The following is a 102,112-nucleotide window of genomic DNA, read 5'->3' on the forward strand; positions in this document are numbered from 1 at the left end:
TCTCACGCCGCGGCGATCCGATTGCCGGCCAGGTCTGGATTGAGGTCGATCATCTCGACGGCACCGTAACGCTGTTCACGCCCGCGCCGATGGCAAGCCGCGGTGACGACACCGCCGGCCTGGTGTTCCAGCGCCGCTTTGCCCGTGTCGAACCCGGAAAAGTCCGCGAGCGCATCGCCCAGGAAGCCAAGTTCGACCCTGACTTCTGGGTGCTGAGCATCGATCTGCGCAGTGACGATGTCGGGATCGATGTGATCGCCTAGAAACCGTTCTACTTGTTGGTCATCTGCCGAAGCTCTCTGCGCTTCCGGTGCTCACGTACAAAACGTACGCTGCGCTCCGGTTCTCGAAAACTTCGGCATCTAACTCGTCAGGATGAATTTCAAAACGGTCTCTTAGCTTGCGCGCTTGACGCCGATGCGGGCCAGGGCCTCGATGGTCTGATTGATTACCGGGTTTTGCGATGCCGACAATGGCGTACGGCGGCTGCTTTCGGTGAACGGCTTGTATTCGGGCTTGGCCAGCTCGAGCAGGTTCACTTCTCCGCGCCACGCGCTCATCAGATAGGCCATGGCGTCAGGTTCGACGCTGCCGAACATGGTGGCGAAATCCGCAAGGGCGCGAGAACGCTCACTGTCATGCGCGGTGGCGTGGATCAGCACCTTGAGCCCATCATAGGCGCTGCACCCGAAGGCGCGCAGGATGACGAACAGCGAAGCGCCGGTGACGTCGTGGGCAATCTGGCCGCACCGAACTTCGTCGAGGCCGGTGATCTGGCTCAACAGCTTGGTGACTTCCGGGCGACGATTTTCGGAGAACAGCTTCATCAGCGCCTTGGTCAGGCCCTGGGTCGCCACGGTAATCTGCTCGATGGTCTTCTTGATCGGCGCGACGGGGGTCTGGCGATTGGCAAAGGCCTTGATGACCTTGATGCGATGATCGTCGGACAGGTCGAAGAAGGCGGGTGCAAGGAGCGCAGCGTCGAAATCGTCGCGGCCAGCCAGTGATTCGGCGACCATGTAGTCCATCTGGGCCGAGCGCGCCAGGGCGCTGAGATAGGCGCCCCGCGGCACGATGGCGGTGTTGGCGGCCAGGGCGCGGTATACCTTGCGCGAATTCATCTGGAACAGCTTGGCCAGCACCACATTGGTGAGGTCGGCGCGACGGGCCATGGTGGCCGCCGCTGCGATATCGTGGCGCGCGATGACGTCCAGCATGGTCGCTTCAGACAGAGCGGGAGCGGCATCCAGAAATCCGTTGAGATCTTCGCCGATGTGCTCGACCACCAGTGCTTCGAGCACGGGGGAGAGGGCTTCGGCACGGCCCAGGATGGCTGCGCCCTTGGCGCGGGCCTGCGGGCCGGCAATGGGAAACAGACGGGTGGCGAGGGCTTCGAACTGCTCAGCCTCGGGTGCCGTGGGCCGGCCGCGGCGCGCATAAGCGTCGCAAGCTGCGATCAGCAAAGTGTTGGTGCGGTCCACACCGCCGGTTTCGATCAGGAGTTGGAAGGTTTCGTAAGGTTGAAAACCAAGCATGTTTTGGGACCGTCGACTCAGAGAGCACCTCTATTAGGCGCATTTATACTCTTGCCGGCAATTCGTTAGCAGACTGTTAACCTTGACGATCTCTTAATGCACACAGCGCGTGGGGCGTCGCGCGTGGTCATTTTGATACATGTTGCTTCCGGTAGGGACGGAAGAACTGCATTTTTTGGAGGCAAGCTTGGGAAAGCTCGTCAAATTCGATAGTCGCCGCCGGCCCGCCAGCGGAGCTTTGCAGCCAGCAGGGAACGCCCAGATTCTTATTTTTACCGGAGTACGGTATGAGCGCGGTACGCCTGTGGCGCCGAACAATCGCATCGATCCGCCAAGACCAAAGCGCAAGCGTGTCTGAACGTCTCCGCCAGTTTTTCGGCGCCGCGGTCATCATTGGTGTCGCGGCGTTGGCTGCGGGCTGCGTTTCGCGCCCGGTGGGAGATTTCGGCCGGGCCGATCCCAGCTTCTCCCACGACGTGATGATGCCCACCATAGGCAACTCGCTGGCCAAGGGGCATCATGAGCCGGTTTCCAATTTCAATCAGACCGATCAGGAAAAGGAGATGCACAACCGCGTCTGGCGTTTCCTGGTCGCGCCGCATGCCAAGGACTGGTTCTACGATGTAGCCGTGGAGCTGCAGCGCACCAGAATCACCGGCGAGACCGACCTACGGTTTGCAATCGACCGTTATTACACCTGGCTGAAGCGAGCGGACTACGGATCGTCACGAACGCGCTATTCGACCGTTGGTCGCCATATCCAGGCCGATATCGATACGATACCGACGACCTTCATCTCGATCTGTCAGGTGCAGGAGGTCGATCGCCAACGCGGCGTTGCTGAGGACGGATTGAGCGGCCTGGAACCCGATGTCCGGCGCGACGTCGCTGCGCGGCGTGCCGAGAACGACATGCACATCAACTGGTTCGTGCGGGCCCTGGATTATCGCTATCAATCCTACGACTATGCACTGAACCATCTGCTGGTTGAAACGCCCCATGAGCAGTCTTTGGCGGTGGACGATGCGCTCGGGCAAATGAAGGTCTATCTCGATCGCGCCACTCGCGGCGATTTCTGCAGCGGGCAGGGGCTTATCATCGGTAGTCAGCAGGCGGAGATTCCGTCGCGCTACGGTTCGCGCAACTATGGCGTCGAGCACGTGGACCTGAAATAGGCGTCAGGCTGGATTGGCTCGGATGATGCCGATCCAGCGCTCGAACGCGGTCATGAACTTGGCCAGGAACGCCTCGGTGTCCTTGTTGTTAAGCGCGCCGGTCTCATCGAACAATTCGCCAGCCCCGCCGATATAGGCTTCTGGCTGTTGCATCGGCAGCAGGTTGAGGAAGACGAACGTCTGGCGCAGGTGGTGATTGGCGCCGAAGGCGCCCAGCTTGTAGGGCGTGATGCTGACGACGCCAGCAGGCAAGCCATCGAAAACGCTCTTGCCGGCTGGGCGCGAGCCGACGTCGAGCGCGTTCTTGAGGCCGCCGGGGATCGAGCGGTTATATTCCGGAGTGACGAACAGGATCGCGTCGGAACTGGCAATGTCGGCGCGAAAGCGCGTCCAGGTGGCTGGCGTGTGAGCCTCGAGATCCTCGTTATAGAGCGGCAGGTCACCAATTTCGACGATGCGGCAGTGCAGGCCGGTGGGCGCCTGCGCCATCAGCGCCTTAGCGGTCATGCGGCTCAACGAGGCAGCCCGCAGGCTGCCGACAATGATGGCGACGGAATAGGGCTCGCTCATGATGCTCTCCGATGCTGGGGCAGGAAGAATGTGTGGCGAACGGCATTCGTTCCGGTTCTGGCTCGTTCACCATGACGCCGCCAAGGCGGCCGTGTTAGGATGGCGTCCCCACAGTGGCGCAGCCGTTTGAGCGCCTTGGAACGGAACTGACATCATGACTCCGCTGGTCGGGCTGCTCATTATCATCGGCCTGATCGGCGTCAGCGTCGTCATTTCGCTGTCGGAAATTGCCTTCGCGGCGGCGCGCGAAGTGCGCATTCGCGCGCTGGCTGAGGCGGGGAACAAACAGGCCCAGCGCTTCGTGGCGTTGCGGGCTGATGCAGGGCGGGTAATCACCGCGCTGCAAATCTGCACCAACGCGATTTCTATCCTGGCCGGCGTCGTGGGCGACGGTTTCCTTGGGCCAATTTTCTCAGAAATCTTTGTTCGGCTGGGCGCTGGCGACATGGCCTCCAATGCCGGGGGCATCGTCGCGTTCTGCGTGGTCACGGCCCTCTTCGTATTGTTCGCCGACCTAGTCCCCAAGCGCATCGCCATGCTGATCCCCGAGGAAGTGGCGCTGTCGGTCGGCTGGTTTCCGCAATATGCGGTCATCGTGCTGCGCCCGCTGGTCTGGGTGTTCAGTGGCCTTTCCGACTGGATTATCGCCCGGCTCGACCTGCATCCGGCAGTGCCGCATGACCAAGTGACGACTGAGGATTTCCGCATGATCCTGGCGGGCGGCGAAGCCTCAGGCGCGCTGATGAAGAACGAGCATCGGCTAATCGAGAACGTGCTGGCGCTGGAACTGCGCAGCGTCACCTCGGTGATGACCATTCGCGACGATATCGTTTATCTCGACATGCGCGATCCGCCGGAAGTACAGCGCGAAAAAGTGCAGCGGCGGCCGTTTTCCTATTATCCGATCTGCGATGGCGGCATTGATGCGGTTATCGGCTGCGTACGGGCCGAGGACGTGCTGGCGACCTCGATCGAGCAGCCGGGACCGATCGATTTCGGCAAGGCGCGGCGCGATGTGCTCAGCGTGCCCGACAGCCTCAATATCTGGGAAGTGCTGGCCGAGTTTCAGGCGCAAAGCACCGGCTTTGCGCTGGTGGTCAGCGAATACGCGCTGGTCGTGGGGGCGGTGACGTTCAAGGACCTGATGGGCGCGCTGATGCAGGGGCTAGCCAATCCATTCGAGGAGGAGGCGATCCTCCGCCGCGACGATCTGAGCTGGCTGGTCGATGGCGTGGCGCCGCTGGTGGATGTTACCCGCGCGTTGGGCCTCAAGACGCTGCTTGAAGGACCCTATGAAACCATCGGCGGTTTCATCGTGCACCGGCTGCGCCGGGCGGCGCGTAAGGGCGATAAGGTCGAAGAGTCGGGTTTTGTGTTCGAGGTGGTCGATGCCGACCGCACCAGGCTCAACCAGTTGCTGGTGACCAAGGTCGCGGCCAAAGTGGCACCCAAGGTGACGGCCAAGTAATTTCCAGCGGCGGCGCGTTGCCAGAGGCAGGATTTGCTGGCAAGTTCGGCTTGCGAGTGTGGATTGGGCTGTAACATCGAAGTGGGCGTAATAGCCCGCTGAAGGAATGCTATGCGCGCTTTTCTCGTCCTGATTTTTCTCGCTCTTTTCCCCACCATGGCCTTTGCTCATCCCGATCCGCTACACGCGGTAGGCTTCGTGCATGGTTTCGAGCATCCCATGGGCGGCCTGGATCATATTCTGGCCATGGTCGCGGTCGGCGTCTTTGCCTTCGTGCTGGGCGGGCGCGCGCTGTGGCTGGTGCCGCTCAGCTTTATTGCCATGATGGTGGTTGGCTTCGCGCTGGGGATTAATGGCGTTAATCTTCCCTTCGTTGAGCTGGGGATCGCGCTCTCCAGCGTGGTTATCGGCGGGGCGGCCGCATTGAAGGCGCCGATCCCCGTTGCCGGAGCGATGGCGCTGGTCGGGACGTTCGCGGTGTTCCATGGCCACGCCCATGGGGCGGAAATGCCGGAAAGCGCGGGCGGGCTGCTCTATGCCTCGGGTTTCGTGGCGGCGACGGCGGCACTGCACGGTGCAGGCATTGGTGCGGCGCTGGGCATGAGCAAGCTCGTGGGTAGGCACGGGCAAATCATCGCCCGGATTGCTGGCGGCGCTTTTGCACTCGGCGGCGTCGGCGTATTGTTCGGCTGGCTTTAAGCCACTGCCGCGTCGATAAAATCCTGCTTCGCGTCCGTATAGGCGGCGCGGTTGTCGGCAAACTCCACCGCTAGACGGTCCTTGAGAGCCTCGTATTCCCGCGCCAGCGCGGGATCGGCCAGCAGCCGGTCCCGGAAGCGGATATTGCGGTGCCATTTGGCACCGTCATGGGCGACGACATGCAGCAAATGGGTGCGGGGCTGGCCCTTGCCGAACACATGGTTCGGCACTCCGGCATTGGCGACGTATTCGTAGCCGATATCAGCAAGGGCTGGGGCCAGCTGTGGGCCTTGATCAAAGTCCTCGATGCCGAGCATGACATCGAGGATGGGCTTAGCACGGATGGCGGGAATGGCCGTGCTGCCGAAATGCTGCACGTCCATGACTAGGGAACCGAGAGCGGCGCGGATGCGTGTGTCTTCTTCGGCGAAAGCCTGCTGCCAGTCGGGGTTGTGATCAACCAGGAGCACGATGCCCTTGCTCAGACCAAGGCCCCATTGGTTCTTCTCGTTCATGGCCAATCTCCTTAGGAGGAGTTTGCCCTCGGAGCGCGGTCGAAGGCAACAGGCTCAAGCCGGCGCTGGCGCCGGGGTCTTGATGCCGCATTTGACCTTGGCCAGATCGTCCTCAAACCGCTGGCGCATCGCCTGGTGGGGAGGGGCGAGGCGGACCAGCACGAAAATATCGTCGTCTACCGACTCAACCACCAGCAGGCCCTCGGCAATATCGAGCTGTTGCTGGGCCAGCAGCCGCGTCTGGTCGGCGTTGAAAATGCCCATTTCGAGTGTCTGCCCGATGCCGTCGCGATTGGTGGTCGAATAGGTGATGATGCCCTGCTTGTTGAACAGCGCCACCGACCAGAACGCATCGGGCATAAGGCCCGAAAGATAGGCCGGGCCGGCGTTGAGGTCGATCTGGCAGACGCCGTAGGCAACATCGGGGTCTAGTCCAAGCGGATTGGGTTCGCCGGGCACGACCTGGGGCAGGATCACCATCTTGTTTTGCGCATTGAGCCCGGCGATGCGCGTCCAGATGGTGTCTTCTGCCAACGCCGGCAGGGTCAGGATCACCACGAGGTGGATGATGCCGCCCAGCATGGCGCCGCCAAGCAGCCAGAGCAGGGTGCGAATCATGCGCAACCCTCGCGCTGGATCGACGGCATGGTCTCGCCGCCGGTGCCGAAGCCGGAAAAGACTGCGGTGTCGTAGAGTGTGAGCACCAGGCGGAAATTGCCGGTGCCGGTGAGTTCGAGCCAGTTCTGCGGCGCCAATTGCTTGCCGACATAAATCAGGATGGCGCCGTCATCGGTACGCGCGATGGCGTTCGAGCGCATTGCCGCATCCTCGCCGGGACGGGCGAGATTGACGCCGGCGGCATCGAGGGCCACCAAGGTCCAGAACGTCGCCAAGGGGGTCTTGCCTGCGATGCGATAGGTGCAGGCGAGCGATAAGGTGTCCCCCGCGCTATCTGTGGTGGCGGTGAATTGCAAGCCCTCGCTCAAGCCGAGTTGCAGGCCGGCGGTGCGGGTCAGGTGACCGCGCGTATAGGGATTGGGCGCCGCCGTGCCGACATCGGGCCATGCGATCCAGGGGCCGACCACGGCGGCGCCGAACAGGCGGCCATCGGTCAGTGCGTAATAGCTCAGCCCAAAGCCGACGCCGAGCGCTACCGTAACCAGCAACAGGAGGTGGATGACGAAACGCAAGGATCAGGCGTCGGAAGCGGGAGAAAGGGACATGGATGGCCTGGTCGCTGCAACTTTAGGTATTGGCTATAGCAATGGGCGGTCGTGGGCGGAAGCGGGATTTGAATTGCGTCAGGGTTGGGGCTGGTTTGGCCCCGACCCAACACTTAAAGCCCGTTCGTCTCCACCGGGATGGGCGTGCTGGCCTGGTCGGTGACCGGCTGGGTGGCGCGGAGCGTGCTGCGCAACATGTCGGCGACATCGACCAGCTTGCGGGCGGCGGCGGGTTTCAGGGTCGGCGGCCGTTCGGCGGGCGCGTCCTCGACCTGGCTGGGATCGGTTGCGGCGATGATCACCTTTTCCGGCACGAAATCGACGCCGAACACCGGCTTGATCTCGATATTGGTGTGGGCATAGGCCATGAACTTCTGCCAGGCGACGGCCGGCAGGTTGCCGCCGGTCAGGGTGCGGGTCGGATGGTAGTCGTCATTACCGAACCAGACCGCGGCGACATAATTGCCGGTGAAACCGCAGAACCAGGCATCGCGATAGGACGAGGTGGTGCCTGACTTTCCGACCGCTGGCACGCCCTCGATCCGGGCCTTGGTGCCGGTACCGCCGGTAACCACGCCACGCAGCATCTGGTTCATGCCCTTGACGGTGGTTTCGCTCAGGATGCGCTCGCGCGGCTCGTCCGGATGCGCCTCAAAGATCACGTCGCCGGTGAGGGAGGCGATGCGGTTGATGCCATAGGCTGGCGTCTTGTAGCCTTCGTCGGCGAGCACGGCATAGGACGATGCCATGTCGAGGACCGAAACGGAGGCCACGCCCAGCGCCAGCGAGCGGGTTATGGGATAGTCGGCGCGCAGGCCCATGCGGTGGCTCAGGGCGGCAATCGAGTCGCGGCCGGTCTTGATCGACAAGGTGACGGCGACTGTATTGAGCGATTGGGCCAGCGCGCTGGCCAGTGTTATCGAGCCCTTGTAGTTTCGGCCGTAATTCTGCGGGCACCAGTCGCCGATGCACACTGGGCGATCGGTGATCAGGTCCTGGGGTGTCAGCCCCAATTGTTCTAGTGCCTCGGCATAAACGAAAATCTTGTACGACGAGCCGGGCTGGCGATTGGAGACGATGGCGCGATTGAACTGGGATTTGCCGTAGTCCACCCCGCCCACCATGGCGCGCACCGCGCCCTTGGTGTCGGTGACGACCATGGCGGCCTGTTCGACATCATACTGCGCACCGCTGTCGCGGACGGTGGAGGTGACGGCGTCCTCGGCGTACTTCTGAAGGGTCGTGTCGATGGTGGTGCGGACCACGAAATTGTTGGAGGTGTGGTGCGACGCCTCAATAATGGTCTTGGCCTCTTCAAAGGCCCAATCGAGGAAATAATTCGGCGAATTGACATCGGCGGTACGGTCGACCGGTGACGCTGGGTGGCGGCGAGCGGCGGTGACCTGGCCCTCGGTGAGGAAGCCGGCGGCCACCATATTGGTCAGCACCAGATTGGCGCGGGCGCGGGCAGCGGCTAGGTCGACATGGGGTGCATATTTGGTGGGGGCCTTGAACAGGCCAGACAGCATGGCGGCTTCGGCGAGGCTGATGTCCTGCACCTTCTTGCCGAAATAAAAATCCGAGGCAGCGACGACGCCGAAATTGCCGCCGCCCATATAGGCGTGATCGAAATAGAGCTTGAGAATCTGGTCCTTGGAATAGTGCCATTCGAGCCAGACGGCGAGGAAGGCCTCGATCACCTTGCGCTCGATGGTCCGCTCGGAGGACAGGAACAGGTTCTTGGCCAATTGCTGGGTGATCGAGGAGCCGCCCTGCGTGCCGCTATCGCCCGAGGCATTGCTGGCGATGGCGCGCAGCGTGCCGACGACGTCGATGCCGAAATGCTCGTAAAAGCGCCGGTCTTCGGTCGCGAGAGTGGCCTTGATCAGGTAGTCGGGCATGTCGGCCAGCGCCACGCTATCGTCCGAGCGGATGCCGCGGCGGCCGATTTCGTTGCCGTAGCGATCTTGGAAGACGACGGAATAGTCTTCGGCCTTGTTGAATTCGCCGGTGGCGGTGGCGTCAAAGGCCGGCAATGCCAGGGCGGTCATCAGCACCGCGCCGATGGCGCCGAAGGTGAACGCGTCCGACAGCAGTTCGACGAATAGCCGCGTGATGCCGCGAACGCGGAAGACGGACATGATGTCCTGGAACTTGGTCCAGCCGCGACCGGCCGACTGGCCCATGTCGTAGAGCGACGAATCCAGCCACGCGTCTGCAGCCAGCATGCTGGATTTCTTGACGCGCTTTTCTTTGGTATAGAAGGGATCCTGCACGTCGATCCTCGGCTGGAAGGGTCACGGACCTTTGTCCGCTTTGTCCCCATAGGCAACACAATCGCTGGAATATGATTGCCCTTGGCGACGCACAAGAGCAAACCGGCAACAACATAAACTGGCTCAGGTTAAAATGGCCTTCTGGGAAGAAAAATCGCTATCCGAGATGACCCCGACCGAATGGGAGTCGCTCTGCGACGGCTGCGGTCGCTGCTGCCTGATCAAACTGGAGGATGAGGACAGCGGGCTGCTGATCACCTCCGACGTGCGCTGCCAGTTGCTGGACGGCGATACCTGCGCCTGCACCGACTATCCGGGCCGCCAGAAGAAGGTGCCCGACTGCATCAAGCTTGATCCCGAGAACGTCGTCTCGATCAAGTGGATCCCCACCACCTGCGCCTATCGCCGCATTGCCGAAGGCAAGGGGCTGGCGTGGTGGCATCCGCTGGTCTCGGGCGATCCGCAGACGGTGATCGATGTCGGCGTCTCGGTGAAGGGGCGCACGTTCCTCGAAACCGATGTCGATCCCGACACCTGGGAAGAGCACGCGGTCGACTGGCCGGAATGGGAACCGCCCGAGAGCCTCTAGGTTGTGTGGCCAGTTGGTGAGGCCGGGCTGCAAATGGCAGTTTTCTGCGCTTCCGGTGCTCACGTACCCGAACGTACGCTGCGCTCCGGTTCTCGAAAACCACCATTTCGCTCCGGCCTGACTAACTGTCCACGCAACCTCGGGGCAGTGCTTACCGGTGCGATAACCGGCGGTTAACCCCCGTTGTAAACTGACTGTTAACCATGATGTGGCCAGATCATGGCACGCGCAGCGTATGGCGAGCCCAGAACAGGCATCAACATGACCGATACCGTGACGATGAAGGTAACTGCCGATCCGTTCTGGACCCGGGTCCGCATGGCATTGGGCGCCACGCGCCCGTCACCACAGGAGCGGTTGCCCGCTTACGGCAAGGCCGCGATGGCGCGTTCGATCGGCATGAAGCCGCGACTCGGCGCCCGGCTCGAGGAAGAGCTGGTGATGGCCTGGATGCGCTCGGCCGAACGCAAGGTGTCGTTGAGCCTGCTGGTCATCGAACTGGACCGCTTCAAGGAATATTGCACCGCCTATGGCAAACTCGAAACCGAGGATTGCCTGATGTCGGTGCGCGACGCGATCCGAGCGGTGCTGCCGCGCGAGGGCGATAGCGTGCTGCGGTTGGGGCAGGCCTCGTTCGTCGTGGTGCTGCCCGATTTTCCGGTGCTGATGGCGCGGGCCACGGCGCAGAAGATTGCCAGCGCAGTGCGTGATCTGGGCCTGGCGCACAAGGAAAGCCATGCCGGCATCGTGACGACCGGCATTGGCCTGGCCGTCGGCAATCCGCGCGGCAATTATGATCGCAAATTCTTCGAGACGGCAGCCGAGGCGCTGATCAAGGCGCAGAAGCGTGGGCTCAACAGGATTGAAGCTGTCGATCTTAGGCCCGCACAAGAGCGTAAGCGCAAAGCAGTATCCTAAGCGGAGGGGTTCCCTCCGCGCGCGTCTGCCTCTAAGAAGCCCGTTTTTCTGCCGCCCGGCGCGCGGCGCAATCGACGGAAATCCTCATCATGGCCACCGCTTGCGGGCTCGACTTCGGCACGTCCAATTCGACCATGGGCATTGCGACCCGCAATGGCGGACCGCGCCTGCTGGCGCTTGAGGACGGCAAGCCGACCATTCCGAGCGTGCTGTTTTTCGGTTTCGAGGATGACACCATCCATTTCGGCCGCGCCGGCGTCGCCGAATATGTGACCGGTGCCGAGGGACGGCTGATGCGCTCGCTCAAGAGCGTGCTGGGCACGTCGCTGATCGGCGACAGCACGCGGGTAAAGGCGCGCAGTTACGGCTTCGTCGAAATTCTGGGGATTTTCATCGCCGAGCTGAAGCAGCGCGCCGAAGCTGAACTGGGCGGGCCGGTGGACAGCGTGGTGCTAGGGCGGCCGGTGCATTTCGTGGATGACGATGCCGTGGCCGATGCCGAAGCGCAGAAGCAGCTGGAAGGCGCAGTGCGGGCGCAGGGTTTCAAGCATATCGAATTTCAGTTCGAGCCGATTGCGGCGGCGCTCGACTATGAGCGGCAGGTGAGCGACGAGCAATTGGCGCTGATCGTCGATCTGGGCGGCGGTACCTCGGATTTTACGGTGATCCGCGTTTCGCCGGAGCGCTCCAAAAAGCCGCAGCGCGCCGACGATATCCTGGCGACGGCCGGCGTGCATGTCGGCGGCACCGATTTCGACCGGTTGCTGTCGGTGGCCAAGGTGATGCCCGAACTGGGTCTGGGCAGCGAGACACGGGACGGCAAGCGCTATCTGCCGGTGGCGCCGTATCATGAATTTGCCACCTGGCATCGGATCAACCGGCTCTATCACGCCAAGCCCCTGCGCGACCTGATCGGGACACGGAACGAGGCGCGGCGGCCGGACCTGGTGAGCCAGTTCATCGCGCTGGTCGAGGATCGGCAGGGGCATCGGCTGGCGGGGGCGGTGGAAGAGGCCAAGATCGCGCTGTCGGATGCGACGGAACATCGGTTTCACTTCGAGAGCCGTGGGGCCAAGATCGATACGGTGATGGGCAATGCCGACCTGGCGCGGGCGCTGGACAATTCGGTGGAGCGGATCGCCGCGACGATCGACGAGACACTGGCGCGGGCAGGGGTCGGCGCTAAGGCGATCGATAGCCTGATCCTGACGGGGGGATCGACGCTGGTGCCGGTGATCGTGGCACGGCTGCGGGCCATGTTTCCGGATGCGGCGCTGGTGCGCACGGATGTGTTGGGGAGCGTGGGCTTAGGGCTGGCGATGGAAGCCTCAAGAAGATTTGGCTAGATCGATATCCGGGGGGCCGTCATTGCCCGGGTGTCCGGGCGATCCAGCTTTCTGCGGGTGTGGGACAATGGATCACCGGGACAAGCCCGGTGATGACGGTGGGAAGGGACGGGGCTTCAACTGACAGCCGGTGCTCCGTGCAGACGTATTTCGCCTGCTGCCAGCACGGCAAGTTTCGGCGCGGCGCCCGGGGCCATGGTTAGCACCTCGTTCACCAAAACGATCGTATTTGCCGGACCCAATCACACATCAGCCTGAATTCGGCGTCACCGAGCGCGGCAACGCGATCTGGCGGGCATGGCCCCGAGCCTCAAGGAAGACACATGACATTTTTGAAGGCCGCCGCCGCGCTGCTGCTCGCCCTCGGCCTGGTTGCGCCCGTCGCGGCGCAGGTTTTGAGCCCGGTTGGGACCTGGCAGACCACGACCGGGGAGTCGCGCTATAAGGTGAGCCTTTGCGGCGACGGAACCCAACTCTGCGCCAAGCTGACCTGGCTGCGCGCCGATGCGCGGACGCCGGAAAACCTGGCGCTGCTGAACAAGCCGGTGGTGCAGAACGCCAAATCGATCGACGAGAACAAGTGGCGCGGCATGGTGAAGTATGACGGCCATGAGGTTTTGGGCTCGGTGACGCTGGTCAATGCCAACGAGATGAAGCTGTCTGGGTGTCAATTGGTGGCGTGCAAGCAGGTGGACTTCGTACGGTTGTAGGCTTGGGTTTTTGCCGAGGGTTGGGCCCCGTTCTGCGTATGCAGGGCGGGGCTTTTTGTTGGCCTGGAGCCATGCCCTGGTGGTTCGAGGCTCGTGAAGAACTCGCACCTCACCATGAGGACTACTGGGGAAACGTGCGCTGCGATCGCACACAAACTTATGCAACAAATCCCCGCGTGACGGTGGCGTGTTAGCTTTTGGGCATGATCGAGAAATTGGGTCAGGCGGCGATGATGCAGGACGGCGACGAGAACATCGGCCCGCGCAGCTGGCCGCATGTCCGCGAAGCTTATGAAAGCGGCGAGGGCACTATCGAAGACGTCTGCGAGCGTTTCGGAGTGACCAAGGGGGCGTTGGAATATCGCCGCCGGCGCGACGACTGGCTGATGCGATCGGAACGCGATCCGAGCGCCCGCTCGCTGCTGCTGGGGCGCATGTTCAAGGTGTTGGATCAACACATAACCAGACTGGAGAATTTGTCGATGGACGAACAAGACGGCAAGGAGGTCGGCCTGCTGAGCGTGGCTGTTCGTACCTTCGAGAAGCTGGACGAGCTCAATCGCGGTGAGCCGGGCAATGTGCCCAAGCAGAAGAAGGACATGCGCGATCTGCGCGACAAGCTGGCCCGGCGCCTTGACCAGCTCAAGCAGCGCTGAGTCAGTCGCCGAAGTCGCAGCGCTGACCGACGAACAGGCCGAGGCGAAGTATTACGGCTGGGCTGAAGTCTGGGCGCGGGCCGATCAACTTGCGCCGGACGGCGACTGGACGACCTGGCTCATGCTGGGCGGGCGCGGATCGGGCAAGACCAGGGCCGGTGCTGAATGGGTGCGCTCCCTGGCGGCGGCGAAAGTGACGCCGATCGCGCTGGTGGGAGAAACCATGACCGAAGCCATCGCCGTGATGATCCGGGGTGAGAGCGGGCTGCTGAATGTTCACCCTGACGAGGAGCGGCCGGTGCTGAAGGGCACCAGCCTGATCTGGCCCAACGGGGTGGAGGCCGTGGTGATGTCGGCGTCCGATCCGGACCGGTTCCGAGGGCCGCAATTCGCGGCTGCCTGGTGCGATGAGGTGGCGAAATGGCCTGATGCGGAAGCGGCGTGGGACATGTTGCAGTTCGGATTGCGGCTGGGCGACAAGCCGAGGCAACTGGCGACGACGACACCAAAGCCGACGCGATTGTTGAAGCGGCTATTGGCCGATCCTTTGACCACGGTGACGCGGGCGAAGACTTCGGATAACCGAGCGCATCTGGCGCCGAGTTTCCTCGACACGGTAGTGGGCCGTTATCGCGGCTCGGTGCTGGGGCGGCAGGAACTTGATGGCGAAATGATCGAGGACATGCCCGATGCCCTGTGGCAGCGAGGGATGTTCGTGCCGGTGGGGCCGGTCGTGCCCGAGCGGATTGTGGTGGCGGTCGATCCGCCGGTGACGGGCAATGAGCGCTCCGACGCCTGCGGGATCATCGTGGCTGGCCGGGTGGGCGAGGGCGCCGTGGTGCTGGAGGATCGCACGCTGAAGCCGGCGGCGCCGCTGGCCTGGGCCAGGCGGGCGGTGGCGGCGTTTCATGCCCATGGTGCCGACGCCATTGTGGTCGAGGTCAACCAGGGCGGAGATCTGGTCAAGTCGGTGATCTCGCAGGTCGATCCAAACGTGCCGGTGCGCGCCGTGCGGGCGACGCGGGGCAAGTGGCTGCGGGCGGAGCCGGTGGCGGCGCTGTATGGGCGGGGCCTGGTGCGGCACGTGGCGGGGCTGAGCGAGCTTGAGGACGAAATGTGCGCGTTCGGCAATGACGGGCGCAGCGATGGGCATTCGCCGGACCGGGTGGATGCGCTGGTGTGGGCGATCACCGAATTGCTGCTGGATGATGTGAGCCCGCGCATGCGCCGGGTTTAGCAAAACAAGGAATTTGACATGCCGAACTGGTTCAACCGCCTGACGGGCGGGCGCGACAACACGCCTGTCGAACGCAAGGATTTTGCTGGGCATTCGGTGCTCAGCCTTAGTCAATTGGGCGCGGCGAGCTGGAGCAATCGCGGGTTTGCGAGCCTCGTGAACCAGGGATTTGCGAAAAATCCGGTGGTGTATCGCTGTGTTCGGCTGATCGCCGAGGCGGCTAATCGGGTGCCGCTGGTGATCGAGGAGAATGGGCGGCGGGTGGATGAGCATCCGCTGGCGAGCCTGCTCGGGCGGCCCAATGGGCGGCAGTCTGGCGGGGAAATGCTGGAGGCGGTGTTTGCCTATCTGCAGACGGCGGGCAACGCCTATCTGCAGGCCGGCGTGGTCGACGGCGAGGTCAAGGCGCTGTTCTGCCTGCGGCCAGACCGGATGCGGGTGGTGGCGGGCGGCGACGGCTGGCCGATGGCTTATGACTATACCGCCGGCGGCAAGACCACGCGGCTGCGGCAGGACAGTTTGCCGGTGCCTGATGTGCTGCATATGGCGCTGTTTCATCCGCTCGACGATCACTACGGCATGGGGCCGCTGGAGGCGGCGCAGACCAGCCTCGATATCCACAATGCCGCCGGGCAGTGGAACAAGGCGTTGCTGGACAACGCGGCGCGGCCAAGCGGGGCGCTGGTCTATTCGGTGTCGGGCGGGAATTTGACTACCGAGCAGTTCGAGCGGCTCAAGACCGAGTTGGAGCAGGGGTTTTCGGGGGCGTCGAACGCTGGGCGGCCGATGGTGCTGGAGGGTGGGCTCGATTGGAAGACGATCGCACTGTCGCCCAGGGATATGGATTTCATTGAGGCCAAGAATGCGGCAGCGCGGGACATCGCGCTAGCTTTCGGCGTGCCGCCGATGCTGCTCGGGATACCGGGCGATAACACCTACGCCAATTTGGCCGAGGCCAATCGCGCGCTGTGGCGGCAGACGCTGATCCCTCTGGTGCTGCGGGTGGCCGAGGATTTGAACAACTGGCTGTCGCCGGCCTTTGGTGGGGCGGTGATCAAGGCGGATTTTGACGGGGTCGAGGCTTTGGCCGAGGACCGCGCGGCGCTGTGGAGCCGGGTGGGATCAGCGGAGTTTCTGAGCGACGCGGAGAAAAGGGCGATGCTGGGCGTAGGCGCGTAGCGATAGCGCGGTCCGTTTCGACCAGCCTCCGCGCCCTGATCGCTGACGTCCAGTTCGCCACGCTCGAACTGAAGTTCGATCTCTTCGTAAGGGCATTCGAGCGGCGTTATCGCGAGAGCCAACCGCGAGCACCGGCAGGTACGTCGGACGGCGGGCAGTGGATTGCCGACCTGTTGAATCCAGCGGGCGGACAACAGGTCACGGACCGGGTGCATGTAGCGGGCCCGCGCTGTGATGGGTTCTCCGGTGGCTGCCAATTTGGTGGTACTTTTGGTACAACGGGAATGTTCAATATCTTTGGCAAAAACCTTTGCCGGGACTGCGCCGTGAAATTTCTGGGAATTCAAGGTCTGCCCTATGAGGAGCAGCGACTAACGCTGCAGGGATACGACAAGACGCAAAAGTGAGGCGTTAATGCCGGCCATACTCGAAGTTCTTGATGCAGTCCGCGTGGGTGACGTCATTTTTGGACTAGGCGCGAGTGGGCAAGAGAAACTCCTGCTTGTCTACAAAACGGACCTGGGCGGCTTCTCCGCGCGGCACGTGACCACCCAAGTCAAGCTCAGGTTCAACCCTGATGGCAAGACCCGTGTCTATGCTGATGGCGGATACGTCACAATCGTCTCTATCGCTCCGCTCCCCGCGGAAATGTATGACGTCGCACTTGGACTCGATCTCAAGTCTGCAGCACGGCCGGAATACCCAGATAGCATCTTGAGTAATGCAGAGATTGAGCTGTTGCTTACATATCCGAAGTTCTTCAAAGCACGGCTCCTGCCGGGCAGGGAGTCCATTGTCAAAGCTGCAGATAGACTTAACGGTGTCAGGGCCATCCTGCAGCTGGAATGGGACCCTATCAACGCGCGGAATGACCCTCCGATGTGGGACGAGTACCTAGGTGACCTGCCGGCCTTGGTTGACCTGCTGGATGGGCCGGCTTCGGTTGATGAGGTGGCGGTTTTCCTTGCCGACCTAGCGTCGCGGCGGATGAGGACGTTGGCGGTGGCCGACCGTGGCAAAGCCGCGGCCGTCAGCCTGGTGCGATGGCGACAGAGTTGGACCTGACGGCGGAATAGCGCTGTCCACGCACGCGAGCTTTTGAACCAACACACACGGCCCCTTCGGGGGCCGTTTCTGTTTGCGGAGACACCATCATGGACGACCTGACCAAAACCGTCATCGAGCGCGGCGACCTCGCACATCTGGCGCTGTTTTTGTGGGCGTCGGGGGCGAGTGCGCTGCTGGTGTGGACGCTCAAGGAGCTGGCGGCGGCGAACAAGCGGTTCAACGATTTCGTGCACGAAATTGCCAGCCTCAACCGGCTGTTCAAAAAGGGAGATTGACCTGTGGCGGACAAGCAGAACCGGGACAATGCGCAGCAGACGTTCCGGCAATTTGCCTGGAATTTGGCGGGCACGCTGGCCAGCGTCAAGGCCGGGGTGAAGCCATCGGCCACCAAGCCGGGCAAACGCTGATGGCGGCGGCAGGCAGGATACCCATCGACGCGGATGGGCGGTTTTCGGGCTATGCCAGCCTGTTCAATACGCTCGATGCAGGCGGCGATATGGTGATGCCGGGCGCGTTCTCGGCGAGCTTGGCAAAGCGGCGCGGGCGTATTCGGCTGCTGTTCCAGCACGACCCCAAGGAGCCCGTCGGCATCTGGGAGAGCCTGGGCGAGGATGCCCACGGGCTATTCGTCAGCGGGCGGCTGGTGCCCGGCGTGCCGAGGGCGGATGCGATCCGGCTGCTGATCGAGAGCCGTGCGATCGATGGGCTGTCGATCGGCTTCCGCACCGTCAAGGCGACCAGGCAAGGCGGGCATCGCAAGCTCTGGACGATCGACCTGTTCGAAATCTCGATCGTGACTTTTCCCATGCTGGAGGACGCGCGCATCGCGGCCTCCGCTGACCATTCGACCGGCGCCGCAATCGCGGCGGCGATTTCCGTTCTCCGCAACCCTTAAAGGATTTTCCATGGACCGGACCGACGACAGTTTTGAAATCAAGGCAGGCACCGGCGGCGATGTCGCCGGCATGTTCGCCGAATTCTCCACCGCTTTCGAGGAGTTCAAGCGCACCAATAACCAGCGCCTGGGCGAAATCGAAAAGCGCGGCAGCGCCGATGGCCTGCTGGAAGGCAAGCTCGACCGGCTCAATGCCGTGCTCGACGGGCAGAAATCGGCGATGGATCGCGCGCTGGCCGACAAGTCGCGGCCGCTGCTCGATGGCAAATCGGGCGGACATGGCGGCGAATACAAGGACGCCTTCTCGGCTTATGTGAAGCGCGGCGAAGAGAAGGCGCTGTCGGTGGGCGTCAATGCCGATGGCGGCTTTGTGGTGCCGGCCGAAACCGAGACTGAAATCACCCGCATGCTGACCTCGGTGTCGCCCATCCGCGCTATTGCGGGTGTGCGGCAGGTGTCCGGTTCGGTCTACAAGCGGGCCATTTCGCTGACCGGGCCGGCAACGGGCTGGGTGGGTGAGACAGCGGCGCGCCCGACCACCAATTCGCAGACGCTGGGCGAGCTGAACTATCCGACCATGGAACTCTACGCCATGCCGGCGGCGACCTCGGCCTTCCTCGACGATGCGGCAGTGGATGTCGGGCAGTGGATCGCCGACGAGGTCAATGCGGCCTTCGCTGCGCAGGAAACTACGGCATTTGTGTCCGGTGACGGCGTCAATAAGCCCAAGGGCTTTCTGGCTTCGACCACGGTGGCCGAGGCGAGCTGGAGCTGGGGTAATCTGGGCTATGTCGCCACCGGAGCAGCCGGCGCTCTGCCGACCACGAGCGCCAGCGACGTGCTGATCGACCTGGTCTATGCGCTCAAGGCCGGCTATCGCCAGAACGCCAACTGGGTGATGAACCGCAAGACGCAGGGCTCGCTGCGCAAGCTCAAGGACGCCGACGGCAACTATCTGTGGCAGCCGGCGGCGAGTGCGGATGGCAAGGCCCGGTTCATGGGCTTTGAGCTGGTGGAGGCGGAGGACATGCCGAATATTGGGGCAAGTTCGCTGTCGGTGGCGTTCGGTGATTTCAAGCGTGGGTATCTGATCGTGGATCGCCAGGGCGTGAGCGTGCTGCGCGATCCGTTCTCGAGCAAGCCATATGTGCTGTTTTATACGACCAAGCGGGTCGGTGGCGGGGTGGCGGATTTTGACGCGATCAAGCTGCTGAAGTTCGCGGCGAGCTAAAAGCAAGCACTGAGCTAAGCCCCTCCCCTTGAGGGGGGGGTGGGGGGAGTATGCAACGGGAGTGGCGGGCCTGGGGCTCCACGCCTGCGGATAGTTCCCCCCACCCTGGCCCTCCCCTCAAGGGGGAGGGGACGCTGGAGCGGACAGCTCGGCGCAAATCCAACGATCAGGAAAATCATCATGACGTCATACCTTCTCGCGGGGCCCGCGGAGGAGCCGGTTTCGCTTGTCGAGGCGAAAGGCTTTCTCAAGGTCGAGGACGACGCCGAGGATGGGTTGATCAGCACGCTGATCAGCGCGGCGCGATTGCATATCGAGGGTGTCACCGGGCGAGCGCTGCTGGCGCAGAACTGGCGGGTGGTGCTGGATCGGTGGCCGGCCAATCGCATGGTCAAGCTGCCGGTGGGGCCGTTTATCAGCCTGACCGAGATCAATGCCTATGACGATGGCGGCGGCGCGCATGCGATCGGGATGGCGCAGTTTTTCGCCGAACCGGATCGGTTGCTGCTGCCGCTCAATGTGGCGGGGATGCCTAGCCTGCGCGAGCGGCAGGGGCTGGAGATCGACTATGTGGCCGGTTTCGGAACGGAGCCCGGGGAGGTGCCGGTCGATATCCGCCAGGCGCTGCTGGTGCTGGTGGCATACTGGTTCGAGCATCGCGATGCGGTGATTGTGGCCGGGTCCGGATCGGTGGTGCCCACAGGGTTTGACCTTCTCGTGTCCAGGCATCGGCAGGCGCGGCTATGAGCGAGCGCATTCCGCCGATCGGCACGATGACGGACCGGGTGCAAATCCGGCGCAAGGAAATGACCGGCGAGGACGAGGGTGGGCACACCACGCTTTATGTGCCGATGGCCACGGTGTGGGCGCGCGTGCGCAGCTTGACGGGGCGGAGAATGGAGCAGGCGGACGGGCGTGCGGTTGGCATTTCGCACAGCGTGGTGATGCGGTTTCGGCCCGATCTGGGACCGGGAGATCGCATCGTCTATCGCGGACGCAATCTCGATGTGGTGACGGCGGCGGACCTCAATGGGCGACGGGCGTATTTGAGCTGCGCCTGCAATGAAACCAGTTTTGCGGGGTAGACCATGCACGCCATTGTTGAGCTGCAGGGCGCGCTGGTGGGCGCGCTGAATGCGGACGCCGACCTGGTAGCGCTGATCGGCTCCGGCGCGGTGTTCGATGCGCCGCCGAAGGGGCGGAGTGGGGCCTATATTGTGGTGGCGCGGCATGATGCGCTGGCCCGGGATGGCGACGGCGCGCCGGGGTACGACCATCGGGTTTTGCTGCATGTGTGGCATGGCGAGGCCAGCCGCAAGGCGGTGCTGGCGGTGGCCGAGCGGGTGGTGGCTGTGGCGCTGGGTGAGCTCGGCGCGACGGGGCTGGTGGTGACGCATCGCCAGCATGTGCGCACCGATACGGTAATCCAGAACGGGCAGGCGCGGGCGGCGGTGACGCTGCGGTTTTTGAGTGAGGCGGGGTAGGGGCGGTGGTCATTCGCCGAATGGGGTTCGTCGAGAACACCCCCACCTACCTCCCCCATCAAAGGGGGAGGTTTCTCTCCACTCGTTTGACTCGATCCAGTTCAACCCACCGGCAGACACCTCCCCCTTGATGGGGGAGGCTGGGAGGGGGTGATGGGAGCCACAATGCCGGATTGGGGCCAAACATCCCCCCACCCTTGATCCCTCCCCGCAAGGGGGAGGGTGTCGACTGATACCTTCAACACAGGACACATCTCATGGCAGCCCAGAGCGGCAAGGACATGCTTTTGAAGCTCGACCAGACCGGGTCGGGCAGTTTTCTGACGGTGGCGGGACTGCGGACGCGGGCGTTGGCGTTCAATGCCTCGACGGTCGATACGACCGACCAGGAAAGCGCCGGGCGCTGGCGCGAGTTGCTGGCCGGCGGCGGGGTGAAGAAAGCCTCGGTGAGCGGCTCGGGGATTTTCAAGGATGGCGCGTCGGATGCGCAAATTCGCACGCTGTTCTTTGGCGGTACCATTCGGAACTGGCAGTTGATCATCCCGGATTTTGGGGTTGTCCAGGGGCCGTTTCAGATCACGGCGCTGGAATTTTCGGCGGATCATGCGGGGGAAGTAACGTTCGACCTGGCGCTGGAAAGCGCGGGGGAAGTGACGTTTACGGTGATTTAGGCGGGGCCTTGAGGAGGCAAACACCCTCACCCGTCTCGCTTCGCGAGCCACCCTCTCCCCGACGGGGAGAAGGTGGCCCGGGGGCCGGATGAGGGTGTCTGCCTCTCCAGAACAATCAAAGGAAACACCATGGCGAATACGCAACGTGGCGAAGTCGATGCGGTTATCGGCGGCGAGCGCAAGACACTGTGCCTGACCCTCGGCGCGCTCGCCGAACTGGAGGCCCGATTGCAGGCGGGGGATCTCGTGGGGCTCGCCGAGCGCTTCTCCGACGGGCGGGTTTCGGCGCGGGATTTGACCGCCATCCTGGGAGCGGGACTGCGGGGTGGTGGCAATGCCATCACGGATGACGACCTCGCGCGGCTGAGCATCGAGGGCGGGCTCAAGGGCGCGGCGGAGATCGCCGCAAGGCTGCTCAAGGCAACGTTTGGAGAGGCGGCGTGACGCCGTTTCCCTGGGAGGCGGCGATGCGGTTCGGGTTTGGGGTGCTGCGGCTGTCGTCCGAGGCGTTCTGGCGGCTGACGCCGCGCGAACTGGCTGCGGCCTGGACCGCAATTGCCGGCGAACAGGTGCAGGCGCCGGCGCGCGCCGCGCTGGATGACTTGATGGAGAGATTTCCCGATGGCCGATGAGACGCTTCTCGATAGTTTCCGTGCGGAAATGAGTGACAGCGAGCGTGAACTGGACCGCCTTCGCGACCTCGGGACCGGCGTGGCGCGCACGCTCAGTTCGGCGCTTCAGGGCGCGATGGGCGACGGTAAGTCGCTCAAGAACCTGCTGGGCGATATCGCTAAATCTTTCACCGATATCGCGCTCAAGGCGGCACTCAAGCCGGTTGGGACCCTCGTGGGTGGGCTCGTTGAGAACCTGTTCACGGCGACCAATCCATCGGTGAAGCCGTTTGCCAAGGGAGGGGTGATTGCTTCGCCGGGATACTTCCCGATGGGCGGCGGGCTGGGGCTGGCGGGCGAGGCTGGGCCGGAAGCGATCATGCCGTTGCAGCGCGGGAGCGATGGGCGGTTGGGCGTCAGCGGGGGCGGCGGCGGGGTCAATGTGACATTCAATGTGACGGCCAGCGATGCGCGTAGCTTCATGACCAGTGAGGCTGACGTGAGCGCGATGCTGCTCAGGGCCGTGAAGCGAGGGACGCGCGCGAGTTAGCGTTTCGGGCGAACCCGTCCAAAACGAGGCGTCATTCCCGCGCAAGCGGGAGCCTATTCTTCTCTTATTTGCCACCTCCCCAAGAGTGGGTTCCCGCTTGCGCGGGAATGACGCCGTGGTTGGGAGGCGGCTGGAACAGGATTTTTCTCATGGCTTTTCACGCTGTGCGCTTTCCGCTGGACGTTGCGCTGGGCGCGCGGGGTGGGCCGGAGCGCAGGACGGATGTGGTGACGCTGGCGAGCGGGGCTGAGGAGCGCAATGGGCGCTGGCGGCATTCGCGGCGGCGCTACAATGCGGGCTATGGCGTCAAATCGCGGGCAGATATGCAGGCGGTGCTGGCGTTTTTCGAGGAACGGCGCGGGCGCCTGCATGGGTTTTTGTGGCGCGACGGGCTGGATTATTCGTCCGGCGGTGCCGTGCCGGGGCCGAGCAATCAGCGGATTGGGACCGGGGACGGTAGCCAGACCAGTTTTCAGTTGAGCAAGACGTATGGGGCGAGTTTCGATCCGTATTTGCGGCCGATCACGCGGCCGGTGGCGGGCTCGGTGCGGATGGCGGTGGCGGGCAGCGAACTGCTGAGCGGCTGGACGGTGGATGTGGCGACCGGGGTCGTCGGGTTTTCGGTGGCGCCGGCCAATGGGGCGGCGGTGACGGCGGGGTTTTTGTTCGATGTGCCGGTGCGGTTCGATACGGATCGGCTGGATATTGAGCTGACCAGTTTTGACGCGGCGGAGGCGCCCAGCATTCCGCTGGTGGAGATTTTACCATGAGGACGCTGGATGTTGGCTTCGCGGCGCATATCGTCGGCGGGGAGACGACGCTGGCCAATTGCTGGCGGATTACGCGGAGCGATGGCGTGGTGCTGGGATTTACCGACCATGACGGGACGCTGACCTTTGACGGCACCGATTTCGGGCCGGCGCACGGCTTGGACGGGGCCGAGGCGCCGGCCAAGCTGGGCGGGCAGGTGGATACCAGCCAGGTGCTGGGCGTGCTGCATACCGACGCCATCAGCGAGGACGATATTTTGCTCGGGCGCTATGACGGGGCGGAGGTCGAAAGCTGGCGGGTGAATTGGGCCGATGTGAGCCAGCGCCTGCTGCTGCGGCGCGATAGCATCGGCGAGATCGTGCGCGAGGATGGCGTGTTTCGCGCGGAACTGCGTTCGAGCCAGCAGGGGCTCAATGCCCGGCATGGCCGGATTTATCAGGGGCTGTGCGACGCCGAGCTTGGGGATGCGCGCTGTGGCGTCAATGCTGCGAGTGCTGCGTTTCGCGGGGCGGCGACGGTGGAGGCGGTCGAGGACGCGTACCGGTTGCGGGTGAGCGGGTTGGCAGGGTTTGAGGCGGGGTGGTTCGCGTTCGGGTCGGCGCTGTGGGGCGCGGGCCGGCGCGAGGGGTTGCGCGACGGGGTCATCGGGCATGCCCGCAATGGCGCGGCCGATGTGCTGGCGTTTGGCGTCGCGGGTGAGTGGGTCGAGGTGGGCGATACGCTTGCGGTGACGGCAGGGTGCGATCGCCGGTTTAGCACCTGCAAGACCAGGTTCGGCAATGCGGTCAATTTTCGCGGCTTTCCGCATATTCCGGGTAGCGATTTCGTGTTGCGCCATCCGCGAGCCGGCGATGCGCTCGATGGGCGGGCGGTGGTGAAATGAACGCCGATCTGGTGGTCGCGGCGGCGCGGCTGTGGTTGGGCACGCCTTATCGGCATCAGGCGGCGACGCTGGGTGCCGGGTGCGATTGCCTCGGGCTGCTGCGCGGGGTGTGGCGCACGCTTTATGGCGATGAGCCGATGGTGGTGCCGCCCTATCGGGCCGATATCCGCGATCCGGCGCATGCGGGCGCGCTGAGGGCGGAGGCGGAGCGGTTTCTGGTGCCGGTGAGCGGTGAGCTGGCGGTGGGGCAGGTGCTGCTGTTCCGGCTCAATGGCATGGCTGAGGCCAAGCATTGCGGGATTTTGGTCGGGTCGGACCGGTTCATTCATGCGCAAGAGCGGCTCGGCGTGGTCGAGGCGAGTTTGACCGAGGCCTGGGCGCGGCGGGTGAGCGGGCGGTTTGGGTTTCCCGCCGCCAGATAGCGCCCTTTCTTTTCAGAACAAGGACAATCCATGGCAACGCTTGCGCTTTCGCTGGCTGGCAATTTCGTTGGTGGGCTGGTGGGCGGGCCGATTGGCGCGACCATTGGGCGGGCGCTGGGGGCGCTGGCGGGGAGTGCCATCGATGGCATGCTGTTTGGCGAGGACAAGCCGGCGACGACGGGCAGCGATGTGCGGCTGCAGGGCTCGTCGGAGGGCGGGGCGGTGCCGCGGCTTTATGGCTGGAGCCGGCTGAGCGGCAATATCATCTGGGCCCGCGAGCTGGAAATGCTGAGTGTCGAGAATGCCGGCGCCAAGGGCATGGGCCAGGAGGAGAGCGAGGACGAAGTCGGCGCCAGTTTCGCCGTGGCCTTTTGCGAGGGCGAGGTGCATCGGCTGGGGCGGATCTGGGCCGATGGTCAATTGCTGGAGACCAACGGGCTGACGCTGCGGTTTTATCGCGGCACCGAAGACCAATTGCCCGATGGGCTGATCGAAGCGACGCAGGGCGTGGCGCCGGCTTATCGGGGGCTGTGTTACCTCGTGGTCGAGCAATTGCCGCTGAGCAAGTTCGGCAACCGCATTCCGCAACTGAGTGTGGAATTGTGCCGGGTGGTGGGGGACTTGGAGCCGGCTATTCGCGCGGTGACGGTGATCCCGGGTGCGACCGAGTTCGGCTACGACCCAAAGCCGCGCGTGCGGCTGATGGGGCGGGGCGAGACAGCCGGCGAGAATACACATGTGGCCAAGGGCGTCAGCGACTGGAGCTGGTCGATCGACGAGCTGGTGGCGCTGTGCCCGAACCTGGAGCGCGTGGCGCTGGTGGTGGCGTGGTTCGGCAATGATTTGCGGTGTGAACATTGCACGATCGGGCCAAGGGTGGAGAGCGCCAGCCGGACAATCGAGGGCGTGAGCTGGAGCGTCGCCGGGGTGGGGCGTGGCGCGGTGCCGGTGGTCAGCGTCCATGGCGGTGGGCCGGCTTATGGTGGCACGCCGTCAGATGCGGCGGTGAAGGCAGCGATTGTGGATTTGCGCGCGCGCGGCATCGCGGTGACGCTCTATCCGATGGTGCTGATGGATGTGCCCACCGGCAATAGCTTGCCGAACCCCTATTCGGGTACCAGCGGGCAAGCCGCCTATCCGTGGCGCGGGCGGATTACTTGTGATCCGGCGCCGGGGCGGGCGGGGTCCCCGGACAAAAGCGGCGCTGCAACGGTGCAGGTGGCAAGCTTCGTGGCGGCCGGCTATCGCACGATGATGCTGCATTATGCGCAATTGGCGCAGAGCACTGGCGGGGTCGACGCGATCCTGATCGGCTCGGAAATGGTCGGGCTGAGTACAGTGCGCGGCGCAGCGAACAGCTTTCCGTTCGTCGATGCGCTGGTGACGCTGGCAGCGGATGTGCGGGCCGTTGTGGGTGGCGGCACCAAGATCAGCTATGCGGCCGACTGGAGCGAATATTCGGGTTATCAGCCCAGCGGGGAGAAGTTTTTTCATCTCGATCCGCTGTGGGCGTCGGCCAATATCGATGCGGTGGGCATCGACAATTACATGCCGCTGGCGGATTGGCGGGACGGGTCCGGCCATGCCGATGCAGCGCTGGCAGCGACGGGCTATGAGCTGGATTACCTGGCGGGAAATATCGCCGGGGGCGAGGGGTTCGACTGGTATTATGCCAGCGATGCCGACCGGCAGGCAGGGACGCGCAGCACCATCAGCGATGGGGCTTATGGCGAGCCGTTTGTCTATCGCGTGAAGGATATTCGGGGCTGGTGGAGCCACTATCATTATAACCGGCCGGCAGGAGTGCGCGCAGCCGTGCCGACCGCCTGGGTGCCGGGTGGGAAGCCGATCTGGCTAACCGAGTTGGGCTGTGGCGCGGTCGACAAGGGGGCCAACCAACCCAATATTTTTGGCGACAACAAGAGCGCCGAAAGCGGGCGGCCGTATTTCTCCAGCGGCATGAGCGATCCGCTGATCCAGCGGCAGTTTTTGCGGGCGCATCAGCAGCATTGGCGCAATCCGGCGAACAATCCGGCGGGCATGATCGATGTCAGCCGGATCTATCACTGGACCTGGGACGCGCGGCCATTTCCGGCGTTTCCGGCACAGACCGATGTGTGGGCGGACGGCCCCAACCATCGTACCGGCCACTGGCTGACTGGGCGACTTGGCGCGATGAGCAGCGGCGAAATGGCGGCGGCCGTGGCGGCCGACCATGGCGTTTCGCTAGTGGGTGAGCCGGCACTGCCGCTGGTGCATGGCTTTGTGCTGGATCAGACCACGACCGGGCGCGATGCGCTGGAACCGTTGATCGCGGCGAGCGCGTTGAGCCTGCGGGCGTCCGCTGGCGGGTTGACGTTGGGACAGCCGTGGCGGGCGGCGGCGGGCGTGGTGGATGCTGACAATCTGGTGCGTGAGGATGGCGCGGTGCTGTCGCGACGGCGGGCGGACCCGGCGGAGGCGGTGGGACGGCTGGCGCTGACCTTTGTCGATCGCGAACGCGATTATCAGGTTGGCACGGTGACGGCGCTGCGCGGTGCGGGGCCGGTGGCGAGCAAGGCGCTGCCGCTGGTGCTCGATCTGGGCGGGGCTCGGATCGCCGCGGAGCAGGGACTGTTAGCGGAAAGCGGGCAGCGCGAGAGCGTGGAATTCAGCTTGCCGCCGAGCGCTTTGGCGGCGGAGCCGGGTGATGTCATCGACCTGGGGATTGCCGAAGGGCCGTTCGAGGTGACGGAAATTCGCGACGGAGCAGTGCGGCGGGTGACGGCGCGAACGCTGGTTGCGCCGGTGCCGATCGCGGTGGCAATCGATGGGGCGCGGACGGGTGGGGCGAGTAGCTTCACACCGTCGCGTCCGGTCGTGGTGGCGGCACATCTGCCGCCGGTGCCGGAAGATGCGGGGCGGACGCGGCTGGCACTGGCGGCGCATGGGCAACCCTGGCCGGGTGTGGTCTCGGTTGCCGACGGCAATGGGGCGACCCTGGCGCGACTGGGTCGACGCGCGGTCATGGGTGAAACCGTGGGTGGAATGGTGGCCGGGCCGGCGGGCGTTTGGGACCGGGCCGGCACCCTGACAGTCAAACTCTATGCGGGGCATCTGGCAGCGCTGGATGAGTTGGCGGTACTTGCAGGCGGCAACCGGATTGCGGTGCAAACCACTGGCGGCGATTGGGAAATGATCGGCTTTGCACTAGCCGAGCTAATCGCGCCGGCGACCTATCGATTGAGCCAGCTTTTGCGCGGACAGGCCGGGACGGTGCCAATTATTGGCACAGTGGCGAACGGCGCTGCCGTGTTCATGCTGGACTCGCGGGTTGGCGTGTTGCCGGTCACTGCGCAATGGCTGGGCACGGAAGCGAGCCTCGTGGCCTACGGGGGGAGCGATGACCTGGTGGGGACGGGGTTCGCTGCGGACTTCGGGCTGGCGCCGGTTTTGCCACTGGCACCGGTGCATCTGCGGGCCATGCGGGCCGGCAGCGATATTACGCTGAGCTGGACCCGTTGCAGCCGGGCCGATGGCGATGGTTGGGGGGCGGGCGACGCGCCACTCGAGCATATGCCGGAGCGCTATGCGGTCAGCATTTTCAATGGGGCGACGCTGTTGCGCAGCTTTGAACGCACGGACCCGGCAGGCACCTATGCGGCTGCCGATCAGGTCAGCGATTTCGGCGGGCCGGTCTCGGCTTTTCAATTCACGGTTCAGCAGATCAGCCCAGTCTTTGGGGCCGGTCACAGCGGCAGGGGACACTATAATGGCTAGGACGCGGTTCGATATCTGCCTTGATGAGGTGCTGCGGCATGAGGGCGGCTATGCCGACAATCCCTCGGACCCTGGCGGCGCCACCAATATGGGGATCACCCGCAAGACGCTGGCGCGTTGGCGGGCGGTCACGCCGTGGTGGGGCTTGGCCAAGAGCGAGGTGCAGAGCCTGGGCCGAGCTGAAGCGGCCAAGATTTACAAGGGCAGCTACTGGGATCGCATCAATGCGGGCAAGCTGCCGCCTGGGCTCGACCTGGCGCTGTTCGACTTCGCGGTCAATTCGGGGCCGGACCGGGCCATCAAGACATTGCAGGGGCAGCTCAAGGTGGTGGCCGACGGGCAGATCGGGCCGCTGACGCTGGGGGCGATCAAGACCAAAATCGCCTTGCGCGGGGCGGCAGGCCCGATCGACGCGCTGTGCAACAAACGCCTCGATTTCCTCACGCGGCTGGCCACCTTCGCCGTCTTCGGCAAGGGCTGGACGGCGCGGGTTGTCGCCATTCGCAAGGCTGCGCTCACCGCCGCGGGTACCCAGTCTTCGACCACTGTTCAATCACCAACCTGGAGTGACACCATGGCTATTTTGTCCGGCTACAAGACCTATATCGTCGCCGCATTCATGCTGATCGCCGGCCTCGCCCAAATGCTGGGCATCGACCTGCCAACACTTGATGGCGCCTCGGCGGGGCACATGATCATGGAGGCGCTGGCGGTGATCTTTTTGCGCAAGGGGCTCAAGGGCGATATCGGCAACGCTTGACCGCTGCCGCGAGCGGCGTAGATGTGGGTGACCCGATTGCTTATGATGGCAACGGGTCGCCCACAGCGGCGTCGGGAACCGGCGTGGCCGTTTTCCGAAAGAGGCGAAATTTTGAAGCTCATGAAGATTTTGTCGTATTCATGTCCCATTCAGCAACTTCATCCTAAGTTGCGAGCATGAAAACCCTGACCCAGAAAATTCTTGCGTCGCTGGTGCTGTCTCTCGTCCTGGCAACGACGACGATCGGCACCGTGCAGGCTGCGTGCCTGTCTCCGCTCGAGGCCCAGAAGGCTGCCGAGTCGGGCGAAATCAAGTCGTTCGACCAAGTATTGGCACAGGCGGGTATTGACGGCAGCGTCGAAATCCTCAGTCGTCAAGTCTGTGACGAAGGCGGTCGCCTCGTCTATATTGTGGGCATCTTCAAGGACGGGCAAGCACAGAACCTGGTTCTGGACGCTCAATAAAGCTGGAATGGGTTACGGGGGCTAACGATGCGCATTCTGGTAGTTGAAGACGACGCTAATCTGAACCGACAGCTCAAGGAAGCGCTGACCGAGGCCGGTTATGCGGTCGATGTTGCCTTCGATGGCGAGGAAGGCCATTTCCTGGGCGATACCGAACCCTATGATGCGATCGTGCTCGATATCGGGCTACCGCAGATGGACGGGCTTTCGGTGCTCGAGGAATGGCGCAGGGCGGGCAAGACCACGCCGGTGCTGCTGCTGACGGCACGCGACCGCTGGAGCGACAAGGTGCAGGGCATCGACGCCGGCGCCGACGATTATGTGGCAAAGCCATTCCACATGGAAGAAATCCTGGCGCGTATTCGCGCTCTGGTGCGGCGTGCCGCCGGGCTTGCCTCCAACGAGATCGTAGCGGGCGCGGTGCGGCTTGATGCCCGCTCGGGCAAAGTTACGGTGGATGGCCAATCGGTGAAGCTGACCAGCCATGAATTGCGGCTGCTCAGCTATCTGATGCACCACAAGGGCAAGGTCATCTCGCGCACCGAACTGACCGAGCATCTCTACGATCAGGATTTCGACCGCGACAGCAACACGATCGAAGTGTTCGTCGGGCGTCTCCGCAAGAAGCTGCCGGAGGATTGCATCCAGACGGTGCGCGGGCTCGGATATCAGATCGCCGAGGATTAATCGTGAGGCCGGGCGGGCTGACTGATGCGTAAGGGTTCGATCGCGGCGTCGCTGTTCTGGCTCTCGGCGGGCTGGCTGATCGTGGCGCTGGTGGCGACGGGCTTTCTGCTCACCGATCTCTATTCCCGTGCGCTCGATACCAGCCTGTCCGAGACGCTGGAATTTCACGTCGAGAGCCTGGCTGGCGACCTGCTGGAAAGCGGCGATCCGCTGAGCCAGGCGATTGCGCTGACCGATCCGCGCTTCGACCGGCCGCGGTCGGGCTGGTACTGGACCATTCGCGATGCGGATGGACAGCTCTACAATCTGTCCACCTCCGTGGTCGGTATTGTGCTGCCGGCAATCGAGGGGCTTGCTGATGCCTCCGGCATGCGCACCGGCGTGGTGGATGATGCCTTTGGCACCCGCATCCGCGTGGTCGAGCGGGCGGTGACGATCGGCGCCAAAACCTACGAAATCGTGGTGACGGGCAGCCTGAGCGAAGTGCTCAAGCTGGTCGACGATTTCCGCGGGCAGACCTTTATCGTGCTGGGCGCCGTGGGGGCGATGCTGGCGATCATGAGCGTGATCGTAGCGCGCATCGCCATGCGGCCGATTTCGCGGCTGAGCAAGGCCATCGAGCGGGTGCGCGAGGGCGACGCGGTGGCGGTGGACGGCAACTATCCCAACGAAATTGCCCCGCTGGCCGAAGAGGTCAACGAATTGCTGCGGTCCAACGCGCAGATCATCGAGCGGGCCAAAAGCCAGGTCGGAAATCTGGCGCATGGGCTCAAAACGCCGATCGCGGTGCTGCGCAACGAAGCTGCCGCCAAAAAGGGTGCGCTGGCAGACGTGGTTTCCGCCGAAACCGAGAAGATGAGCACCATGGTCTCGACCTATCTGGAGCGGGCCCGGCTGGCGGCGCGCACCTCGGTGGTCGGCAAGAAGGCCGACAGCACTATGATCATGTTGCGGCTGACGCGGGTGATGCGCAAGATTCATCCCGATGTGACGGTGGCATTCCAACGCCCCGACGCGTCGCTGCCCTGGTTCCGGGGGGACGAGGCCGATCTGGAGGAAATGGCAGGCAATCTGCTCGACAATGCCTGCAAATGGTCCAAGGGGCAGGTGGGGGTGCGCCTGTCGGCTGAACGCGGCGATACCGGGGTGATGTTGCTGATCCGAATCGATGACAACGGGCCGGGGCTTTCCGAGGAAGACGCGCAGAAAGTGTTGCGCCGCGGTGTCAGGCTGGACGAGAAAACGCCGGGGAGCGGACTGGGGCTCGATATCGTCAAGGAACTGGTAGATGTGTATGGCGGCAGCCTGCAACTCACGCGCTCGGCGCTTGGTGGCCTGCTGGTGGAACTGCGTCTGCCCACTTCCAGGCTCACCGGGATGACCAAGAGCTGATACACTGGAACCAACGACGCACTTTCGCCTTATTGCGAAAACATCAAGCCTAGACGCTTCAGAGACCCAGATATGACCCTTGCCCTCCGCTTCGCTACCCCATTGCTCGCCTTGACCCTGGCTGCTTGTGCCAGCACCGGTCCGACCCAGGTAGCGCAGGCGCCGGTGGCGGTTGCTGCGCCGACATTCATTGCCCCCGTGGGCCCAAGCCCGGCGCAGACCACCCAGGTGGCGCTGGCGGCGACCAGCATCGCCAATGGCTTCGTCGATCCCGCGGCGCTGGCGCTGATGACGGCCAAGGATTCGGCGGAAGCCAATAGCGCGCAGTTCTATGCGCTGCAGTTCGGCCGCCCCGGCGCGCCGCGTCAGTGGTCGGGCGACAAGGGTTCGACCGGCACTGTGGGCGTTGGTCCCTATGTGCGCGTCAACAATCTCGACTGCCGCGACTTCACCCACACGGTCAAGATCGGCGGCACGGACTATATCAAAAAGGGCACCGCCTGCCGCGAGAACGGCAACAACTGGACGGTGGTGCAGAGCGCTGCCTGATCGGTAACAATCGAGGGCCCAAAGCTCAAACATTGTTTACTTCGGCGGGGTAGGGTCAGAGACCTCTAGTTCCTAACCCCGTCTATTTCCATGTCCTCACTTGCCGACCGTGACCTCGCCAGCGCCCCTCTGGAACAACGCCAGCCAACCGCGGCGCCCCGCCCCTTTCTGGGGCTGATCGAGGCCGTCACGGTCGAGGACCCGGTCCTGTTTCCGTTCGATGGCTCGATTTTGCGCAAGCATGCGCAGAACGCCTGGGTTTGGGCGGCGCGCGACCTGTGCCCCGACTTGCTCGGCGACGTCGAGACCCTGTCCAAAGCCGATCTCGAAACGCTGATGCCGCAGGTGGTGAGCCGCATGCGCGATGGCCTGAAACAGGCTGAAGATTACGAAACCGGACGCCGGTTGCGGGCCCAGTTGGGTGGTCCCGAGGCGCTGGAGCGTCTGCCGTTCGTGATCAACGCGCTACATAGCCGCGCCTTGCTGGTCAAAGCCGAAGCGTTCGGCAAGGCCGTTAATGGCATCGACAACGATCATACACTGGGCGCTGCGCTGCAGGCCATGCCGCTGCAGGATGTGTCGGCGACGGCGCTGCTTATGCATGTGGCCATCGGCCAGATCAGTAACCCCACAAGACTGGTGACGACAGCGCTGCGCCTGTCGGGTGGCGGCAGCGAAGCGGCCATCCAGCGCGGTGGTTTTGGCCCGCTGGTAGATGCCATCCTGGCCCATGCGCAGAACCAGCTTCATGCCTTGCAGCAGACCGGCCCCTTCGCCGACGTCGATATGACGTGTCGGGCGCTTGACCGCTTCCACAGGCTGGTCCGTTCGCTGACGGGCTATGTCGAATTCGCTCGCAATAGCCGCTGGACCATGGTGCTGGCGGCGCTGACCAAGCATACGTCGGACCGCATCGAGCAACGCCTTAAGGACGTGGTGCCCGATCTGAACCAGGCACTGCGCAAGATGCCGGGCACTGACCGGCTGGATCATGACCGGCTGCTGTCGGCGCTAAACGGCATGTACCTGCTGGCGGCGGTGCGCGACAGCCGCGACTCGTTGGCCGTCAACGCGCTGTTCGACCTGGCCTGGAGCCAGTCGGGCGAGGCGTTGGAACTGCACCTCGCGCGCAATCTGGAGCTGTTCAAGCTCAATCCGGATGACGTGCTCATCGGCACGCGGCTCGACGCTGCGATCAAGATGGCGGAAATCCGCTTCAACCCCGATTATGCCGAGACGCTACGCCGGGCTCGGCACACTGCTGAGCGCCGGGCCTGATAGTGGTGCGGCGACCGGTTCTATCAGCCTGATCGCTACGGAACGGCCTTGGTCACGCAGGGTCAGGCCTTCGCCGGGTTGCGGCGAAGCCTTGCCGATCAACGCGATGGTGCCGTCGCCCTCGTGACCGACCACGGCGCCGATCGCGTGGCGGGAATCGGTCTGGTCAGAATTGACGAAAATCAGCGCACCGACGGGCAGGATGCGCGGCTCGGCCGGCGCCACCAGCCACACCCGCGGGTCGGAACCGAAGCGGCCAACCAGGTAGGCCGGAACGCGCTGAGCCGGCGGCGCGGGACGCAGATCGGGCAAAAGAGCCAGGCGCGCGGCATCGATGAGGTCTCCACTGGCCACGGTGCGCTCCTGCGCCACGATGCCAGCGCTCTCGACCGGGATGCCGCCCAGTTGCACGCCAGCGGCGACGTCCACAATCCCGAGCGATCGCGGCTGATCGGCGAGCGACCACGTCGGCTCAAGCCGGCGGAACGGCCACCAGGAACGCTTGGTTGACGGGCGCGGATCGGGCGGCTGGATCAGGTTCAGGCCGGCATCGAGATAGCTTGTTTGCTCGGTGGTTTCGGAGCGTGGCACTTTGGGTGTTGGCGCGTCTAGGGTCTCGTAAGCCGGGTCGATGGTGAGTTCGACCACCGGGGTGCGCGGCGCGCCGAACAACCTATCCACCGCATCCTGGCCGCTCAACAGGCAGGCGTGCTTGCTGAAATGGCCGGCGCCGCTTCCGGCGAGGGCGATCTGGGGCAGGACGCCGATGGGCTCGATGCGGTGGCGTTCGGCATTCCAGCGGCTGCGGCCGCCCGCCATGTGCCACAGCGTCAAGTCCGGTTGCCAGCCGCCACAAACCAGCAGCAGATCGGTGGGAACCGGCGCCTCGGCATGGGCCGCGTAACCGTCGAAGGATAGCTGCAGTGTGACCGCGAGACCAAAGCCCTTGGCGGCAGGCCCGGCCAATGCAGGAATGGTGCCGCCGGCCTGCATGATGCCATAGGCGCGGGAAAATTCGATGAACCGCGATTGCGGATCGGTGCGAGCGTCGGCAATCTTCTGGGTCGCGACGCCAGCATCTGTCAACAGCATCGGCAACCGATAAGCCGCACTGTGGACTGTGGCGAGGTTGCCGATCGACCCAGCCATACGCCATAGCGCTCGGCCAGCAGATAGGCCTCCAACGTCGTCATCACGCGGGGCATGCGATTGCCTGGGAACACCGGCAGTCGCTCGATGGCGCCGGTAGCGAGGACGATGCGCGGCGCGGCAAGGTCCACGACTTCGCCGGTGACTGTAGCGCCGTCCACGAGCACCTGGTGCGCCCGGACACGGCCGGAATGTACTGCGAGGACCTGGCTGCGCAACATGACGGTGATCGCCTCGGTTGCGACGATCGCAGCGCTGAGCTGGCTGATCGTCTGATCGGGCGTCTCGTCACCCTCCTGCGCGCCAAAATAGCGGGCGCTGCCGCCCAGCAGCGGCGAAGCTTCGAGCAGTGTCACGCTGGCGCCGGCGCGCGCAGCCGCCAGGGCTGCGGTCATGCCGGCCACGCCGCCGCCGACCACGATCACATCCGTGGTGATCAGCGCGTGCGGCGGCTGGTCGTGCCATGGGGAAGCGATCGCGGCGTGGTCGAGATTCTGCTGCAGCGAGCGGCGGCCATTTCCGAAAGCCGGCAGGCGCAAGCGCCGGAGGCCGCCGCCGAAGGTGTGGAATTCAGCGCCGTGGAGGGCAGGGGTGCGCTCCATCGGCAAGGTCTGGGCGGCCTTCCCTTGCCCCAGCGTGATAGCCGGGGAGAACCGCCCGCTGAGCGCAATCGGCTGGCCACCAAACTCTCCAACCATATCGACGCCTGATGCCAAGATGGCACTGAGCACCGTGTCGCCGGCAAAACCAGTAATGGTGCGGCCATCGAGCCGGAATTTCAGTGGCTTGCTGCGATCGATTTCAGTGCCGTGGAAGGCGTGCTGCTTGTCGATGTCGAGGCGATTGGGCTGGCCTTTCATGCGGCGGCCAAGGCTGCATGAGGCGCATAGTCCGCGACGGTGGAGGGCGCCATCGGCCGACCCGGTATCCTGGCGGCGAAATAGGCCAGCTCGTCCGGCGTCGCGGCGCCGATGAACCAGCGGGCCAGCGCCGGCGCGAGGAATGCCCCTGTGGCGCCAAGCCCCGCCAACAGTTCGGGGCCGGTTCCGTCGATGCTGCCGACAACCGGCGCGCCATCGTGGCTACGTAGGCTGTCATGGCTGTTGCCACCAGCCTGGCGCAATTGGCGGTTGGCGCCGAGCAGCACGCCGATATGGGAGACACAGGCATCGTGGCCCCCCGCGCCGATGGCAACGACGCCGCCATGACTGCCCTGCATGAAGCTCAAATCCGCATCGATCTGCAGCATGACCCGTGCCGATAGCTGGAAGGTCGGCTCGGTCAGGATCGTGGTCATGGGCTGGCGGACAAACAGGCGCCCTATCGCCTCCGCTGACAGATGGGCGAGGATGGCCTCGTCATCGGCCAAAATGGCGCGGGTGGCCTCGGTGACCGTGCCATCCAACTCCATGCCGACGCTGCCATTGGGGGCGATGGTGAGATGAACCTGTGCCAGCGGCACGCGGGTCACGCCAAGGCCCTCCAGCCAGCGATCCAGCACTGGCTCCAGCCGGTCGCGCTGCAGATAAAGCGCGTCGCGCAGCACAATGCCCTTGCGGCCTTTGCCGAGATGCCCGCTGGGCAGGGGCTCGATGGCCGCACTGAACCCGGCCGCGCTGCTGCACACAAAAGCCATCGCCTGCTGGCCGATTGGCGTATCGGCGAAAAAGATCGGATCGAGCCGCATCATGCTCGCCTTGCCACCCGCCTTGGCCAGCAGCTTGAGAGTCTCCGGCACGGCCTGGCTCAGCAGCGCCCACGACTCGGGCCGCGTCATCGGACCGACCGACAGATCGATCCCGCGCGGCAGGCGAAATGCGGCGTGGCTGTCGCCGATCCAGATGACCCGTTTGCCATGCGCGCTTGCCAAAAGGCCTGCAACCAGCCGCGCCAAAGGGGTTGAGCCCACCACGGCAAAGTCGGCTGGAGCCTCGCTCATGGCGTCGGCCGGGCCTGTGGCAATGCGTCCGCCTCACCCTTGCGTGTTTTGGTGGTTTTTCGCCGCATTTGGCTTATAGCTCGCTTCTCTTGCCGCATGACGGCGTCAAGCATCTCAGGGCCCATGCTTTTCTGGTTTATTGCCATCGCCGTAACCGCCATTGCTTGCGCTGCACTCTATTATGCGGCGGCTGGTCGCATGGTCAACGCGACTGGACCCGATTCACAGCCCGCCAACAACCATTTTCGCCTTGTGCTGGCAGGGATTGACGCCGATTTGGCCAATGGCAAGCTCGGCGAACCTGAGGCTGTCGCCGCCAAGGGCGAACTGGCGCGCGAAATGCTGCGCCAACAGGCCGAGGTGGACGCCAAAGCCAAGCCCAAAGCCGAGATTGGACGCGGCACGATTGCCGCGTTTCTCGGCGCTGTCGCGGTGTTGAGTCTGGTGACCTATTGGATGCTGGGTAGCCCTGAACTGCCAAGCCAGCCACTGGCCGGACGCACGCAGGCCTCGGCCCAAGACATCGACCTCCCCGCCGCCATCGCGCGCATCGAGAAGCAACTCACGGTCACGCCGGACGACCTGCGCGGCTGGTCGGTGATTGCCCCGGTCTATCTGCAAACCGGGAAGTATCCCGAGGCCGAGCATGCCTATCGGCGCATCATCGAACTGGGTGGCGGCAATGCCGATATCCAGACGGCTTTGGCTGAAACCCTGATGCTGCAGTCCAATGGCAGCGCCGCCGGCGAGGCACTGACCCTGCTGCAAAGCGCGGCCGCGAGCGATCCAACTCACGTGCTGTCGCGGCTCTATATTGCCGCCGAATTGACTCGCAGCGCCCAATATGACGACGCGGTGAAAGCCTGGGACGCGGCCTTGGCGCTGTCCAAAGGCGACGAGCCCTGGGTTACGGCGGCCAATGAGGGCCGCGCCGTGGCGCTCAACAATGGTGTCGTGCCCGCCGGAACGCCTACCCCTACCTCCGATGCTATCGCCAGCATGGTCGCCGGCCTCGCGGCGAGGCTCGATACCCAAGGCGGTTCTATCGAGGAATGGACGCAACTGGTGCGCGCCTATGTGGTACTGAAAGACTTGACCAAAGCGCAGGCGGCTTATGACGATGCGCTCAAGGCCTATCCGAAGACCTTCGATCGCGGCGATCTCGATGCCGTGGCGCTGGAAGCCGGGCTCAAGGGAGCGACACCATGACCATGCCATCGGCAGTCCGCCGCAAGGGCTGGACCCGCAAGCAGAAGCGCCTGGGGCTGATCGCGGGCCTCGCGATCGTCGTGGCGCTCGCGACCACGCTGGTGCTGGTGGCGTTGCGTGACCAGATCGTGTTCTTCTATTCGCCCTCCGACGTGGCCACGCGTGAGGTTGTTCCCGGCCAGGCGATCCGGCTCGGCGGACTGGTCAAGGACGGCTCCTGGGTTCGCAATGGCGACAATAACGTGTTCGTCGTCACCGATGGCAAGTCGGACCTCACCGCCTCCTATACTGGCATTCTCCCCGATCTGTTCCGCGAGGGCCAGGGCGTGGTGGCCGAGGGCAGCATGACGCCGGACGGTAAGTTTGCCGCCACCAACGTTCTGGCCAAGCACGACGAAAACTACATCCCCAAGGAAGTGGTCGAGGCGCTGAAGGCCAGCGGCGAATGGCATCCCGAAACAGCGGAGGCGGCTAAATAATGTCGATCGAACTCGGACATTTCGCGCTGATTCTGGCCTTTGCCATCGCCACCGTCTCCACCGTTGGCGGCTATATGTTCTGGCGCAGTGGCGAGCGTATTTCGCTGTTCCTCAGCCAAGGCGCAGTGCTGCAATTCGTGCTGGTCGCGGCTTCTTTCGCGGCGCTGATCCAAGCCTTTGTTACCTCCGATTTTTCGCTGAAACTCGCGGCGGACAACTCCCATTCGCTCAAGCCGTTGATCTTCAAGATTTCCGGCGTCTGGGGCAATCACGAGGGCTCGATGGTCCTTTGGGTGATGATCCTGGTCGCCTTTGGCGCCATGGTGGCGGCCTTCGGGCGCCGATTGCCGTCGGACCTGCTGTCACTGGTGCTGGCGACGCAGAGCATGTTGGTTGCGGCCTTCGCCGGATTCACCCTGTTCACCTCCAACCCTTTCGCGCGCATGATCCCGCCGCCGCTGGAGGGCGCCGATCTCAATCCGGTGCTGCAGGATATCGGCCTCGCCATTCACCCGCCGCTGCTTTACGCCGGCTATGTGGGCTTCTCGATCTGCTTCTCCTTCGCCATCGGCGCGCTGATTTCCGGCCGCATCGACCAGGCCTGGGCGCGCTGGGTACGGCCTTGGGCCGTGCTGAGCTGGATGTTCCTCACCCTGGGCATCTCCATGGGCTCCTACTGGGCCTCTTACGAACTTGGCTGGGGCGGCTGGTGGTTCTGGGACCCGGTAGAAAACGCTAGTTTCATGCCCTGGTTGGCCGGCACGGCGCTGCTGCATTCGGCGCTGGTGATGGAAAAGCGCAACGCGCTGAAAATCTGGACGGTGTTCCTTTCTATCATCACCTTTTCGCTGTCGCTGCTGGGCACCTTCCTCGTGCGCTCGGGCATCCTGACGTCGATCCATACCTTCGCCAGCGATCCGACCCGTGGGCTGGTCATTCTGGCTTTGCTGGCGTTGATCATCGGCGGCGCCTTCGTGCTGTTCGCCATGCGCGCTTCGGCGCTGCGCACCGGCGGCCTGTTCGCGCCGGTCAGCCGTGAAGGCGCTTTGATCCTCAACAACCTGTTCCTCGCCACCGCGATGGGCGCGGTGTTGGTCGGCACGCTCTACCCGCTCCTGCTCGACGCTATCGCGGGCACCACCATTTCGGTGGGCGCGCCGTTCTTCAACCTGACCTTTGCCGCCCTGATGGTGCCGCTGCTGATCGTGCTCCCCTTCGGGCCGATGCTGGCCTGGAAACGCGCTGATGTACTTGGCGCAGCACAACGCCTGATCGGGGCGGCCGCGCTGGCAATTTTCCTCACCATCCTGATTTCGGCTCTGGGCGGCATTTCGATTTCGCTCGCACCGCTCGGCCTGCTGCTGGGCTTCTGGGTCGCGTTCGGCGCCGTTGCCGAACTGATCGATCGTAGCAAGCTGGGCCGCATTCCCCCGGCTGAAAGCTGGCGTCGGCTGGTCGGCCTGCCGCGCTCGGCTTACTCGACGGCTATCGCCCATTTCGGCATCGGCATTGCGGTGCTGGGCATCGTCGCGACGACGGCCTGGGAAACCGAACTGGTGACCACGCTCAATCCCGGCGAAACCGCGCAATTGTCCGGCTATACCATCGCCTTCGACAAATCCTCGCAGGTGCAGGGCCCCAACTACATCGCCGACCAGGGTGATTTCACCATCACCGCGCCGGGCGGCGGCACGCGGACCATGGTGGCGCAACGCCGCACCTATGTCGCCAGCGGCATCCCCACCACCGAAGCGGCCATCGGCACCTACGGTTTCTCCCAGCTCTACCTGCAACTGGGCGAGCCGCTGAAGGACACCCATGTCGTCCGCATCTGGCACAAGCCCTATATCACGCTGATCTGGCTCGGTGCCTTGCTGATGGCCGGGGCAGGGGCGCTGTCGCTCACCGATCGCCGCCAGCGTATCGGCGCACCCCGTCGCGCCATCAAGGCCATGCCGGAGCCCGCCGAATGAGCTGGCTTCGCCCGCTCCTGCTCTGCCTGTTGCTGGCCGTCGTGCCGGCGGCCTGGGCCGTCAATCCAGACGAAATGCTGGCCGATCCAGCGCTGGAACAACGCGCCCGCGATATCTCCACCGAACTTCGATGCCTCGTCTGCCAGAACGAATCGATCGACGATAGCGACGCCGACCTCGCCAAGGACATCCGCGTCCTCGTGCGGGAGCGCCTGACCGCCGGCGATAGCGACGACCAAGTGCGCCAATTTCTCGTGGACCGTTACGGCGAATTCGTGCTGCTGCGTCCCCGCGTCGAAGGCCACACGCTGCTGCTGTGGTTCGCCGCCCCGGGCCTGCTGGTCATCGGCCTGATCGTTCTCGTCATCATGGCCCGCCGCCGCCGCAAGCCTGTCGCCGTGGATGAGTTGAGCGCCGAAGAACAGCGGGCATTGGACTCCCTGGACGGTCCGCAGGCTTAATCCCCACCTTCTTTCCGACTTACTAAACTTTAATGTCGGCGCAACCTCGCAGCAAGGCGAGGGCTTTCATAACTACAGCCACAAGCTGTTGAGAGCTTATCCAAGGAGACCGATTCTCATGCGCCCGACTCTTCTTTCACGTACCCGCCGCTGGCTCGGAGCGTCCACTCTGGCGCTGATCGTGGGCATTGGTGGGGTGTCCACCGCCTACGTGCTGACGGGCCTGCCCGCAACTGCCCAAGTGCAGAAGGCCGCCCAGATCGTCGTACCGGAGGCTGTTCAACCGCAGTCCGGATTTGCTGACCTGGTCGAGGCCGTCAAGCCGGCCGTGGTGTCGATCCTGGTCGAGGCCACCGAGGGCCCCCAGGACGTGCAGCGCGGCGGCGGCAATTTCAACATGCCCGACTTGCCGAAGGATCATCCGTTCCACGATTTCTTCCAGCAGTTTGGTGACCAGTTCGGTGGCCAGGGCGGCGATCAGCAGGAACAGCAGGCTCCCCGCAAGTTCATGGCGGCCGGCTCCGGCTTCGTGATTTCGAGCGACGGCTATATCGTCACCAATAATCACGTCGTCGAAAACGCGACCAAGGTCACCGTCGTGTTCGACAATGGCGACGAAGAGACCGCCAAGATCATCGGCACCGATCCGCGCACCGACCTTGCCGTCGTCAAGATCGAGGGCAAGGACCTGCCCTTCGTCAGCTTCGAAACCACGCCAAGCCGCGTTGGCGATTGGGTGGTTGCCGTCGGCAATCCGTTCGGCCTCGGCGGCACGGTGACGGCCGGCGTGATTTCGGCCAAGGGCCGCAATATCGGCGGCTCCAACTATGGCGATTTCCTGCAGATCGACGCTGCGGTGAACACCGGCAATTCGGGTGGCCCGACCTTCAACACCAAGGGTGAAGTCGTTGGCGTCAATACCGCCATCTATTCGCCAAACGGCGGCAATGTCGGTATCGCTTTCGCCATCCCGGCCTCGACCGTCAAGACCATTGTCGACCAGCTCAAGACCGGCAACGGCATTACCCGTGGCTATCTCGGCGTGTCGATCCAGGACGTGACCAAGGACATCGCCGATGGCGTTGGTCTGCAGCACGCCAAGGGCGCCATCGTGCGTGAACCCACCGCCGACTCGCCGGCCGGCAAGGCTGGCGTCAAGTCAGGTGATATCGTCACTGCCGTTGACGGCACGCCCATCGACGATGCGCTCGGCCTCAGCCGTACCATCGCCGGCAAGGCCCCCGACTCCACTGTCGAGCTGACAATCTGGCGCGACGGAGCCGAAACCAAGATCTCGGTCAAGCTGGGCACTCTGACGGAAGACGCCGCCCAGAGCGAGCCGTCCAAGCCGACGCCTCCCGCCGAAGTCAAGCCAGCGCCGTCCAGCGTCGGCCTGACCCTGGTGCCGAACTCCGATGGTTCGGGGGGGCTGTTGATCCAGGACATCGACGAGAACAGCCCGGCCGCTGAAAAGGGCTTTGCTGTCGGCGACGCGATCCTGGAAGTCGACAACAAGCCGGTGGCAACTGTCGATGAGTTCGAAACCGCTCTTGCGGCCGTCAAGGCCAAGGGTCTCAATACAGCCCTGATCAAGGCCAGCCGCGGTGGCGAAGCCCGCTTCATCGGCCTGCCGCTCAGCGACGGCAAATAACGACGATGGCTCCGGTGCGAACACCGGAGCCAACCTTACAAGCTCGGCAGGCTCCGGTGTTCGCACCGGAGCCGATCTTTCACACTCAGGAGCCCGCGGTGAAAATATTACTGATCGAAGATGATCGGGAGGCCGCGAGCTACCTTATCCAGGCGCTCGACGAGGCCGGCCACGTCACCCACCACGCCGCCGACGGCGAAACCGGGTATGCCATGGCCTCCGGCATGGATTATGACGTCTTGATCGTCGACCGCATGCTGCCCCGCCGCGACGGCCTCTCCATCGTCGAAAGCCTTCGCGCCGAGGGCGACAAGACGCCCGTCCTGATCCTCTCCGCACTCGGCGAAGTCGACGATCGTGTCACGGGCCTGCGTGCCGGCGGCGACGACTATCTCACCAAGCCCTATGCCTTCACCGAACTGCTGGCGCGCGTAGAAGTTCTCGCCCGCCGCTCTAGCCCATCGGAGGCCGCGACCAGCTACGACGTGGGCGACCTGTCGCTCGACCGGCTCAGCCGCAAGGTCGAGCGCTCTGGCGAAGCCGTGTTGCTGCAACCGCGCGAATTCCGCCTGCTCGAATATCTGATGAAGAATGCCGGTAAGGTGGTGACCCGCACCATGCTGCTGGAAAATGTCTGGGATTATCATTTCGATCCGCAGACTAATGTCATCGACGTGCACATGTCGCGCCTGCGCTCCAAGATCGACAAGGGCTATGCCACCCCGTTGCTGCACACCGTGCGCGGCGCCGGCTATATGATCCGCGAGTAGGCCTTGTATCGCCTTTCCCAAATCTGGCGCACCTCGACGGTCCGGCTGACGGCGACGTTCATCCTGATTTTCGTGCTGTTCGCAATTCTGCTGCTGGCCTTCATCACCTGGCAATCCAGCGTGCAGATCCAGCGCCAGCAGACCGACGACATCGACCGCGAAATTCGCCAGCTGCAGCGCATCGAGAGCAATCAGGGCATTCGCGCACTCGCCTTCGCCGTCGACCGGTTTTCCAGCCGCCCGGGGCCGGGGGTCTACTATTTGGGCGATGCCGCCGGCCAATATCTACTTGGCAATGTCACCCAAATCCCCGTCGAGGCCCTGCGCGACCCGGGCGTCTACAGCTTCGATTACCAGCCGGCCAATCCCGTCCAAGACGACGGCGGGGATGACGAGCGCCCGCCGCGCCCAGGTTTCGCTGTCGTCCGCTCGGTGCAACTCGATAACGGCATGGTCCTGGTCGTCGGCCGCGACGTGGTCGAGCGCCGCGGTTATTCGGCGATCATCGTGCAGAGCTTCCTCGTCGGCGTCATAGGCATCATCCTGTTCTCCGTCGTCGCCGGTGGTATCACCGCGCGCCGCGTATTGCGCCGCATCGACACCATCCGCGATACCTCCACCAAGATCATGTCGGGCAATCTCTCCGAACGCGTGCCGATTACCCGCCGCAACGACGAATTCGATGGCCTCGCCACCAATCTCAACGCCATGCTCGACCGCATCGAGCAACTGTTGCAGGGCCTCAAGGAGGTCACCGACAACGTCGCTCACGATCTCAAGACGCCGCTGACCCGCTTGCGCAACCAGGCCGAGGCCGCTTTGCGCGATGGGGCCAGCGACCAGTCGCGGCAAAAGGCGCTCGAAACCACCATCGCCGAGAGCGACCGCCTGATCCAGACTTTCAACGCGCTGCTAATGATCGCGCGTGCCGAAGCCGGCGCCCCCTCTGGCGCACTGGCCGATGTCGATGTCAGCGCCGTCGTCGCCGATGTTGCCGAACTCTACGGCCCGGTAGCGGAGGACGAAGGGATCACCATCGAAACCGCGATCACCCCTGACGTGCACCTGCACGGCAATCGCGAGCTGATCGGCCAGGCCATGGTCAACCTGCTGGAAAACGCCGTCAAATACGCCAAGCCCCTTGCCGGCCCCGCCGGCCGCATTGCCGTCGGCCTGCGTCAGGCCGACGGCCGCGTCATCATCGAAGTCGCCGACAATGGCCCGGGCATTCCGCTCGAGGACCGCAAGCGCGTCATCGAACGCTTCGTACGCCTTGACGCCAGCCGCACAGAGACTGGCTCCGGCCTTGGCCTGTCTTTGGTCGATGCGGTGACGCGCCTCCACGGCGGCACCTTCAGCATCGAGGATAATGCCCCTGGCGTGCGCGCAGTGATGGATTTGCCGGGAGCTGCTTAAGGTCCGATTGCCTCCACAACACTCGATGTCACCCCGGCGCAGGCCGGGGTGACATCGTGAGTGTGAGGCGTTTAGTGCTCTGACCAACCCACCTTGCCCACCCGTCCACTCCAAGCTATCCCTCCCTCATGGCCATCACCCTATCCCCGCTGCCCACCACCCCCCATCCCCGCGTAGACGCCTGGCTCACCGGCCTTCCCGCCGAAGACCGCGACACCATCGCGCCGGCCACCGCCACGCTCGGCCCCCTCCTCGAATCCGCGCCCTATCTGTTCGACCTCGCCGAGGCCAATACCCCCTGGCTCGCCGCGACCCTGTCGATCAATCCCGACGCCGCCTTCGCCATCATCATCGACACCGTCACCACCGCCGGCCAAACCGCCCCCGACGACGCCACACTCTCGCCCATCCTTCGCACCGCCAAAAGCCGCACCGCGCTGCTCGCCGCCATCGCCGAAACCGGCGGCGCCTGGACCACCGCGCAATCCACCGCCGCCCTGTCCGATCTCGGCGACGCAGCGCTCGATGCGGCCCTCAATTTCCTAATGCGCCAAGCCCACGCCAAGGGCTTGCTCGCCATCCCTCTCGAACAAGCCACCGCCGCCAATTCCGGTCTCGCCCTCTTCGCCCTCGGCAAGCATGGCGGCCGCGAGCTCAACTACTCCTCCGATATCGACATCGTCGCTTTCTACGATCCCGAAAAGCCCGTACTAGCGGACCCGTCCGAGGCCGGCAAAACCTATTCCCGCATGGTGCAAAAGCTCGTCGGTCTGATGGAGGAACGCCGCGCCGGTGGCTACGTCTTCCGCACCGATCTGCGCCTCCGCCCCGATCCCGGCTCGACCCCGCTAGCGCTCTCCTTCGACGCCGCGCTCGCCTATTACGAAAGCCGGGGCCAGAACTGGGAGCGAGCCGCCTGGATCAAGGCCCGCGCCTGCGCCGGCGACAAATCCGTGGGCGAGGCCTTCCTCAAGGAGCTCACCCCCTATGTGTGGCGCAAGCATCTCGACTACGCCATGATCGCCGATATCCAGGCCATGAAGCGCCAGATCAACATCGCCAAGAAAGTCGGCGATATCCGGGTCGAGGGCCACAACGTCAAGCTCGGTCGCGGCGGCATCCGCGAGATCGAGTTTTTCACCCAGACCCAGCAATTGATCGCTGGCGGCCGCGATCCCGACCTGCGCGTCAAGCCCACCGCGGTCGCGCTGGCGGCGCTGGCGAAGGCCAACTGGATCACCGCCAAGGCCGCCACCGAACTCACCCAAACCTATTGGTATCTCCGCGCCGTCGAAAACCGGCTGCAGATGCTGCGCGACGAGCAAACCCACATCATGCCCTCGACGCCCGACGAGGTCGCGGTCATCGCCCGCCTCATGGGCGAACCCGATCTGCAAAAATTCGAAACCGCCTACCGCGCCGCCCTCGAATTGGTGGCGAGCTACTACGCCGAACTCTTCACCGAAGGCGAATCCCTGGGCAGCGGCGAGGGCAACCTCGTCTTCACCGGCAGCGACGACGACCCGGAAACGCTGGAAACCCTAGCCCGCATGGGTTTTGCCAACGGCCATCTCGCCAGCGAAACCGTGCGCAAATGGCACTATGGCGGTTACCCCGCCACCCGCGCCGCCGCCGCCCGCGCACAACTCACCGAACTGCTGCCCGCCCTGCTGGCCACGCTCGGAACCGCGGGCAATGCCGACGAGGCACTGGCGCGCTTCGATAACTTCCTCTCGCGCCTTCCGTCCGGCGTGCAGCTCTTCGCCCTGCTGCGCACCCACCCGCAATTGCGCACGCTATTGGTGCAATTGCTCGCCTCCGCCCCCCGCATGGCCGAGTCGGTCATTCACCGCGCCCATGTCATGGATGGCCTGATCGATCCCGCCTTCGCCGACGACATCACCCGCCGCGAAGTCCTCGTCGGCAAGGTCGACAGCTTCCTCGCCGAAGCTCGCTCCTATGAGGAAATCATCGACCGCGCCCGCATCATCGGCCAGGAGCAGAAATTCCTCATCGCCGCCGGCCTGCTCTCGGGCACCGTGACCGCCACTATGGCAGGCGAACAGTTCACCGCCCTCGCCGAAACGCTGCTGCAGCGCCTGTTCGGCAATGTGCGCGCCGAGTTCGAGCGCCGCCATGGCACCATTCCCGGGGGCAGGGTGGCCCTGCTGGCTTTCGGTAAGATGGCGAGCCGTGAAATGACGGTCACTTCCGACCTCGATTTCATCATGCTCTACGATGCCCCCGATACTGAATCCGACGGCGCCAAGCCCCTCAGCACCAATCACTATTTCACCCGCCTGACCCAGCGCCTCGTCGCCGCCATCACCGCGCCGACCGCCGAAGGCGTGCTCTACGAGGCCGATATGCGCCTGCGGCCCTCCGGCAATGCCGGCCCGCTGGCCACCGGCCTGCCGGGCTTCCGCAATTACCACCGCGACAATGCTTGGACCTGGGAACATCTGGCGCTCAGCCGGGCCCGCGTCGTCATGGCCGATGGCGAGCTTGGTTATGAGGTCGATGCCGCTATCGCCGAGGTCATGCAACGCCACCGCGATGTCGAAAAAACCATCACCGAAGTGGTCTCGATGCGCGCCCTGATGGCTCGCGAACGCCCGGCCCGCCATCCCTTCGATCTTAAACTGGCCGAAGGCGGCCTGGTCGACCTCGAATTCATCGCCCAATCGGCGCAGCTCGTGGCCGGCGACAGCATCGGCCTGCCGCAAGCCCTGACCGCGCGCGTGCTGACGCGGCTCGGCGAAACCGGCCTCGTCCCCGAAGGCGCCCGCCTGGCCGAAATCCACGACGTCTATTCCACCGTGCTGCAAGTCATGAGCAGCGCTTTGGTGCATCCGTTCAAGGACGAAGCCTGGACCGACGCCTTCAAGGAATTACTCGCCGGCCTGACCCACTACCCCGATTTCGGCCGGCTGGAACTCGACCTCAAGTCGATGCAAGCCGAAGTCCGCGCCGCGGCCGACGCCTGGTACGCCAAGGCCCGAACGCTGGCCTGACTACTCCGCCGCCACCATGGCCTGCATACTCTGCAGCGGCAGGGAAATCGCTACCGTCGTCCCCAGCGACAAGCTGGAATCGATGGCGATGCGGCCACCGCTGAGTTCGGCTATGGCGCGGGCGATGGAAATGCCCAGTCCCGGGCCCATGCCCTCACGGGTAAAGGTTGCGTCGCCCAAGGCGAACGGGTGGGACAGCGTCGCCAGCCGTTCTTCGCTCATGCCCAGACCAGTATCGGAAATCTCGATCACGAGGCCATCCCGCGCCGCATAGGCCGCCATGGTCACGCTGCCGCCGCTGGGGGTAAACCGGATCGCGTTGTCCACGATGTTGCCCAGCATGCGTTGCAGGCCCATTCCATCGCCATGGAGTACCGCGCCAGTCGCTGCGCCCATGATGACATTCACGCCGGCCCGCACTGCCTGGCCACGGAAGCGTTGGGCCACGCTCTCGATCAGCCCATCCACCGCGATCGGATCGACCCGCAATTCCTTCTGGCCGCTTTCGAGTTCGGTGAAGTCAAGAATGGTCGCGAACGAGGCCAGCAGGCGCTCGCCGCTTGTCTTGATCGACTGCACGTAATCGGCATAGCGCGCGTCGCCCAGCGGCCCATAGGTCTGGTGCCGCATCAGCTCGGCAAAGCCGATGATATGGTTGAGCGGGGTGCGGATATCGTGGCTGAGATGGGCCAGGAAGTTGGTCTTGGCGACGCTCGCAGCTTCGGCCTTAAGCTTTTCCTCGTGATAGCGCCGGGCCAGTAGGCGCTGTTCCTCGCGAATGGACCGCAGCATGCTGTCGGTCCGTTTGCGTTCCGTAACGTCGCTGACCAGCGTCATGAAGCTGCCGTCGCCGATCGGGCGCTCGTCGATCAACAGGCACGTGCCGTCTTCGCGATGCAGTTCCAGCAGGCGGTTATTGTCCTCGCCGTTGACCAGCTTCATATGGCCCCCCGCGATCAATTGCTTGACCACCTCGGCATAGGCCAAATCCTTGCCGCCGAGCATGAGCCCATCGCGGTATTGCTCATTGCAGACGATCAGCCGTCCAGCCGCCGTCCAGCACGCGACGCCCATCGGTATTACCGATGCCATGGTCTGGTAGTTCTGCCTCTGCATGGCGTTGGGCATGGTAGCCGTCTTGGCGCGGAAATAGGCCAGCCCGATAATCAGGAAAGCGACGAGATAAGCGCCCAGCCCGCGTTGCCAGACGCCAGCCAGCGCCTCGGTCTGCTCGCGCGCCAGCGACAGCACGCCTAGATCGCCCGCCGGGATATCCTGGCTGACGAGACCCGCATCGGCCGGGGCATCCGCAGCCCGAAAGCTGGCGCGCATGGCGGGCGAATAGCGGCTGACGGCGCCCGATAGTCCAGCTTTGGCCGTATCGGGTGAGACGTCGGCAATATCCCTGAGGATCGAGCGCCCAATACTGGATAATTCCCCACGCGCCTCGTGCAGGGTGCGAACGCCGTCGTAGATCACGAACAGGGTAGCGGCCAGGATTGCCGTGAGGGCGACCGCGGACGTCACGGGCGAAAGGCCTTGCCGGATTGCTCGCTTGGATTTCGGGGCAATATTGCCCCGCTTTCCGCGCATGTTTGCCGCTCCTTCATCAACGCTGAATCGTTCAGCGCCGACGCCGGACAAGTCCGCCGACCGCATGCAAAACTCCATGAGTGTCAGGGAAATCAGCCCACCCGATTTGCCCTTAACAAACAATGAATCAAGCCACCCCGCCCTGTCCAGAGTCGCTTTCTGTACAGTTCAGGCGACCCGAGAAATTCGCGAGTCGCCTGAATCACTTAGCCCAAAAGAAAAATTTTGCTACCGCAGGAGAACTTAACCCGCCAGCGTCCGGGTCAGGATGTCTGCCGTGTTGCGGCTCAAATCACCCTTGGATTGCAGTGCCGTGAGTGCCGCTTTTGCCGCTGCGCGACGCACCGGTTCGAGCATCGGCCAGATGCGGAAGCCGGTCAGCACCCGTGCGGCGACCTGCGGATTGCGCGTGTCCACATCGGCCACGAAATCCGCCACGAACCGGAAGCCGGCGCCGTCCGGACGCGCGAACTGCTTTGGGTTGTTCATCGCAAACGCCCCCACCAGCGCCCGTAGCCGGTTTGGATTGTTCTTGGGGAAGTTCGGATCGGCCAGGATCGCCCTGACCCGCTCCAGCACGCCATCGTCCTGCGCGCTGGCCGATATGCTCAGCCACTTGTCCAGCACCAGCGGATCGCCGCCAAACTTGGTGCGGAAATCGGCCAGCAACACCGGTGCTTCCGCCGTCCACGCAGCGCCGGACACGGCCAAAGCCGCGAACCGATCCGTCATGTTGGATGCGTCCGCATATTGCTGCGCCGCCAGTTTCGGCCCCTCGGACGCGCCACTGGCAACCAGCAGCCCAAGCAGCCTGTTGCGCAGCGCCCGACGGCCCGAACTTGCCGCGTCGGGCACGTAGGGCAGGTCGCTCGTCAGCTTGATATAGGCCGCCGTCAATTGGCTGGTCAGCGGTCCGAATACAGCGCGGTTGAGCTGGTCGCGCACATCATGGACCTTTGCCGGATCGATATCCTTGCCGATTGTCCGCGCGATCAGCGCTTCCCCAGGCAGCACCAGCGCCAGCGCCTTGAACGCATCATCCAGATTGTCGTTGGCCAGCGTATCTGCCATCGCCTGACGCAAGGCAGTGACCGCGTCCTCCGCCCATGGCGTGCCATTCACGGCGCCAACTGCCAGCGCCATGCTGACATCCTGCAGCGCCTGCCAGCGTCCAAACGGGTCGCTGTCATGACGCGCCAGGAACAGGCGGTCCTCCTGCGTCAGCGTCGTGGTCATGGTGACCGGCGCCGAAAAACCCCGCAGCAGCGACGGCACCGGCCTGTTGGCCACTCCGGTAAAGACGATTTCGGCGCTGTCGTTGCTAAGCACGATCATGTCGTCGCGCACGTCGCCGCCGCTCACGCCGCTCCAGCCCATCGCGCTGCCATTCGGCCCGATCAGCCCGAACTTGATCGGCATCACCAGCGCCTGCTTGGTCGGCTGGCCCGGCGTCGGCTCGGTCTTCTGCTCCAGCTTCAGCCGATAGGTCTGCGCCGCCGCGTCATAGCTGTCGCTGACCGTCAGCTTGGGCGTACCCGCCTGCAGATACCAGGTCTGGAACTGGCTGAGGTCAATCTGGTTGGCCTCGGCGAACACCGCGAGGAACGCTTCGATCGTCGTCGCCCGCCCGTCATGGCGCTCGAAATAAAGGTCCATCCCCTTGCGGAAGCCAGCCTCGCCCAGCAGCGTCGCCAGCATGCGCACGATTTCGGCGCCCTTTTCGTAGACTGTCGCCGTGTAGAAATTGTTGATCTCGCGATACTGGTCCGGCCGGGCAGGGTGGGCCAGCGGCCCGCCATCCTCGGGGAACTGGGCCGAGCGCAACGTCTGCACGTCCGAGATGCGCTTGACCGCCCGCGAGCGCTCGTCGCTGGTGAATTCCTGGTCGCGATAGACCGTCAGCCCTTCCTTGAGGCAGAGCTGAAACCAGTCGCGGCAGGTGATGCGATTACCCGTCCAGTTGTGGAAATATTCATGCGCGATGACGCGCTCGATATTCTCATAGTCCCCGTCGGTCGCCGTATCCGGCTTGGCGAACACCAGCTTGTCGTTGAAGATATTGAGGCCCTTGTTCTCCATCGCGCCGAAGTTGAAATCGGACACGGCGACGATGTTGAAGATATCCAGGTCATACTCACGCCCGAACCGCCGTTCGTCCCAGCTCATCGACCGCTTGAGGCTGTCCATCGCCCAATGGCACTGATCTTCCTTGCCGTGCTCGCAATAGATCGCCAGGTCCACTTTGCGGCGCGACGCGGTGGTGAAGTTGTCGGTGATCGAACCCAGATCCCCCGCCACCAGCGCAAACAGATAGGCCGGCTTCGGATGCGGGTCTTCCCACACGGCGTAATGCATCCCGTCGCCCGCGTCGCCGGCACCGATCTTGTTGCCATTGGCCAGCAGCACCGGAGCGATATCGCGCGGCGCCGTCATCGTCACTTTGAACACCGCCAGATTGTCCGGCCGGTCGAGATAATAGGTGATCCGCCGGAACCCCTCCGGCTCGCACTGCGTGCACCACGTGCCGCTCGAACGATACAACCCCATCAGCCGCGTATTGGTCTCGGGCTTCAGGCTAACCTCGGTCTCCAGCACAAACCGGCGCAGCGGCGGCTCCACGATGGTCAGGCTATCCGCGTCTGCCGCATAGGATGACACCATCAGCGGCGCCCCGTCGATCGCCACCGAGGTCAGCGTCAATTCATTCCCGTCCAGCACCAGTGGCGTGCCCGGTTCGGTGCCCTCACGCGGCTCCACCGTCAACAGCGCCCGCACCCGCGTGCTTTCCGCGGTGATGCGGAAATCGAGATCGACTGCGACGATCGCATAGGGGCTTGGCGTGTAGTCCTTGAGGTAGATCGTATGTTCGCTGTCGGTGCGCATGAGCGGGTCCGTTAAAATCGATACTCTTGAAATCGATTGTGGCCAGCCCGCAACAGCAGACTCGCCGCAATCGTGTACTCTGGGCGGCTAGCGACCGCGTGAGCATTCTTCTACGCCAATTAGGACGGCATTGGGGAGGGGGTATCGCGGGTGGCGCTACACCGCTCCTCTGCGCAATTGTGCGTATCGAACGGTACCCAAATTTTTCCCGTCGGCGTCGATTTGCCATCGGCCCATTCGTCCTTGACCTCAGCCACGCTTGAGGTTGTACGAGCTGTGGCCATGTCAAATGATGATCCTGCGGGACCAGAACTATGGTGATCTCGATGCTGCGTTGGTTTGAACGACGACTCGATCCGTATCCGGCCAACGAGCCCAGCGAGCCCCCCAAGGGTCTGCTGGCCTTTTGCCTCTATTACAGCCACGGCGCCAAGAAATGGCTCGCCCTGATGGCCGTCACCGCCGGCCTGATCGCGGCTGGCGAAATCACGCTGTTCGGTTTCATCGGCGACGTGGTCAACTGGCTCGCCGCCGCCGACAAGACGACCTTCCTCGCCACCGATGGCTGGAAGCTCGCTCTGATGGGCGCCTTCATCGCCATCGTGCTGCCCGGCCTCGCGCTGATCAGCACCATGACCATGAACCAGACTCTGCTGGGCAATTTCCCCCAGCGCATCCGCTGGATGAGCCATCGCTACCTCATTCGCCAGTCGATGAGCTATTTCCAGGACGAATTCGCTGGCCGCATCGGCGCCAAGCTGATGCAGACCTCGCTCGCCGTGCGCGAGGTGGTCATGAAGATGCTCGACATGCTGGTCTATGTCGTCGTCTATTTCACCGGCGCGGTGGTGCTGGCCGCCGCGACCGACTGGCGCCTGGCCGTGCCGTTCCTCGTCTGGCTCGTGGCCTATGTGTCGATGATGCGCTACTTCATTCCGCGCATGGGCAAGATTTCCCAGGCCCAGGCCGATGCGCGGTCCTCGATGACCGGCCGCATTGTCGACAGCTACACCAATATTGCCACGGTCAAGCTGTTCTCCCATTCCAATCGGGAGGAGAGCTACGCCCGCGAGGCGATGGACGAGTTCCTGCAGACCGTCTACCGGCAGATGCGCATGTTCACCGTGCTCAACATGCTGGTGATCTGGTCCAATGCCTTGCTGCTGGCCTCGGTCGGCGGCGTTGGCATCTGGCTGTGGCTCAACAATGCTATGTCGCCCGGCGCGCTCGCCGTGTCGCTGGGCCTCGTCATGCGCTTCCAGGGCATGAGCCAGTGGGTGATGTGGGAAATGTCGGCGCTGTTCGAGAATATCGGCACGGTCAAGGACGGCATCTCTTCCTTCTCGCTGCCGCGCGTCGTCTCCGACCAAAAGGGCGCGCAACCCATCGGGGCGGTCAAAGGCGATATCACCTTCCAGGACGTCGCCTTCCATTACGGCAAGGCCAGCGGCGTCATCGAGGGCCTGAACCTGCACATTAAGCCGGGCGAAAAGATCGGTCTCGTCGGCCGTTCCGGCGCCGGCAAGTCCACCATCGTCAACCTGCTGCTGCGCTTCTACGACCGCGAGTCAGGCCGCATCCTGATCGATGGCAAGGACATCGCCACGGTCACGCAGGACTCGTTGCGCGCCAACATCGGCGTGGTGACGCAGGATACTTCCCTTCTGCATCGTTCGGTCCGCGACAACATCGCCTATGGCCGCCCCGACGCGACCGAAGCCGATATCCGCCATGCCGCCGAGCAGGCCGAAGCCTCGCTCTTCATCGAAACCCTCAGCGACTTCAAGGGTCGCATGGGTCTGGATGCCCATGTCGGCGAGCGCGGCGTCAAGCTCTCTGGCGGCCAGCGCCAGCGCATCGCCATCGCCCGCGTTCTCCTCAAGAACGCGCCAATTCTGGTGCTGGACGAAGCGACCTCCGCGCTCGATAGTGAGGTGGAAGCCGCGATCCAGAGCCAGCTGCAACTGCTGATGGCCAACAAGACCGTCATCGCCATCGCTCACCGCCTGTCCACCATCGCCATGATGGACCGTCTGGTGGTGATCGACGGCGGCACCATCATCGAGCAGGGCACCCACGCCCAACTGCTCGATCTCGGTGGCGTCTATGCCAGCCTGTGGAACCGCCAATCCGGCGGCTTCATCGACGCCGACCAAGTCGAGGACGCCGCGCAATGAACCGAGGTTTCCGCAAACGCGGTCTATTCCCTCCCCCTTGAGGGGAGGGCTAGGGTGGGGGGAAGCCTCAACCGGAGTGGAGCCAGTCAAGACGAAGCTCCACTCTGTCCCAGGAACCCCCACCCCGGACCCCTCCCCTCAAGGGGGAGGGTGACGACTGAACCACCAACGTCTTCAACCCAACCAAGGAGAACCCAGATGGGTGACAATATCGAAACGGCCATTCTCGCGAGCTCAGGTCCCGCAATCAAGGCAGCGACCCGAAGCACCAAGCGCAAACCCATGGACCGATACCGACCCTGATCTGAGCCCAGAAACCTCAGACAGGCGCGGCTCACAATAACGAGCTAAAAATGTTCAACCGCGTCATCACGTTCTTCGACAATCTCTATTCGCCCGTCGCGCTTGCCAAAAACCGGCAGCCGCCAATGGGCCTCACGCCCTTCGTCAAATACTTCATCGGCCAGTTCCGGACAGTCTTCCTGATCCGCATGGGCCTGGTTGCCATCGGCTCCATCGCCGATGCCCTGATGCCGGTCTTTGTCGGCCTCGTGGTCGGCATGCTGGCCACCACCGCACCAGGCGAAATCTTCAACGTCCATGGCCAGACCCTGCTCTGGATGATCGTCGTCGTGGTGCTGGTTCGCCCGTCGACATTCATGCTGGATACGCTGGTTCGCAACCACGCCATCGTGCCGAACCTGGTCAATCTGGTGCGCTGGCAGAGCCACTATCACGTCATCCGCCAGAGCTGGACCTTCTTCCAGAACGACTTTGCCGGACGCATCGCCAACAAGATCATGCAGGCCGGCGACGCCATCGAAACCGGGGTGAACCTGGCCATCGATGCGGCCTGGTACGCGCTGATCTTCGTGGTCGTCGCGGTCGTCGTGCTGGCCCAGCTCGATCTGGTGCTGCTGGTGCCGATCGCGGTGTGGCTGCTGTTCTATGCAATCCTGTTTTCCATCACCATGCCGCTGATTGCCCGCTATTCCGAGGAAATGTCGGAGAGCAAATCGGTGATGACCGGCCGGATCGTGGACAGCTACACCAATATCCAGACGCTCAAGACCTTCTCCACCGGCGAGCACGAAGACGTCTATGTCTCGGACTCGATCACCGATCACACCGTGTCGTTCCGCAAGCTGATGCGGGTCTTCACCTACATGTGGTCGATCCTGTTCATGCTGAACGCCGGCCTAGTGGTCTCGATCACCTGGCTTGCCTTGAGCGGCTGGAACAATGGCGTCCTGACCGCCGCGGCTGTTGCCACCGCAATCCCGTTCGCGCTGCAGATCATGAACATGAGCGGCTGGATTCTGGAAATCGGCTCCAACATCTTCCGCCAGATCGGCACCATCCGCGACTCGATGGATACCATCGCTCAGCCGCTGACCATGCTCGATATCCCCGATGCCAAGCCCATGGTCGTGACCAAGGGCGAGCTGGTCTATGACAATGTCAGCTTCAACTACTGGCGGGGCAAACAGGGCAGCGTCATCGACAACTTCGATCTGACGGTGGCGGCGGGCGAAAAGATCGGCCTCGTCGGCCGTTCCGGCTCCGGCAAGTCGACGCTTGTGAACCTGGCCCTGCGCATGTTCGACGTGCAGGACGGCGGCATCCGCATCGACGGGCAGGACGTGCGCAACGTCACTCAGGAAAGCGTCCGCGCGGCCATTGGCCTCGTCAGCCAGGACACCTCCCTGCTGCATCGCTCGATCCGCGAAAATCTCAAATACGGTCGCCAATCGGCGACCGACGAGGAGATGATCCGGGCCGCCGAGCAAGCCAAGGTGCATGACGTCATCCTGGCCCTGACCGATCCGAAAGGCTTCACCGGCTACGACGCCCATGTGGGCGAGCGTGGCGTGAAACTCTCGGGCGGCCAGCGCCAGCGCGTCGCCATCGCCCGTGTGCTGCTCAAGAACGCCCCGATCCTAGTGCTCGACGAAGCCACCTCCGCCCTCGACAGCGAAGTGGAAGCGGCGATCCAGGAGCAACTGACAACCCTGATGCAAGGCAAGACGGTGATCGCCATCGCCCACCGCCTGTCCACCATCGCCGCCATGGATCGCCTGGTGGTGCTGGAACAGGGCCGCATCGTGGAGGAGGGCACCCACGCCCAGCTCCTCGCCTCAGGCGGGCACTACGCCCACCTGTGGGAACGCCAGTCCGGCGGCTTCCTCGATCTGGATACCGTAGCGGCGCAATAATTGCCCAGCGCGGGGGCGGCCCACATCAGCCGCCCCCGCACCGACCTTTCTGCGAATTAACCTGGGCCGCCCAAAACCAACTGGACCCGCACCTGTGTCGGAACCACAATCGCTCCCGCACAGTTCCGGATGTCCAATGAGTCTGTTCGATCCCCTCCATCGCATCTTCGAGTCCTGGCTGGACCCCTTCAAGACACCGGCCAATCTGGAACCGCCGCTCGCGACACCGCGCTTCTTCTGGCACTTCATTAGCCAGGCCAAGCTGCCGTTTCTTGCCCTGCTCATCCTCGGCGGTGCCGTCGCGCTGGTCGAAGCCGCGCTGTTCTACTACGTCGGCCGCCTGGTCGATATTCTCGACGCCGCCAACCAGGCCGATGGCTGGGCCGGCCTCATCGCCGGCTACGGCCCCGAACTGGTGATGATGCTCGTGGTGACGCTTGGCATCCGCTTCATCGTCACCTGGCTGTCGGCGACGGTCGAAGAGCAGACCGTCAACCTGGGCTTCTACAATCTCGTGCGCTGGCAGGCCTATGCCCACGTCATCCGCCAAAGCCTGTCCTTCTTCCAGAACGATTTTTCTGGCTCCATCGCCTCAAAGGTCTGGCAAAGCGGCGGCGCCGTCGGCGATTTCATGGTCGCCCTGCTGCAGGTGGTGTGGTTCATCGCCATCTATGCACTGACCACCGTCGTGCTGGTCGGTCAACTCGATTGGCGCCTCGCCGCAGCCGTCATCCTGTGGATCATCGCGTTCTCCATCCTCGCCCGCTACTACGTGCCACGCATGCGCAAGCGCTCGGCCGCCGCTGCCGAAGCCGCCTCCGCGCTCACCGGCCGCATCGTCGATAGCTACAGCAATATCCAGACCCTCAAACTGTTCGGTTCCGCCGATGAAGACGACCGCTTCGTCAAGCGCGGCTTCGTCAGCTTCATCGCCGCCATGACCACTCTGGCCCGCACCCTGGTCGGTGTCCGTACCGCCATGGGCATGCTGTCCGGCATTGCCATTGCCGGCATCGCCGCGCTCTCCGTGCAACTCTGGACGCAGGGCCTCATCACCGTCGGCGGCGTCGCCTTCACCCTCGGCCTCGTGCTCCGCCTCTACAACCTGCTCGGCCGCATGATGAACCAGCTCAATGGCCTGATGCGCAATTACGGCACCGCCCAGAACTCCGCGGAGCTCATCGGTCGTCCGCTGGGCCTGATCGATATCCCAAACGCCAAGCCGCTCGCCGTCACCGCCGGCAATATCCACTTCGAAAACATTTCCTTCCACTATGGCAAAGACACCGGCGTCATCGACAACCTCGAACTCGATATCCGCGCTGGCGAACGCGTCGGCCTGATCGGCCGCTCCGGCGCGGGCAAGTCCACCCTGGTCAGCCTGCTGCTGCGCTTTTACGACCTGCAGGGTGGCCGCATCACCATCGACGGGCAGGATATCTCGCAGGTCACCCAAGCCTCGCTGCGCGCCAATATCGGCGTCGTTACCCAGGATACCTCGCTGCTGCACCGTTCCGTCCGGGCTAACATCGTCTTCGGTCGCCCCACAGCCAGCGAAGAGGAAATGGTCAGCGCCGCCGAAATGGCCGAGGCCGACGAATTCATCGCCAACCTATCCGACCTGCGCGGCCGCACCGGCTACGACGCCCAGGTCGGCGAGCGCGGCGTCAAGCTGTCCGGCGGCCAACGCCAGCGCGTCGCCATCGCCCGCGTCCTCCTCAAGAACGCGCCCATCCTCGTGCTCGACGAAGCCACCTCCGCGCTCGATAGCGAGGTCGAAGCCGCCATTCAGGGCCAGCTCGAAAACCTGATGACCGGCAAAACCGTGATCGCCATCGCCCATCGCCTCTCCACCATCGCCTCGATGGACCGGCTGGTGGTGCTGGATCAGGGCCGCATCGTTGAGATGGGCACCCACGCCCAACTTCTGAAACAGGGCGGCCATTACGCCAGCCTCTGGCTACGCCAGTCCGGTGGTTTTCTCGATCTCACCGCCGCGCAGTAGGCGACAGCCTATTCCCACGCCATAAGCGGGAACTGCCACAGGCGGAGCAACGAGTACTATTCAAGCGCCCAACACACTCGATCTTCCCGCGGGCTCGACCCGCGGGCCGCTCTCAGCAAGCGCGGTGGTGTGGTTAGAGGCCCGCGGGTCAAGCCCGCAGGAAGGGCGGTGGGTGGGGAAACAGAGGTGCCTCTAACTCGCCACATCCAGCAAAGTCGGCACATAAATCCCATCCCCGCGCAATTCCCGCGCATGATGCTGCAACACCATGTCCTCGCTCATCGGCCGGCCGAACAGATACCCCTGCATAACCTTGCCGCCGAGCCCCACAAGCACATCCAGCTGTTCTTCGGTCTCGATGCCCTCGAACACGCAGGAAATCCCAAGGTTGCGGCACAAATCGACAGTGGTCTTGATGATCGCCCGACTGGTCGGATCGCTGGTGACTTCGGCCACGAAACTGCGGTCCACCTTGATACGGTCCAGCGGCAGTTTTTGCACATAGGTCAAGCTGGAATGACCGGTGCCGAAATCGTCCAGTGCGATGCGCGAACCCAGCGACAGCAGCGACACCAACGCCGCATTGGCCTGGGCCATGTCATGCATCACCGAGGTCTCGGTGATTTCGAAATCGATGCGGCATGGCGTGCCGAAACTCTCCACCTGCGCCACGATCGCCTCGATTGCGGTGTGCGAGACTAGGTCATGCGCGGACAGATTGACCGACAACCGCAGCGGCCGCGGCAATTGCGCCACCATGGCCAGCGCCTTGCGCAGCACCGTCTGGGTGATCTTGGAAATCACGCCGATCCGCTCTGCCATCGGGATGAAGTCGACCGGCGAAATCTCGCCCAGCACCGGATGGCGCCAGCGAGCCAGCACTTCGTAGCCCGTGGTCCGGTTCTGCGACATGTCGAATTGCGGCTGGAACAGGATGTAGATTTCAGCATCCAGGTCCGCCGTATGCAGCGCGTGCTCCAGCGCCCGAACCCGGCTGATGTCGCTGGCATGCCGATCGGAAAACACCACGGCATTGCCGCGGGCTTCCTGCTTGGCCACGAAGATCGCGTAATCCGCCCGGTCGCATAGCGCCTCGGCGGTGTCGTTCGGGCGGGATGCGGCGAAACCGGCGGACGCCGAAACATGCGGATTGGCGCCCGGCAGCACAAAGGGCTCCCGCACGGTGGAACACAGCAGCTCACCACAATCGGTCAGCCGCTTTTCGCTGACCGGCCCCTGCAGGATCAGCCCGAATACATCCGCCTCGAGCCGCGCCACGAAGGTGCTTGGGCTGCGTAGCCCCATCACCCGCCGCGCCATCTCGATCAACACGCGATCACCGGTGGCATGCCCGAAAATATTGTTCACCGCCTTGAAGCCATCGATATCCAGCCGCGCCACCGCGATATCGGTGCCGTCGGCCTTGGCCTGTTCCAGCATTAATCCCAGGGCATGATCAAACTGTCGGCGGTTGGGCAGCCCGGTCAGCGCATCGATATTGGCCAACCGCTTGTTCTCATCGCTCAGGTGCTGCGTTTCATCTTGCCGGCGCACCATCTCGCCGCGTGACGCCACCAGCTCGGCAAAGGTCCTGAAGTTCAGAAATGTCACGAACAGCAGCGCACACACCACGATGATGAGGTTGCAGGCCATCGCTACCAAAACCGGATTGCCCTGCATGAAGAAGAACAGCGCGAACGGAACCAGCGAACAGACAGCGGCAGACAGCGCCGCAGCGCGCAGATGCATCAGGCAATAGACGCAGCCCAGAGAGGTGATGCCGATATAAAAGGCCACATGGGCCTGCTGGAACGCATTCCCATAGGGGTAGAGGCTCAAGGCCCACGCGGAAAAGCCGAGGCCAAGGACGGCGGATACCGGCACCGCGCGGTTCAACAGTCGACGCGCCTGCCAATCGCTGATTTCCGCGTCGCGTACAAACCAGAGCCGGGCGACACGCCACAGGCTGATCGCTCCCAGAATTGCCGGCACGACAATTGTCAGGATCGGCGGCGCGCTCAAATGGGTGAGGGACAGGATAATCGCGTTGGCAAGTAACACCGCGTACATCAGCGGCACCTGCCGCGTAAAGCCATGTGCCTGCGACTGGATCAGTTCTGGATTATCCGGCGGCACGAAAAAGAACCTCTCAAGGTTCTTTAATAGCGTCATGGCTGTCCCCTCATGCGCCTAGCCTACTCGTAGAAATCCTAACACAAACGTAAATGCGGGCCCTGCAATTGCCTGTCACTGCTGGAAATGCCGCATTAGATGAAAAATTCTCGAAAACAGCCAGTTTTGCCGCGTGTAAACGGTTTCATTGATGAATTTCGTGTCGTTGGCCGTAGCAAAGCACCGCTGAGCCACGCCAAAAATACGCCAAGGTCCCCATTGGCACTCGCGCCGAGTCCGACTAGAAGCGATGGGATATGCAAACGATTGCACTTGCCACATTCGTGTCGGAATATCGTTAATATAAGACGCTGCCGGTCATTCGGCGCAGGGGAGAACAGAAGTGTCGGAACTCATGTCACGCAGTGCGGCCACATCGCTCGATCTGGCCGGCGCTTTTGTGTTGACCTCGCCAGCCAATGACACGCGCGTCCCCATCGCCTTGCCGGGCGATGTGCATGGCGCCCTGCTGGCCGCCAACAAGATTCCAGACCCTTATTTTGGCGAAAACGAGAAGGTCGTCGATTGGGTCAACCGCACCCAGTGGCATGTCGAGCGAGGCTTCACCGCCACCCAGGCTGATGTCGACGGCTACCTGACGCTGACCCTGGCCGAGGTGGATTGCATCGCCACCATCCTGCTCAACGGCGAAGTCATCGCCAAGACCCAGAACTCCTTCATTCGTTACGACCTCGACGTCACCGGCAAGGTCCATGCCGGCGACAACACGCTCCGCCTCGAATTCGAGGTGACCCGCGACGTCGCCAAGGCCCGCTCCGACGCTCACCCGTTCCCCATTCCCTTCACCTACAATTACCTGACCAATGGCCTTGAAGGCGTGCACATGAATTTCGTGCGCAAGGCCGCCTGCCATGCCGGCTGGGATTGGGGCGTATGCCTGATGCCCATCGGCGTCTACGGCACCATGAGCCTGCGCAAGACCCGTCTTGCCCGCCAGGACAGCGTGCAGGTCGACCAGGCCCACGGCAAGACTTCGGTCGAACTATCGATCAAGACTCACATTTTTGCCTTCGCTCACGGTGAAGTGGAACTTGAACATTCCATCGATGGGCAGACCATCACCGACAAGGTCGCCGTGCGGCAGGGCGACAACGTCGTCACCCACAACATCACCATCCACAATCCCAAGCTTTGGTGGCCAGCCGGGCAGGGGGAGCAGCCCCTCTACGAGCTGACCACCAATCTCGAGGGCGAAAAGACCAGTCGCAAGATCGGCCTGCGCAAGCTCGAATGGATCATCGAAAAAGACGAGATCGACCACTCGTTCAAGTGCCGCGTCAACGGCCGCGACATCACCATGATGGGCGCCAACTGGATCCCCGCCGACGCCATCCCCTCGCGCATCACCCCGGCCGTTATCCGCGACCTGCTCGAAAGCGCCAAGGCCGGCAACATGAACATGCTGCGCATCTGGGGCGGCGGCCAGTACGAGCCCGATTACTTCTATGACCTCTGCGACGAACTCGGCCTGCTGATCTGGCACGATTTCATGTTCGCCTGCATGAGCTACCCATCCGATCGCGACTTCCTCGCCGACGTCCGCACCGAAATCACCCAGCAGGTGCGCCGCCTCAGCCACCACGCCTGCATCGCCCTGTGGTGCGGCGACAACGAAGTCATCGGCTCGTTGCACTGGTACCCCGAAACCAAGGCCGCGCCCGAGCGCTACGTCGCCAACTACGACCGCCTGAACAATATGCTCGGCAACATCGTGGAGGACGAAGACCCGATCCGCCGCTTCTGGCCGTCCTCGCCCTCGCAGGGCTACATGGACTTCTCCGACGGCTGGCAGTCGGATACCCGCGGCGACACCCATTATTGGGACGTCTGGCACTCCGCCAAATCCTTCGAGGCCTATCGCACCGTCAATCCGCGCTTCGCGTCCGAATTCGGCTTCCAGTCCTTCACCTCGATGAACGTCATCGAGACCTTCTCCGAGCCCAAGGATCGCAACCCGTCCTCGCCGGTCATGGAAATGCACCAGCGCAACAATGGCGGTAATGCGCGCATTCTCGAAACCATGACGCGTTACTTCCGCTTCCCGCGCGATTTCGACCAGATGGTGTTCCTCAGCCAAGTCCAGCAGGGTCTCGCCATCAAGACCGCCATCGAATACTGGCGCTCCACCAAGCCGCGCTGCATGGGCACGCTCTATTGGCAGATCAACGACATCTGGCCGGTCGCCTCGTGGTCGAGCCTGGATTACGGCGGGCAGTGGAAGCTGCTGCACTACATGGCCAAGCGCTTCTACCTGCCTATCAACGTCGTCGCCGTGCCCAATATGGAAAACACCCAGATCACCCTCAAGGGCATCAACGACATCGGCCGGCCGGCTTCGATCCGCCTGCAGGTCTTGGCTGTGCGTGTTGGCGGCGGTGATCGCGTGCTCTACGAGAGCAACGCTGCCATTGGTGCTGACGCGGCAATAGCGTTGACCACGATCGACGCCAAAGCGCTGGAGAGCGACGAATTCCTGCTGTTCTACTGGCGCGATGCGCACGGCAATCTGCTGGGCGAAAACGACTTCTTTCCCAAGCCCTACAAGGCCTATGAAATCGTCGTTCCCGCCATCACCACCGAGTGGTCGACCATCGACGGCAAGCCCGTGCTGACCCTGACCGCCGACAAGCCGGCCCTGTTCACCACCGCCACCGTCGACGCTCCCGGCTATTTCTCCGACAACGCCGTCACCTTGCTGCCGGGGCGCCCGACCGTGCTGACGTTCAACGCCCGCCACGGCGCCACGCCCTCGGTCGATAGCCTCGCCGCCAGCCTCAAGGTCCGCGACCTGTCCCAGACCTTTTAGGGCCTCGGCACCAAAACCCTCTCTTCCCGCGGGCTTGACCCGCGGGCCTCCATCCACACAGCACAAGCGACCGCCTTCCCACGGATCAAGTCTGCGGGAAGGCCGGCAGGTGGCATGACAAGTGCCCCTTTGAGGCGCTTGTTTCAGCGAAGCAAATCGCCTCTTTCCCCGCTCATTCCGCAGAAGGAGGCTCTACCATACAAGAATTATCCCCCTCCCATTGACAACCCTAACCCGATCTCGCAACGGTGAGCCGGGCGCATCCTCCTGCCGCCCGTCGGAATCGTCATGTCGAGCAATATTGCGCCCCTCGAGGAGCGCCGCCTGTTGGGCATCGGCCTCGTGCTGGGCGCCTTTTTCTTTTTCACCTGCATCGACAGTTCCGCCAAATGGCTGGGCCTTGCCGGCCTGCCGGTGATGCAGATCGTGTTTATGCGCTATGCTGGCAGCCTGGTCATCGTTTCCGCAACCTCGCTGTCGCATCAGGGCACCGGCTTCCTCCGCTCCGCCAATGTCGGTATCGAGATCCTGCGCGCACTGGCTCTGCTCGGCTCATCGCTGTGCAATCTCACCGCCGTGCAATATCTGCCGCTGACCGTCACCGGCTCCATCGCCTTCACCATGCCGCTGATCCTGTGCGCCCTCTCGGTGCCGCTCCTTGGCGAGCATGTCGGCTGGCGCCGCTGGACCGCCATTGCAATCGGCTTCGTCGGCATCCTCATCATCGTCCAGCCCGGCACCAGCGCCTTTCACCCGGCGGCGCTGCTCTGCATCGGCGGAGCCTTCTTTTCGGCGCTCTATTTCCTGCTCACCCGCCGCCTTGCCGGCGTCGACTCCACCGCCACCCAGCAGTTCTACGGCAATGTCATCGCCGCTGTGGTGCTGGCCCCCTTCGCCATCGTCCACTGGGTCTGGCCGACCCGTCCCGTCGATTGGGCCGTATTCGCCTTCATCGGCGTCGTGGGCTATGTCGGCCATCAGTTCTCCACCATCGCGCATCGTTTCGCGCCCGCCTCGACACTGGCCCCGTTTGCCTACCTGCAGATCATTTTCATGGCCCTGTCGGGCTGGCTGATTTTCGGACAGGCGCCCGAATTCTCGCTCTATCTCGGCGCGCCCATCGTCATTGCCAGCGGCCTCTATATCTGGCTGCGCGAACGGGCTCTGTCCCGCCCCGTGACCCCGATCGCGGAGGAACGCTAGACCATGGCCATCGCCCCCGTCGAAGAACGCCACAATACCGGCATCGGCATCCTGCTGGCATCCCAACTGATCCTGATCTTCCTCGACACCTCGGCCAAATGGATGTCCACTCAGGGCATTCCGACCGGCGAGATCGTCTTCATCCGCTACGCCGTCCATGTGGCGCTCATCCTGGTGTTCGTCTGGCCGTTGCGCAGAACCGCGCTCTTCCACACCGCTAATTGGAAGCTCGAAGTCCTGCGCGGCGTCTGCCTCCTCGGCACCACCGCCGGCAATTTCCTCGCCATGCGCTTTCTTCCACTCACCGTCACCGGCGCGCTGATCTTCACCAGCCCGCTGATGGTCTGCGCCATGTCCGGTCCACTGCTTGGCGAAACCATCGGCTGGCGCCGCTGGCTCGCCATTGGCGTCGGCTTCATCGGCATCCTGATCATCGTGCGCCCCGGCACCGAGGCGTTCCAACCCGCTTCGCTCCTCGGCCTCGGCGCAGCCTTCTTCGTCGCCCTGTTCTCCATCGTCACCCGCAAGCTCGCCGGCGTCGATACCGCCATGACCCAACAGTTCTACGCGGGAGCGGTGGCGCTCGTACTCGTCACCCCATTCGCCTTCACCGGCTGGACCTGGCCCAGCAACACCATCACCTGGCTGGCCTTTTTCGGCGCCGGCACTGTCGGCATGGTCGGCCACATCTTGATTTCGGTCGCTCACCGCTTCGCGCCGCCCTCGACGCTGGCCCCGTTCAACTACCTGACGCTGCTCTATCTCGCCTTCGTCAGTTGGATCGTCTTCAGTCAGCCCCCCGACGCCTGGTTCTTCCTCGGCGCCGGCATCATCATCGCCAGCGGCCTCTACATCTGGCTCCGCGAACGCTCCCTCAACAAACGCACCACATCGGTGGACGAGGCGATCGTCGATTAGGGCTTGTCATCCCCCTGCGTGATCAATCGCGCGCTCCTTTGCCCGCTCAAATAAATCCACAGCCAGCTCAGCGCCACCGCGATGCGGTTCTTGGTGTCGATCAGGAAGTAGATATGAGCCAACCCCCAGGCCCACCACGCGATCCAGCCCTTGAGCTTGATCCAGCCAAAATCGATCACCGCCGCGCGCTTGCCGATGGTCGCCAGGTCCCCCGCATGCTTGTAGCGGAACGGCTTGACCCCATTGTCGCCCGCCAGTCGCGCCTTGATGATCGCCGCCGCATGCTTGCCGCCCTGCTTGGCCGCATCGCCGACGCCGGGCACCGGCTTGCCATTCGGCATCACGATGCTTGCCGTGTCCCCAACCACGAAAATCTCGCCATGCCCCGGCACCGTCAAATCCGGCTCGACCTTCACCCGCCCGGCACGATCCGGCTCCAGCCCCAGCCATTTCGCCGCCGGAGACGCCTGCACGCCCGCCGCCCACAGCACCGTCTTCGCGGCAATCCGCTTGCCGCCATATTCGACGCCCTCGGCATCGATCACCGTCGCCGGATTGCCCAGATCGACCTCAACGCCAATATCGGTTAGCGCCTTGTGCGCGTACTCCGATAGCGCGGGTGCGAAATTTGCCAACACAGCCTTGCCGCCTTCGATCAGCACAACGCGCGCTTCGTCCGATGCGATGCTGCGAAATTCCCCGCGCAAGCTGGTATGCGCCAGTTCAATAATCGCCCCGGCCAGTTCCACCCCAGTCGGCCCACCGCCGATGATCACGAACGTCAGCAGCGCCTTGCGCAATGCCGGATCACTCGTGCGCTCCGCCTGCTCGAATGCCAGCAGCAGCTTGCGCCGGATCGTCGTCGCGTCCTCCAGCGTCTTGAGGCCGGGCGCAAACTGCTCCCACTCGTCATGCCCGAAATAGGCATGCCGCGCTCCGGTCGCGAGGATCAGGCTGTCATAGGGCACACTGCTGCCGTCATCGAGCTGAACCGTTCTGGCCGTTTTATCCACGCCAACCACACCCGCCAGCAGCGTGCGCACATCAGTGCGGTGCTTCAAGATATGCCGGATCGGCCAGGCGATTTCCGACGTGCTGAGTGAGGCCGTCGCCACCTGATAGAGCAGGGGTTGGAACAGATGATGATTGCGCCGGTCGATCAGGGTGATGTCCACGTCGGCCCCGCGCAAAGCCTGCGCCGCTGCGAGCCCGCCAAAACCTCCGCCGACGATCACCACACGATGCCCGCTGACGCCCATCACAGCCTCCTATGTTCCCACCATAGATCGTGGTTGGGATCCGCGCCCACAACGACTGCGGAGACATTGTAGACCTGCGTTTTAGACCCGCTCGCGCCAGCGCACGCAATAGGCGTCGAAGCGCGCGGCCTCTAGCGGCCGACGCTCAAGCCCAGGCGCCGCCGCAGCGTGCGTCCCGCCAAACAGCATGCTCGCGCCCAGGCTCGTCCCGGTCGCGTCTCCCGACGCGTTCACCGGTACACCCGTCAGTCGCGCCAGTGCCTCCCCGAACAAAGCATTGCGCGCCAACGGTCCCTCGATGACAATCTGCCTGCCGACCCCAGCCAGTCCCAGGCATGCCTGCGTCACCAGCGCCAGATACAGCGACACTGCCGCCGTCCGCTCGCCCGCGCTGAGTTGATCGGGGCCATTCGTCCATCGGCCGACCGAGCCGGGGAAGGGGCCCACACCCGCCATGAAGCTTGGCAATGCCTGCACGTCCTCCGCAATCACCTTAGCGATATCGGCGTCCGTTGGCTCAACCGCCCCCGGCGCCAGCATGTCAAATTCCCGCCCGCCCATGAACCGCGCCGTCGGCACCGCCCGCCCGAACGCATCGACATTGGCGAGGCTATCCCGGCCCGCATCCAGATGCGTCGTGTCGCCGCCCACTGTCATGGCGATTACCCACGTTCCCGTCGACAGGATCGTGAACGGCGCCTCATGCGCCCCCAGATGCGGGATCAGCGACGCGTTGGAATCGTGGATACCGCAGGTCACCGGCGTGTCACCCGGCAAGCCCGTCGCCGCCGCGATCTCAGGCAAAATTGTCCCCAACACCGAATTGGCCGGCCTCGCCGCCGGAAACAATCCCGTCCACCCCCGCTCCGCCACCATGCTGGAAAACGCGCCTGTCTGCGGCGCCCACAGATCCGTATGGCACCCCAGCGACGTGACCTCGCTCGCCATCACCCCGGTCAGCCGCCACGCCCAATATTGCGGATAGGCCAGAATGGCCGTGACTTCGGCAAACCGCTCGCCATGCACTTGCGATTGCCAGAAAATCTGCGCCCCCAGATTGAGCCCGTTGGGCAGGCGCGGTGACAGGCTCTCGCTGAAATCCGGCCGCACTTTCCCGTAAGCGTCGCTGGTCTCCTCCGGTCCGGCATGCTCGTAATCCAGCACCGGCATCGCCAGCCGTTCGCCCGCCATCAGCGCTCCGGTCGCCCCATGCGTGGTGATCGAAATCCCCTCGATTCCGCGTTCGGCGTGAATGTCCCGCAGGCTCGTGGTAATGAACGCCGCCAGCCGCTCCACATCGGCATGCGGATAAAGCCCATCGCGCCGCACCGTGTTCGGCGTGCTCCGCGCCGCCAGTTGCGCGCCGCTCTCCGCGTCGATCAACACCACCTTGGCATTGGTCTTGCCGATATCGATCACGGCGATCAAACGGGGTGCGGTCATGGTCATACTCGACGCTGGATTCGGAACAGCGCGCCAATACCGCACTTTCGCCCGCCGCGCGATAGCTGACATGTTAGTACCTGCAACCCAGCCTTGCCGCTGTGGTCTAGCCTCCGCCGGCCAAATCCTGTATTTCGGCGCCATGAACGACGCTTTGACCCTCGGCCGCCGCTTTTCCGTTGCCCCCATGATGGACTGGAGTGACCGCTACTGCCGGTTCCTCCACCGCCAATTGTCGCGCCACGCCCTGCTGTTCACCGAAATGGTCACCAGCGCCGCCATCATGCATGGCGATACCGAGCGCCTCCTGGGTTTCGATCCCGTCGAGCAGCCCGTCGCCGTGCAACTGGGCGGCTCCGACCCCGCCGAGCTTGCCCGCGCCACCACCATCGCCAGCGCCTTCGGCTATGCCGAAATCAACCTCAACGTGGGTTGCCCGTCCGACCGGGTGCAGTCCGGCCGCTTCGGCGCCTGCCTGATGGCCGAACCCGATCTGGTCGCCGAATGCGTGCGCGCCATGCGGGGCGCCACCGATCGCCCCGTCACGGTCAAATGCCGCATCGGCATCGACGATCAGGATACCGAGGAAAGCCTCGACCGCTTCGCCGACGCCATGGTCGCCGCGGGCGTCGATGCGCTCTATGTCCACGCCCGCAAGGCCTGGCTCAAAGGCCTGTCCCCCAAGGAAAACCGCACCATCCCGCCGCTGGATTATGAGCGCGTGCATCGCCTCCACGCGCGCCTGCCCATCCCCACCATGATTAATGGCGGCATCGAAACGCTGGACCAGGCCGAAACCGAACTGACCCACATGGACGGCGTCATGCTCGGCCGTGCGCCCTATCACAATCCAATGCTCCTCGCCGATGTCGACGCCCGCATCTTCGGCGACACGGCCGCGCCGATAACTCTCGACGCCATCATGCACATCATGGCCGATTACGCCGCCCGCGAAATGGCCCGCGGCACTCGCATCAACCAGATCACGCGCCACATGCTGGGCCTCGCCAATGGCCTCCCCGGCGCCCGTCAGTTCCGCCAGATTCTCAGCGTTGAAGCCTGCCGCCCGGGCGCTGGGCCCGAAGTGATCGAGCGCGCCCTCGACGCCGTCCGGCGTCAGTCCGTCAGTTCAAGCGAATTGCTGGTCACCGCATAACGCGTCAGCGTTTCGAGGAACGTCATCCCCAACAGGCTCGTATCCAGCGCCCCTTCCTCGGCGACAAACGCGCGCACGCCCTTGCGCTTGATTCCGCCCACCTCGATCCCGTCCAGTGACACCCGCGCCGCCTGGCCGGTGCCATTGGCCGTCGAAACCGGAATGGTGAACTCCAGCGTCGAGGTATCGATCCCCGCCGCCTTGGCATCCGCCAGCGTCAACACCACAGCGCTGGCGCCGGTGTCGAAAATCATCGGCGTGGAATGCCCGTTGACGTCCGCCATCAGCTCGAAATGCCCGCCGGGACCGCGCCGGAACGTTGCCGTGCCGCGCTCGTCATCGACCACCGCCACGCTCGGACGGAATTCCCCCGCAACGCGACCCACCAGCCCGTTCAACTCGTCCCGATAGGCATAGGTCACGCCCGCCAGCGCAAAAATGCCGATCCACAACACCAGACTCCCCAGCAGTTCCTTCACCCGATGGGACCGCCCGAAAGCACCCCCCGCAAAAATAATCAGAATCAGCACCAGCGGGATGACCTGCGCCGTCTGCATCTGCGTCAGTCCGACAAAGCTGCCGGCGTCCGTTCCGACGATCAGCGCCAGCCCGCACGCAACCAGCAGGGCGATCCCAATGAAAATCATGCCGTAATCGCCCCGTATTGCGCCTCTGTCCTCAACATAAAGGCACGCGCCGCGGTATTTTCAAGGCGTTAGCTCAAACGAACAACAACAGCGCCGTCAGCACCGCGATTTCCACCAGCGCCCCCAATGCCCCGATCAGGTCCCCGGTCTGCCCGCCCACCAGCCGCTTGCACCACGCCGTCCAGCCCGTCATGACGCCAACGGCCAGCACCACCGCCACCACCAGCGCCAGAACACTCGTCGCCGGCCCACCCAGCACAAACAGCAGCATCAGCGCCAACACCGCACCCACGGCGAAATTGCGCACCCGCAACTGCCCCACCGTCGCCGCCGCCCCATCCGCCCGCGCCGGCGGCAGCGCCACCGCCAGCCACAGAGCTCCCGACCGTCCAACAATCCCACTGGCCAGCCAGATCGCCCCCGCCGCCAGCGGATTGACCGCCGCCACGCTCCCAATCCCCACCACGCGCAACACGATAAACAGGCACAGCGCCGCCACCCCATAAGTGCCGTGCCGGCTATCCTTCATGATCTCCAGACGCCGCTCGCGCGCACTGCCGCCGAATAGCCCATCCGCGCTATCCGCCAACGCATCCTCCGCCATCCCACCACCCGCAATCACCGCCGCGCCCACTGCCAGTGCCGCCGCGAAATACGCCGGCAGCCCCAGCAACGCCCCGCCGATCAGCAACAGCGCCGGCAAAATCCCGATCGCCACGCTCGCCAGCGGCAGCGCCATCGCAATGCGGTTCAAATCCGGCACCTCATGCGGGCTGTCCCCCGTCGGCAGCCGCGAAAAAAACCGCAGCGCCATCACGAAATCTGCCGCCAGCCCGCCCTCGGGTTTCGCCCCAAGCGGCACATGCGGCTCGCGCACGGCCCCCTCGCCAATGGTCTCACCGCCCTCGTCGTTCAATTGCTTTTCCCGCCCGATTGCGCCACAAGATCGCACCTTCCTAACACCATCACGCCGGACCTGCCATGTCAGCAAATCTGCACGCCGCCTATGCCGATGTCCTCGAATTGCTGACCATCGTCCCCGATGGCGACGAGGCCGCCGTGACGGCCGTGCAGGCCCGCGATGCGCAATTGACCAAGCCCCCCGGCTCGCTCGGCCAGCTCGAAAAACTGGTCGAATTTCTCGCCCGCTGGCAGGGCCGCGCCAAGCCGCGCCTCGATAATCCCATGGTCACCATCTTCGCCGGCAATCACGGGGTCACCGATCAGGGCGTCTCCGCTTTTCCGCGCGAAGTCACCGCCCAGATGGTCGCCAATTTCACCAATGGCGGCGCCGCCATCTCGCAGATCTGCGCCCTGCACGAGATCAACTTGCGTGTGTTCGAACTGGCGCTCGAACTCCCCACCGGCGACATCACGAAGGAAGCTGCGCTCGACGACAAGATGTGCGCCGCCACCATCGCCTATGGCATGGAAGCCATCGCCGGCAAGCCCGACCTGATCTGCATCGGCGAAATGGGCATCGGCAACACCACCGTCGCAGCCGCCATATATGCCGCGCTCTATGGCGGCACTGGCGCCGATTGGGTCGGCCGCGGCACCGGCGTCGACGACGCAGGCCTGGCCCGCAAAGCCAACGCTGTCGATCGCGCGCTAGCCTTCCATGGCGACGCCCTCAACCATCCCCTCGCCATCCTCGCCCGCGTCGGCGGCCGCGAAATCGCCGCCATGCTCGGCGCGCTTCTCGCCGCCCGCCACCAGAAAGTCCCGGTCATCATCGACGGCTTCGTCGCCACCGCCGCCGCCGCCATCGCCCACGCCGTTAATCCAGCCGCCATCGACCACTGCATTTTCGCCCACGTCTCCGCCGAAGGCGGCCACGCCCGCGCCCTCGCCGCCATGGGCCAAACCGGACTGCTCGATCTGGGCATGCGCCTGGGGGAGGGCAGTGGCGCCGCACTGGCCGCCGTGCTGGCCAAAACTGCCCTGCACCTGCACAACAACATGGCCACCTTCGAAAGCGCCGCCGTCAGCGGCAAGGAAGGCTGACGGTCCTGCCATTGCCTGTCAGCATGCCCTGCTAGGCATTCTCCGCGATCACCGTATCGCCGAGAAGGGACTGCCTATGCACGATTTGATCCATCGCCTGATCGCGGCAACCAACGCCTTCGACGTCAAAGCCGCGCTGGAGTTATTTGCGCGAGATGCGGTGATCGACGACGTTTCCGTGGGCCAAACGTTTGCAGGCTTGGCCGGTGTCCGTCGATATCTCGAACAATTCTTTGTCGGCTACCACACCGTCAGCAAGGTGCTCTCGATCGATCCACATGGCGATAACCGGGCACTGGTTCGCCTCGATTTCACCGGCGATTTCGGCCACGAGACCGGCCGCCTGGATGTGACCACCAATACCGACGGGCTCATCGCCGCCATCGACGCCGACCTCGATTAGGCCCTAGCCAGCTTCCGAGAAAATCTCCAGCCGGTTGCGCTTCTCCACCACCGGCGCCAGCGCATCCATCACCCGCGCCCGCGGAAACGTGCCGATAACTTCGGTGCCGAAGCGCAGTTTGGAGAACAGGTCGAACCGGCCCTGATGCAGGTCCATGATCTTCTGCACGATCGGCAGGCCCAGGCCTGCGCCTTGTTCGGCGGTCTTTTGTGCCAGCGAGCCCTGGCCGAACGAGGACAGCACCGTGGAAATTTCGTCCTCGGGAATGCCCGGGCCGTTGTCCTTGACCGAAACCATCTGCCCGCCATCGACGCTGCGGGTCACCATCAGCGTCACCTTGCCGTGCTGCGGGGTGAACTTGATGGCGTTGGACAATAGGTTCAGCACCACCTGGCGGATGGCGCGCTCGTCGCCCCACAGTTTCGGCAGGTTGTTGCCGAACGTATAGACCAGCTCAATCCCCTTGGACTTGGCGCGCAGCTCCATCATGCGGCGGCAGTCCTCGGCGATATCGACCAGCGACACCACTTCCTCGTTCAGCTCATACTTGCCCGCCTCGATGCGGCTCAGGTCGAGCAGCTCGTTGATCAGGTTCAGCAGGTGCTGCCCGCTGGAATGAATGTCCCCCGCATATTCCTTATATTGCGGCACCTGATGGGGCCCCAGCAATTCCGATTTCAGCACTTCGGAAAAGCCAATAATGGCATTCAGCGGCGTGCGCAGCTCATGGCTCATCGTGGCAAGAAACTGCGATTTGGCGATGTTGGCCTGCTCGGCATGGCGCCGCGCCTCGTCCGACATGTGCCGGGCTTCTTCCAGCTCGCTGATCAGGGAGTCTTTTTCCGATTGGTGGGTGATGGTTTCCAGTTCCGACGCGTGCAACTGCCGCGCGAGGTAGACGAAGAAGATCTCGCCAAAGATCGCGACGGCGCCGAGCGTATAGTTCAGCGTGCCGCCCAGTGCGATCAGGTTGATCGATACCGTCAGCGTGACCGGCAGTGTGCTCATCAGGGTCGCGGGGGGTAGCGTATTGGTGGCTACCGCGTTGGCGGCGACGCCGACCAGCACCATGGCGAACATAACGGGCGTCAGCTCGGCCGGATCCGCCACCAAGGTGAACAGCGCCAGCAGCGACCATGCCAGCCCATAAACGGTTTCGCCGAACACGAAGCTGGTCGTCCACTGACCGGCATTGAACTTGGATGGATCGCTCGATTTGAACCTCTGCGCCATCAGCACCAGCGTCAACAGGCTGATCAGCACCATCCCGGCCCAGAGCGCGGTGAAGATCGCCGGCACCCAGAAGCTGGAAACGAAGGCCAGGATACCCACGATCGCGGCGATCGGCAGGGCCGATGCCAGGCGCGAGCTGGCATAGTCGTGCATCAGTTCGAAATCATAGGAGGCGCGCGTGCCTGAGCTGGATGTCAGGCGCTGGCGCGCGTCGAGCACGGTTTTGTTGGCGGTGCGCTTGCTGTCCCGCCCCATCAGGGAACGGACGTCCGCATCGATGTCAGCCGGCTGGGACGGCATCAAACTCTTACTCGTTACTAAAAGCCGCGAACAGGGTACGCATTCGCACGGGATATCAAATCAGCTCGGGTCGAATCAAAACGGCGGAAGCGCGAACCCCGCCATTTGCAGCCGGGCACCACCGGAATATCGGCAGACCTTGGGCTGGTGAATAAACACTAGCGATGCGTAGTTAACGGGCGGTGAAGTGCGGCTATCAAACCTCATGCACGGGCGACCTTTTCGCGGCCGTTTTGGTGCCGTGCTGGCGATTCTGATTTTGGCGGCCTGCGCGCTGCTGGTTGACCGGCTGACGCCTGCCGAGCCGCCGGTCTCCGGCCGCGCGCGGATCAGCGACGGCGACAGCTTTCACCTGGGCGACGAACGCATTCGCCTCCTGGGCATCGACGCGCCCGAACTCGACCAGACCTGCGCCGATGCCCAGGGCCGCGACTGGACCTGTGGCCGCAGGGCGCGTGAAAAGCTGGTCGCGCTCGTCGCAGGAAAGTCACCGCTCTGCCAACCGGACGGGCATGATCGCTTCGGGCGCATCCTCGCCACCTGCAGCGTCAATGGGCACGATCTGGGTGCCCAAATGGTCGAGGCGGGCCTCGCCATCTCATCAGATGATTACGGCCACGAGGAGAGCGCCGCACGCAGTGCCAAACGCGGCCTCTGGGCTGGCACATTCGATTCCCCGCGCAGCTGGCGCGACCGGCACGGGCGCGAAGCTGAAACCAATGCCGGCTGGGACTGGCTGCCGCGCTTCTTGAGGTAAACGGCGAAAAGGTATCGGCCCCCCACACCCAATCCCCGCACCCGTGTCATCACCGGGCTTGTCCCGGTGATCCATCTTCCCCACGCACAGAAAGCTGGATTGCCGTGACAAGCCCTGCAATGACGGCGGGGCGGGCAGGTGTCTCGGCCCACGACGCTTCTAACAAAAACTTAAGAAAACCGGCGAACTTTGCATTCGCGCATTTCACGCAAGATTATTGCGCGCAAACAGGAAATGTGGCACTCATTAAGAAAATTGACGAAGATTTCGCGCTAATGCCGAAATCTGATTTCGGGGGCATGATGGCGCTGGACAAGATAGATCGCAAGATTCTCACACTGCTGCAGAAGGATGCCACCATGCCGGTGGCCGAAATCGGCCGCAAAGTCGGCCTGTCCACCACGCCATGCTGGCGCCGCATCCAGAAGATGGAAGAAGACGGTGTTATCAAGCGCCGCGTCGCCGTGCTCGACCCGGCCAAGGTCAATGCCGGTGTCACCGTGTTCGTCTCCGTCAAAACCAACGAGCACAGTGAGGGTTGGCTGCGCAAGTTCGCGACGGTCGTTGAGGATTTCCCAGAGGTCGTCGAATTCTACCGCATGAGCGGGGACGTGGATTATCTGCTGCGCATCGTCGTGCCCGATATCGGCGCCTATGACAGCTTTTACAAAAAGCTGATCGCCAAGATCGCGCTGACCGATGTCAGCTCGTCCTTCGCCATGGAGCAGATCAAGTACACCACGGCCCTGCCGCTCGATTACGCCCTCATCACCGACGATGACAAATGACGGAACTGCTTGGCTTCGAACATATCGGCATGACGTCGGGCGATCTGGATCGTACCATTGCCTTCTATTGCGGCTTGCTGGGGTTCAAACTGGTCTTGCGCAAGCCGCAGATCAAAGGCGAAGCCGCGTTCCTCGACGCCGGCGGCGGCATGCTCGAAGTCTTCGCGCCCGGTCCCGTTGATGCTGTGCGCGATGTACCGCCGCATGAGGCCGGCGTTCGCCACCTCACCTTCGCCTTCACCGATATCGGCGTCATGATCGAGAAGCTGGCCGCTGCCGGCGTCGAAATCATCGAACAGCCGCGCATCGCCCACAACAAGGAGATGTTCAAACGCGTCTCCTTCGTCCGCGATCCCGACGGCATCATCATCGAACTCGTGGAACGCGCCGACGGCAGGTGAGGGCTTAGAGCCATAGCATCAAGCTTCGGAGTGGACTGTGTATCTCTGCACCGTCACCACCGGGCTTATCCCGGTGGTCCATGGGGCGCGGCAGGATCGCTGGATTGCCCGGACAAGCTGGGCGATGACCGCAACCTAGGATACCGTACCTTGCCCCTACTGCAAATTCTGCGGCAGCCCATCCGTAATGTCGTAATAGTCGCCCTTGTCGGCCACGAAGATGTGGTAGGCGAGCTTGGTATTGGTTGGCGTATCGAACGCGCCCATCATGATGCCGATCCAATCCAGCGCCGGCGGATCGAAGAACAGCGACGAACCGCAGACCGAGCAAAATCCGCGCCGCACGTTCTCCGACGATTGAAACCAGGTCAACTTGTCTTCCCCGGCAACGGTAACAGCCGAGCGCGGTACGTCCGTCCCCGCTTCATAATGTCCCGTATGCTTGCGACACATCGAACAGTGGCAAGCATTTGGTGCGGGCAACTCGCCCTTGACCTCGAAACGCACGCCGCCGCACAGGCACGATCCTTTGTGCACGATTTCCGCAGTCAATTGGCCTAGCCCCCCGTCACCGACATATGCCGCCCCAGCGCCGGCTGCGGCCGCGCCCGGTCGATAACGAAATCATGCCCCTTGGGCTTGAGCAACATGGCGCGGTCCAGCGCCGCGTCGAGCCCGTCCATGCCCTCGTCACGCAGGGCATCGCGCAAATTGACCTGATCGTCCTGGCCCAGGCACATAAACAACTGCCCGGTCGCCGTCAGCCTCACCCGATTGCAGCTTTCGCAGAAGTTATGGCTCATCGGCGTGATGAAGCCGAGCACGCCACCGGTCTCGGCCACCCGCACATAGCGTGCCGGCCCGCCGGTGCGCTGATCGAGCTTTTCCAGAGTGTAGCGCTGCGCTAGCCGATCATGCAGTTCCTTCAGCGGCAGATAGCTATCGACCCGGTCGATCCCGACCTCGCCCAGCGGCATGCCCTCGATCAGCGTCAGGCCCATGCCGCGCCCATGCGCCCAGGCCATCATCGGCTCGATCTCGTCGTCGTTAACGCCGGCCATCGCCACCATGTTGATCTTGACCGCCAGGCCCGCCGCTTGCGCCGCGTCGATCCCCGCCATCACGTCTTCCATTCGACCGCGCCGGGTAATGGCCGCAAAACGCTCACTGTCCAGTGTGTCCAGCGAAACGTTCAGCCGACGCACCCCGGCGTCAGCAAGAAATCCAGCATGCTTGCTCAATTGGCTGCCATTGGTGGTGATGGTCAGCTCATCCAGCCCATGCCCGATATGGCGCCCCAGCGAGCGCACCAGATCGAGGATATCTTTTCGCACCAGCGGCTCACCGCCGGTCAGCCGGATCTTGTTGACCCCCCGCGCCACGAACGCCGTCGCGATAGTCTCGATTTCCTCAAATGACAGCACGTCCTTCTTGGGCAGGAAGGTCATGTTTTCCGCCATGCAATAGACACAGCGAAAATCGCACCGGTCCGTCACGGAAATGCGGAGGTAGGAAATATGCCGTCCATAGCGATCGACAAGCGGTCTGGTGGTCGGCGCAATACTGGCGGCGGAGAGGTTCATGGCCTAAATCTAGCCCTCGCCACGCAATTTTCAAAGCTATAAGCAATATAAAAAAAGCCAGCCCGCAGGCTGGCCTTTTCAATTATTCGGCACTGTCTAGTGGTGCACGACCACCAGGGCGCCAACCTTGACGCGATCATAGAGGTCGATCACGTCCTCATTGGTCAGGCGAATGCAGCCCGAGGAGACGGCCTGGCCGATCGACCAGGGTTCCGAAGTGCCGTGCAGGCGATAGAGCGTCGAGCCGATATACATGGCGCGGGCGCCAAGCGGATTGTCGGGACCACCAGGCATATATGCCGGCAAATCCGGAACGCGCTTGCGCATCTGCGCCGGCGGGGTCCAGCCCGGCCACTCGGCCTTGCGGCTCACGCGATGGGTGCCGGACCAGGTAAAGCCGTCACGGCCGACGCCGATGCCATAGCGCAGGGCGCGACCATCGCCGAGCACGAAATACAGGCGCCGCTCTGCTGTTTCGACGATGATCGAACCCGGAGCATAATTGCCCTCATAGGCGACTTCTTCGCGCGGAATGGCGCTACGGCCATGGCTGCGCTGGGCAACCACAGCAGGTTCTTCCCAGGTATTGGTATCGGCGTTGTAGACACGCGCCGCCATCGACGGCGTAACAAGAGCGAAGGATAGAAGTATCGACAGCGCGATCGCTATCGTGGATTTCAACTTGGACATTGCCGACTTTGCCTCTGACAGTTGAACAAGCCGCAACGATTCGGGCCGCTCAAGAATTTGTGTTGCATACGCGGTTCGATCAATAGCGGGAAGGGCAATGCCGTTTTTCCGCCACAGTCTGATCAGCTTCCCCAAATTGTGTTGCCGCCAAGTTACAATCTCCGTTCACTAATGCGTGATGCCAGGGTTGACACGGCCTTGACGCAACGCCATGACGGCCCGAAATGGCAGCGGGGATAAGTCGGTGAGCGAAGCACTGAAGCGGCAAGCGGCGGCAATGGCCCTCAATGATATCCGCTCCGGCATGCGTCTGGGGCTGGGGACCGGATCCACGGCCCGACACTTCGTTGACCTGCTGGGCGAAAAAGTCGCCGCGGGGTTTGAATGCCTCTGCGTCCCGACCTCCGAAGTCACCGCCGCCCAGGCGCGTTCCCTCAATATTCCGCTGACCGATCTCGATACGATCGACCGTCTGGACGTTACCGTTGATGGCGCCGACGAAATCGATCCCGGACTGAACCTGATCAAGGGCGCCGGCGGGGCATTGCTCCGCGAAAAGATCGTTGCCGCCTCCTCAGACATGATGATCGTCATCGCCGATGCCTCCAAGCTGGTCGAGACGCTCGGCCGTTTCCCACTCCCGATCGAGGTCAACCGCTTCGCGCTCGGCGCCACGAGGCGCTCGCTCGAGGTCGTTCTGGCCCAGCATGGCGCCGAGGGCGGCCTGCGACTGCGGCAGACGGCGGCGGGCGACAGCTTCGTTACCGATGGCGGGCACTTGATCCTGGATGCATTTTTTGGCCGCATTTCGCAGCCAGAAGCGCTGTCTCGCGCATTGCTGGACGTTCCGGGGGTGGTGCAGCACGGGCTGTTCCTCAACATGTGCAAAAAGGCTTATGTGGCAAAGGCGGATGGCGTAAGAACCATTCTGAGTGAACACTGATCCAGAGCATGGCTCTGGACAAATGGGGTATTGCAGGATGACGGGTGTTTTGACGCGCGCCAAGGCGCTGTTCGCAGTGGTGCTGAGCGCAACGATTATTGCGCTGGCGATGCCGGCGATCGCGCAGGAAGTGCCGCCCGAGCAGTTGGCGCTGGCGCGTAAATACGTAGACCTTACCGACAAGTCGGCGATCTATGAGACGACCCTGGTCGAAACTGCCGTTCAGACGATGAAGCAGATCGTTCAGCAAAATCCGGAGATTTCGGACCAGACCAACGATGCTATCTCCAAGGTGCTGGAAGAGTACAAGGGCCACAAGGGAGATCTGCTCGATCAGTTCGCCCGTGTCTATGCCATCCGCTTCTCGATGGAAGAACTGCAGCAGATCGTGGATTTCTATTCTTCGCCCACCGGCATGAAGCTGGCGCAGGGCAATTCCGAGATCAATACCGATTTGCAGCGCGTGATGCAGGTCTTCAGCGGCAATGTTAAGCAGGAATTCTTTGCCAAGGTGCGCTCCGAACTGCGCTCCAAGGGCGTCGCCATCTAGGCGCCTTACCAACGACGAGACCCCGGACCCCGCCTTGTGCGGGGTCTTTTTTTATGCGATGCGCCACACGATATAAGGCGTCCCCGCAGGAGTTCTCCCCATGAGTGATGGCTATGATTTGGTCGTGATCGGCGCCGGTTCCGGCGGCGTTCGCGCAGCACGCATGGCCGCAACCTATGGGGCGCGCGTTGCCATCGTCGAGGAATTCCGCGTTGGCGGCACCTGCGTTATCCGCGGTTGCGTGCCCAAGAAGCTCTATGTCTATGCGGCGCGTTTCGCCGAACTGTTCGACGTTGCGCAAAGCTTCGGCTGGCAGGTCGATGCCAAGTTCGATTGGCCAACCCTGGTGGCCAACAAGGAAAAAGAGATCACTCGGCTGGAGCAGGCCTACACGGCCAATCTGGAAAAGCCCGGCGTCGAGATCATTCGCGACCGCGCTGTCGTCACGGGCCCCAATTCGGTGCACCTGGTCAATGGCAAGCGCGACCTGCAGGCCAAGACCATCCTGATCGCCACGGGCGCGCATCCGTTCATTCCGGCGATCCCCGGGGCCGAGCTTGGCATCAGCTCCAATGAGGCGTTCGATCTGCCCGCATTGCCTCATTCGATCCTGATCGAGGGCGGCGGTTACATCGCGGTGGAATTCGCCACCATCTTTGCCGGGCTCGGCGTCGATACCACCGTCATCTACCGCGGCGACTGCATCTTGCGGGGGTTCGATGATGACATGCGCCGTGGGCTGGAAGCGGGATTGCAGGATCGTGGCATCAAGCTGATCTACCAGACCACCATCAAGTCGCTGGCCAAGGTTGGAGACGATATCGCCGCGACTTTCAGTGACGGCGTCGTCGCGCCCTACGGCGCCGTGATGTTCGCCACGGGCCGCGTGCCGAACGTCAAGCATCTGGGGCTAGAAACTGCGGGCGTTAAATTGACGCCGATGGGCGCCATCGCCGTCGATGGCTATTCGCAAAGCTCGTGCCCCTCGATTTACGCGGTAGGCGATGTGACTGGCCGGGCAGCGCTGACCCCAGTGGCGATCCGCGAGGGCTGGTACTTTGCCGAGACGGTGTTCAACAATAATCCCATGATGGTGGATCATTCGCAGATTCCCACCGCGGTATTCTCCGATCCCGAAATCGGCGTCATTGGCCTGACCGAACCCGAAGCCGCTACCCATGGCGATATCGACGTCTATGTCGCCCGCTTCCGCCCGATGATGAATACCCTCTCCACCAAGACCGAGCGCACCATTCTCAAGCTGATCGTTGGCGCCAGTGGTGGCAAGGTGCTGGGCGTGCACATCCTGGGGCCGGGGGCCGCCGAGATGATCCAACTCGTCGCTATCCCGATCGGCATGGGCGCCACCAAGGCCGATTTCGATCGCGCCATGGCGCTGCATCCCACCGCCGCCGAGGAGCTGGTGACCTTCAAGGCGCCGACCTACACCTATCGCAATGGGGCCAAAGTCTAGGCCGGATTGCCCTTGGCATGGGCGTCCGGCCTTGATAGACCGCCCGCACTGGCCCGCGGGCCACTTTGAACGGCGTAAGCGAGGCGTAAGATGAGCAACTGGACCCCGGCAAGCTGGCGCGACAAGCCCATTTCGCAGGTCCCGGCCTATCCGGATCTCGCGGCGCTGCAGGAGGCCGAACGCCAGCTCTCGACCTTCCCGCCGCTGGTGTTTGCTGGCGAGGCCCGCGATCTCAAGACCCGGCTGGCGGCGGTGTCGCGCGGCGAGGCGTTCCTGCTGCAGGGCGGGGACTGCGCCGAGAGCTTTGCTGAGCACGGCGCCGATCACATCCGCGACTTCTTCCGCGTCTTCCTGCAAATGGCGGTGGTGCTGACCCACGGGGCGTCCAAGCCCGTAGTCAAGGTCGGTCGCGTCGCCGGCCAATTCGCCAAGCCGCGCTCGTCCGATACCGAAATCATCGACGGCGTCGAGCTGCCGAGCTATCGCGGCGACATCATCAATGCCATCGAGTTCAACGAGAAGGCCCGCGTGCCCGATCCCGATCGCATGCTGCAGGCCTATCGCCAGTCGGCTGCCACGCTCAACCTGCTGCGCGCCTTTGCCTATGGCGGCTATGCCGAACTGACCCGCATCCACGAATGGACCGTCGGGTTCATGAAGGATTCCAACTGGAACACGCGCTACGAGGAAGTGGCGCGCAAGATCGACGACGCCATCACCTTCATGGCGGCTCTCGGCCTCAACCCCGACAATACCCCGGCTTTGCGCCAGACCAGCTTCTTCACCAGCCACGAAGCCCTTTTGCTCGGCTATGAAGAGGCGCTGACCCGCCGCGACAGCATCACCAACGACTGGTACGCCACCTCCGGCCACATGATCTGGATCGGCGACCGCACCCGCCAGCCCGACGCTGCCCACGTCGAATATTTCGCCGGCATCAAGAACCCTATCGGCATCAAGTGCGGTCCGTCCTTGGGCAGCGACGACCTGCTGCGGCTGCTCGACCGGCTCAACCCACAAGACGAGGCCGGTCGCATCACCCTGATCGCTCGCTTCGGCTCCGACAAGATCAACGAGCATCTGCCGCGCCTGATCGAGACCGTGCAGAAGGCCGGCCGCACCGTGGTTTGGTGCTCCGATCCGATGCACGGCAACACCATCAAGGCATCGAACGGCTATAAGACGCGCCCATTCGATCGGGTGCTGTCTGAGGTTGGCTCGTTCTTCGAGATCCACCGCCAGCTCGGCACCTATGCTGGCGGCGTACATATCGAAATGACCGGCGATGACGTCACCGAATGCGTTGGCGGCATGTCGGCGGTCACTGAGGCCTCGCTGTCGGACCGCTACCACACCTATTGCGACCCGCGCCTCAATGCCAGCCAGGCGTTGGAACTGGCCTTCCTCGTCGCCGAGGAAGTGGGGCACCAGCAGCCGGTTCGCCCGCGCCTGGCCGCGGGCGAATAAAGCCTGCACGCCATCGAACTCTCCGCCGGGCCGCGCGTTGCCTCAACGGTGTGGCTCTCATTGATGTGATGTCCTGCCCACTTTCTTGCGTGTGAGGCCCCGAGTCCATCAATGCCGAAATCGCTGTTCCCCAAGGCCTCCCCCGATACTCGCGCCCGGCTTGAGCAAAGCCAGACGCTCAAGCTGGTCAATGACTTCGACTGGACCGCGACCCCGCTCGGCCCCATTCCAGAATGGCCCGATAGCCTCAAGGGGGCCGTCCGCGTCATCATGGTGGCCTCCAGCCCCATGGTCATTCTCGCCGGTTACGAGGGCATCCTGATCTACAATGACGCCTATGCGGAATTCGCCGGCACCAGGCACCCCAGCGTCTTCGGCATGCCTGCCGAGGCCGCCTGGCCTGAAATTGCGGAGTTCAATCGGGAAAAGATCGAGATGGGCATGCGCGGCCAATCGATGACGCTGCGGAACGAGGAGATGGTGCTGGCGCGCCACGGTCAACCCGAAAGCAGCTGGCTCGACCTGCATTACAGCCCGATCCTGGGCGACGACGGCATGCCCATCGGTACCCTCTGCGTGGTGCAGGATTCCACCGACGGCGTGCTCGCCGAGCGCGCTTTGGCCCGCAGCGAGGAGCGGTTGTCGCTGGCGCTGGGTGGCTCCAACATCGTGGGCACCTGGGATTGGGACGTGCTGAACAATGTGGTGACTGCGGACGACCGCTTTGCGCTGATGTTCGGCATCGATCCCCTGCGCGCCGGCCTCGGCGTCGAGATCGAGCAGTTTGTCGGTGCCATACATCCCGACGATCAGCCGCGTGTCACCGAAGAGATCAGTACGGCGCTGGCTACTGGCGCCGATTATCACTCCGAATATCGCCTGCGCGGCGCTGACGATGTTATCCGCTATGTCGTCGCTTCCGGCCGTCCGCGGCTGGATGCCGAGGGCAGGGCGGTGCGGTTCCCCGGCGTGGTAGTCGACATCACCGACCAGCGCCGTATCGGCGAAGCCCTGGCCGAGAGCGAGCTACGGTTCCGCACGCTGGCCGACACCATGCCGCAAATGGTGTGGTCGACCCTGCCGGATGGTTTTCACGACTATTACAACGCGCGCTGGTACGAATTTACCGGCGTCCCAGCGGGTTCGACCGATGGCGAAGGCTGGAACGGCATGTTCCATCCCGATGATCAGCCGCGCGCCTGGACAGCCTGGAACCACTCCCTGACTACCGGCGAGCCCTACCAGATTGAATATCGCCTACGCCACCATTCCGGTGAGTATCGCTGGACACTGGGCCTCGCCTTGCCGATCCGCGATAGCGCAGGGACCATCGTGCGCTGGTTCGGCACCTGCACCGATATCCACGCCACCAAGCTTGCTGCCGAGGAGCGCGAGCTCGTGGCCCAGGAACTCAGCCACCGCATCAAGAACATCTTCGCCGTGCTGACCGGCATCATCGCCCTGTCGGCGCGCAGCCAGCCCGAAATCAAGCCCTTTGCCGATCAGCTGCGTCAACGGATATTTGCACTGGCCGAAGCCCATGATTTCGTCCGGCCGCATAGTCAGGAGTCTCAGCCCGGTGAAAGCCAGACTTCGCTGCGGGCCCTGATCGGGCGATTGCTGACGCCCTATGACCAGGACGAGCAACCGCGCTTCGAATTCCTGGGCGACGATGCAGAGATCGACGAGGGCGCGGCGACGCCCCTGGCCTTGCTGGTCCATGAACTGGCGACCAATGCCTCCAAATACGGTGCGCTATCGACGCCGGAAGGTCGTGTCGTGCTGACCGGCACACGCAACGAGGATCGCTATCATCTGTCCTGGAAAGAAATCGGCGGCCCGGCCATTGCCGCGGGTGATTTGCCGGAAGGGTTTGGCTCGCGCGTTATCTCGCTGAGCGTCGAGGGGCAGTTGCGGGGCCGGCTCGAACGGATTTGGGAGGCGGATGGGCTGCGCGTCGAGGCCGATTTGCCCCTCCAAGCGCTACGCCGCCCGGCCAAACTGCAGAGCGGCCAAGTGGGCTAGGCCCCCGCGACTACAGACCCGTTCCCGCCGAACAACTGCAGCCGGCGCGGCGGATGGCCATCACCGTCGCGGCGATGTGTAACGACGAAATCCAATGCCTGCTTGAGTTCGCGATCCGTAACCGGCTTTGGCAACACGCCCAGGGTACCGGGTATGCCGTCGCCGAGTTGCGCCGGATTGGCCGTCATAAACAGCACTGTCACGCCATGCGTCTGCGCCAGGATGCGTCCGATGGCAATGCCGGTGGGGCCATCTTGCAGATTGAGGTCGACGAGGGCGATGTCCGTATCAGGCGCCAGGCTCAAGGCGGTGCGCCGATCCGCCGCGATGCCGACCGGCTCGTGCCCGAGCTCAGCGATCACCTGCTCGATCTCGGCGGCGACAAAAATCTCGTCTTCAACCACGAGTATTCTATAGCTCATAGCCCTCTACCTTCAGTGGGTCTTCGCCGTGCGGCAAAGGGCAAACTCGTCACTATCCGATCAGTTGCCTCATGGCAGCCATTCAACGAGTTTTACACAACTTCCTGATCGGCTTCGGCCCGCAGAACCCCTGTAACGTCCTGATATCGCGCGTTTAGCGGAACATTAACCCTAATGGTCCATAAATTTTACTCTAGGCCGGGAAGGCTAATTGTACGGGAGTTTTCATCATGCCCCGCTCGCTGAGTTGCTTATGCGCGATCGCTGCATTGGGTGTCGTCACGCCATCGCTGGCGGCCGATTATAACGATTACCCCGATCTGCGGCCTGCCTATCCTGATAGCTGGGAAAACAGCGCCGACAACCCGCTGCATTTCGAAGCGGGCGTGCGCTATTGGTATTCGATCGGCCAGATGAATCTCTCGGTCGGCCCGAATTCGGAAACCATCGATTCCAAGACGCATTCGGGCGAGGCTTTCGTGCGCATCGACGACGATAGCACCAGCACCTTCGTCGAGGCCACCGCAGGCTACGGTGTTGCCCATGAAGGAACCTATTCGACCAATGGTGGCCCCGAGTTCTCCATGCCGGCCGCGCGGCTTGGCTATGTCGGCGCCGATTTTGGCTGGTTGCCGTTTGGCGATCCCAAAGCCGGCGTAGGCTTGGGTGCGGTCGTCGGCTACCAGTACACCAATGACAGCCCTGATACTGGCCGCGCCAACTTTACCACCGCGGAATCGGCCTCCGATATCAGCTGGTCGCCGACCACCGGCGCCTGGAGCGTCGGTGGCGACAGCGAGATCAATACTTTCGAAATTCACGAAGCCAAGATCGGCGTGGCCGGGCGAGCCGATATGGGCGCGTTCGACCTGACCGGTGAGGCGACTGTAACGCCCTATGCTTGGGTGAGCGGCACCTATGGTGGGTATGACGCAGGCGGGGCAGGGGCATTTGGCGGCGGGCCGAATACAACGACGGCGCTGCAGGCCTCTGCTGCCTCGATCAACGGTTATGCCTATGGCGTCGGCGGCAAGCTGCTGGTTGGCTTCCATCCTACGGACAATTTGACACTGAGGCTCGGTGGCCGAGCCACCTATCTGCAGGGCGCATATGACGCGACCTATGACCGGGTGGTGATCGATGGCCCCACCGGCGGCGCTGCTCCCTATACGGCTCCCACTTTGGCCAAGCAGACCTTCATCAGCGACAACAACCCGTTCTCGATGTTCCGTTACGGCGCCCTGGTCGAACTCTCCGGCCGCTTCTAGCGCCCATCAGCCATGCCGTTGTCCGCTTGCCCTTGTCGGGGTGAGCGGATAAGTCTTGCGCGCATTCGGGCAAGCCCCGACATGCGGCAATTCCAATAGCCAACGGGCTTTCCAAATTGACAGACCGCCTCCGCATTGCGCTCGCGCAGCTCAATCCCAAGGTCGGCGCGCTCGCCGCTAATCTGGACCTCGCCCGCAAGGCCTTGGCCGATGCCGAAGCGGCCGGCGCCGATATCGTGATGTTTTCCGAGCTGTTCCTGACCGGCTATTTTCCCGACGACCTGCTGTTCAAGCCGCAATTCGTCGCCGATGCGATTGCCGCCGCCCACGAACTGGTCGCCGCCACCGCGGGCTTGTCCGTGGCGCTGATCCTGCCCACCATCTGGCAGGACAAGACCGGCTTGCACAACGCCGTCATCGTCGCCGACAATGGCGTCATCACCGCCACGCGCCTCAAGCGCGAACTGGTCAATGACGATATCTTCTACGAGAAGCGCTATTTCGTCGCCGGTCCTCTCCCGGACCCGGTGCTGATCAAGGGTGTGCCGATCGGCATCCCGATCTGCGAAGACATCTGGCACACCAGCGTGTGCGAACATCTCGCCATGCGAGGCGCGGAAATCATGCTGTGTCCCAATGGCTCGCCCTACTGGACCGACAAGCAGCATGTGCGCAAAAATCTCGTCCGCGCCCGCGTCGCCGAGGATGACGTGCCGATGCTGTATCTCAACCAAGTCGGCGGGCAGGACGAACTGGTGTTCGACGGCGCCTCCTTTGGCATGGAGCCGGGCAACAAGCTGGTGTTCCAGGGCAAGTCGTTCCAGACTGACTTCATCGTTACCGACTGGGTGGCAGGCGAGAACGGCTGGACTTGCGCTCAGGGAGAGGTCATCGAGCTGACCAGCACCGACGAAGCGCCATGGCTCGCCTGCGTGCTGGGGCTGCGCGACTATGTGCACAAGAACGGTTTCAAGCAGGTCGTGCTCGGCCTGTCCGGCGGCATCGACAGCGCCGTTGTTGCCGCCATGGCCGTCGATGCTTTCGGAGCGGATAACGTCCACTGCATCATGCTGCCCTATCGCTATACCTCGGAGGCTAGCCTGACCGACGCCAAGGACTGCGCCCAGCGCCTCGGCGTGCGCTATGACGTCGTCGCCATCGGCGATCCGGTCGACGATGCGCTGCATGAACTGGCCCCCATTTTCGGCAACCGTCCCGTCGACCTTGCCGAGGAGAACATTCAGTCGCGCATGCGCGGCGTGGTGCTGATGGCGGTGTCCAACAAGCTAGGCTCCATGCTGCTGACCACCGGCAACAAATCTGAGATGGCCGTGGGTTATGCCACCATCTATGGCGACATGAACGGCGGCTACAACCCGCTCAAGGACATGTTCAAGATGGAGGTCTATCGCCTGGCCGCATGGCGCAATAGCCATCGGCCCGGCGACTGCCTTGGTCCGACCGGCGAGGTCATCCCGCAGCCGATCATCGAGAAGGCGCCGAGCGCCGAATTGCGGCCGGACCAGAAGGACCAGGACAGCCTGCCGCCCTATCCGGTCCTCGACGCGATCCTCTACTCCATGGTCGAAGAGGAACTGTCGATCGGCCAGATCGTCGCCAAGGGTTTTGATCTGGCGCTGGTGCAGCGCATCGAGAAGCTGGTCAATATCGCCGAATACAAGCGTCGCCAGTCGGCGCCTGGACCAAAGCTGACGCGCAAGGCTTTCGGTCTCGGCCGCAAATATCCAATCACCAACGGCTACCGGGACGTAACCAAGGGATGACGATTGTCCGCTACGCTCCATCGCCGACCGGCCGCATCCATCTCGGTAACGCCCGCCCGGCGCTGCTGAACTGGTTCTTTGCCCGCGCCCAGGGTGGCCAGTATGTGCTGCGCATGGACGATACGGATCTCGCCCGCTCGACCCGCGAATCCGCCGACGGCATCGAAGTCGACCTAGCCTGGCTCGGCATCACCCCGTCTCTGTTGGTGCGTCAATCCGAACGTACGGCGCTCTATGACGCGGCGGTGGCTAAGCTCAAGGCTTCCGGCCGGCTATATCCCGCCTACGAAACCGAGGACGAACTCGACCGCCGCCGCAAACGCGCCCGGGCCCTCGGTAAACCGCCAATCTATGACCGCGCCGCACTCAAGCTGACCGATGCGGACCGCGTCAGACTGGAAGCCGAAGGTCGCAAACCGCATTGGCGCTTCAAGCTCGACGGCAAGCCGGTGCATTTCGACGACCTGATCAAGGGCCCGCAGACGGTCAATACCGCCTCGATGTCCGATCCGGTGCTGGTGCGCGGCGACGGTAGCTATCTTTACACGCTGCCCTCCGTGGTGGACGATATCGACCTTGCCGTCACCCACGTGATCCGTGGAGAAGACCATGTGTCCAATACCGGCACCCAGATCGAGATTTTCGAGGCGCTCGGCGGCGCCGTGCCGCAGTTTGCGCACCATAATCTATTGACCGATGCCGAAGGGCAGGGGTTCTCCAAGCGCCTTGGCTCGCTCTCGATCAGCGATCTGCGCGACCAGGGGTACGAGTCCATCGCCGTCGCCATCATGGCCACCCTGACGGGTACCGCGCTGCCGATCGAGACCTATGCCTCGCTCGATGAGATCGCGCAGAAGCTTGCCTTCTCGGCGATTTCCCATGGTCCCGCGCGCTTCGATCCCGCCGAACTCGATAGCCTCAACGCCCGCATCCTGCATGCGATGAGCTACGAGACCGCCCAGCCACGATTGGCCAAGCTCGGCGTCGAAGGCGAAGACCTGTGGCTGCTGCTGCGCAACAATCTCGCCAAGTTCGATGACGTCGTCGAATGGGCCAAACTGATCACCGGCCCGGTCGCCTCAGCGATAGCCGACGAGGATCGCGAATTCATCGCCACCGCTCGCGAACTGCTGCCCGCCGAGCCATGGTCGCTCGACACTTGGGGGCAGTGGACCGATACGCTCAAGACCGCGACCGGCCGCAAGGGCAAGACCCTGTTCCTGCCGCTCCGTATGGCGCTGACCGGCCGGCACGATGGGCCCGAGCTTAAGAGCCTGCTCCCGCTGGTTGGGCGTAAGGCGTGTCTGGACCGACTACTCTGACCACCTTGTCGCCAAACTGCACCAGCCGCATTTCGCTATCGGCGTTCTGAACCACAGCCTTGACCGCGGGCGCTTCGCCGGGACCGGGCGGACGCGGCCGAGGTAGGGGAATATCCAGCATAGCCACCGTTGCGGCCGGAACCGGCACCTCGGCTGGGGTCGCTGTCTTGACCGGCATTGGCCGCCGTGGATCGCGCATCGGCAGCGGAAAATCGGCATCCCCCACAGCCACGATACTGCGCGTTTCTCCGTCTGGCGCATCCACGCTGGTGATCGACCCGCCCGCCGGCTTGGTAGTGCATGTGCTCGTGGTATCGATCGCCTCGCGATACGCAAAGGCGCTGGGCAGGGCTGTATAGGGCGCGCCCGCCATATTGCGCATCTGCTCGGTGTCCTGCCCAGGATTGTCATAGTAATAGAGGTCGACCGGCGTGTTGGGACACTGCGAATGACACATGGCCGAGTCATTGGGCAGGTATTCCTGCAGGGTCGAGTAACTGATCGGCCAGAAATAGCCGTCGGTTATGCGCACACAGACGGTGCGCACCGTGGAGCCACCGGAGCCCCAATAGCCCCCGTCCTCCATCATCTGCCCATCGCTGAAATCGCCTTCGGTGGTGCTGCCGAAAATGCGGTCGAACACGCCTTGGCGGTCGGTGGTCATGGTGGCGCTGGAGCCCTGATCGGCGCCGCAACCAAAGCGCGCCAGTTCCTGCAGGATGCCTTCGCGCTGCTGGGCGACCGCATTGGCGGTATTGACCGATTGGTTCACATTGGCCGCCTGCTCGCGCAGCCGCAGCACATCACGACCCATCTGCTGGCACTGGCGCGATAGCACGCGGCCGGCCTTGGCGTCAGCATTACAGCCATTGCGAATGTAGGAGCTTTCTGCGTCCTGCACCTGCTGTTGCAATCCACGCGCATTGCCCGAATTGCTCTGCATGTTCTGGAAATCGCTATTACGATCGAACTGGCGCAGCGTCGCCTGCAGCCGCGAGCAACTGGAGGATTGCGCATAGGCGTCGTTGGCGTCCAGTCCGACGCAAATCATGGCGACCAGCAGGGCCGCCAGGGCCCGCCAGCCATTTCGAGCGATCGTCACCATCAATTCCCGTCTGTTCGCCGCAAAGCCAACTCGCCTTAAAGGAGGGGCGAGTCACTATGCAACAGTATAGTCCCCGCGGCGCTGTCGTGATAGCACCGCTCCTGTCACACCCCCGCGACGAGGCTTGGCCGCATGAAATTTGCAACACTTCGCAATGGCCGCCCCGATGGCCAACTCGTCGTGGTTTCGACCGATCTGCAGCGCTACGTCTCGGCCGGACGCATTGCACCGACCCTGCAAGCGGTGCTGGATGACTGGGATTCGCTGACCCCGGCGCTGGCCGCCTTGGGCGCCCAACTCGATGCCGGCGCCATTGCCGGCCAGCCATTTGACCCCGCCTTGGCCATGGCGCCGCTGCCGCGCGCCTATCAGTGGATCGACGGCGCCGGCTATATGGGCCATCTCGAACGCGTTCGCTCGCTGCAGGGTAGCATCGACGCCGAACTGCAATCGACCCGGCCGCTGCTCTATCAGGGCGGCTCGGACTCGCTCTCGGGACCGACCGATCCCATCATCATTCCCGAGGATGGACTGGCGCTGGATTTCGAGGCCGAGGTCGCGGTGATCCTCGGCCGCGTGCCGATGCGCGCCACCCGCGAGCAGGCCGCCGCAGCCATTCGCCTGATCACGATTTGCAACGACGTTTCGCTGCGCCGGCTGGTCGCCGACGACCTGCAGAATGGTTTTGGCTTTTTCCACGCTAAGCCCTCGACCAGCTTCTCGCCCGTCGTCGTCACGCCCGATGCCTTGATCGGCACCTGGCGCGACAACCGCCTGCACCTGCCGGTGCGGATCACCGTCAATGACGCGCTCTATGGCCAGCCCAATGCAGGGGTCGATGTGCATTTCGATTTCCCCGCATTGATCGCCGAAGCGGCCCGCACCCGCACGCTGGCGGCGGGCACCATTATCGGCTCGGGCACCATCGCCAACCATCACGACGAAAGCCTGCCGATCAAGCGCGACGGCATCGGCTTCGGCTGCATCGCCGAGGCGCGCACCGTCGAAAAAATCAAGTACGGCAAGGCGCGGACGCCGTTTCTCAAGCCTGGCGATATCGTGCGCATCGGCGCCGTGGGGGCGGATGGCCAGACAGTGTTCGGTGACATCGAGCAGCGCGTCAGCCTGCTATCGCGCTGATTGTTCGATAACATTGCTGTGTGCAGGGTTGGGGCGTCACATCCGCTATGCAACTCTATTTTCGTATCGCCTCCAAAGCGATTGGGCGACACGTGAGTGCCGCCCTTTTTTGCTTTCCGATTTGCGCTTGATTTTTGTCGACCCTCCGGCCAAGTTGGCGGCATGAGGACCCTTCGCGTTAACCCCATTAACGGCTGCATTATTACCTGCTAACCACTCGTTGGCGGCGCGGTCTTCTTCATGCAAATTTCCTGACCCAAGAAGAGCGCACTGCCTGCTTATCCGCATGGCCAGGACGCTCATATGACCTCGGGAATTCCGCAGCTTTCGCTCTACAATACCCTGACCCGCAAGAAGGAAGCCTTCGTTCCCATCGATGCGGGCAATGTGCGCGTGTATGCGTGCGGGCCGACGGTTTATGACTTCGCCCATATCGGCAATGGCCGCATGGCCATCGTCTTCGACCTGCTGTTCCGGCTTTTGCGACAGGTCTACGGGGCGGACCATGTCACCTATGTGCGCAACATCACCGACGTCGATGACAAGATCAACGCTCGTGCCGCGCGCGATTTTCCGGGCCTCGATCTGAACGAAGCGATCCGCAAGGTCACCGAAAAGACCGCCGCGCAGTACCAGTCGGATGTGACGGCTTTGGGCTGCCTGGAGCCGACCGTTCAGCCGCGTGCCACCGACAATATCGAGGGCATGCAGTCGCTGATCACGGCGCTGATCTCGCGAAGTCACGCCTATGAGGCCAATGGCGAAGTGCTGTTCGAGGTTGGCTCCATGCCCGATTATGGCAAGCTCTCTGGCCGCAATCCCGAGGACAATCTGGCCGGCGCTCGCGTCGCCGTCGATGCGCACAAGAAGAACCCGGCCGATTTCGTGTTGTGGAAACAATCCAGCGCCGACGAACCGGGCTGGGACAGCCCCTGGGGCCGTGGCCGCCCCGGATGGCATATCGAATGCTCGGCGATGAGCGAGCGCTATCTCGGGCAGCTCTTCGACATCCACGGTGGCGGGCTCGACCTGATTTTCCCGCATCATGAAAACGAAATCGCCCAATCCCGCTGCGCCCACGGCACCCATGCCATGGCCAATGTGTGGATGCACAATGGCTTCCTCCAGGTCGAGGGGGAGAAGATGAGCAAGAGCGTGGGGAACTTCTTCACCATCGCCCAATTGCTGGAGACGGAGGATTTCGGCGGCCGCAAATGGGCCGGTGAAGTACTGCGACTGGCCATGTTGATGACGCATTACCGCGAGCCGATCGACTTCACAGTGCGACGGCTGGAGGAGGCGGAAGGCAAGCTGCGGAGTTGGCAGCAAGCGGCCGTCGGCTACTCCGATGCGGACCATGAGCCGGACGCTTCGGTGATGGCAGAACTAGCCGATGATCTGAGCTTTCATCGCGCCTCGGTGGCGCTGGACGTCATCGCCCGGAAGGCCGGTCGTGACGGTGGCGAGCAGGCCAGGAATTGCCTCGCGGCGACCTTGGCCTTTCTGGGATTCAGTTCGGACTCGCTGCTAGCCGTGGACGATAGCGCCGATACAGCCGGCATCCATGCCGCCATCGCCGAGCGCCTCGCCGCCTTCGCCAACAAGGACTTCGCCACCGCCGACCGCATTCGCGCCGAACTTGCCGAGCAGGGCATTGCCCTGATGGACTCCAAGGACCCGCAGACGGGTGAACGCCGCACCAAATGGGAGATCAAGCGATGAGCATTTTCGATCACATGGGATACGCCGTTGGCGACTTCGCCAAGTCCGCCGCGTTTTATGACGCGGCCCTCGGACCGCTCGGCATCAAGCGCGCCGCCGAGTTCGAATATCCCGGCGGCCAGATCATCGGCTATGGCGCCGAGCGTCCCGAATTCTGGGTCAATTCCGGCCAGGCACTCAAGGACCGTGTTCACATCGCCTTCGCGGCCCCAACCCGCACGGCCGTCGACGCCTTCCACAAAGCCGGCCTCGCCGCCGGTGGCAGCGACAATGGCGGGCCGGGCATCCGCGAACAATACAGCCCCAACTATTATGCGGCCTTCGTCATCGATCCCGACGGCCACAATATCGAAGCCGTCTGCCATGCCGCCGAATAGACCGGCCGATCTCACAGGCGGGTGCCAATGCGGCGCTGTCCGCTTCCTCGCGCGCTTGCTGGGTCGGGGATCGATCTGCCATTGCCGCATGTGCCAGAAGGCATTCGGCGGGTTTTTCGGCCCGCTGATCACCGCTCACGATGCTAAGTGGACCCGGGGTGAGCCGAAGTGGTTCCAGAGTTCCAATGCCGCTCGCCGCGCTTTCTGCGGCGAGTGCGGCACGCCTTTGGCGTATGAAACCCGCTTCGGGTTGGAACTGGCGATCGGCGCGTTCGACGATCCCGAACTGGCGGCGCCCAGTATCCAGGTGAACCTAGCCGACAAGCTCCCGTTTTTTGATGGGCTGACCAGTCTGCCGGTGCGCAGTGACGACGGCGAATGGCGCGACTTCCTCGCCGGTATCCACTCCAACCAGCATCCCGACCACGATACCGACGACTGGCCGCCCAGGGGAGATGCCACTTGAGCCATTTGCGCACCTATTATCCCGAGATCGAACCCTATGCCTCCGGTCATCTCGACGTCGGCAATGGCCATATGGTCTATTGGGAACGTGTCGGTACGCCCGGTGCGAAACCGGCCGTGTTCCTGCATGGTGGCCCAGGCGGCGGCTTGAGCCCGAACCAGCGGCGAGTGTTTGATCCGGCGCGCTATGATGTTCTCCTGTTCGACCAGCGCGGTTGCGGCAAGTCCACGCCGCATGCCTCGCTGGAGCATAATACGACCTGGGATCTGGTCGGGGATATCGAGAAGCTGCGCGCCATGGTGGGCGTCGAGCAATGGCTGGTGTTCGGCGGCTCATGGGGCTCGACGCTGGCGCTGGCCTATGCGCAGACCCACCCCGATCGCACCAGCGAACTGGTGCTGCGCGGCATCTTCACCCTGCGCCGGGCCGAGCTGCTCTGGTACTATCAGGAAGGCGCTTCCAACATATTCCCCGACAAGTGGGAGGCCTTCCTCGCCGCCATCCCCGAGGCGGAACGTCACGACATGATCGCCGCCTATCGCCGCCGGCTGGTGGGCGATGACGAGGCCGAACAGCTCGCCGCCGCCAAGGCCTGGGCCACTTGGGAAGGTGAAACGCTCACGCTGCTGCCCGATCCGTCGGTAAGCACCGCGTTCTATGACGGCCATTTTGCGCTGGCGTTCGCGCGCATCGAGAACCACTATTTCGTCCATGCCGGCTGGATGGATGAGGGGCAGTTGATCCGCAATGCCGGTCTGCTGCGCGATATTCCCGCCGTCATCGTGCAGGGCCGTTATGACATGGCGACCCCGCCTGTCACCGCGTGGGACCTGCACCGGGCCTGGCCCGAGGCCGAATTCCATTGGGTTGAGGACGCCGGGCATGCGTTGAGCCAGCCCGGCATCCTGCACGAGCTGATCCTGGCCACCGACCGCTTTGCCGGAGGGGAGTTCATATGAGCGAAGACTACCGTTTTCAGCAATATTCGGGCGGCTGCCAGTGTGGCGCCGTGCGCTTTCACGCCACCGAGCTGCGCGACAATCCGCATGTCTGCTACTGCCGCATGTGCCAGAAAGCGGTAGGCAATCTGTTTGCCGCGCTGGTCGGGGTTCGCCATGAGCACCTGACCTGGACGAGGGGCGAGCCAGCCGAGTTTATGAGCTCGGATTTGGCAGCACGCGGGTTTTGTCGAGATTGCGGCACGCCGCTCTATTACCGCGGCATCGGCGGAGAACACCTCTCCATGTCCATCGCCGCCTTCGATGAGCCACACGCCGTTCCTGTGCTCTATCAGTTCGGGATCGAGGGTAAGCATCCGTCGCTGATCCAGCTCAACAAGATCGAGGAATTGGGCACCACCGAGAGCGCAATGCCCAACGAGGTTGGACCCATCCGCTCGACCAATCACCAGCATCCCGACCACGATACGGCCACCTGGCCGCAGCCGAACTAGAGTATCATGACCAAAGACCGCCTCTATATCTTCGACACCACGCTTCGCGACGGGGCCCAGACGGCCGGCATCGAGTTCTCGCTGGAGGACAAGATTTCCATCGTCACGCTGCTCGAGCAGATTGGTGTCGACTATATCGAGGGCGGCTATCCCGGCGCCAACCCGATCGATACCGAGTTTTTCAGCCAACAACGGACGAGCCGCGCCACCTTCACCGCGTTCGGCATGACCAAGCGGGTAGGGCGCTCGGCTGCTAACGACCCAGGCGTGCAGGGGATTCTTAACTCCAGAGCGGACGCCGCCTGCTTTGTCGCCAAGACTTGGGACCATCAGGTGGCAACGGCGCTGGAAATCTCGTTGGAGGACAACCTCGCCAATCTGCAGGAGACCGTCCTTGCCAGCGTTGCCGCCGGCAAGGAGACGCTGATTGATTGCGAACATTTCTTTGATGGCTTCAAGGCCAATCCGGATTATGCGCTGGCCTGCGTGAAGACCGCGATCGAGGCGGGCGCCCGCTGGGTCGTGTTGTGCGATACCAATGGCGGCACCATGCCCTCCGAGGTGGCGGCGATTGTTGGCCAGGTGCTGGCCGTTGCGCCGGGCAGCAAGCTGGGCATTCATGCCCATGACGATACCGGCCAGGCTGTCGCCAATACGCTGGCCGCAGTGCAGGCCGGGGTGCGGCAAATCCAGGGGACGCTGAACGGGATCGGGGAACGCTGCGGCAATGCCAACCTCGTGACGTTGATCCCGACTCTAGTGCTGAAGCCGGCTTTCGCGGATAAGTTGGAGACCGGTATCGATGCGGCCCGGCTGGCCCGGATCACCCAGATTTCCCGCGCCTTCGATGACCGGCTCAATCGCGCCCCGGCGCGGCAGGCGCCCTATGTCGGCGCCTCGGCCTTTGCCACCAAGGCTGGCATCCACGCCTCGGCCCTGGCCAAGGACTTTTCCAGCTATGAGCATGTGCCGCCCGAGAGCGTCGGAAATGAGCGCGCCATCATGGTCAGCCAGCAAGCCGGCAAGTCCAACCTGCTGACGGCTTTGGCGCGCCACGACATCGTGTTGGCCAAGGACGATCCGCGCCTCGAATCACTGCTGGCGACGGTCAAGGAGCGCGAGGCGATCGGCTATTCCTATGATGGCGCCGATGCTTCCTTCGCCGTGCTGGCGCGGCGGGTGCTGGGCACACTGCCCGATTTTTTCCAGGTGGAAAGCTATCGGGCCAGCGTCGAGTTGCGCCACAATGCCCGGGGCGAGGAAGCGATCGTCACCGAAGCGGTGGTCAAAATCCGCGTCGAGGACGAGCTGCTGATGTCAGTGGCCGAAGGCAATGGCCCCGTCAATGCTTTGGATTTGGCGCTGCGCAAAGATCTCGGCAAGTATTCGCGCGATATCGAAGATTTGGAGCTGGTTGATTTCAAGGTTCGTATTCTGGACGGCGGCACGGGCGCGGTCACCCGTGTATTGGTCGAAAGCCGCGATGGTACGGGGGAACGCTGGTATACGATCGGCGTTTCGCCCAACATCATTGATGCGTCCTTTGAGGCACTGTATGAATCGATTACATATAAACTGTTGAAGGCCGCGGCGGCACAGGCCACAACAGGAACACCTGTTTAATCGGCGAGGATACGGATGACGTATCCGAGCTTATCGTCCTGGAGGACAAACTGGCCGACACCGCACCGAAACAACCTCTCGCTCTGACACTCGGAGCAGCCGCGGTCACTCTCCTGGTCATTATCGGCGTGCTTGCCGGTCCTTCTGTTGTCAACTGCTTCAACAGCAGTGATGGCATGGGCATGTGCCTGCGGGGCAAGATGGTCGATGTCGGCATTCTGCCGACGCCGGCCGTTGCCATCGCCGAGACTGCGCCGGCTACTCCCGTGCCTGAGACGGCTGCGGTGGCCGAGCCTGAAGTGGCTATCGCGGCACCAGGGCTCGACGTGACGCCTCCGGCCCCGGCCCCCAAGACTGCACCCGATACACTGATCGCTGCGACCTTCGGGCTGCTGCGGGCGGAACCGGACGGCTCGGTGGTCATCGCCGGCAGCGGCACGCCGGGCAGCGAAGTCGAGGTCTATTCCAACGATCAATTGCTGGGCAAGGCCAAGGTTGAATCCAGCGGCGACTGGGTTTTGGTCCCCGATGCACCAATCCCGCCGGGCGGTACCGAGCTGACGCTGGCCGAGGCCGGCAAGCAAGGCCGCGCCGCAGAGTCCTTCGTCGTCGTCGTCAATGACGACAAGAAGACCGAGCCTCTCGTGGTCGCCAGCACGCCGGGTGCCGCCAGCGATATCCTGCAAGGCCTGAAGCGCCCAGCCCCTGGCACGACGACTGCGGTTGCGGCCGCCGAACCAACAGCGCCAACGCCGTCCGTCGATACGGCTATCGCAGCAGCGCCGGATGCTGCGACACCGGCCACCGCCGCTGCGGACACCACGACGCCAACTGAGCCCGTTACGGCGGAAGCTGTGCCGGCAACTGCTGCAGCTACTGAGGCAACCGACCAGGCGGCTGCGGCCGCCGAGCCTACAGCCCCGACCGCCGATGTCGCTGCGACAACGCCAAGCTCCGAGACTCCCGCAACCGCGGCCCCTGTTACAGCCGCCACGCCTGACCTTGCCATCGCGGCGGTTGATCCGACCGTGCCTGCCAAGCCCGTTCCCGATGTCGCTGTGAGCGGCGTATCGCCGACGATAGACGCCATCGAGATCGAGGGCGACAAGTCGTTCTTCGCGGGCGGCGGGCTGGAGGGCGCCGTGATGCGGCTCTATGTCGACGGTAAGTATATTGCCGACGCCACTGTCGCCGATGGCCGCTGGTTGATCGAGGCCGGCAAGGTTTTGATCAAGCCGACCCAACGCATCCGCGTCGACATGCTCAAAGCCGGGACTGCCGACGTGACGGCACGCGCCGAAGTCGATTTCCAGGTCGAGCTGCCAGCCGATAAGCCGACCGCAATCGCGGCCGCCGAACCGGCCAAGCCGACTGTGGTTGTACCAGAAGAAACTGCTCCTGCGTCTGACCTTGCCGAAATTGCCACTCCCTCCACCACACCCACCGCCGACGACAAGGCCGCGCCGACCGAGCTTGCAGCAAATACTGTAGCGCCGTCGGCAACGTCCGAGGATAAGTCTGGCCAGAGCAGTGCGGCGCCGCCAGCGGTCGTTGCCGACGTCAAACCGGCAGAACAGCCGGCTGCAGCGATCGACAATGCGGTCAAACCAGAAGCCGCGGCGACCGCTCCCGTCGAGACTGCCACTGCCGAGACGACGACGCCAACTGTGCCCGCCGAGGCGAGCGAGCCTGCGGTTGCTGCCAGCGAGCCCGCCGTAACGCAGGCTGCGCCCCACCTGCAGACTGCCGAAGCCAAGCCGGCCGTGCCGGTTGCCGAAGGCGACGTGCCCACCATGGTGGCGGTTGCGGTCGGCGATCCCGAGACGGCGCGTTTTGCTTCCGGCAAGGCGATCATTCGCCGGGGCGATAATCTGTGGACCATTGCCCGTCGTGTCTATGGCGCCGGCATCAAGTACACGACGATCTACGAGGCCAATAACGGCCAGATCCGCAATCCGAACCGGATTTATCCCGGCCAGGTCTTCGATCTGCCCGACAACGCCAACTAGCATTTTTGGTGGCGGGCGGCGCCTTCGGGCGCCGTCCGCACCCGTTTGACCTTGCGTCCGGCGGTGCCTTCTTCTATCGTAAAACACCGATCAAAGAAGTGTGCCATGCGCGACGACGACATTGCTTCCATCATGCGGGCGCTGGGCCATCCGGTCCGCCTCAATATCCTGCGCATCCTGGCCACCCAGCAGCAGGGGCAGTGCTGCTGCGCCGATGTCACCGAATCCCTGCCGCTGGCCCAGTCCACCGTCTCCCAGCACATCAAGGTGCTGCTCGATGCCGGGCTGATCGTGCGCCAGCCGCGCGGTACCCGCAATTGCTACATCGTCCAGCATGATCGGCTGCAAGCCCTTGGCGCTGCCTATTCCGGCCTGCTGCATGGCCTGACGGCGACCGACACGGTCCTGGAAGCGGAACCAGCTTAATGGCTATCGACCAGAGCAGGGATAAGAAACCGTCGGTGAGCGCGGACGAAGGTTCGTTGCTGGATACGGTCAAGAACCTTTGGCCCTATATGTGGCCGGAAGGCCGGCCCGACCTCAAGCTGCGGGTGATCCTGGCGATCGGCGCGTTGCTGGTCTCCAAGGTCGCAACGACGCTCATTCCGTTCGCCTATAAGGGCATTATCGACGGTCTCGACGGCACCGCACCCGACAACGCGCTGGTCATGGGCGTAGCCGTGCCGGTGGTGCTGCTGGTGGCCTATGTGCTCGGCAACGTCATCGATGCCGGCTTCCAGCAATTGCGCGATGTGCTGTTCGCCAGCGTTGGCCAGCATGCCGTGCGCAAACTGGCGCTGCAGACCTTCCATCACATGCACCGCCTCTCGCTGCGCTTCCATCTGGCGCGGCGCACCGGCGGGCTGAGCCGGGTTATCGAGCGCGGCACCAAGGGCATCGAAACCATCGTGCGGTTCACGATGCTCAATATTGCACCGACGATTGTCGAGTTCATCATCACGGCGGTGATCTTCATCACCATGTTCGGCGTCACCTATCTGGGTGTGCTGATCGTGACGATCTGGCTGTATCTGCATTTCACCATCAAGGCCTCGAACTGGCGCATCGGCATTCGCCGCGACATGAACGCCAGCGATACCGACGCTAATTCCAAGGCCATCGACAGCCTGCTGAACTTCGAGACGGTGAAGTATTTCGCCAACGAGAAGATGGAAGCCGAGCGCTTCGACAAGGCCATGGCCGGTTACGAGCGGTCGGCGATCCGCATCTGGACCTCGCTGGGTTTCCTGAACTTCGGCCAGGCGGTGATCTTTTATGCCGGTTTCCTGATCATCGGCGTGATGGCCGTTCTCGGCGTGCTCAGCAAGACGCTGACGCTGGGCGACTTCGTGCTGCTCAACACTTTTTTGATGCAGATTTATCGGCCGCTCAACTTCATCGGCTTCGTCTATCGCGAACTGCGTCAGGGCCTGACCGATATCGAGGAGATGTTCAAGCTGCTCGACCAGAAGCCCGAGATTACCGACAAGACGGGCGCCAAGCCGCTGGCGGTCACGGGACCCGTCATCCGCTTTGACAACGTGCATTTCCACTATGACCCGGATCGGCCGATCCTCAAGGGCGTCAGCTTCGAAGTGCCGGCCGGCAAGACCGTCGCCATCGTGGGGCCGACCGGGGCCGGCAAGTCGACGATTTCGCGGCTGCTCTATCGGTTTTACGATGTGACCGAAGGCTCGATCACCATCGACGGGCAGGACCTGCGCGACATCACCCAGGAAAGCCTGCGCGCCGCCATCGGCATGGTGCCGCAGGATACGGTGCTGTTCAATGATAGCATCGGCTACAACATCGAATATGGCCGCCCCGGCGCCACGCCTGAAGAGATGCGCAATGCTGCCGCCATGGCCCAGGTCGGGCCGTTCATCGAGACGCTGCCCAAGGGCTATGACACCCCGGTTGGCGAACGCGGCCTCAAGCTGTCGGGCGGCGAGAAGCAGCGCGTGGCGATTGCCCGCACGATCCTCAAGGCGCCGGCGATCCTGATCCTGGATGAGGCGACCTCGGCGCTCGATACCAAGACCGAGCGCGATATCCAGTCGGCCCTCGATATCGTCTCGGCCAATCGGACGACCGTGGTCATCGCGCACCGGCTGTCGACCGTCATCAATGCCGATGAAATCCTGGTGCTGCGCGACGGTCTGGTGGCCGAACGCGGCAACCACATCGTGCTGCTGCAGAAGGCCGGCCTCTACGCCCAGATGTGGGATCGCCAGCGCGAGGCCACCGAGGCCGAGGAGCAATTGCTGCGCACGGCCAACGACCCCGATGGTTTCGTCAAGCGCGGGCTGCCGGCGGCGGAGTAGGGGCGCCCCGCGCGGCAACTTTCGGGCGGTCGCGTGCCATCGGCCATGGGATGATGTTCTCCTCTGATCGGTTTCTCCGCAGGCGGGACGTGTCAAAGCGCCATGCGGCTGGGCTGCCCACGGTTTTGCGAAGACTGCGGCATGCGGCGAGACGTGCCTCATGGGTTTGGTAGTAAGCGAGACACGTCTCGCCGCATGCGATGGGTTTTCTGGCCGCTCGAACGTGGCCTCCACTGTTTCAGGAGACGAACGTCGCGCTGGCCCAGGGATCGCGCGACCGCATTCCCCTCCCACCAAACTCCCCACGGCCGTTCGTCGCGAACCCGCAGCCATTGTGGAGATATC

Annotated in this window: 93 protein-coding genes (1 of these 93 running past the window's edge); 71 read left to right on the forward strand and 22 right to left on the reverse strand. The window is 63.4% G+C overall.

Annotated features, from left to right (window positions below):
• Positions 1-263: the 3' portion of a DUF1491 family protein gene (locus tag JWP26_RS16420; RefSeq protein ID WP_299730078.1), read on the forward strand. Its footprint begins 76 nt before the window's first position; 263 of the gene's 339 nt are visible here — the last part of the coding sequence; the start codon falls outside the window, past its left edge; it ends in the stop codon at positions 261-263.
• Between the two features lie 132 nt (positions 264-395).
• On the opposite strand, the gene JWP26_RS16425 is transcribed toward JWP26_RS16420, so the two are convergent.
• Positions 396-1,535: a DUF2336 domain-containing protein gene (locus JWP26_RS16425; RefSeq protein WP_299730081.1), complete on the reverse strand. Its 1,140-nt coding sequence runs from the start codon at positions 1,533-1,535 to the stop codon at positions 396-398.
• Between the two features lie 287 nt (positions 1,536-1,822).
• Here JWP26_RS16425 and JWP26_RS16430 point away from each other — a divergent pair, with 287 nt between their 5' ends.
• Positions 1,823-2,710, forward strand: a complete 888-nt coding sequence (locus JWP26_RS16430; protein ID WP_299730084.1) for a hypothetical protein — start codon at positions 1,823-1,825, stop codon at positions 2,708-2,710.
• A gap of 3 nt (positions 2,711-2,713) precedes the next feature.
• On the opposite strand, the gene JWP26_RS16435 is transcribed toward JWP26_RS16430, so the two are convergent.
• The gene (locus JWP26_RS16435) at positions 2,714-3,280 is read right to left on the reverse strand and encodes an NADPH-dependent FMN reductase (RefSeq protein ID WP_299730087.1); all 567 of its coding nucleotides are present in this window, start codon (positions 3,278-3,280) and stop codon (positions 2,714-2,716) included.
• A gap of 154 nt (positions 3,281-3,434) precedes the next feature.
• Here JWP26_RS16435 and JWP26_RS16440 point away from each other — a divergent pair, with 154 nt between their 5' ends.
• On the forward strand, positions 3,435-4,748 hold the full coding sequence (locus JWP26_RS16440) for a hemolysin family protein (RefSeq protein ID WP_299730089.1): 1,314 nt from the start codon (positions 3,435-3,437) through the stop codon (positions 4,746-4,748).
• A 111-nt stretch (positions 4,749-4,859) separates the two neighbouring features.
• A complete protein-coding gene (locus tag JWP26_RS16445; RefSeq protein ID WP_299730091.1) occupies positions 4,860-5,447 on the forward strand; it encodes a HupE/UreJ family protein in 588 nt (195 codons plus the stop codon).
• On the opposite strand, the gene JWP26_RS16450 is transcribed toward JWP26_RS16445, so the two are convergent.
• The 4 genes from JWP26_RS16450 to JWP26_RS16465 all read right to left on the reverse strand — a co-directional run bounded on the left by JWP26_RS16450 (position 5,444) and on the right by JWP26_RS16465 (position 9,461).
• Entirely contained in the window at positions 5,444-5,962 is a 519-nt protein-coding gene (locus tag JWP26_RS16450) for a GrpB family protein (RefSeq protein WP_299730093.1), read from the reverse strand. The two genes, JWP26_RS16445 and JWP26_RS16450, sit on opposite strands and share 4 nt — an antisense overlap.
• Positions 5,963-6,016: 54 nt before the next feature.
• A complete protein-coding gene (locus JWP26_RS16455) occupies positions 6,017-6,580 on the reverse strand; it encodes a hypothetical protein (protein ID WP_299730095.1) in 564 nt (187 codons plus the stop codon).
• Positions 6,577-7,152, reverse strand: coding sequence for a DUF1214 domain-containing protein (locus JWP26_RS16460; protein WP_299730097.1), 576 nt, complete (start codon positions 7,150-7,152; stop codon positions 6,577-6,579). Before JWP26_RS16460 ends, JWP26_RS16455 begins: the two co-directional genes overlap by 4 nt.
• Before the next feature lie 146 nt (positions 7,153-7,298).
• Positions 7,299-9,461, reverse strand: coding sequence for a transglycosylase domain-containing protein (locus JWP26_RS16465; protein ID WP_299730099.1), 2,163 nt, complete (start codon positions 9,459-9,461; stop codon positions 7,299-7,301).
• Positions 9,462-9,594: 133 nt separating this feature from the next.
• Here JWP26_RS16465 and JWP26_RS16470 point away from each other — a divergent pair, with 133 nt between their 5' ends.
• The 29 genes from JWP26_RS16470 (at position 9,595) to JWP26_RS16610 (ending at position 33,571) form a co-directional block, all read left to right on the forward strand.
• Positions 9,595-10,050 carry a YcgN family cysteine cluster protein gene (locus tag JWP26_RS16470; protein ID WP_299730102.1) on the forward strand — a complete coding sequence of 152 codons (456 nt, stop codon included), beginning with the start codon at positions 9,595-9,597 and terminating at the stop codon, positions 10,048-10,050.
• A gap of 219 nt (positions 10,051-10,269) precedes the next feature.
• Positions 10,270-10,968: a diguanylate cyclase gene (locus JWP26_RS16475; RefSeq protein ID WP_299730105.1), complete on the forward strand. Its 699-nt coding sequence runs from the start codon at positions 10,270-10,272 to the stop codon at positions 10,966-10,968.
• A gap of 89 nt (positions 10,969-11,057) precedes the next feature.
• A complete protein-coding gene (locus JWP26_RS16480) occupies positions 11,058-12,314 on the forward strand; it encodes an Hsp70 family protein (RefSeq protein ID WP_299730108.1) in 1,257 nt (418 codons plus the stop codon).
• A 323-nt stretch (positions 12,315-12,637) separates the two neighbouring features.
• Positions 12,638-13,024, forward strand: a complete 387-nt coding sequence (locus JWP26_RS16485; protein ID WP_299730111.1) for a DUF2147 domain-containing protein — start codon at positions 12,638-12,640, stop codon at positions 13,022-13,024.
• Positions 13,025-13,221: 197 nt separating this feature from the next.
• Positions 13,222-13,680 (forward strand): hypothetical protein, encoded by a 459-nt coding sequence (locus JWP26_RS16490; RefSeq protein ID WP_299730114.1) that lies wholly within the window; start codon positions 13,222-13,224, stop codon positions 13,678-13,680.
• The gene (locus JWP26_RS16495) at positions 13,658-14,917 is read left to right on the forward strand and encodes a terminase family protein (RefSeq protein WP_299730117.1); all 1,260 of its coding nucleotides are present in this window, start codon (positions 13,658-13,660) and stop codon (positions 14,915-14,917) included. The genes JWP26_RS16490 and JWP26_RS16495 overlap by 23 nt, the downstream gene beginning before the upstream one ends.
• An 18-nt stretch (positions 14,918-14,935) precedes the next feature.
• A complete protein-coding gene (locus JWP26_RS16500) occupies positions 14,936-16,096 on the forward strand; it encodes a phage portal protein (RefSeq protein ID WP_299730120.1) in 1,161 nt (386 codons plus the stop codon).
• A 414-nt stretch (positions 16,097-16,510) separates the two neighbouring features.
• Positions 16,511-17,161 carry a hypothetical protein gene (locus JWP26_RS16505; protein WP_299730123.1) on the forward strand — a complete coding sequence of 217 codons (651 nt, stop codon included), beginning with the start codon at positions 16,511-16,513 and terminating at the stop codon, positions 17,159-17,161.
• An 89-nt stretch (positions 17,162-17,250) separates the two neighbouring features.
• A complete protein-coding gene (locus tag JWP26_RS16510; RefSeq protein ID WP_299730126.1) occupies positions 17,251-17,439 on the forward strand; it encodes a hypothetical protein in 189 nt (62 codons plus the stop codon).
• 3 nt (positions 17,440-17,442) lie between these two features.
• Positions 17,443-17,571, forward strand: a complete 129-nt coding sequence (locus tag JWP26_RS16515) for a hypothetical protein (RefSeq protein WP_299730129.1) — start codon at positions 17,443-17,445, stop codon at positions 17,569-17,571.
• Positions 17,571-18,059 carry an HK97 family phage prohead protease gene (locus JWP26_RS16520; protein ID WP_299730132.1) on the forward strand — a complete coding sequence of 163 codons (489 nt, stop codon included), beginning with the start codon at positions 17,571-17,573 and terminating at the stop codon, positions 18,057-18,059. The genes JWP26_RS16515 and JWP26_RS16520 overlap by 1 nt, the downstream gene beginning before the upstream one ends.
• A gap of 10 nt (positions 18,060-18,069) precedes the next feature.
• Positions 18,070-19,290 carry a phage major capsid protein gene (locus JWP26_RS16525; RefSeq protein WP_299730135.1) on the forward strand — a complete coding sequence of 407 codons (1,221 nt, stop codon included), beginning with the start codon at positions 18,070-18,072 and terminating at the stop codon, positions 19,288-19,290.
• A 180-nt stretch (positions 19,291-19,470) separates the two neighbouring features.
• Positions 19,471-20,037, forward strand: a complete 567-nt coding sequence (locus JWP26_RS16530) for a phage head-tail connector protein (protein ID WP_299730137.1) — start codon at positions 19,471-19,473, stop codon at positions 20,035-20,037.
• Positions 20,034-20,375 (forward strand): phage head closure protein, encoded by a 342-nt coding sequence (locus JWP26_RS16535; protein WP_299730140.1) that lies wholly within the window; start codon positions 20,034-20,036, stop codon positions 20,373-20,375. The genes JWP26_RS16530 and JWP26_RS16535 overlap by 4 nt, the downstream gene beginning before the upstream one ends.
• 3 nt (positions 20,376-20,378) lie before the next feature.
• A complete protein-coding gene (locus JWP26_RS16540; RefSeq protein WP_299730143.1) occupies positions 20,379-20,774 on the forward strand; it encodes a DUF3168 domain-containing protein in 396 nt (131 codons plus the stop codon).
• 257 nt (positions 20,775-21,031) lie between these two features.
• A complete protein-coding gene (locus JWP26_RS16545) occupies positions 21,032-21,445 on the forward strand; it encodes a phage major tail protein, TP901-1 family (RefSeq protein ID WP_299730146.1) in 414 nt (137 codons plus the stop codon).
• 129 nt (positions 21,446-21,574) lie between these two features.
• Positions 21,575-21,889, forward strand: coding sequence for a gene transfer agent family protein (locus JWP26_RS16550; protein WP_299730148.1), 315 nt, complete (start codon positions 21,575-21,577; stop codon positions 21,887-21,889).
• Complete coding sequence (locus JWP26_RS16555) at positions 21,886-22,077, forward strand: rcc01693 family protein (RefSeq protein WP_299730151.1); 192 nt, start codon at positions 21,886-21,888, stop codon at positions 22,075-22,077. Before JWP26_RS16550 ends, JWP26_RS16555 begins: the two co-directional genes overlap by 4 nt.
• The gene (locus JWP26_RS16560) at positions 22,067-22,606 is read left to right on the forward strand and encodes a phage tail tape measure protein (RefSeq protein ID WP_299730154.1); all 540 of its coding nucleotides are present in this window, start codon (positions 22,067-22,069) and stop codon (positions 22,604-22,606) included. Before JWP26_RS16555 ends, JWP26_RS16560 begins: the two co-directional genes overlap by 11 nt.
• Before the next feature lie 149 nt (positions 22,607-22,755).
• Positions 22,756-23,376, forward strand: coding sequence for a DUF2460 domain-containing protein (locus tag JWP26_RS16565; RefSeq protein ID WP_299730156.1), 621 nt, complete (start codon positions 22,756-22,758; stop codon positions 23,374-23,376).
• Positions 23,373-24,260: a DUF2163 domain-containing protein gene (locus JWP26_RS16570; protein WP_299730158.1), complete on the forward strand. Its 888-nt coding sequence runs from the start codon at positions 23,373-23,375 to the stop codon at positions 24,258-24,260. Before JWP26_RS16565 ends, JWP26_RS16570 begins: the two co-directional genes overlap by 4 nt.
• Positions 24,257-24,682, forward strand: coding sequence for an NlpC/P60 family protein (locus JWP26_RS16575; RefSeq protein ID WP_299730160.1), 426 nt, complete (start codon positions 24,257-24,259; stop codon positions 24,680-24,682). Before JWP26_RS16570 ends, JWP26_RS16575 begins: the two co-directional genes overlap by 4 nt.
• 30 nt (positions 24,683-24,712) lie before the next feature.
• Positions 24,713-28,441: a glycoside hydrolase/phage tail family protein gene (locus JWP26_RS16580; RefSeq protein WP_299730162.1), complete on the forward strand. Its 3,729-nt coding sequence runs from the start codon at positions 24,713-24,715 to the stop codon at positions 28,439-28,441.
• Positions 28,434-29,201 carry a glycosyl hydrolase 108 family protein gene (locus tag JWP26_RS16585; RefSeq protein WP_299730165.1) on the forward strand — a complete coding sequence of 256 codons (768 nt, stop codon included), beginning with the start codon at positions 28,434-28,436 and terminating at the stop codon, positions 29,199-29,201. Before JWP26_RS16580 ends, JWP26_RS16585 begins: the two co-directional genes overlap by 8 nt.
• A gap of 176 nt (positions 29,202-29,377) precedes the next feature.
• Entirely contained in the window at positions 29,378-29,665 is a 288-nt protein-coding gene (locus JWP26_RS16590; RefSeq protein WP_299730168.1) for a hypothetical protein, read from the forward strand.
• A 27-nt stretch (positions 29,666-29,692) separates the two neighbouring features.
• Positions 29,693-30,352, forward strand: a complete 660-nt coding sequence (locus JWP26_RS16595; protein ID WP_299730171.1) for a response regulator transcription factor — start codon at positions 29,693-29,695, stop codon at positions 30,350-30,352.
• A 24-nt stretch (positions 30,353-30,376) separates the two neighbouring features.
• Entirely contained in the window at positions 30,377-31,744 is a 1,368-nt protein-coding gene (locus tag JWP26_RS16600; RefSeq protein ID WP_299730174.1) for a HAMP domain-containing sensor histidine kinase, read from the forward strand.
• A gap of 72 nt (positions 31,745-31,816) precedes the next feature.
• Complete coding sequence (locus tag JWP26_RS16605; protein WP_299730176.1) at positions 31,817-32,293, forward strand: hypothetical protein; 477 nt, start codon at positions 31,817-31,819, stop codon at positions 32,291-32,293.
• A gap of 90 nt (positions 32,294-32,383) precedes the next feature.
• Positions 32,384-33,571 (forward strand): hypothetical protein, encoded by a 1,188-nt coding sequence (locus JWP26_RS16610; RefSeq protein ID WP_299730179.1) that lies wholly within the window; start codon positions 32,384-32,386, stop codon positions 33,569-33,571.
• Here JWP26_RS16610 and JWP26_RS16615 read toward each other — a convergent pair.
• Genes JWP26_RS16615 through JWP26_RS16625 form a run of 3 tightly spaced genes read right to left on the reverse strand, consistent with a single transcriptional unit; the run spans position 33,533 to position 36,659 of the window.
• Complete coding sequence (locus JWP26_RS16615; RefSeq protein ID WP_299730182.1) at positions 33,533-34,663, reverse strand: hypothetical protein; 1,131 nt, start codon at positions 34,661-34,663, stop codon at positions 33,533-33,535. The two genes, JWP26_RS16610 and JWP26_RS16615, sit on opposite strands and share 39 nt — an antisense overlap.
• Positions 34,654-35,580: an FAD-dependent oxidoreductase gene (locus JWP26_RS16620; protein WP_299730184.1), complete on the reverse strand. Its 927-nt coding sequence runs from the start codon at positions 35,578-35,580 to the stop codon at positions 34,654-34,656. The genes JWP26_RS16615 and JWP26_RS16620 overlap by 10 nt, the downstream gene beginning before the upstream one ends.
• Positions 35,577-36,659, reverse strand: a complete 1,083-nt coding sequence (locus JWP26_RS16625; protein ID WP_299730186.1) for a hypothetical protein — start codon at positions 36,657-36,659, stop codon at positions 35,577-35,579. Before JWP26_RS16625 ends, JWP26_RS16620 begins: the two co-directional genes overlap by 4 nt.
• 123 nt (positions 36,660-36,782) lie before the next feature.
• Between JWP26_RS16625 and ccmI the strand changes: the two genes are divergently transcribed.
• The 8 genes from ccmI (at position 36,783) to JWP26_RS16665 (ending at position 47,632) form a co-directional block, all read left to right on the forward strand.
• Positions 36,783-37,868 carry a c-type cytochrome biogenesis protein CcmI gene (ccmI, locus tag JWP26_RS16630; RefSeq protein ID WP_299730188.1) on the forward strand — a complete coding sequence of 362 codons (1,086 nt, stop codon included), beginning with the start codon at positions 36,783-36,785 and terminating at the stop codon, positions 37,866-37,868.
• Positions 37,865-38,347, forward strand: coding sequence for a cytochrome c maturation protein CcmE (ccmE, locus tag JWP26_RS16635; RefSeq protein ID WP_299730190.1), 483 nt, complete (start codon positions 37,865-37,867; stop codon positions 38,345-38,347). Before ccmI ends, ccmE begins: the two co-directional genes overlap by 4 nt.
• On the forward strand, positions 38,347-40,320 hold the full coding sequence (locus JWP26_RS16640; protein ID WP_299730193.1) for a heme lyase CcmF/NrfE family subunit: 1,974 nt from the start codon (positions 38,347-38,349) through the stop codon (positions 40,318-40,320). Before ccmE ends, JWP26_RS16640 begins: the two co-directional genes overlap by 1 nt.
• Positions 40,317-40,781 (forward strand): cytochrome c-type biogenesis protein, encoded by a 465-nt coding sequence (locus JWP26_RS16645; protein WP_299730196.1) that lies wholly within the window; start codon positions 40,317-40,319, stop codon positions 40,779-40,781. Before JWP26_RS16640 ends, JWP26_RS16645 begins: the two co-directional genes overlap by 4 nt.
• A gap of 118 nt (positions 40,782-40,899) precedes the next feature.
• On the forward strand, positions 40,900-42,432 hold the full coding sequence (locus JWP26_RS16650) for a Do family serine endopeptidase (protein WP_299730199.1): 1,533 nt from the start codon (positions 40,900-40,902) through the stop codon (positions 42,430-42,432).
• A gap of 98 nt (positions 42,433-42,530) precedes the next feature.
• Complete coding sequence (locus JWP26_RS16655) at positions 42,531-43,202, forward strand: response regulator transcription factor (RefSeq protein WP_299730202.1); 672 nt, start codon at positions 42,531-42,533, stop codon at positions 43,200-43,202.
• Between the two features lie 3 nt (positions 43,203-43,205).
• A complete protein-coding gene (locus JWP26_RS16660) occupies positions 43,206-44,618 on the forward strand; it encodes a HAMP domain-containing sensor histidine kinase (RefSeq protein ID WP_299730205.1) in 1,413 nt (470 codons plus the stop codon).
• Positions 44,619-44,746: 128 nt separating this feature from the next.
• On the forward strand, positions 44,747-47,632 hold the full coding sequence (locus JWP26_RS16665; protein WP_299730208.1) for a bifunctional [glutamine synthetase] adenylyltransferase/[glutamine synthetase]-adenylyl-L-tyrosine phosphorylase: 2,886 nt from the start codon (positions 44,747-44,749) through the stop codon (positions 47,630-47,632).
• On the opposite strand, the gene JWP26_RS16670 is transcribed toward JWP26_RS16665, so the two are convergent.
• Together JWP26_RS16670 and pepN are read right to left on the reverse strand one after the other, a co-directional pair.
• The gene (locus JWP26_RS16670) at positions 47,633-49,159 is read right to left on the reverse strand and encodes a HAMP domain-containing sensor histidine kinase (RefSeq protein WP_299730210.1); all 1,527 of its coding nucleotides are present in this window, start codon (positions 49,157-49,159) and stop codon (positions 47,633-47,635) included.
• 309 nt (positions 49,160-49,468) lie between these two features.
• A complete protein-coding gene (pepN, locus tag JWP26_RS16675) occupies positions 49,469-52,108 on the reverse strand; it encodes an aminopeptidase N (RefSeq protein WP_299730212.1) in 2,640 nt (879 codons plus the stop codon).
• Between the two features lie 326 nt (positions 52,109-52,434).
• Here pepN and JWP26_RS16680 point away from each other — a divergent pair, with 326 nt between their 5' ends.
• The 3 genes from JWP26_RS16680 (at position 52,435) to JWP26_RS16690 (ending at position 58,506) form a co-directional block, all read left to right on the forward strand.
• Positions 52,435-54,285: an ABC transporter ATP-binding protein gene (locus JWP26_RS16680; RefSeq protein ID WP_299730214.1), complete on the forward strand. Its 1,851-nt coding sequence runs from the start codon at positions 52,435-52,437 to the stop codon at positions 54,283-54,285.
• A gap of 353 nt (positions 54,286-54,638) precedes the next feature.
• Positions 54,639-56,501, forward strand: coding sequence for an ABC transporter ATP-binding protein (locus JWP26_RS16685; RefSeq protein WP_299730217.1), 1,863 nt, complete (start codon positions 54,639-54,641; stop codon positions 56,499-56,501).
• Positions 56,502-56,637: 136 nt separating this feature from the next.
• Positions 56,638-58,506: an ABC transporter ATP-binding protein gene (locus JWP26_RS16690; RefSeq protein WP_299730220.1), complete on the forward strand. Its 1,869-nt coding sequence runs from the start codon at positions 56,638-56,640 to the stop codon at positions 58,504-58,506.
• A 192-nt stretch (positions 58,507-58,698) separates the two neighbouring features.
• Here JWP26_RS16690 and JWP26_RS16695 read toward each other — a convergent pair whose 3' ends face one another.
• Entirely contained in the window at positions 58,699-60,678 is a 1,980-nt protein-coding gene (locus tag JWP26_RS16695; RefSeq protein WP_299730223.1) for an EAL domain-containing protein, read from the reverse strand.
• A gap of 343 nt (positions 60,679-61,021) precedes the next feature.
• Here JWP26_RS16695 and JWP26_RS16700 point away from each other — a divergent pair, with 343 nt between their 5' ends.
• The 3 genes from JWP26_RS16700 (at position 61,022) to JWP26_RS16710 (ending at position 65,626) form a co-directional block, all read left to right on the forward strand.
• Positions 61,022-63,505 (forward strand): glycoside hydrolase family 2 protein, encoded by a 2,484-nt coding sequence (locus JWP26_RS16700; protein ID WP_299730226.1) that lies wholly within the window; start codon positions 61,022-61,024, stop codon positions 63,503-63,505.
• A gap of 288 nt (positions 63,506-63,793) precedes the next feature.
• Complete coding sequence (locus JWP26_RS16705; protein ID WP_299730229.1) at positions 63,794-64,708, forward strand: DMT family transporter; 915 nt, start codon at positions 63,794-63,796, stop codon at positions 64,706-64,708.
• A 3-nt stretch (positions 64,709-64,711) separates the two neighbouring features.
• On the forward strand, positions 64,712-65,626 hold the full coding sequence (locus JWP26_RS16710; protein WP_299730232.1) for a DMT family transporter: 915 nt from the start codon (positions 64,712-64,714) through the stop codon (positions 65,624-65,626).
• Here the strand turns inward: JWP26_RS16710 and JWP26_RS16715 are convergent.
• Together JWP26_RS16715 and JWP26_RS16720 are read right to left on the reverse strand one after the other, a co-directional pair.
• The gene (locus tag JWP26_RS16715; protein WP_299730235.1) at positions 65,623-66,885 is read right to left on the reverse strand and encodes an NAD(P)/FAD-dependent oxidoreductase; all 1,263 of its coding nucleotides are present in this window, start codon (positions 66,883-66,885) and stop codon (positions 65,623-65,625) included. The two genes, JWP26_RS16710 and JWP26_RS16715, sit on opposite strands and share 4 nt — an antisense overlap.
• 81 nt (positions 66,886-66,966) lie before the next feature.
• Complete coding sequence (locus tag JWP26_RS16720; RefSeq protein WP_299730238.1) at positions 66,967-68,328, reverse strand: FGGY-family carbohydrate kinase; 1,362 nt, start codon at positions 68,326-68,328, stop codon at positions 66,967-66,969.
• 142 nt (positions 68,329-68,470) lie between these two features.
• Between JWP26_RS16720 and dusA the strand changes: the two genes are divergently transcribed.
• Entirely contained in the window at positions 68,471-69,484 is a 1,014-nt protein-coding gene (gene dusA, locus JWP26_RS16725) for a tRNA dihydrouridine(20/20a) synthase DusA (RefSeq protein WP_299730241.1), read from the forward strand.
• Here the strand turns inward: dusA and JWP26_RS16730 are convergent.
• Complete coding sequence (locus JWP26_RS16730; RefSeq protein ID WP_299730244.1) at positions 69,445-70,131, reverse strand: TIGR02281 family clan AA aspartic protease; 687 nt, start codon at positions 70,129-70,131, stop codon at positions 69,445-69,447. The two genes, dusA and JWP26_RS16730, sit on opposite strands and share 40 nt — an antisense overlap.
• A 73-nt stretch (positions 70,132-70,204) precedes the next feature.
• Positions 70,205-71,047, reverse strand: coding sequence for an adenosylcobinamide-GDP ribazoletransferase (locus tag JWP26_RS16735; RefSeq protein WP_299730247.1), 843 nt, complete (start codon positions 71,045-71,047; stop codon positions 70,205-70,207).
• A gap of 65 nt (positions 71,048-71,112) precedes the next feature.
• Between JWP26_RS16735 and cobT the strand changes: the two genes are divergently transcribed.
• Together cobT and JWP26_RS16745 are read left to right on the forward strand one after the other, a co-directional pair.
• A complete protein-coding gene (cobT, locus tag JWP26_RS16740; protein WP_299730249.1) occupies positions 71,113-72,138 on the forward strand; it encodes a nicotinate-nucleotide--dimethylbenzimidazole phosphoribosyltransferase in 1,026 nt (341 codons plus the stop codon).
• A gap of 76 nt (positions 72,139-72,214) precedes the next feature.
• Positions 72,215-72,541, forward strand: coding sequence for a nuclear transport factor 2 family protein (locus tag JWP26_RS16745; RefSeq protein ID WP_299730252.1), 327 nt, complete (start codon positions 72,215-72,217; stop codon positions 72,539-72,541).
• 3 nt (positions 72,542-72,544) lie between these two features.
• Here JWP26_RS16745 and JWP26_RS16750 read toward each other — a convergent pair whose 3' ends face one another.
• Entirely contained in the window at positions 72,545-74,074 is a 1,530-nt protein-coding gene (locus JWP26_RS16750; RefSeq protein ID WP_299730255.1) for a HAMP domain-containing sensor histidine kinase, read from the reverse strand.
• Positions 74,075-74,315: 241 nt separating this feature from the next.
• Here JWP26_RS16750 and JWP26_RS16755 point away from each other — a divergent pair, with 241 nt between their 5' ends.
• From JWP26_RS16755 to JWP26_RS16765, 3 genes are all read left to right on the forward strand, one after another.
• Positions 74,316-74,831: a thermonuclease family protein gene (locus JWP26_RS16755; RefSeq protein WP_299730258.1), complete on the forward strand. Its 516-nt coding sequence runs from the start codon at positions 74,316-74,318 to the stop codon at positions 74,829-74,831.
• A 308-nt stretch (positions 74,832-75,139) separates the two neighbouring features.
• Entirely contained in the window at positions 75,140-75,619 is a 480-nt protein-coding gene (locus tag JWP26_RS16760; protein ID WP_299730360.1) for an Lrp/AsnC family transcriptional regulator, read from the forward strand.
• A complete protein-coding gene (locus JWP26_RS16765) occupies positions 75,616-76,020 on the forward strand; it encodes a VOC family protein (protein WP_299730261.1) in 405 nt (134 codons plus the stop codon). The genes JWP26_RS16760 and JWP26_RS16765 overlap by 4 nt, the downstream gene beginning before the upstream one ends.
• Positions 76,021-76,176: 156 nt before the next feature.
• Here JWP26_RS16765 and JWP26_RS16770 read toward each other — a convergent pair whose 3' ends face one another.
• The 3 genes from JWP26_RS16770 to JWP26_RS16780 form a co-directional block, all read right to left on the reverse strand.
• Positions 76,177-76,557 (reverse strand): GFA family protein, encoded by a 381-nt coding sequence (locus JWP26_RS16770; RefSeq protein ID WP_299730363.1) that lies wholly within the window; start codon positions 76,555-76,557, stop codon positions 76,177-76,179.
• 20 nt (positions 76,558-76,577) lie between these two features.
• A complete protein-coding gene (moaA, locus tag JWP26_RS16775) occupies positions 76,578-77,603 on the reverse strand; it encodes a GTP 3',8-cyclase MoaA (protein ID WP_299730264.1) in 1,026 nt (341 codons plus the stop codon).
• A gap of 96 nt (positions 77,604-77,699) precedes the next feature.
• Complete coding sequence (locus JWP26_RS16780; RefSeq protein ID WP_299730267.1) at positions 77,700-78,293, reverse strand: L,D-transpeptidase; 594 nt, start codon at positions 78,291-78,293, stop codon at positions 77,700-77,702.
• Positions 78,294-78,537: 244 nt separating this feature from the next.
• On the opposite strand from JWP26_RS16780, the gene rpiA reads away from it, so the two are divergent.
• The 5 genes from rpiA to JWP26_RS16805 all read left to right on the forward strand — a co-directional run bounded on the left by rpiA (position 78,538) and on the right by JWP26_RS16805 (position 84,752).
• Positions 78,538-79,236, forward strand: a complete 699-nt coding sequence (gene rpiA, locus JWP26_RS16785; protein WP_299730270.1) for a ribose-5-phosphate isomerase RpiA — start codon at positions 78,538-78,540, stop codon at positions 79,234-79,236.
• A gap of 37 nt (positions 79,237-79,273) precedes the next feature.
• Positions 79,274-79,786 carry a DUF2059 domain-containing protein gene (locus JWP26_RS16790; protein WP_299730273.1) on the forward strand — a complete coding sequence of 171 codons (513 nt, stop codon included), beginning with the start codon at positions 79,274-79,276 and terminating at the stop codon, positions 79,784-79,786.
• Positions 79,787-79,886: 100 nt separating this feature from the next.
• Positions 79,887-81,260: a glutathione-disulfide reductase gene (gene gor / locus JWP26_RS16795; protein WP_299730276.1), complete on the forward strand. Its 1,374-nt coding sequence runs from the start codon at positions 79,887-79,889 to the stop codon at positions 81,258-81,260.
• A gap of 90 nt (positions 81,261-81,350) precedes the next feature.
• Entirely contained in the window at positions 81,351-82,727 is a 1,377-nt protein-coding gene (locus tag JWP26_RS16800; RefSeq protein ID WP_299730279.1) for a class II 3-deoxy-7-phosphoheptulonate synthase, read from the forward strand.
• A 111-nt stretch (positions 82,728-82,838) separates the two neighbouring features.
• Complete coding sequence (locus JWP26_RS16805) at positions 82,839-84,752, forward strand: PAS domain-containing protein (RefSeq protein ID WP_299730282.1); 1,914 nt, start codon at positions 82,839-82,841, stop codon at positions 84,750-84,752.
• On the opposite strand, the gene JWP26_RS16810 is transcribed toward JWP26_RS16805, so the two are convergent.
• The gene (locus JWP26_RS16810) at positions 84,749-85,174 is read right to left on the reverse strand and encodes a response regulator (RefSeq protein ID WP_299730285.1); all 426 of its coding nucleotides are present in this window, start codon (positions 85,172-85,174) and stop codon (positions 84,749-84,751) included. The genes JWP26_RS16805 and JWP26_RS16810 overlap by 4 nt on opposite strands.
• 230 nt (positions 85,175-85,404) lie before the next feature.
• Between JWP26_RS16810 and JWP26_RS16815 the strand changes: the two genes are divergently transcribed.
• The 3 genes from JWP26_RS16815 (at position 85,405) to gltX (ending at position 89,548) form a co-directional block, all read left to right on the forward strand.
• A complete protein-coding gene (locus JWP26_RS16815; RefSeq protein WP_299730288.1) occupies positions 85,405-86,442 on the forward strand; it encodes a hypothetical protein in 1,038 nt (345 codons plus the stop codon).
• Between the two features lie 116 nt (positions 86,443-86,558).
• Positions 86,559-88,226 (forward strand): NAD+ synthase, encoded by a 1,668-nt coding sequence (locus JWP26_RS16820; RefSeq protein WP_299730291.1) that lies wholly within the window; start codon positions 86,559-86,561, stop codon positions 88,224-88,226.
• Positions 88,223-89,548: a glutamate--tRNA ligase gene (gltX, locus tag JWP26_RS16825; protein ID WP_299730294.1), complete on the forward strand. Its 1,326-nt coding sequence runs from the start codon at positions 88,223-88,225 to the stop codon at positions 89,546-89,548. Before JWP26_RS16820 ends, gltX begins: the two co-directional genes overlap by 4 nt.
• Here the strand turns inward: gltX and JWP26_RS16830 are convergent.
• Positions 89,493-90,650: a DUF2865 domain-containing protein gene (locus JWP26_RS16830; protein ID WP_299730297.1), complete on the reverse strand. Its 1,158-nt coding sequence runs from the start codon at positions 90,648-90,650 to the stop codon at positions 89,493-89,495. The two genes, gltX and JWP26_RS16830, sit on opposite strands and share 56 nt — an antisense overlap.
• A gap of 135 nt (positions 90,651-90,785) precedes the next feature.
• Between JWP26_RS16830 and JWP26_RS16835 the strand changes: the two genes are divergently transcribed.
• The 10 genes from JWP26_RS16835 to JWP26_RS16880 all read left to right on the forward strand — a co-directional run bounded on the left by JWP26_RS16835 (position 90,786) and on the right by JWP26_RS16880 (position 101,767).
• Positions 90,786-91,793 (forward strand): fumarylacetoacetate hydrolase family protein, encoded by a 1,008-nt coding sequence (locus tag JWP26_RS16835; protein ID WP_299730300.1) that lies wholly within the window; start codon positions 90,786-90,788, stop codon positions 91,791-91,793.
• A 303-nt stretch (positions 91,794-92,096) separates the two neighbouring features.
• Complete coding sequence (gene cysS / locus JWP26_RS16840; RefSeq protein ID WP_299730303.1) at positions 92,097-93,515, forward strand: cysteine--tRNA ligase; 1,419 nt, start codon at positions 92,097-92,099, stop codon at positions 93,513-93,515.
• Complete coding sequence (locus tag JWP26_RS16845; RefSeq protein ID WP_299730307.1) at positions 93,512-93,892, forward strand: VOC family protein; 381 nt, start codon at positions 93,512-93,514, stop codon at positions 93,890-93,892. Before cysS ends, JWP26_RS16845 begins: the two co-directional genes overlap by 4 nt.
• A gap of 88 nt (positions 93,893-93,980) precedes the next feature.
• Positions 93,981-94,358 carry a GFA family protein gene (locus JWP26_RS16850; RefSeq protein WP_367184160.1) on the forward strand — a complete coding sequence of 126 codons (378 nt, stop codon included), beginning with the start codon at positions 93,981-93,983 and terminating at the stop codon, positions 94,356-94,358.
• Positions 94,355-95,317, forward strand: a complete 963-nt coding sequence (gene pip, locus JWP26_RS16855; RefSeq protein WP_299730313.1) for a prolyl aminopeptidase — start codon at positions 94,355-94,357, stop codon at positions 95,315-95,317. Before JWP26_RS16850 ends, pip begins: the two co-directional genes overlap by 4 nt.
• On the forward strand, positions 95,314-95,811 hold the full coding sequence (locus JWP26_RS16860; RefSeq protein WP_299730315.1) for a GFA family protein: 498 nt from the start codon (positions 95,314-95,316) through the stop codon (positions 95,809-95,811). Before pip ends, JWP26_RS16860 begins: the two co-directional genes overlap by 4 nt.
• Before the next feature lie 6 nt (positions 95,812-95,817).
• Positions 95,818-97,434 carry a citramalate synthase gene (gene cimA / locus JWP26_RS16865; RefSeq protein ID WP_299730317.1) on the forward strand — a complete coding sequence of 539 codons (1,617 nt, stop codon included), beginning with the start codon at positions 95,818-95,820 and terminating at the stop codon, positions 97,432-97,434.
• A 182-nt stretch (positions 97,435-97,616) separates the two neighbouring features.
• Positions 97,617-99,443: a LysM peptidoglycan-binding domain-containing protein gene (locus JWP26_RS16870; RefSeq protein ID WP_299730319.1), complete on the forward strand. Its 1,827-nt coding sequence runs from the start codon at positions 97,617-97,619 to the stop codon at positions 99,441-99,443.
• Between the two features lie 105 nt (positions 99,444-99,548).
• The gene (locus JWP26_RS16875; protein ID WP_299730321.1) at positions 99,549-99,869 is read left to right on the forward strand and encodes a helix-turn-helix transcriptional regulator; all 321 of its coding nucleotides are present in this window, start codon (positions 99,549-99,551) and stop codon (positions 99,867-99,869) included.
• Positions 99,869-101,767: an ABC transporter ATP-binding protein/permease gene (locus JWP26_RS16880; protein WP_299730323.1), complete on the forward strand. Its 1,899-nt coding sequence runs from the start codon at positions 99,869-99,871 to the stop codon at positions 101,765-101,767. Before JWP26_RS16875 ends, JWP26_RS16880 begins: the two co-directional genes overlap by 1 nt.
• Positions 101,768-102,112: the final 345 nt, after the last annotated feature.

This window comes from Devosia sp. (assembly GCF_028290435.1).
Classification (GTDB): domain Bacteria; phylum Pseudomonadota; class Alphaproteobacteria; order Rhizobiales; family Devosiaceae; genus Devosia.

What these genes read in the sequence shown, in the direction of transcription:
- JWP26_RS16580 (WP_299730162.1), top strand. Translation starts at nt 24,713, where the DNA reads ATGGCAACGCTTGCGCTTTCGCTGGCTGGCAATTTCGTTGGTGGGCTG.
- JWP26_RS16575 (WP_299730160.1), top strand. Translation starts at nt 24,257, where the DNA reads ATGAACGCCGATCTGGTGGTCGCGGCGGCGCGGCTGTGGTTGGGCACG.
- JWP26_RS16450 (WP_299730093.1), bottom strand. Translation starts at nt 5,962, where the DNA reads ATGAACGAGAAGAACCAATGGGGCCTTGGTCTGAGCAAGGGCATCGTG.
- JWP26_RS16560 (WP_299730154.1), top strand. Translation starts at nt 22,067, where the DNA reads ATGGCCGATGAGACGCTTCTCGATAGTTTCCGTGCGGAAATGAGTGAC.
- JWP26_RS16545 (WP_299730146.1), top strand. Translation starts at nt 21,032, where the DNA reads ATGGCAGCCCAGAGCGGCAAGGACATGCTTTTGAAGCTCGACCAGACC.
- JWP26_RS16790 (WP_299730273.1), top strand. Translation starts at nt 79,274, where the DNA reads ATGACGGGTGTTTTGACGCGCGCCAAGGCGCTGTTCGCAGTGGTGCTG.
- JWP26_RS16530 (WP_299730137.1), top strand. Translation starts at nt 19,471, where the DNA reads ATGACGTCATACCTTCTCGCGGGGCCCGCGGAGGAGCCGGTTTCGCTT.
- JWP26_RS16625 (WP_299730186.1), bottom strand. Translation starts at nt 36,659, where the DNA reads ATGAGCGAGGCTCCAGCCGACTTTGCCGTGGTGGGCTCAACCCCTTTG.
- gor (WP_299730276.1), top strand. Translation starts at nt 79,887, where the DNA reads ATGAGTGATGGCTATGATTTGGTCGTGATCGGCGCCGGTTCCGGCGGC.
- JWP26_RS16540 (WP_299730143.1), top strand. Translation starts at nt 20,379, where the DNA reads ATGCACGCCATTGTTGAGCTGCAGGGCGCGCTGGTGGGCGCGCTGAAT.
- JWP26_RS16610 (WP_299730179.1), top strand. Translation starts at nt 32,384, where the DNA reads ATGTCCTCACTTGCCGACCGTGACCTCGCCAGCGCCCCTCTGGAACAA.
- JWP26_RS16745 (WP_299730252.1), top strand. Translation starts at nt 72,215, where the DNA reads ATGCACGATTTGATCCATCGCCTGATCGCGGCAACCAACGCCTTCGAC.
- pepN (WP_299730212.1), bottom strand. Translation starts at nt 52,108, where the DNA reads ATGCGCACCGACAGCGAACATACGATCTACCTCAAGGACTACACGCCA.
- JWP26_RS16505 (WP_299730123.1), top strand. Translation starts at nt 16,511, where the DNA reads ATGCCGGCCATACTCGAAGTTCTTGATGCAGTCCGCGTGGGTGACGTC.
- JWP26_RS16680 (WP_299730214.1), top strand. Translation starts at nt 52,435, where the DNA reads ATGCTGCGTTGGTTTGAACGACGACTCGATCCGTATCCGGCCAACGAG.
- JWP26_RS16685 (WP_299730217.1), top strand. Translation starts at nt 54,639, where the DNA reads ATGTTCAACCGCGTCATCACGTTCTTCGACAATCTCTATTCGCCCGTC.
- dusA (WP_299730241.1), top strand. Translation starts at nt 68,471, where the DNA reads ATGAACGACGCTTTGACCCTCGGCCGCCGCTTTTCCGTTGCCCCCATG.
- JWP26_RS16645 (WP_299730196.1), top strand. Translation starts at nt 40,317, where the DNA reads ATGAGCTGGCTTCGCCCGCTCCTGCTCTGCCTGTTGCTGGCCGTCGTG.
- JWP26_RS16600 (WP_299730174.1), top strand. Translation starts at nt 30,377, where the DNA reads ATGCGTAAGGGTTCGATCGCGGCGTCGCTGTTCTGGCTCTCGGCGGGC.
- JWP26_RS16570 (WP_299730158.1), top strand. Translation starts at nt 23,373, where the DNA reads ATGAGGACGCTGGATGTTGGCTTCGCGGCGCATATCGTCGGCGGGGAG.
- gltX (WP_299730294.1), top strand. Translation starts at nt 88,223, where the DNA reads ATGACGATTGTCCGCTACGCTCCATCGCCGACCGGCCGCATCCATCTC.
- JWP26_RS16500 (WP_299730120.1), top strand. Translation starts at nt 14,936, where the DNA reads ATGCCGAACTGGTTCAACCGCCTGACGGGCGGGCGCGACAACACGCCT.
- JWP26_RS16510 (WP_299730126.1), top strand. Translation starts at nt 17,251, where the DNA reads ATGGACGACCTGACCAAAACCGTCATCGAGCGCGGCGACCTCGCACAT.
- JWP26_RS16485 (WP_299730111.1), top strand. Translation starts at nt 12,638, where the DNA reads ATGACATTTTTGAAGGCCGCCGCCGCGCTGCTGCTCGCCCTCGGCCTG.
- JWP26_RS16550 (WP_299730148.1), top strand. Translation starts at nt 21,575, where the DNA reads ATGGCGAATACGCAACGTGGCGAAGTCGATGCGGTTATCGGCGGCGAG.
- JWP26_RS16430 (WP_299730084.1), top strand. Translation starts at nt 1,823, where the DNA reads ATGAGCGCGGTACGCCTGTGGCGCCGAACAATCGCATCGATCCGCCAA.
- JWP26_RS16445 (WP_299730091.1), top strand. Translation starts at nt 4,860, where the DNA reads ATGCGCGCTTTTCTCGTCCTGATTTTTCTCGCTCTTTTCCCCACCATG.
- JWP26_RS16780 (WP_299730267.1), bottom strand. Translation starts at nt 78,293, where the DNA reads ATGTCCAAGTTGAAATCCACGATAGCGATCGCGCTGTCGATACTTCTA.
- JWP26_RS16720 (WP_299730238.1), bottom strand. Translation starts at nt 68,328, where the DNA reads ATGACCGCACCCCGTTTGATCGCCGTGATCGATATCGGCAAGACCAAT.
- ccmE (WP_299730190.1), top strand. Translation starts at nt 37,865, where the DNA reads ATGACCATGCCATCGGCAGTCCGCCGCAAGGGCTGGACCCGCAAGCAG.
- JWP26_RS16730 (WP_299730244.1), bottom strand. Translation starts at nt 70,131, where the DNA reads ATGATTTTCATTGGGATCGCCCTGCTGGTTGCGTGCGGGCTGGCGCTG.
- cimA (WP_299730317.1), top strand. Translation starts at nt 95,818, where the DNA reads ATGACCAAAGACCGCCTCTATATCTTCGACACCACGCTTCGCGACGGG.
- JWP26_RS16835 (WP_299730300.1), top strand. Translation starts at nt 90,786, where the DNA reads ATGAAATTTGCAACACTTCGCAATGGCCGCCCCGATGGCCAACTCGTC.
- JWP26_RS16525 (WP_299730135.1), top strand. Translation starts at nt 18,070, where the DNA reads ATGGACCGGACCGACGACAGTTTTGAAATCAAGGCAGGCACCGGCGGC.
- JWP26_RS16665 (WP_299730208.1), top strand. Translation starts at nt 44,747, where the DNA reads ATGGCCATCACCCTATCCCCGCTGCCCACCACCCCCCATCCCCGCGTA.
- JWP26_RS16710 (WP_299730232.1), top strand. Translation starts at nt 64,712, where the DNA reads ATGGCCATCGCCCCCGTCGAAGAACGCCACAATACCGGCATCGGCATC.
- JWP26_RS16595 (WP_299730171.1), top strand. Translation starts at nt 29,693, where the DNA reads ATGCGCATTCTGGTAGTTGAAGACGACGCTAATCTGAACCGACAGCTC.
- JWP26_RS16650 (WP_299730199.1), top strand. Translation starts at nt 40,900, where the DNA reads ATGCGCCCGACTCTTCTTTCACGTACCCGCCGCTGGCTCGGAGCGTCC.
- JWP26_RS16845 (WP_299730307.1), top strand. Translation starts at nt 93,512, where the DNA reads ATGAGCATTTTCGATCACATGGGATACGCCGTTGGCGACTTCGCCAAG.
- moaA (WP_299730264.1), bottom strand. Translation starts at nt 77,603, where the DNA reads ATGAACCTCTCCGCCGCCAGTATTGCGCCGACCACCAGACCGCTTGTC.
- JWP26_RS16585 (WP_299730165.1), top strand. Translation starts at nt 28,434, where the DNA reads ATGGCTAGGACGCGGTTCGATATCTGCCTTGATGAGGTGCTGCGGCAT.
- JWP26_RS16850 (WP_367184160.1), top strand. Translation starts at nt 93,981, where the DNA reads ATGTGCCAGAAGGCATTCGGCGGGTTTTTCGGCCCGCTGATCACCGCT.
- JWP26_RS16455 (WP_299730095.1), bottom strand. Translation starts at nt 6,580, where the DNA reads ATGATTCGCACCCTGCTCTGGCTGCTTGGCGGCGCCATGCTGGGCGGC.
- JWP26_RS16750 (WP_299730255.1), bottom strand. Translation starts at nt 74,074, where the DNA reads ATGCCGTCCCAGCCGGCTGACATCGATGCGGACGTCCGTTCCCTGATG.
- ccmI (WP_299730188.1), top strand. Translation starts at nt 36,783, where the DNA reads ATGCTTTTCTGGTTTATTGCCATCGCCGTAACCGCCATTGCTTGCGCT.
- JWP26_RS16880 (WP_299730323.1), top strand. Translation starts at nt 99,869, where the DNA reads ATGGCTATCGACCAGAGCAGGGATAAGAAACCGTCGGTGAGCGCGGAC.
- JWP26_RS16805 (WP_299730282.1), top strand. Translation starts at nt 82,839, where the DNA reads ATGCCGAAATCGCTGTTCCCCAAGGCCTCCCCCGATACTCGCGCCCGG.
- JWP26_RS16480 (WP_299730108.1), top strand. Translation starts at nt 11,058, where the DNA reads ATGGCCACCGCTTGCGGGCTCGACTTCGGCACGTCCAATTCGACCATG.
- JWP26_RS16620 (WP_299730184.1), bottom strand. Translation starts at nt 35,580, where the DNA reads ATGAAAGGCCAGCCCAATCGCCTCGACATCGACAAGCAGCACGCCTTC.
- JWP26_RS16640 (WP_299730193.1), top strand. Translation starts at nt 38,347, where the DNA reads ATGTCGATCGAACTCGGACATTTCGCGCTGATTCTGGCCTTTGCCATC.
- JWP26_RS16875 (WP_299730321.1), top strand. Translation starts at nt 99,549, where the DNA reads ATGCGCGACGACGACATTGCTTCCATCATGCGGGCGCTGGGCCATCCG.
- JWP26_RS16520 (WP_299730132.1), top strand. Translation starts at nt 17,571, where the DNA reads ATGGCGGCGGCAGGCAGGATACCCATCGACGCGGATGGGCGGTTTTCG.
- JWP26_RS16815 (WP_299730288.1), top strand. Translation starts at nt 85,405, where the DNA reads ATGCCCCGCTCGCTGAGTTGCTTATGCGCGATCGCTGCATTGGGTGTC.
- JWP26_RS16765 (WP_299730261.1), top strand. Translation starts at nt 75,616, where the DNA reads ATGACGGAACTGCTTGGCTTCGAACATATCGGCATGACGTCGGGCGAT.
- JWP26_RS16615 (WP_299730182.1), bottom strand. Translation starts at nt 34,663, where the DNA reads ATGCTGTTGACAGATGCTGGCGTCGCGACCCAGAAGATTGCCGACGCT.
- JWP26_RS16695 (WP_299730223.1), bottom strand. Translation starts at nt 60,678, where the DNA reads ATGACGCTATTAAAGAACCTTGAGAGGTTCTTTTTCGTGCCGCCGGAT.
- JWP26_RS16870 (WP_299730319.1), top strand. Translation starts at nt 97,617, where the DNA reads ATGTGCCTGCGGGGCAAGATGGTCGATGTCGGCATTCTGCCGACGCCG.
- cysS (WP_299730303.1), top strand. Translation starts at nt 92,097, where the DNA reads ATGACCTCGGGAATTCCGCAGCTTTCGCTCTACAATACCCTGACCCGC.
- JWP26_RS16535 (WP_299730140.1), top strand. Translation starts at nt 20,034, where the DNA reads ATGAGCGAGCGCATTCCGCCGATCGGCACGATGACGGACCGGGTGCAA.
- JWP26_RS16860 (WP_299730315.1), top strand. Translation starts at nt 95,314, where the DNA reads ATGAGCGAAGACTACCGTTTTCAGCAATATTCGGGCGGCTGCCAGTGT.
- JWP26_RS16475 (WP_299730105.1), top strand. Translation starts at nt 10,270, where the DNA reads ATGGCACGCGCAGCGTATGGCGAGCCCAGAACAGGCATCAACATGACC.
- JWP26_RS16715 (WP_299730235.1), bottom strand. Translation starts at nt 66,885, where the DNA reads ATGGGCGTCAGCGGGCATCGTGTGGTGATCGTCGGCGGAGGTTTTGGC.
- JWP26_RS16590 (WP_299730168.1), top strand. Translation starts at nt 29,378, where the DNA reads ATGAAAACCCTGACCCAGAAAATTCTTGCGTCGCTGGTGCTGTCTCTC.
- cobT (WP_299730249.1), top strand. Translation starts at nt 71,113, where the DNA reads ATGTCAGCAAATCTGCACGCCGCCTATGCCGATGTCCTCGAATTGCTG.
- JWP26_RS16705 (WP_299730229.1), top strand. Translation starts at nt 63,794, where the DNA reads ATGTCGAGCAATATTGCGCCCCTCGAGGAGCGCCGCCTGTTGGGCATC.
- JWP26_RS16440 (WP_299730089.1), top strand. Translation starts at nt 3,435, where the DNA reads ATGACTCCGCTGGTCGGGCTGCTCATTATCATCGGCCTGATCGGCGTC.
- JWP26_RS16800 (WP_299730279.1), top strand. Translation starts at nt 81,351, where the DNA reads ATGAGCAACTGGACCCCGGCAAGCTGGCGCGACAAGCCCATTTCGCAG.
- JWP26_RS16470 (WP_299730102.1), top strand. Translation starts at nt 9,595, where the DNA reads ATGGCCTTCTGGGAAGAAAAATCGCTATCCGAGATGACCCCGACCGAA.
- JWP26_RS16565 (WP_299730156.1), top strand. Translation starts at nt 22,756, where the DNA reads ATGGCTTTTCACGCTGTGCGCTTTCCGCTGGACGTTGCGCTGGGCGCG.
- JWP26_RS16605 (WP_299730176.1), top strand. Translation starts at nt 31,817, where the DNA reads ATGACCCTTGCCCTCCGCTTCGCTACCCCATTGCTCGCCTTGACCCTG.
- JWP26_RS16810 (WP_299730285.1), bottom strand. Translation starts at nt 85,174, where the DNA reads ATGAGCTATAGAATACTCGTGGTTGAAGACGAGATTTTTGTCGCCGCC.
- JWP26_RS16425 (WP_299730081.1), bottom strand. Translation starts at nt 1,535, where the DNA reads ATGCTTGGTTTTCAACCTTACGAAACCTTCCAACTCCTGATCGAAACC.
- JWP26_RS16690 (WP_299730220.1), top strand. Translation starts at nt 56,638, where the DNA reads ATGAGTCTGTTCGATCCCCTCCATCGCATCTTCGAGTCCTGGCTGGAC.
- JWP26_RS16435 (WP_299730087.1), bottom strand. Translation starts at nt 3,280, where the DNA reads ATGAGCGAGCCCTATTCCGTCGCCATCATTGTCGGCAGCCTGCGGGCT.